Source organism: Nocardia sp. NPDC003979, assembly GCF_053605015.1.
Map to the genome: position 1 here is coordinate 450,787 of NZ_JBSGIJ010000003.1, position 112,180 is coordinate 562,966.

A 112,180-nucleotide genomic window follows, 5' to 3' on the forward strand; every position below is an offset into this window, starting at 1 on the left:
GACCGTCGTCAGCCAGGCTTCGGGGTTCTCGATCGTGGCCTGGTCGGCGGCGGCCCAGCGCAGGTAGGCCTCCTGCACCACGTCCTCGGCCTCGCTCGCGGCACCGAACATGCGGTAGGCCAGCGCGAACAGCCTCGGCCGATGCCGCGAAAACTCCGTAATCCCGTCCGATTCCACCCGCGCTCCCTTGCCGTAGTGGCGCTACGGTACCGCCCGCCCCGTCCGGTGATCAGCAGGATGTGGGCGGCGTCTCGCCGGGGAGCTAGTCGTCGCGCGGACGACGTAACCGCAACCGCGCCGATCCGCGAATCGCCGGACGACGGATCTGCGGCATCCGCCGCTGCGCGCGCCGCTGGGCCCGCCGCTCGGCGGGTTTGTGCTGCCAGGTCTCCGGTCGCGCCGCCACCCAGCGCGCCGAGCGCCAGGCGAACGGGATGTGACCGAGGTACAGCGCCACGAGGATCAGCAGCAGCACGATCGGGTAGGTCACCAGCAGCGCGGCCGCGACGGCGACGAGCACCAGCAGACCGGCGGCGGCCTGCGGTGCCACCGACACCGACTTCATGGCGAGCGTCGGGATGGTGCTCACACACAGCAGCGCGGCGAAGGTCGTCCACACGGCGACGAAGGTGAAGCTGTCCCACCAGCCGTCGCCGAACTGCACCTTCAGCGCGATCGGGACCAGCGCGATCAGGGCACCCGCGGGCGCGGGCACACCGGTGAAGTACTCACGCGCCCAGTTCGGGCGGGAATCGTCGTCGAGCAGGGTGTTGAACCTGGCCAGGCGAAGCACCAGGCTCACCGCGTACATCAGGGCGATGATCCAGCCCGCGCTGTACCCGTCGAGGAGCGTGACGTAGAGGACGAGCGCGGGTGCGACGCCGAAGGAGATGGCGTCGGAGAGCGAGTCGAGTTCGGCGCCCATCTTGGAGGTGGCGTCGAGCATGCGCGCCAAGCGGCCGTCGAGGGTGTCGAGCACGGCGGCGGCACCGACCATGGCCAGCGCGATGCCGAGTTCACCGTCGAGCCCGAACTTCACCGCCGACAACCCCGAGCACAGCGCGAGGATGGTGACGATGCTCGGCAGCAACCGGACCGAACGCGGCCGACGGCGGCGAGCCGAATGCGCCTGTTCGATCATCCCAGCACAGCCAGCACGGTTTCGGCTCCGATCGTGCGCTGACCGGGGGTCACCAGCAGTTCGGTGCCCGCCGGGAAGTAGGTGTCCACGCGGGAACCGAACCGGATGAGTCCGTAGGTGTCACCGATGGTGAGTTGATCGCCGACCCGGGCGTCGCAGACGATGCGGCGCGCGAGCAGGCCGGCGATCTGCACGACGACGACCTGCTTGCCCTCGGCCGTCTCGATGAGCATGCTGTTGCGCTCGTTGGCGTCGGAGGCCTCGGCCAGGTCGGCGGAGAGGAATTTGCCCGGCTGGTGCAGCACTTCGCGCACCGTGCCGGACACGGGCACGCGCTGCACGTGCACGTCGAGTACGGACAGGAAGATGCTCACCCGCGGCAACGGCTGCTCACCCAGGCCGAGTTCGGCGGGCGGCACGGCCGTGTCGACGAGAGCGATTTCACCGTCGGCGGGTGCGACGACGATGCCCGCACGGTTGGGCGGCACCCGGTGTGGGTGCCGGAAGAAGGCTGCGCAGGCCGCCGCGGCGGCTAAACCGGCCCGCCGAACCCACTTGTTGCGTCCGCCGACGACCGCCACCGCCAGCGGCGCCGCCACGAACGGCAGGCCTGCGGGGTGCAGCGGAGGTACAGCGGCCCGGACCAGGTCGACGACATGGCCGACGCCGGTGGTCTCGGGCGTGCCGGGCGGGGTGGGGCGGCGTGCCACGGGCTCCCTCTTTCGTGTGACGACAACAGCGATCACACCTTACGGGAAGCCCGTGGTCCGCAGTTGGTGTCAGTGCACTGATCTGCGCCCGGTGACCAGGCCGACCAGGAACAACAGCAAGCAGGCACCGGCCAGGCAGGTGATGAAGCTGAAGATCCACCCGGCGCCTTCGACGTCGACGCCGAACAGCTTCAGGATGAAGCCGCCGAGCAGGCCACCGACGATTCCGACGACGATATTGAGCAGGATCCCCTGCTGGGCGTCGGTCTTCATGAACTTGCTCGCTATCCAGCCGGCAAGTCCGCCGATGATGATCCAGCCAATGATTCCGAGTCCGAGCATGGTTGTCCTCGTTCCCTCGAAGGGTCGGCGAGCTTTCGCCCTGTCTCCCAGTTATACCCCGCGGCTCTTGTGACAATCGACACTCTTCGGGCACATTTTCGCGCTAATATGAGGAGGCCTCATGTCTGCGCGTTCACATGTTGTCCACGCAGGGGTCACGGGCGATGAGGGACAGATTTCGATGCTTCAGGTACACCCAGCGGTGCAACCCGCAGGTTGCCAGGTACAGAGGAGATACGCATGGCTGCTCGAATCGCCCAGACGACTGGCGCGGAGCACACCGCGATCCTCGGGCTGGGCGTGTACCGCCCCGCCCGGGTGGTCACCAACGACGAGGTCGCGGGCCCGATCAACTCGAGCGACGAGTGGATCCAGACCCGATCCGGCATCAAGACCCGCCGCTTCGCCTCGGACTCCGAGACCGTGCAGTCCATGAGCGTTGCCGCCGCGCGTGACGCGATGGCCGCCGCGGGTGTCGCCGCCGATCAGGTCGACTGCGTCATCGTCGCGACGTCCACCCACCTGCTGCTCACCCCGGCCATCGGGCCGCGCATCGCCACCGACCTGGACATGACCGGCGCCGCCGCCTTCGACATCTCCGCGGGCTGTGCCGGCTTCTGTCACGCCGTCGGCATGGCCTCGGACCTGGTGCGCGCGGGCACCTCCCAGCACGTGCTGGTGATCGGCGTCGAAAAGCTCACCGACACCATCGATTTCACCGACCGTTCCACCGCCTTCCTGTTCGCCGACGGCGCCGGCGCGGTGATCGTCGGGCCCGCGCCGGAGCAGGGCATCGGCCCGACGGTGTGGGGTTCGGACGGCACCCAGCACCACGCCATCCGCCAGAGCAAGGACTGGATGGAGTTCTTCGCCGAGATCGAGGAGAAGGGCACCGACGCGGTGCGGCCCTATCTCACGATGGAGGGCACGGCGGTGTTCCGCTGGGCGGCGCACTCGTTGGAGAAGGTGTGCCGGGAGGCGATCGATCGCGCGGGCCTGACCACCGACGAACTCGACGCGATGATCCCGCACCAGGCCAACGGCCGCATCATCGAGATCATGGCGCGGGTGCTGAAGCTGCCGGAGAGCTGCGCGCTGGCCAACGACATCGAGGAGGCGGGCAACACCTCGGCAGCCTCGATTCCGCTGGCCATGGAGGCGCTGCTGCGCAAGGGCGCATCGAAGCCGGGCGATACGGCCCTGCTCATCGCCTTCGGCGCCGGGTTGTCCTATGCCGCACAGGTGATCACCATGCCCGCCTGGAAGTCCTGACTCGGCAAATCCCACCACGACGGCGGTGACCTGCACCGAAGCAGGTCACCGACCGGTCCTTCGGCCGTGTCCACCCCGTCCCGCTTGCACCGACTCGGACATGCTGGCAAACTCTTCGCTAATCGAAGTAGCTGATCGAAGAGGCTCAGCCGCCCGGCATACCCGTCGTCGACCCCGAGGTGATCGGCCGTGAAACTGCGCTCACTCCTGCCACGCAGACACATCAACGAGGTTCCGCTGCTCCCCACCATCGAGCGGGACGACAGCTTCGCCCTGCGCAGCGCCTTCACCCGCCGTAAACGCGACGAACGCCTCGAACGCCTGCTCACCCCCACCGAGCTCGACTTGGTCCTGCAGCGCCAGCTCTGATCCCGCGCACGGGGGATACTTGCGGGGTGAGCAATCCCGCCATGACCAAACCGGCCATTCTGAGCGTCGACGACGATCCCGGCGTTTCGCGGGCGGTGGTGCGCGACCTGCGCCGCCGCTTCGGCGCCGACTACCGCATTCTGCGCGCCGAATCGGGTCCGCAGGCCCTCGAGGCCCTGCGTGAGATGAAGCTGCGCGGTCAGCCGGTGGCCGTGCTGATCGCCGACTACCGCATGCCGGGTATGGACGGCATCGAATTCCTCGAGCAGGCAATGGACCTGCATCCCTACGCACGCCGCGTATTGCTCACCGCCTACGCCGACACCGACGCGGCGATCAACGCGATCAACGTCGTCGACCTCGACCACTATCTGCTCAAGCCGTGGGACCCGCCGGAGGAGAAGCTGTATCCGGTGATCGACGGGCTCCTCGACGCCTGGCGCAGCGCCGAACAGCGGCCCGTCTACGAGACCAAGGTGGTCGGTGACCGGTGGTCGCCGCGATCCTCACAGGTGCGAGAGTTCCTGGCGCGCAACCAGTTGCCGTACCGCTGGTACCCGCGCGACGAACCCGAGGGCGCCCGGCTGCTCGAGGCGGCGGGTGCCGACCCGCAGTCGTGTCCGGTGGTCATCACCCAGGCCGGTGAGGCACTGATCCAGCCGACCGACAGCGAACTCGCCGAAAGCTGCGGCCTCACCGTGCAAGCCAGCGACGAGTTCTACGACCTGATCGTCGTCGGCGGTGGTCCGGCCGGGCTCGGCGCGGCCGTCTACGGAGCGTCCGAGGGTTTGCGCACCGTGCTGGTGGAACGCACCGCGACCGGCGGACAGGCCGGGCAGAGCTCACGCATCGAGAACTATCTCGGTTTCCCCGACGGGCTCTCGGGCGCGCAACTGGCCGACCGCGCACGCAGGCAGGCCGCCAAGTTCGGAGCCGAGATCGTCACCACCCGAGAGGTCGTCGGCCTGGAGGTGAACGGCTCGGCGCGCACCGTGCGCTTCGCCGACGGCGGATCACTGTGCGCGCACACGGTTCTCATCGCCACCGGCGTGGACTACCGACGTCATCCGGCGCCCGGTGTCGACGAATTCACCGGGCGCGGCGTGTATTACGGCTCGGCGATGACCGAGGCCACCGAATGCGCCGAGCAGGAGGTGTACATCGTCGGCGGCGCGAACTCCGCCGGGCAGGCCGCGGTGTTCCTGTCGCGGCACGCGCGTGGCGTGCACCTGGTGGTGCGTGGCGACTCGCTGGAGAAGTCGATGTCGCACTATCTGATTCAGCAGATCGCGCAGATCCCGAACATCGCCGTGCACACCGAAACCGAGGTGACCGGCGCCGACGGCGACCAGCACCTGGAACGGATCGTCCTGCGCGACAACCGCAACGGCACCGAGGACAAGGTCGACGCGCAACGGTTGTTCCTGTTCATCGGCGCCGCACCGCAGACCGGCTGGCTCGACGGTGTCGTCGCCCGCGACGACGCCGGCTACGTGCTGGCGGGCCCCGACCTGCTCGTCGACGGCGCGCGCCCGGCAGGCTGGGAGCTACCGCGCCCACCGCACCACCTCGAAACCAGCGTGCCCGGGGTGTTCGTGGCCGGTGACGTGCACGCGGAGTCGGCCAAGCGGGTCGCCTCGGCGGTCGGCGAAGGCGCCATGGCCGTGATGTTCGTGCACCGGTACCTGTCGTAGGAGGCGTGATGTCGGTCTGTGATCCCGAAGAACTGCGAACCCTGTTCCTGTTCGAAAAGCTCGACGACGCACAGCTTTCCGAGCTGTGCGCGGCCGGTCGCATCGAATACGTCGATCCGGGGCCGGTGTTCCTCGAGGGCCAACCCGCGACCTGCTTCTACGTGCTCATCGACGGCGAGGTGAAGCTGACCAAGCTCTCGGGCGGGGTGGAGGTGGAAACCAACCGCACCGACCAGCGCGGTGTGTACGCGGGCGCGTGGACGGCGTACCTGGGCGACAAGGCCGAGCCGAACTACAACGGGTCGATGTATGTGCTGCGCCGCTCCCGGTTCCTGGTGCTCGACGCGGCCGACTTCTCCCGGATGATGCACGCGTGGTTCCCGATGGCGGTACACCTGCTAGAGGGCGCGTTCTTCGGTGGGCGGCGGTCCAATCAGCGCATCGCCGAGCGTGAGCGGCTGGTCGCGCTCGGTTCGCTGTCGGCGGGGCTCACCCACGAGCTCAACAATCCCGCCGCCGCTGCCGTGCGCGCCACCGCCGGGTTGCGCGAGCGGGTGGCCGGGATGCGGCACAAGCTCAAGATGATGGCCGAGGGCAAGTTCCCCACCGAGGCCCTCGTGCACCTGGTGGAGCTGCAGGAACAGGCCGCCGAGCAGGTGGCCAAGGCGCCGGATCTGTCGCCGCTCGAGGCGGCCGACCGCGAGGACGCCCTCGCCGACTGGTTCACCGACGAGGGCATCGCCGACGGCTGGAACCTGGCGCCCACCTTCGTGCAGGCCGGTCTCGACGTCGGCTGGCTCGAAGGGGTGAAGGCGACCCTGCAGGCCTGCCATGCCGACGTGTTCGAGGGGGCGGTGCGCTGGCTGAACTACACCATCGAGACCGAGCTGCTGCTGAACGAGATCGTCGACTCCACCGGCCGCATCTCCACTCTCGTCGGCGCGGCCAAGCAGTACTCGCAGATGGACCGGGCGCCGTACCAGGTCGTCGACCTGCACGAGCTGCTCGATTCCACCCTGGTGATGCTCAACCGCAAGCTCGGTGACGGTGTGCGGGTGGTCAAGGACTACGACCGCACCCTGCCGCCGGTGCCGTGCTTCGCCGCCGAACTCAACCAGGTGTGGACGAATCTGATCGACAACGCGGTCTACGCGATGGGCGGCGAGGGCACCCTCACCGTGCGCACCTATCGTGAGAACGATTGTGTGGCAGTCGAAATCGGCGATACGGGTCCCGGTATTCCCGAGGAGTCGCGCAACCGCATCTTCGAACCGTTCTTCACGACCAAACCGGTCGGTGAGGGCACCGGTCTCGGCCTGGACATCTCGTTCCGCATCGTGGTGAACAAACACGACGGTGACATCCGCGTCGATTCCGTTCCCGGCGACACGCGGTTCACCGTGCGACTGCCCCTGCAACCCGCACAGCAGACACCCGCCGGGTCGTAGGGTTCAAGCACGCCGAGAACCCCCGCGGCGCCAGCCGCCTGGAAACGGAGGTCAGCGAATGCCAGAAGGAATCGAACCAACGGTGCCGCCCAGCGGGCCGGGGTGTGCCGAGTGCACCGAGGCCGGTGGCTGGTGGGTGCACCTGCGCCGGTGTGCGCAGTGCGGGCACATCGGCTGCTGTGACAGCTCCCCCAGCCAGCACGCCACCCGGCACTACGGCAGCACCGGTCACCCGTTCATGCAGAGCTACGAGCCCGGCGAGGACTGGTTCTGGAACTTCGCGACCAACGAGATGTACGAGGGCGGACCCGAACTCGCGGCGCCGACCAGTCATCCCACCGATCAGCCCGCTCCCGGTCCGGCGGGCCGGGTTCCCGAGAACTGGCAGTCACTGATCCACTGAGGTCAGGGCGTCATCCCGGCGGCCTCGGCCACCGTCTTGTCGGCATTGCCCGGTGCCAGGCACACCAGCTTGGCGGTGCCGAGCGCCACGTTCGGGCTGCCCTCGAACGGGCCGCCGGGGTTGTCGGCCAGGATCTGCTCGATGACCCGCGTCTGCGCGTCGTTGTCGAGTGACTTGAATTCCGAGCAGGTGACCTGCGAACCGCTCGCGGCCGCCTTGGACGTGGTCGTGGCCGGTGCGGTGGTGCTCGCGGGCGTGCCCTTGCGCAGGCCGGAGGCGTCGGTGGCTTCGTCGGCGGAACCGCAGCCTGCCAGGATCAGGGTGAGTGCCCCGGCAGTCGCGACGACGGAAGAGATTCGGTTCATCTGCTGGTTTCCCCGGTGGATCGCGGCGCCGGCACGTCCGGCGCGTCGGGTGCAGCGTACAGACTCCGACCTTGGGATGAGCCAATCGATCGCTGATCGTCCACAGCGCTCGGTCCGGGCAGCGGGCAGAATGGCACGGTGGCTGAACTTTCGCTGACCGCTCGCCTCAATCCCTCGGCCGCCGACGCCCGTCGCGGGGTGGTTCGTCTGCATCCGGAGACGCTCACGGCGCTCGGCCTGCGGGAATGGGACGGTATCGCGCTGATCGGCGCGCGGCGCACAGCCGCGGTGGTGGCCAAGGCGCCTGCGGGCAGCCCGCCCGGCGTCGCGCTGCTCGACGACGTGACCCTGTCGAATGTCGGGCTGCGGGAGAACGCGGCGGTGACCGTCGCCCCGGTGACGGTGTTCGGCGCCAAGCAGATCTCGCTGAGCGGTTCGGCGCAGGCGATGGCGAGCATTCCCGCCGCGACGCTGCGCCAGGCGCTGCTCGGCAAGGTGGTGACCGTCGGCGACACGGTGTCGCTGTTGCCACGCGATCTCGGTCCCGATATCAGCTCCGCGGCGACCACTCAGGCGCTGGCGCGCACATTCGGGATCGCCTGGACCACCGAGCTGCTCACGGTCACCGCGATCGATCCCCGACCGGGTCCGGTGAGTGTGCAGCCGAATTCGGCGGTCGGTTGGGGCAGCGGCGCGGCGGCGGTGCAGCACGCGCTGGAGCGCGACGGCAGCGCCATCGACACCCCGCTCGACGCACCGGCGGTGAGTGCGAGCGAGCCGGTGCCGGTGGAGGATCTGGCGGGCGTGCAGACCCAGGCGGCCAAGCTCGCCGAATGGCTGAGTCTGGCGCTCGACGAACCGGAACTGCTGAAAGTCCTCGGCGCACCGGCACATCTCGGCGTGCTCATCACCGGTCCGGCGGGCGTGGGCAAGGCGACCCTCGCCGAAGCGGTCGCCGCACCACGCCGGGTCGTCGTGCTCGACGGGCCGAGCGTCGGGGCGAGCGAGAGCGGCGCGCGGTTGCGTGAGGTCGCCGCGGCGGTCGCCGATATCGCCACCGACCGGGGCGGGGTGCTGATCGTCACCGATATCGACGCGCTGCTGCCGGTGGAGGCGGAACCGGTCGCCACCCTCATCCTCGACCAGTTGCGGGCCGCCGTCCGCGCGCCACGCGTCGCGCTGCTGGCCACCACCGCGCATCCGGCACAGGTGGATTCGCGGCTGCGGGCACCCGATCTGTGCGACCGCGAGCTGGCCCTGCCGCTGCCGACCGCACTCGTGCGTCGCGCGCTACTGGAACAACTGCTGCGCAAGGTGCCGTCGGGCAAGCTCGATCTCGATGTGATCGCCTCGCGCACACCCGGTTTCGTCGTCGCCGACCTGGCCGCGGTGTGCCGGGAGGCGGCGGTGCGCGCGGCGGGGCGGGCCAGCCGGGAGCAGGCCGACCCCGAACTCACCCAGGACGACCTCATCGGCGCACTCGACGTCATCCGGCCGCTGTCTCGTTCGGGCACCGAGGAATTGGCCATCGGCTCCCTCGATCTCGACGACGTGGGCGACATGGTGGAGACCAAACAGGCACTCACCGAAGCTGTGCTGTGGCCGCTGCGCCACCCCGACTCGTTCGCCCGGCTCGGCATCGAGCCGCCGCGCGGCGTGCTGCTCTACGGGCCGCCCGGTTGCGGCAAGACCTTCCTGGTCCGTGCCTTGGCCGGGACCGGACAGCTCAGCGTCCACGCGGTGAAAGGTGCTGAGCTGATGGACAAGTGGGTCGGTTCGTCGGAGCGCGCGGTGCGCGAACTGTTCCAGCGGGCGCGCGACTCGGCGCCGTCGCTGATCTTCCTCGACGAGGTCGACGCGCTCGCCCCACGCCGGGGACAGAGCAGCGATTCGGGAGTGTCGGACCGGGTGGTCGCCGCCCTGCTCACCGAACTCGACGGGGTGGAGCCGCTGCGCGATGTGGTGGTGCTCGGAGCGACCAACCGGCCCGAACTCATCGACCCCGCCCTGCTGCGCCCGGGCAGGCTGGAACGGCTGGTGTTCGTCCCGCCGCCCGACGCGGCCGCGCGGCTCGACATCCTGCGCACCGCCGGTCGCTCGGTGCCTTTGGCCGACGACGTCGACCTGGCCGCCCTCGCCGACGACCTCGACGGCTACTCCGCCGCCGACTGCGCCGCCCTGCTGCGCGAGGCCGCCCTCACGGCGCTGCGCCGCGACATGGCCGCCGCCGATGTCACCGCCGAGGACGTGGCGACCGCCCGCCGCACCGTCCGCCCCTCGCTGGATCCCGCACAGGTCGAATCGCTGCGGGAGTACGCGCGCAACCGGGAATGAACCGCCCCGGGGGGCTGATTTCCCAGGTGGTGCGTGTTTCGCCGGTATCGTCGGAACCGTGCCCAGGATCGGTGATGGTCTGGATGCGGTGACAGCGTTCGCGGGTGCCGCGGTCGCGGGCATGGCGCTGTTCCTGCCGTTCACGTTCCGCACCACCGCCGCCTCGGCGCTCGATTCGCCGTACCGGGTCACCAGCCTGGTCAACAGCGTCCCCCGGGCCGCCGCGCTCGGGCTCATCGTCGCCGTGGTCGTCGCGGTGCTGGTCCGCCCGCTCACCCGGCCGGGGCTGGTCTGGCTCACCGCCACCTGCGCGACGGCGGCACTGGCCGTGAACTACTACATCGGCACCCTGATGACCTCGGCCGATGTGCTGACCACCCAGAACTACATCGACAGCATCTGCGGCGGCGCGGCCTACGGCGCGCTCGGAATCTGCTCGTTGCGGATGCGCTGGCCCGCGGTCGGTTTCGCGGTCGGAACGATCGTGGTGTTCGTGTACGGCGAGGTGGTCGCGATCTTCACCTCGAATTCGACCCAGGCCGACAAGGCCGCGCACAGCCCCACCTGGCTGGTGCTGTGCGCCCTGGTCCTGCTCGCGGTGAACACCGCACGACACCAGCACGGCATCATCCTCGGCGCCCCGCCCCGGCTGGCCGCCGACCTGCCGATCTCCCCGATCATCGCGACCACCCTGCTCGCACTGACCCTGCTGCTCACCACCGAATGGCTCTCGGGCGAATTCGACGGACGACGCGCCAGCACCGCACAGGTGGGTCTCGCGGTTGTCCTCACCGTCGCCGCCGCCTTCGTCACCGCCCTGCTGCTGCCCGATCGTGACGGCGCCGCCGTGCTGCTCGCGGTCAGCCTGGCCGCCGTGGCCGATTCGCTCGGTGACGCGCCGAGCCTCGGCTGGAACCTGCTTGTGGTGATCGCGGTGGTCGTGATCACCGTGCTGGCCGGACTGGCGCGGCCGTCGCCGTGGCCGGTGCTGCTCGGTGCGGCCGCGATCGCGGTCTTCTCGCTGTTCACCGACAATTTCGGCTGGACTGTCACCTGGATGATCGGCACCGGGTTGCTCGCCGCCGTCGCCGGGTACGGCTTCGCCTCGGTGCGGGTGAGTTATCTGCCGAGCGCGGTACTGGCGCTCGGGGCGCTGTATCTGCCGTCGATCCTGTGGGCCATCCCCACCCGCCTGCGCAACTGGCCCGCGGGCGGGGTGAACGCCGACGACCAGGTCCCCGGGTTCACGGCGCTGGCCATCACGATCGGCGCCGCGGTCGCGCTGGCGCTGTTCTACTGGATCAGGCCCGCCGAACCGGCACCCAGGTCATAGCCACACCGGTGCCGACATGGCCGACGCGACAGCCTCGGTGTCGACGCGCATCGTCTCCGCGCCCGTAGGATCGGGGCTCGCCACACGCTAGGAGACCCGGAGGCGCGGTTGCTCGCTGTCCTGCTCGCTCACGCAATGGCCGCGCTCGCGGCCCCGCTGTGCGTGCGAGCGCTGGGCCGCAACGCTTTCTACCTGCTGGCGCTGGTTCCGCTCGGCAGTCTCGGGTGGGTGATCGCGCACTGGGGCGTCACCGTCACCAGCCGGGTGCGGTGGGCACCGCAGATCTCGATGGACATCGACCTGCGCTTCGATTCCCTCGCCGCCGTGATGTGTGTGCTCGTCCTCGGCATCGGCGCGCTGATCCTGGCCTATTGCGGGCGCTATTTCGACCGTGACGAGGCGAGGCTCGGGATATTCGCGGCCGAGCTGGTCGGCTTCTCCGGTGCCATGTTCGGCCTGGTGACCAGCGACAACATGCTGTTGCTCTACGTGTTCTGGGAAATCACGACGGTGCTGTCGTTCCTGCTTGTCGGCCACTACGCCGAGCAGGCCGCGAGTCGCCGCGCCGCGATCCAGGCGCTCCTGGTCACGGCGGCGGGCGGGCTGGCGATGCTGGTCGGCATCGTCATCCTCGGATTGCGCTACGACAGTTTCCTGCTGTCGGACGTGCTGGCCCGCGAATCCCCGCCCGGCGGGATCGCGGTGTCGGTGGCGGTGGTGCTCGTGCTCGTCGGTGCGCTGAGCAAGTCGGCGATCGTGCCACTGCACTTCTGGTTGCCCGGTGCGATGGCCGCGCCGACTCCCGTGAGCGCCTATCTGCACGCCGCCGCGATGGTGAAGGCGGGCATCTATCTGGTCGCCCGCCTGGCACCCGCCCTCGCCCAGACTCCTCCGTGGCATGCGCTCGTGCTGCCGTTGGGGATCGCGTCGATGCTGCTGGCCGGCTGGCGGGCCATGCAGGTGCACGACCTGAAACTGGTGCTGGCGTTCGGCACGGTGAGCCAGCTCGGACTGCTCATCACCATGATGGCCATCGGCACTCCGGATGCCGCGCTCGCCGGGCTTGCGCTGCTGGTGGCGCACGGGCTGTTCAAGGCGTGCCTGTTCATGGTGGTCGGCATCATCGATCACGGTGCGGGCACTCGTGATCTGCGCCGGTTGTCGGGGCTCGGGCGGCGCGCGCCGGTGCTGTGCGCGGTGGCGGCGACCGCGGCGATCAGTATGGCGGGGTTGCCGCCGATGCTCGGGTTCGTCGGCAAGGAATCCGCCTTGAGCGCGGTGTGGGCGGCACAGGTGTTCAGCCCACCCGTACGGGTGCTGCTGCTGACCGGCATAGCTGTCGGTTCGGCCCTCACCGTCGCCTACAGCGCGCGGTTCCTGTGGGCCGCGTTCGGCACGAGCCCCGGCGTCACGACAACCTGGCACGCGCCGGGACCGCTGCTGGTCGGCCCGCCTGCCGTGCTCGCGGTGGCCGGGCTGGCGGGTGGGTTCGGCGCCGGGGTCGTCGACGAGTGGCTGAGCCCGTACGCGAAGACCCTGCCCGGTGTCCTCGACGGGGCGCTCGCGCTGTGGCACGGCTTCACGCCCGCCCTCGCGCTCACCGCCGTCATCGTGCTGGTCGGTTTCGCATTGTTCTTGGTACGCAACAGGATTCACGAACCAGCCCGACCGCGACTAGGCAATGCCGACCGGGGTTACGACGCCGCGCTGCGGGCGATGGACCGGCTCTCGCTTCGCCTCACCGGCACGGTGCAGTCCGGTTCGCTGCCCGTCAGCCAGGCCTTCATCCTCTGCACGCTCATCGTGCTGCCCGCCGTGATGCTCGCGACCGGGACCCGCACGGGAATCACCCTGCACCTGTGGGATTCACCGTTGCAGGCGGTGATCGGCGCGATCATGATCGCCATGGCCCTCGCGGCGACGGTGCTGCGCAACAGGTTGGCCAGTGTGCTCGTGGTCGGTGTCACCGGATACGGCTGCGGCGTGATCTTCGCGCTACACGGCGCACCGGACCTCGCGCTCACCCAATTCCTGGTCGAGACACTGACACTGGTGATCTTCGTGCTGGTATTGCGCGGATTCCCGGCCGAGATCGCCGACGGCTACGCCGCCGCGTTCAAGGTCCGTCGCGCGCTGCTCGCCATCGCGGTCGGCGTCACCGTGACGGTACTCGCCGCGTTCGCCTCCGCCGCCCGGCACAGCGAACCGATCTGGCGCACCATCCCCGACGCCGCTTACCGGGTGGGTGGCGGCAAGAACGCGGTGAACGTGCTGCTCGTCGACATCCGCGCCTGGGACACCCTCGGCGAGATCTCGGTCCTCGTCGTCGCCGCCACCGGCGTGGCCTCGCTGGTGTTCCGCAGCCGCCGCTTCGGCAGCGCGCCCCGCGCCGCCGACGCACCGAACTACAACCCCGACGCGGTGAGCTGGCTGCCCGCCGCCCGGCTGCTCGACCGGCGCGAACGGTCGATGGTCCTGCAGATCACCACCCGACTGCTGTTCCCGACCATCATGGTCCTGTCGGTGTACTTCTTCTTCTCCGGCCACAACGCGCCCGGCGGCGGCTTCGCCGGTGGCCTGCTCGCCGGGCTCGCCCTCACCCTGCGCTATCTGGCGGGTGGACGCTACGAACTCGGCGAGGCCCTCCCGGTCGACGCCGGCCACCTCCTCGGCGCGGGCCTGGTCCTCGCCGCCGGGACGGCCACCACCTCGCTGCTGCTCGGGGCCCCACCGCTGTCCTCGGCGATCATCGAGATCACCGTGCCGGTGCTCGGCCACATCAAACTCGTCACCGCCATGTTCTTCGATCTCGGCGTGTACCTGGTGATCGTCGGCCTCACCCTCGACGTGCTGCGCAGCCTCGGCGCCCGCCTGGACAAGGAGATCTCATGAGCGCCAACCTCGTCATGCTGCTCACGATCGGCGCGCTCACCGCCTGCGGGGTGTATCTGGTGCTCGAGCGGGTGGTGTCGAAGATGCTGCTGGGGATCATCCTGCTCGGCAACGCGGTGAACCTGCTGATCCTCACCATCGGCGGCGGACCGGACGGGAACCCACCGGTGCTGTCCGGCTCGGACACCTCGCCCGACGGCCTGGCCGATCCGCTGGCCCAGGCGATGGTGCTCACCGCCATCGTCATCACGATGGGCTTGGCCGCGTTCGTGCTCGCCCTCGCCTACCGCTCCTACCGGCTGACCACCACCGAAGACGTCCGCAACGACCCCGAGGACACCCAGGTCGCGGCCCGGCGCGAGAGCGAGGACCCGGCCGAATGACCCTCTCCCCGCAGTTGCTTCCCGACCTCGCCGCGCTGCCGGTGCTTGTCCCCCTGCTCGCCGCCGCGGTCACCCTGATCTTCGGGCGCCGACCGCGCGTCCAGCGGCTGGTGTCGATGGTCGCGCTGTCGGGTGTGCTCGTCATCAGCGCGCTGCTGCTGTATCTCGCCGATCGTGACGGCACGACGGCGGTGCAGGTGGGCGGCTGGCCGACCCCGATCGGGATCACCCTCGTCGTCGACCGGCTCAGCGCGGCGATGCTGCTGGTCTCGGCGTTCGTCCTGCTCCTCGTGTCGATCTACGGTGCGGGGCAGAACATCTCCGACGGCGACGAGAACCAGCCCACCTCCATCTACCGGCCCACCTACCTGGTGCTCACGGCCGGTGTGTCGATGGCGTTCCTGGCCGGTGACCTGTTCAACCTGTTCGTCGGGTTCGAGCTGCTGCTCGCCGCCTCGTTCGTGCTGCTCACCGTCGGCGCCACCGAGGAACGCATCCGCACCGGCATCGCGTACGTGATGGTGTCGATGGTGTCGTCGATGATCTTCCTGATCGGCATCGGCCTCACCTACGCGGCCACCGGCACCCTGAACCTCGCGCAACTGGCCGTCCGGCTCGAGGCGACACCGCAGGGGGTGCGCACGGCCTGCTACGCGGTGCTGCTCGTGGCGTTCGGGATCAAGGCGGCGGTGTTCCCGCTGTCGAGCTGGCTGCCCGACTCCTATCCCACCGCGCCCGCGCCGGTGACCGCCGTGTTCGCGGGCCTGCTCACCAAGGTCGGTGTGTACGCGATCATCCGGACGCACACGCTGTGGTTCCCGGACGGCGCGTTCGACGACATCCTGCTGATGTGTGGACTGGCGACCATGCTCGTCGGCATTCTCGGCGCGATCGCCCAGACCGACATCCGGCGTCTGCTGTCGTTCACGCTTGTGAGCCACATCGGATACATGGTTTTCGGTATCGGGCTGGCCGGGTCGGCCGGGCTCACCGGCGCGGTGTTCTATGTGGCCCACCACATTCTGGTGCAGACGGCGCTGTTCCTCGCCGTCGGCTTGATCGAGCGCCAGGCCGGGTCGGTGTCGCTGCGCCGCCTCGGTGGGCTCGCCTCGGCGAGTCCGCTACTCGGACTGCTCTTCCTGATACCGGCGCTGAATCTCGGTGGCATTCCGCCGTTCTCGGGCTTCATCGGCAAGGTGACCTTGCTAGAGGCGGGTGCGGCCGACGGCAGCGTGCTGGCCTGGGTGCTGGTCGCCGGTTCGGTGATCACCAGCCTGCTCACGCTCTACGCGGTGGCGCGCGTCTGGGGCAAAGCGTTCTGGCGTCCGCGCGAAGAAGCACCCGAGGGTCATCTCAGCGCCGCGAAACCGCCCACCCTGGTGGAGGATTCGACCGACGTGCAATACGAGGACCGCACCGACCCCGGCCGGATGCCCGCGCTGATGGTGCTCGCCACCGCCGGGCTGATCACCGCGGGCCTCGCGCTCACCGTGTTCGCCGGGCCCGTGCTCGGTATCGCCGAACGTGCCGCGGCCGATCTGAACGACCCGTCGGTGTATATCGAATCCGTCCTCGGCGGGCAGGAGCCGCGATGATCGTGTTGCGCCGGCTCGTGAACCGGCAGAACGTCTTACGACTCGGCGTCCTCGCCTGGCTGACCGCCGTGTGGGTGGCCCTGTGGGGCGATCTCAGCGCGGCCAATGTGCTCGCCGGTGGAGTGGTCGCGCTGATCGTCGTGTTCGCGCTTCCGCTGCCACGGATCCCGGTGACCGGCCGGTTCCATCCGCTCTCGTTCCTCGAATTGATCGCCGCGGCGACCTATTACGCACTCGAGTCGAGCGTGCAGGTGGCCTGGTTCGCGCTGCGGCCCGCGGGTCCGCCGGTGTCGGGTGTGCTGCGCGTGGCCCTCGGCATCCAGTCGGATCTGGTGTTGGTGATCTGTACCGATCTGCTCAATCTCATTCCCGGCACCATGGTGCTCGAGATCGACCGTCAGCGCTGCGTGGTGTACGTCCACGTGCTCGATGTGGGCAGCGACAAGGCGGTCGACGACTTCTACCGCACCACCCGCCGCCTGGAACGTCTCATCATCGACGCCTTCGAACGACCAGGCGAGCGGCATCACGGACCGGAGGTTCAGGTATGACCGTCGTCGCCGTCATCGCGGCGGTGCTGCTGTCGTTCGCCGCCATCTGCACCGCCTACCGCGTCCTGGCCGGACCGAGCACCCTCGACCGGGTGGTCGGGATCGACTCGCTGATGGCCATCGCCGCGTCCGGGCTCGCGGTGTGGGCGGCCTACAGTAACGACACCACCGTCATTCCGGCGATCGTCGCGCTGGCCCTCGTCGGTTTCCTCGGCTCGGCCGCGGTGACGCGCTTTCGCGTGCGGGACGACCGATGAGCGGCTGGGAGTGGGTGTCGGCGCCGCTGATCGTGCTCGGCTGTGTCCTCGCGTGCACCGCGGCACTGGGGATCGTGCGCTTCCCCGACACCCTCACCCGGATGCACGCGGCGACCAAACCGCAGGTGATCGGCCTGATCATGGTTCTCATCGGCACCGGGATCGATTTGCGCGGCGACGCGAATGTGTGGATGCTCGTGCTCACCGCGCTGTTCACGATCATCACCGCACCGGTGGTCGCGCATCTGCTCGGGCGCACCGCCTACCGCGAGCAACGACACCGCGACGGCCTGTTGCGCGTCAACGAACTCGGCGACGAGGTGGACTGACTACACCCGGACCGCGGCCGCTGCCCGCTCGGGCGCGGCGGCGAACCAGGTGAGATGGAAGGCCACGGCGACCGCCGCGAGCAGCCCGATCACGACGGCGCCGGCCAGCACCGGGTACTGCGCCATCTCGACCGCCAGGTAGCGGTAACCGAGCAGCAGACCACCGAACACGGCCGATCCGAGGGCGACCAGGCGGATCCGCGCCGCGTCCCAGCCCCGCTCGGGTGCGCGCAGCGCCGATTCGACGGTCAGGCACAGCACCACACCCGCCACCAGATCCACGCCGTAGTGGTAACCGAAACCGAGCGTCGCCGCGACCGTCGCGGCCAGCCAGAACGCGCCGCCCCACCGCAACCACGCGGGGGCGCGGCTGCCGTCCACATCGCGACGCGTGTGGATGAACAGCGACAGCGCCCAGGCGGTGTGCATCGACGGCATGCAGTTGCGCGGGGTGAACTCGTCGAACGGCAGCGGTGCCGGGCTCTGCCCGATCGGCGGCAGCGCCGAGGGCCAGAAGTTGCCGAGCTGGAAACCGTTGCCGTCGGCGCCGAAGGCGAACATCGGGCCGACCACGGGGAACAGCACATAGAACAGCGGCCCGACCAACCCGAGCACCAGGAACGTGCGAACCAGATAGTGCCCCGGCCAGATTCCCGTGGTGACCACGCGGCGCAACTGCCACACCGCGACAACGATGGCCGCCACCGGCAGCTCGATGTAGACCCAGTGCAGCACCGCGTACACCTCGGGACCGAGGACCTCGAGCACCCGGCCGACCACCCACGACGGGTCGCCGAGCGCGTGATCGGCGAGCAGCAGGTATTCGTCGAGCACCGTCGGGTGAACCGCCGAGGTGACGTGCAACCACACGTCGCCGACCTTCGTCGCCAGGATGAGCAAGGCACCCAGTGCCGCTGCCTTCAGCGCGTCGGTACGTTCGCGTCCCTGCCAGCGCACCGCCGCGATGATCGCGAGGGCGGTGAGCACGATGGTCGGCCCGTTGCCGACGGTGAACGGTTTACCGTCGAGCAGCCGCAGCGCGACGAACACCGCGTCGATTCCGATCGCGGCACTCACCGCGAACACCCGCCTGCGCGCCGACACCCCGACCAGCGCGAGGACGAGCCCGGCCCACGGAACCGACATCGACTTGGGCGTGCCGACATAGTCGCGCGCCAAGCTGGCGAGTGGTCCTTCGAAGCCGCTGATCGACGCCGCGATCTGCAGGCCGATCAGCAGTAGCAGGACCGCCGACACCGCGACCGCGGCGAGCGTCCTCGGTTCGCGCAGACGGGAACCGAGGGTGGCACCCCCCGCGGCAGCACGCGGATGTTCGACAAGCATCCACCCATCGTAAACGGCGGGTTAACGCCACCGGGCTGGGTAGTTGAACGCTACTGATCCAGCTCGCGCACGAGCGAGTCGACCACCGCGACAAGATCACCCTGGGACTGCGCGGCAACCCGGCGTTGACGCTGGTAGGAGGCACCGTGGCGGGGAATCTCGGCCACGGCGGCGAGCTCGTCGGCGCAGCCGAGACGGCGTGCGGTCGGCTCCAACCGGGTGAGCAGGTCCATCAGATCGTCTGTGACCAAACGCTCATTACTCGCGTCGTCGACGATCACGATGGCGTCGAGTCCGTAGCGCGCGGCCCGCCACTTGTTCTCTTGCACGTGCCACGGCGGCAGGGTCGGCAGCTCTTCACCGTTGTCGAGGCGTTGTTCCAGATCGACGACCAGGCAGTGGATCAGCGCGGCCACCGAGGCGAGTTCGGCGCGGCTGGACAGCCCGTCGCACACCCGGATCTCGATGGTGCCCCACTTGGGCGCGGGCCGGATGTCCCAGTGCATGCCGCCGAGTTGTTCGAACACACCGGTTTTCATCTGGTCGTGCACGAAACCCTCGAACTGGCGCCAGTTCTCGAACTGGAACGGCAGTCCGGCGGTGGGCAACTGCTGGAACATCAGCGCGCGGTTGCTGGCGTAACCGGTGTCGTCGCCGGACCACATCGGCGAGGACGCCGAGAGCGCGAGCAGATGCGGGTACGACAGCAGCAGCGAGTTCAGGATGGGAAAGACCTTGTCGCGGTGCGAGATTCCCACGTGCACGTGCACACCCCAGATGAGCATCTGACGGCCCCACCACTGGGTGCGCTCGATCAGCTCGTCGTAATGCGGTGAGCGCGTGAGCTGCTGGGCCGACCACTGGGCGAACGGATGGGTGCCCGCGCAGAACAGGTCGACTCCGAGCGGGTCGGCCGCGCGGCGCACGGCATCCATCGTGGTGCGCAGGTCCTCGACCGCGCCGCCGACGGTCTCGTGCACACCGGTGACCAATTCCACCGTATTGCGCAGCAATTCCTTGGTGACCTGCTGCGTCCCGTCGTGGGCGCGCAGGTCGCCGACGGCGTCGAAGACCGCCGAGGCGGTATTGGACAGATCGCGCGTGACCTTGTCGACGAGCGCGATCTCCCATTCGATGCCGATTGTCGGCCGGGGCGAACCGCGAAACGGCACCGGCTGAATTGCCCCGGCCATCAGCAGGTCTCGCTAACCGACGACGCCGCAGGCCACTCGGGCACCCGCGTCACCGGTGGACAGGGTGGTCTCGTCCGGGCCCGTGCCGCCTTCCCGGGTGTAGCGCGGCGGGATGTTGCCGAAGTTGTCGGCACCCGCGTGCACGATCAGGGCCTTGCCCTTGATGTTGTCGAGGGTGATGCTGTCGGTGCGGGTGACCAGCTTGGCCGAGCCGTCGGCACCGACCTGCAGGGAGGTGAGGTCGCCGCTGGCCGGGTGCGCGGTGGCCCCGCCGACCTGCAGATGCCCACCGGCCGAGGTGAAGTCGCCCTCGCAGGTGCCGTTCTGGTGGAAGTGCAGGCCGTGGAAGCCGGGGGTCAGTCCCTGCGCCTCGACGGTGACGACCAGGTGGTTGCCCTCGGCGACGATGGTCGCGGTGCCGACACCGGCGCCCGCGCTGTTCTTCAGCTCGGCCTTCAGACCGCCGGTCGAGGCGCCGTGGTCGCCACCGTGCGCGCCGGGTTCGCCGGAGGCGGAGGGAGCCGGATGGCCGGTGCCGTGGTCCTCGCCACCGCCCGCGGGGGCGGACGAGCCGGTCCACACCGGCGGCGTGGTGCCCTTGACGTCACTCGACTCCTGGCTGTTGGTGCAGGCGGCGAGCCCGAACGCGGCGACCGCGACAACCGGGGTCACAATGCGCCAGGACGGGCGACGAGTGGACGACGTGGCCATCAGGGGACTCCTTATCGGACTGGGGCAGTACCGCTGAAGATGATGCCACAGCGCGAACACGCCCTGCGGCACCGCGTGCCGTGCCGGCTCAGCGTCCTGTCAGGACGACGACGACACCGGGCGTGGCGTCGGCGGTCTTCGGGGCAACGGTTCCGCCGACCTGCGCGGCGATCTCGGCGGCCGCGGCCTCTTCGCCCGGTGCGGTGCCGTAGTACACCGTGGTCGTCGTGAGGTTCGAACCGCTGTAGTTGCCGGTGCTCACATTGGTCCAGCCCGCCGCGCCGAGTTCGCTCGCGGTGCGCGCCGCCAGACCCGCGACGAGGCTGTTGTTCAGGACGCGGACGGGAATGTCCTTGTCGCTCGTCGCCGCGGCCTGCGTGGTGGTCGTTGTCGTGGTCGTCGGCGCGACGGTGGTTGTCGTCGTCGGGGCGGCGGCCGCGCTGGTGGTGGTCGGGGCGGCCGTGGTCGCCGGGGCCTGCGCCACCGCGCTCGAGGTGGTGGTCTCGGTCTGCTCGACCGGATCGGCCGCCTCGGCACCGGAATTCGACAACGACATCGCACCCAGACCGGCGAAGACGATGGCCAGCGCGATCAACACCATCGCCAGCGCGCGCAGCGGTGGGCCGCCGGGGGTGGGATTCGGGTTGCTCACCCGCGCAACCCTAGTCGCATCGGCCGCCATGTCGCTCGCATCTCAGACCTGGAACCCGAGTTTGCGGGCGGCGCGCGCCTTCTGCCTGCTCGCGCGCAACCGGCGCAGTCGCTTGACCAGCATCGGGTCGGCCGCGAGTGCTTCTTCCTTGTCGACGACGGCATTGAGCACCTGGTAGTACCTGGTGGCCGACATCGAGAACAGTTCGCGGATCGCGTCTTCCTTGGCGCCCGCGTACTTCCACCATTTGCGTTCGAAGTCGAGGATGTCGAGTTCACGCCGACTGAGACCGGAGCCATCGTCGGCCGAATCCTGGGGGATGTGCCGAGCCGCTGCGCCGTCCATCTTGCTCCCTCGCCGAGTATCACGAGATGAAAATGACGCTTGCACGTCGCGGATCATTCAACCATGAGCCCGCCCGATCCTTCGACCGCTGCCCCGGCGTGTTGACTGCGGGCCAGTAGGAGTGTCGCGGCGCACAGGGGCCGCCGCTCGCGCGGGCGATCCTGCGGCGATAATGGCCACCATGGCAATTCTCCCGATCGTGATCGTCGGTGACCCCGTTCTCCACACCGCTACCGCCCCGGTGACGGAGACCCCGGCGGAGCTGGCCGGGCTGATCGCGGACATGTACGAAACGCTCGAGGCCTCCAAGGGTGTCGGCCTCGCGGCCAACCAGGTCGGGGTCGGCAAGCGGCTGTTCGTCTACGACTGCCCCGATTTCGACGCCGAGGGCAAGCAGATCCGCCGCAAGGGCGCCGTCGTCAACCCGGTGCTCGAGACCTCCGAGATCCCGGAGACCATGCCCGATCCCGACGACGACGAAGAGGGCTGCCTGTCGGTGCCCGGTGAGCAGTTCCCCACCGGCCGCGCCGACTGGGCGCGCGTCACGGGCACCGACGAGCACGGCGAACCGGTCGACATCGAGGGCACCGGATTCTTCGCGCGCATGCTGCAGCACGAGGTGGGCCACCTCGACGGCTTCCTCTACGTCGACGTGCTGATCGGCCGCAACGCCCGCGCCGCCAAGAAGGCGATCAAGCGAAACGGTTGGGGCAAGCCGGGTTTGAGCTGGGTCCCGGGCACTGTGCCCGACCCCTTCGGCAATGACTGATACATGGCGGCTGGCGCCGCGGGTTGTCGGCCTGTTCCCTCGATCTTCCCTCCCTCCGGGCACTCCTTCGTCGCACCCTCCGGTCAGTCCAGATCGAGGCGGCCGACAACCATGACGGACATCCCCATAGGCAAGCGGGTGGTGATGCGGTATCAGCTGCCCGCGGGTTATCCACAACCGCTCACCGATGTGATCGGCGAGCTGGTGTCGATGACGCCGCCCTCGGTGCGCACCGCCGAGGGCGAGGTGGTTTCGGTCGCCCCGGATCGGGTCGTCGCGCTGAAGGCGTTGGGGCCGAGGCCGATTCGGACCAAGGAGATCCGGTCGCTGGAGACGGCGGCGGCAGGCGGCTGGCCCGGTGTCGAGCACACGTGGATCGACGGCTGGCTGGTCCGCGCGGGCAACGGATACACCGGCCGAGCGAATTCGGCTGTGCCGCTCGGTGAGTCGGGCGTGCCCGCCACCTTGTCGATCGAGACGATGCACCGGATCGCCGACTGGTACACCGCGCGCGGTCTGCCGCTGCTGCTGCAACTACCCGACCGGCTCGCCCCGGTTCCGCCCGGCTGGAACAGCTGGAGCGAGACCGTGGTGCTCGGCCTGGACATCTCGAACTTCGTGCTGCCCCAGGGCCCTTCGATGGTTCGCATCGCCGCGCAACCGGACGAGGGCTGGTTGCGCACCCACCGCTACCGCGGCGAGATCCCGCTCGACCCGGCCGTTCGCGAACCCGACCGTGACGTACTCACCTCCGTCCTCGACGGCACCGTCGGCTTCGCCACCCTCGGTGTGCCCGAAGCCCTCGCCATCGGGCGCGGCGCGGTGACCACGGCGCCGGACGGCCGGCGCTGGGTCGGCCTCACCTGCGTCGCCGTGGCCGCCGCGCACCGCCGCAACGGCCTGGCCACCCTGGTCTGCGCCGAGTTGATCCGCTGGGGCGCCGACCAGGGCGCCACCCACGCCTACGTCCAAGTCGAAGTCGGCAACGCCACCGCATTGGCCCTCTACCGCGAACTCGGCTTCATCGAACACCACTCCTACCGCTACGCCGCGCCGCAGGGATGACCCCCGGTAACCTCGGTAGATACCCCCGGAAAGGACCTCGCACGTGCGTCTGGCCACCTGGAATGTGAACTCGATCCGCTCCCGCGTCGACCGGGCGACGGCCTTGCTCGAGCGCCACGACATCGACGTGCTCGCGCTGCAGGAAACCAAGTGCCGCGACGATCAGTTCCCGTTCGAGCAGTTCGAGGCTGCCGGGTACGAGGTGGCCCATATCGGGCTCAATCAGTGGAACGGTGTGGCCATCGTGTCGCGGGTCGGGCTCGACGACGTGGAGGTGGCGTTCCCCGATCAGCCCGGTTTCGACAAGAACGCGGGTGACTCGCTGCTCGACTCGCCGGTGGTCGAGTCGCGGGCGATCGGCGCGACCTGTGGTGGGGTGCGGGTGTGGAGCCTCTACGTCCCCAATGGCCGCTCGCTCGGCGACCCGCACTACGCCTACAAACTCGAATGGCTCTCGACGCTGCGCGCCGATGCCGCCCGCTGGCTCACCGAGGACCCCTCGGCCCAGATCGCCCTGGTCGGTGACTGGAATATCGCGCCCACCGACGACGACGTGTGGAATCCGAAGCTCTTCGAGGGCAAGACCCACACCTCCGCCCCCGAGCGCGCCGCCTTCCAGGCCATGCTCGACACCGGCTTCCGTGATGTGATGCGCCCCTTCGCGCCCGGCCCCGGCGTCTACACCTACTGGGACTACACCCAGCTGCGTTTCCCCCGCAAGGAGGGCATGCGCATCGACTTCGTGCTGGCCTCCCCCGCCCTCGCCGACCGCACCAAGGACGCCTTCGTCGACCGCGAGGAACGCAAGGGCAAGGGCGCCAGCGACCATGCTCCAGTGATCGCCGAGTTCACCGACTGAGACTTGTCCACAGCGGTACCGTGGGGTCAGGAATATCCGACCCGCGGGAGGTTGTGCATGTTCTACCGGTGTGTTGGGGCGGTGCCGCCCAAGCGGCACACGCAGCATCGCGATGAGCGGGGCAACCTCTACTACGAGGAGCTCATGGGCGAGGAGGGGTTCTCCGGCGACTCCTCGCTGCTCTATCACCGGGGCCTGCCACCCGCCATCGTCGACTCGACGGTGTGGGAGCTGGGCGATCAGTCGCTCACACCGAATCATCCACTGCGCCACCGTCATCTGCGGTTGCCCGACCTGTTCCCCGGCGACACACCCGCCGCGACCGATCCGGTGACGGGCAGGCGGCTGCTGCTGGCGAACGCCGATGTGCGGATCTCGTATGTGGTCGCCGAGGCGGCATCGCCGCTGTACCGCAATGCCATCGGCGACGAGTTGGTGTACGTGGAATCCGGTGCGGCGGTGGTGGAGAGCGTGTTCGGCGCGGTGCCGGTGCACCAGGGCGACCAGCTGCTCATGCCGCGAGCGACGACACACCGCTGGCTGCCGACGGGTGGAGCACCCTTGCGCGCGTATGTGATCGAGGCGTCGAGCCACATCACCCCGCCCAAGCGGTACCTGTCGAAATTCGGTCAGTTGCTGGAGAACTCACCGTATTGCGAGCGGGATCTGCACGGGCCGACAACACCGTTGCTCGCCGAGGGCACCGATGTGGAGGTGCTGGTCAAACATCGCGCCGGAGCGGAGGTGATCGGCACCAGATTGACCTATGCCACTCACCCTTTCGATGTGGTCGGCTGGGACGGGTGCCTGTATCCGTTCACCTTCGACATCGCCGATTTCGAGCCGATCACCGGCCGGGTGCATCAGCCACCGCCGGTGCATCAGGCCTTCGAGGGCGCCAATTTCGTGATCTGCAATTTCGTGCCACGCAAGGTGGATTACCACCCGCTCTCGATTCCGGTGCCCTATTACCACTCGAATGTGGACTCCGACGAAATCATGTTCTATTGCGGCGGAAACTACGAGGCGCGCAAGGGTTCCGGGATCGCACAGGGTTCGGTGTCGGTGCATCCCGGCGGTTACGCGCACGGTCCGCAACCCGGCGCCTACGAGCGCAGTATCGGTGCGGAATTCTTCGACGAGCTTGCGGTGATGGTGGATACCTTCCGGCCGTTGCAGCTCGGTGAAGGTGCGCTGGCCTGTGAGGATCCCGGATACGCGTGGACCTGGTCGGGGCGTGGGCCGCGGTGAGCGGACGGTCGCTTCGCGTCGAGGTGGCGCCGGACTCGCTGTTCGGGCCGGAGAACATGCCCTACGGGGTATTCGCCCCGCCGGGTGAATCCTTCCGGGTCGGTGTGCGTCTCGGCGATATGGTCCTGGATCTCGCCGCACTGCTCGGTGATCCGGTCTTCGCCCGCCCCGATCTCAATGCCTTTCTCGCCGCCGGGCCCGCTCGGTGGAATGCTGTTCGTGCGCGGTTGCGCGAATTGGCCGACACCGCTTTGCCGGTCGAGGTGGTGCATCCTGTGCGTTCGGTGCGGATGGCATTGCCGGTGACGATCGGCGATTACGTCGACTTCTACGCGAGCATCGACCACGCGACGAATCTGGGCAGGCTGTTCCGGCCCGACAGTGCACCATTGCTGCCGAATTGGCGTCATCTGCCGGTGGGATATCACGGGCGGGCGGGCACCGTCGTAGTTTCCGGAACCCCGGTGATCCGTCCACAGGGGCAGCGCCGGACCGATTCGAATGCACCGGAATTCGGGCCGTCACAGCGGCTCGATATCGAAGCGGAATTGGGGTTCGTGGTCGGCACCGGGTCGACGCTCGGCGTTCCGGTGGGTGTCGACGATTTCGCCGAGCACGTCTTCGGGGTCGCCCTGGTGAACGACTGGTCCGCGCGCGATATCCAAGCCTGGGAGTATCAGCCGCTCGGACCGTTCCTCGGAAAGTCCTTCGCGACTTCGCTGTCGGCATGGGTCACCCCGTTGGCCGCGTTGGAACAGGCGCGGGTGCCGCTACCGACTCAGGAACCGGAACCGCTGCCGTACCTGCGTGGCACCGCCGACCACGGCCTCGATATCGACCTGGCGGTGTCGTGGAACGGGCAGGTCGTCAGCCGACCGCCTTACGCGCGGATGTACTGGTCACCGGCGCAGATGCTGGCCCACCTCACCGCCAACGGCGCCTCCGTCCGCCCCGGCGACCTCTACGCCTCGGGCACCATCTCCGGCCCGGAACCGACCCAGCGCGGCTCGTTCATCGAGTTGTCCTGGGGTGGAACAGAACCCATCGCGGTGGGCGAGGAAACCCGCACGTTCCTCACCGACGGCGACGACGTGACGATCACCGCGACGGCACCGGGCACCGTGGGCAGGCGTATCGGTCTCGGCGAGGTCAGCGGACGGATTCTGTCGGCGCTCAGCGCCCCCTGAAGTGAGGTCTGCCGCCACCGGACGCTCGGCCGCTAGTTTTCCGACAGCGCGGGTACGAACCCGTAGCCTCCACCCAGGGGCGGAGATCATAACGGTCATCCTTCCACCCTGAGGTGGTATCGGTCGGAATTCTTGCCACGATACGGTGACGACTCGATACTTCGAACTAAAGGGTGCCGAGGATGTTGACGAGAATCGCCCGTATCGCTGTCGGCAGACCGCGACTGATTGTCGCGGTCGCGCTGCTGCTGATGATCCTGTGCGGCGCGATCGGCGCCACCGTGCACTCGAACATGAAATCGGGCGGATTCGTCACCGAGGATCTCGATTCGGTGCGGGCCAGTCAGTATCTGAGCGAGCACTTCCCCGGTAGCGAACCGAATTATGTCCTGCTCGTCACCGACCCGGTGTCGGTCGACTCCCCCGACGCCCGCGCCGCCGCAGATGCCGCCGTGGCCGCGCTGCGCACCTATCCCGAGGTCAGCGGGGTGCAGTCGTACTGGACCTCGCGTCCCGACCTGAAGCAGGCGCTGCGCAGCAAGGACGGCAACCGCGCGCTCATCCTCGCCAGTATCGAGGGCGACGACGCCGAACTGCCGGACCGGGCGGGCAAGATCACCGAGGCACTGGCTGACAACGAGGGGCCGGTGACCATCGAGGCGGGCGGTCTGGCCGCCACGTTCTCCGATATCAACACCCAGATCAGCAAGGACCTGATCCTGGCCGAGGCCATCGCCATCCCCATCACGGGCCTGTTGCTGGCGCTGGTGTTCGGCAGTCTCGTCGCGGCCGCGTTGCCGGTGGTCATCGGCCTGTTCGCGATCGCGGCCGCGCTCGGCATTCTGCGGGTGCTCACCGCCGTCACCGATGTGTCGATCTTCGCGCTGAACATGACCACCGCCCTCGGTCTGGCGCTGGCCATCGACTACAGCCTGTTCATCGTGAGCCGCTACCGCGAGGAACTCACCGGCGGATCCACCCCCACCGAGGCGGTGATCCGGTCGATCCGGACAGCCGGGCGGACCGTGGTGTACTCGGCACTGGTTGTCGCGCTGTCGCTGTCGGCGCTGCTGGTGTTCCCGCAGTACTTCTTCAAATCCTTCGCCTATGCCGGTATCGCGGTGGTCGCCGCGGCCACGGCCGCCGCCGTCATCGTGCTGCCCGCGCTGCTCATGCTTGTCGGGCACCGCATCGACGCCGGCGATCTGCGCACCCCGCTGCGCAAACTGTTCCGGCTGGCGCCGCGCCAGGAGAAGCAGCCGCGCCAGACCTTCTGGTACCGCCTGGTCACCGCGGTGATGAAACGGCCGCTGCCGATCGCGCTGGCCACCACCGCGTTCCTGTTGCTGCTCGGATCGCCGTTCCTGGGCGTGCAGTTCGGCTACCCCGACGACCGCTCGCTGCCCACCGAAGTCGCCAGCCGTGAAGTCGGCGACGTACTGCGCACCGAATTCGATGCCGACATGGCGTCGAGCGCGACCGTCGTGCTGCGCGAATTCCGGGGCGGCCCGGCCGAGCTGGACGCGTACGCACGCGAGCTGTCCAAGGTGCCCGACGTACCGGCGGTGCTGAGCAGCGCGGCCGTGTACCGCAACGGCCTGCGGGTGGCGGCGGGTGTGCCGGAGATGTCGGATCCGTCGGCGGGTGCGTACCTGTCGGTCGCCACCCGGCTCGACCCCTACTCCGACGCGGGCCGCGACCAGCTCGACACGCTGCGTGCGGTGCCCGCGCCCACCGACGCGCTCGTCACCGGTCCCGCCGCGCTGAACCAGGATTCCGTCGAGGCCATCACCGGCAAACTGCCGCTGGCCGGTGCGCTGATCGCGATCACGACGCTGGTGCTGTTGTTCCTGTTCACCGGCAGCGTCGTGCTCCCGGTGAAGGCGCTCGCGCTCAATATCCTGTCGCTGGCGGCCACCTTCGGCGCGATGGTGTGGATCTTCCAGGACGGGCACCTGTCCGGGCTGCTCGGTTTCCAGGCCACCGGCACCCTGAACCTGGCCATGCCGATCCTCATGTTCAGCCTGGCCTTCGGCGCGTCCATGGACTACGAGGTGTTCCTGCTCTCCCGCATCCGCGAGGAGTGGCTGGCCGGGCCCAAGACCACCGAGGGCAATACCGAGGCGGTCGCGATGGGTGTGGCCCGCACCGGGCGCATCTTCACCGCCGCCGCGCTGCTGATGAGCATCGTGTTCCTCGGCGTCGCCACCTCCGGTGTGTCGATGATGAAGCTGTTCGGGCTCGGCTGCGCGCTCGCCGTCATCAGCGACGCGACGGTCATCCGCGGCCTGCTCGCCCCGGCCCTGATGCGGATGATGGGCACCTGGAACTGGTGGGCGCCCAAGCCACTGGCCAAGCTGCACAACAGGTTCGGTCTACACGAGGCCGACGACGACCTCCCGGCCGCACATCCGACACTCGAGAAGACCTCCGCATAACCCCGATCGCCGGGCGGGTCGCCCCGCCCGGCGGGTATCGTCGGCGGCGGAGAATTCCACATCAACACGGGGGCTCGCACCAGCGGGCTGAGAGGACGGCTAGCCCTTTTTCCGGGCGATCAGGGCCGTCGACCGTATGAACCTGACCGGGTAATGCCGGCGTAGGGAGGACTGTTCATGGGCACAGCCACGTCGTCGAACGGCAACACCGCCGGAGTCGACACCGTCACCACCGGACCCATCCAGGGCAGCGTCAAGCACTACAAAGAGGTCGACGGCCTGCGCATTCCCGTGCGCCGGATCAACCTCACCAACGGCGATCACTTCGACGTCTACGACACCTCGGGCCCCTACACCGACGACAACGCGGTGATCGACCTCGAGGCCGGTCTGCCGAAGCTGCGCGACGAATGGACCAAGCCGGCGGTCGAGGGCCCGCGCACCCAGCTGCACTGGGCTCGCCAGGGCATCGTCACCGACGAGATGCGCTTCATCGCCGCCCGCGAGGGTGTCTCGGCCGAACTCGTGCGTGAGGAGGTCGCCGCCGGGCGCGCGGTGATCCCGGCCAACCACAACCACCCCGAACTCGAGCCGACCATCATCGGCAAGAAGTTCCTGGTGAAGATCAACGCCAATATCGGCAACTCGGCGGTGTCGTCGTCGATCGCCGAGGAGGTGGAGAAGATGGTGTGGGCCTCGCGGTGGGGCGCCGACACCATCATGGACCTGTCGACCGGCAAGAACATCCACGAGACCCGCGAGTGGATCCTGCGCAATTCGCCGGTCCCGATCGGCACGGTGCCGATCTACCAGGCGCTGGAGAAGGTGAACGGCGACCCGACCAAGCTCACCTGGGAGCTGTACCGCGACACCGTGATCGAGCAGTGCGAGCAGGGTGTGGACTACATGACCGTGCACGCGGGCGTGCTGCTGCGCTACATCCCGCTCACGGCCAAGCGCGTCACCGGCATCGTCTCGCGCGGCGGATCCATCATGGCCGCGTGGTGTCTGGCCCATCACCAGGAATCGTTCCTGTACACGCACTTCCGGGAGCTGTGCGAGATCCTCGCGAAGTACGACGTCACCTTCTCCCTCGGTGACGGCCTGCGCCCCGGCTCCATCGCCGACGCCAACGACGAGGCCCAGTTCGCCGAACTGCGCACCCTCGGCGAACTCACCAAGATCGCGAAATCCTATGGCGTGCAGGTGATGATCGAGGGCCCCGGCCACGTGCCTATGCACAAGATCGTGGAGAACGTCCGCCTCGAAGAAGAACTCTGCGAAGAGGCTCCGTTCTACACCCTCGGCCCGCTCGCCACCGATATCGCGCCCGCCTACGACCACATCACCTCGGCCATCGGCGCCGCGATCATCGCCCAGGCGGGCACCGCCATGCTCTGCTACGTCACCCCCAAGGAGCACCTGGGTCTGCCCAACCGCGACGACGTGAAGGTCGGCGTGATCACCTACAAGATCGCCGCCCACGCCGCCGACCTCGCCAAGGGCCACCCCCACGCCCAGGACCGCGACAACGAATTGTCCAAGGCCCGTTTCGAATTCCGCTGGCACGACCAGTTCGCGCTCTCGCTCGACCCGGACACCGCCCGCGAATACCACGACGAAACCCTGCCCGCCGAACCCGCCAAGACCGCCCACTTCTGCTCCATGTGCGGCCCGAAGTTCTGCTCCATGCGCATCTCCGCCGACGTCCGCGAATACGCCGAAAAACAAGGCCTCACCGACGTCGCCGCCATCGAAGCGGGCATGGCCGAGAAGTCGGCCGAGTTCGCCGACCACGGCAACCAGGTGTACCTGCCGGTCGTCTCCTGACCGCAGCGATCAGCCCCCGGAATCCACCCCAGGATTTCGGGGGCTGTTGCTATTCCCCGCGATCCGTAGGGTGCTGTCATGTCCACCCGAACCAAACGCGTCATCGCCGGTGCCGCCGCAGCCGCCACCCTTTCCCTCGCCGCACCGCTCGGCTCAGCCCATGCCGCCACACCGGTCGCCGGATCGACCGATATCGGCTGCACCTCCACCGACATCAACCCCTGCCCCATCCGCCCTCTCCTCGACCTGCTCACCCTGGTGACCAGCGGCTCCGCATAGGTAGGCCCTACCCGAAGCCCGCTCCGCGTCGTCCCTCGAATCCGAAGACGAATCGTGGGGTCGGCCGTCGGGGGCCGGGCGGGTACGGTCGGACAGGTGACCGATGCCTTCTATGTTCCCGATGCGGCGGACCCGAATCGCTTCGACTCGACCGAGCTGACCAGGGGTCCTTGGTCGCCGGATGCGCAGCATGCGGGGCCGCCGTCGGCGCTGTTGGGCCATGTCATCGAGCGGTGCGAGCCGCGTGACGGGTTTCAGGTGGGGCGGGTGGCGGTGGAGATTCTCGGACCGGTGCCGTTGGCGCCGTTGACGGTGCGGGCCGAGGTGGTGCGGTCGGGGCGCAGTGTGGAGTTGATCGAGGCGACGTTGTCGGCGGAGCGGGGGCCGGTGATGCGGGCGGTGGCCTGGCGGTTGAAGGTGTCGGAGCCGCCGTTGGACCTGCCGCCGGAGTTTCTGCCGAGTGGGCGCAGGCCGTTGCCGACCGAAGCCGAGCCAGGGACCTTTCCGTCGAATCAAAAGGTCGGGTTCCACACGGGGATCGAATATCGATTCAGCACAGGGTCTTTCACTGCGCCCGGGCCCGCAGTGTGCTGGATCAAGTTGAAGTATCCGATCGTCGCGGGCACCACGCCGAGCCCCTTGGAGCGGGCACTGGCCGCCGCCGATTCCGGCAATGGGGTGAGCGCGGTGCTCGACTGGTCCAAGTACCTGTTCATCAACACCGATCTCACCGTCACCCTGCATCGTCAGCCGGTCGGCGAGTGGGTGTGCCTGGATGCGGTGACCCACCCGCAACCGCACGGCATCGGCCTCGCGGAATCGGCGCTGTTCGACGAGACGGGCCCGATCGGCCGCAGCACCCAGACCCTGTTGATCGCACCACGCGGATAGGAAACTTTCGGCAGCGCGCAACCGCTTGGCCCACGCGTTGACATCCGGTCCCGACCCACCCCGCACGCCGCGGCGCGCCCACATCACGCCGCTCGCTGCGAACGTGCCGCAAGGGCTTCGTCAGACCACGGAAAAGCCCTGGGGCAGGGTCGTTCTGCCGGTCAATGCCGACAGCACCGGTACCCCGTCGCCGAGGTGGACCGCGGTGCGCGCCGCCAGCACGATGGCCTCGGTGAGCACATCCTCGGGTAGTTCGCAGGGCAGGCCGGTCGCGGCGGCGATGTCGAGACTGTGCACGGCCAGCTCGAAGGTCCGGGTGGGCAGGTAGGTGTAGAGCCGCATGCCGAGCCCACCGATGACGGTGATCAACCGATCTTCGGCGTCGGTGACAGCGGCGGTCGCGGCGGCGGCCAGGGCGTCGATCGCCGCGGCGGGGTCGTCACCGAGTTCGGTGGCCGCGTCGCGTCCGCGCCGCACGATCGCCTCGCTACCCGCCCGCGCCGCATAAGCTTTCGCCATGGCGTAGTACTCCTGCGGGCTCGCCACGTCCTCGACCTCGGCGGGCTGCTCGAGATAGGCGGTGACGGTGGTGAGCGAGCGGGAGGTGTGACCGACCAGCGATCGCAGATCCCACTCACCCAATCCCGGCCCCGCCCAGCTGTCGGCGGGGATCTTCCTGACAAGGGCGGCGAAGCTCGCCGCCGCGCTCACAAAGGTTTCGGCCGGATGCTCGTGCACAGCATCGAACGTACCGGCCACACGGTGATCAGCGCAGGGCGTCGAGGTTCACCAGTTCGGCGTTCCCGTGCTTGATCAGTTCCGATTCGCCGGTGCTCGTGCGACGGAACGGGTCACCCTTTCCGGTCGTGAGCAGGCCGTGGAGGCTGGTGGTGATGTACGCGCCCCAGGCATTCGCGCACACCTCGTAGCATTCGACCTCCGGCGCCAAACCCACGTGGGTGAAACGGATTTCGGTGCCGGTGGGGGTTTCGGTGATGTCGAAGACGACGTCGGTGTTCTCCCATTCGGCGGTGTCGGAGATGAAGGCGAGGTGGGAGTCGGTGACGTGCCAGACCAGGCGCTTGCCGGGGATCGACTCGGTGGTGGTCATGGTGCAGCGGTGGATGCCGGGGACCTCGAAACGGTAGCTGTCGCCGACCGTTCCCGAGGTGCCCTCGACGGTCTCCGACCACCACGACCACACGTCGTTGATGGCGGCGAAGGCTTCCGCCGGGGTCTTGTGCACGGTGATCGTCGCGGTGAAGTCGCTCATGGCTTTTCCTATGCTCGGCTCAGCCGTCGAGGTGGCGGCGGAGCGCGTCGAGTGGACCGTCCCAGTCACGGGACAGGGCGGCCAGGAACTGCTGGGCCACCCGCATGGGGGCGGAATCGAGGCGGTAGCGCACGCGACGCCGTTCACCGGGTTCCGCGATCACCAAGCCCGCGTCCGCGAGCAGGGCAAGGTGTTTGGCGATCGCCTGCCGGGTGATGGGCAGGCGATCGGCGAGGTCGGTCGCGGTGGCCGGACCGTCGGCGGCCAGCGCGGCGAGGACCGCGCGGCGGCTCGGATCGGCCAGCGCGACGAAGACCCGTTCGGCGGTTGCCTCGGTCTCAGGCCGCATCGAGGTACTCGACGAGCTCACCCAGCTCGCTCTTCCAGCCACCGACATTGCCCTCGAAGGCCTCCTTGTGCGCGGCCTCCGGCAGCTGCGCGAAGCCGGATTCGACCACGGTGAGCCGGGTGCCCGCACCGGCCGGTTCGAGCCGGAATTCGACGTAGGTGCGGCGCGGGTCGTCGTCGGGCAGCCCGTTGATGGGCCAGGTGTAGCCGAAGACGGTCGGCTCCTCGACCCGCTCCACGCGCATGTCGGCGGCGAAGCCTTCGTTCCAGGTCATCCGCATGTCGCCGCCCGGGCGCAGGTCGATCTCGGCGGTATTGCCGAACCAGCTCGCGAGCCCCTCGGCGGTGGTGATCGCCGCCCAGACCTTGGCGGGCGGATGGGCGAGTTCTACGGTTCGCACGATCTGATCGGGAAATCCCATGGCGCTTCCTCCTGTGTCGCAACCGATTGGTTGCTACTCACAGTATGGCAACCAATTGGTTGCGTCAAGGGTCAGTGTCCACCGCTCACGCGAAAGCCCTTCGGCACCAGCCAGACGGCACCGACCGTCACCACGGCGACGACGGCGGCCGACAGATACGACGTGGTGGTGAGGGCGGAATCGAAGGCGTGGGTGGCGGCGCCGAGCAGCTCGGTGCGCGCGGGTTCCGGCAGGTCCGAGGCGACTTCGGCGGCACCGCCCACCGAACCGCTCGCCTGCTCCACGCGGTCGGGCGGCACGGGCAGATGGGTCATGTGCTCGGTGAAGAGCCTGGCGTGCAAGCTGCCGAGCAGCGCCACCCCGAAACCGACACCGACCTCGTAGTTGGTCTCCTCGACCGCACCCGCCTGACCCGCCCGGTCGGCGGGAACGGCACCGACGAGCACGGCGGCGGCCGCGGTGACGGCCATCCCGTCACCGAGCCCGAAGGAGACGAGCACCAGCGCCACCACCGGATACGACGTCGGTTCCGGGCTCACCGCGAGCAGCAGGAAGCCGAGCGCGACCGCACCCAGGCCGACACCGAGCACCACGCGCACCCCGAATTTCTCCATCAGCATCGGCGTGAGCAGCGACGCCGTGAGCAGGGTGAGGGCGGCGGGCAACATCCGGATACCCGCCTGCGAGGGGCTGTAGCCGTGCACGTACTGCAACCACAGCGAGATCAGGAACATGGCGGCGCCGATGGCCATCATGGCGAGCAGGGTCGCGACGGCCGCCGCGGTGAACGCGCCGTTGTGGAACAGGCGCACGTCAAGCAGCGGATCGGCCGACAGCAGCTGGCGACGGGCGAACCAGGCCAGCGCGCCGACGCCGATCAGCAGCATCGCCCAATCCGCCAGTGTCGCCTCGCCTTTGGCCAGATGCTTGATGCCCCACGCCAGGCAGACGATGCCCGCGACGGACAGCACCGCCGAGAACCAATCGAGCCGACCCGCCTGCGGGGTCCGGTACTCCGGCAGCACCCACAACCCGACGACCACCGTCACCAGCACCACCGGCACGTTCAGCCAGAACGCCGACGACCAGCCGAAATGCTCGACCAGGAAACCGCCGACGATCGGACCGACCGTCGCACCCACCCCGGCGACGGCCGCCCAGATCCCGATGGCCGTATTGCGCTCTCGCACGTCGGTGAAGATGTTGCGGATCAGCGACAACGTCGACGGCATCACCATCGCGCCACCGATACCGAGCAGCACCCGCCCGACGATCAGTTGCGCCGCACTGCCCGCGGTGGCCGCGATCACCGAAGCGACACCGAACAGCAGAAACCCGCTGAGAAACAACAGCTTCCGCCCCCACCGGTCCCCCAGTGCCCCGGTGGTGATGAGCAACCCGCCGAGCACGAGACCGTAGATATCGATGATCCACAACTGCTCGAGCGGCCCGACGTGCAGATCGTCGATCAACGACGGCAACGCCACATTCAGAATCGTGGCATCCATCGCCACCAGCAACAGGCTGGCGCACAGCACCCCGAGCATCACCCAGCGCACCGACCCATAGGTCTTCGTCTGCTCGTCCACCTGTCACCATCCTGGTCGTGATCGGTTTCCGTGGCGCTCGACCGCCCAGGTCAACGTAACCGCTCGGTACCGGTTCCCCGGGGAAGCGCCACACCAGGTGAATGTGAAAACGGCGCCTGCGACCCGGAGGATCGCAGGCGCCGTCAGGGGGCCGTCTCAGGACTTGTCGAACCTGGTGTCGACGTAGGAGCCGAAGTCGACCTTTCCTGGAATGGCCTTGGCGTCGGTGAAGGCGTCGGCGATCTCCTGTTCGGAAGCGATCACCTGGTCGGTGAGCTGGATCGGTTGCTTGATCGAGCGGGTCCAGGTGGTGCGGGAAGCGTCGACGCTGATCTGGGTGAGTTCGGCGTACTTCGCCGACCAGGTGTCGAGGTTGTCCGAGGACCACTTGGTCGCGGCCGCGTAGCGCTGGAAGAAGTCGGCGAGCGCGGCCGACTTGCCCGGGTCGGCGAGGGTCTTGTTGCCCGCGGCCCAGAAGTTGTAGCCGTTGGCGGCCTGGTCGGCGGTGGCGATGGACTTGGCGCCGATCTCCTTCTCGGCGATGGCGGTGTAGGGGTCCCAGGTGGCCCAGGCGTCGACATCGCCCCTGGTGAGGGCCGTGTAGCCGTCACCGGGCGAAAGGTAGACCGGTTCGACATCGCTCAGCGACAAGCCCGCCTTCTTCAGTTGCAGCAGCAGGTTGGCGTTGGCCGAACTGCCTTTGTAGACGGCGACCTTCTTGCCCTTCAGCGCTGCGACCGAAGCGATCGGCGAATCCTTGCCGACCAGGATCGCATCGCCCTTGCCGGTGGCCGAGAGCGCGCCGACGATCTTGATATCGGCATCGGCGGCCGCACCGAAGATGACGGGGGTGTTGCCGGTCTGGGCGATATCGATGCCGCCCGCGCTGGCCGCCTCGACCAGTGGCAGGCCTGCGGTGAAGGTGGAGAACTCGATCTTGTAGGGCAGGTTTTCCAGCTGACCCGACGCCTTCAGCAGCACCTCGATCGAGATCGCCTTCTGGTCACCGACTTTCAGCGTCACCGTGCTCAGGTCGACCGGCCCCGTCGGCGCGGCTTCGGTGGCCGCGTTGTCGCCGCAAGCGCTCAGCGAGAGCGCGGTGACGACAGCGAGGGCCGCACCTATCAGGCCACGAGTCGGAATGAGTTTCACGGGAACACCTTTCGTGCTTTCAGGAAAAGGCCGGCACAGCGAGCCGAACTCGGCGCGGAGCGGCCGGATCAGTGCGTCACGCCTAGCAGCGCGAGCAGCCGGGCGGCGTATTCGGCGACCTCCGGTGCCGCGGCGGTGCGCGGGCGCGGGAGGTCGATGGGGACATCGGCGGCGATCCGGCCGTCGTCGAGGACGAGCACCCTGTCGGCGAGGGTGATCGCCTCCAGCACGTCGTGGGTCACCAGCAGCACGCCGAAGGCGCGCTCGGCGTGCAGGCCGAGCAGCAGGTTGTGCATGGTCAACCGGGTGAGTGCGTCGAGGGCGCCGAACGGTTCGTCGAGCAGTAGCAGTGTCGGTTCGGCGACCAAAGCCCGTGCCAGCGCGGCACGTTGGGCTTCACCGCCGGACAGCGTCAGCGGCCAGGCATCAGCACGGGCGGCCAGGCCGACCTCGGCGAGCGCGTCGCGCGCCGCTAGTTCGTCGGCCCGGCGGTTCCGCGGTGTGGGTCGACCGAGGGCGACGTTGCGCACCACCGGCTGCCACGGGATCAGGCGGGGTTCCTGGAAGACGATCGTCGGCCTTCCGTCGACGAATACCTCACCGGCACTGGTCGAATCGAGCCCGCCGAGAATTCGCAGCAGGGTCGATTTGCCCGAACCGCTGCGCCCGACGAGCGCGACGATCTCGCTTGCGCCGATCTCGAGGTCGATTCCGTCGAGGACGGTGCGTTCACCGAATCGCTTGCCGAGCCCGGTTATTCGTGCGGCCGCAGTTGTGCGCGGGGTGATGGTGGTGGCGGTCATCGGGTGGGCCTCGCAATCGAACGGAGAAGAGGAGCGGTCGGCGCGGTTGTCTCGCGGCAGCTGTGCCGCACGATGCCGCGGCATGCGGTCCGCTCGGCTCGGCGGAATCGGCGCGAGAGGCGCTTCGCGGCAGCTGTGCCCGGCAGTGACGCGCGTCGCTGACCGCGCGGCGGGAGAGGCTCACACATCAACGCACCGCCGGTCGCCATCGCAGCGCGCGCCGCTCGGCCAACCGCACCAGCGAATCCGTAAGCAGACCGAGCAAGCTGTAGACCACCAACCCGAACACCACGATGTCGGTGCGCAGAAATTCACGGGCATTGTTGACGACGAAGCCGAGCCCCGCGCTCGCATTGATCTGCTCGGCGACGATGAGCGAAAGCCAAGCGATGCCGAGACTTTGACGCGCACCGACCAGGATCTGCGGCAGCGCACCCGGCAGCACAAGCAGCCGCAATCGCTCACCGAGGCCGAGACGAAGGGCGGTCCCGAGCTCGAGCAGCTTCGGGTCGAGCTGGCGGATACCGGAATAGGTGTTGAGGTAGAGCGGGAAGAACACACCGAGCGCGATCAGATAGACCTTCGGTTCCTCGCCGATACCGAACCAGATGATGAACAGCGGGATCAGGCCGAACAGCGGGATGGTGCGGATCATCTGCAGCGGCGGGTCGAGTGCGTACTCACCGATCTTGCTGAGCCCGGCCAGCACACCGAACGCCAGCGCGAGCACCGCGCCGAGCGCGAAACCGTAGAGCGCGCGCTGACCCGACACCAGCAGCGCGTCACCGAGCTGGCCGGATCGATAGATCTCGAGGCCCGCCTCGAAAACCGCCGAGGGGGCGGGCAGTTTCCTGGCCGGAATCCAGCCGCTGGTGCTGCCGATCTGCCACAGCAACAGCAGTGCCAGCGGCGAGACCGCGCGCAGCAGGCCGGGTCGGCGATACAGCGGCCGGTCCACGGGTGCGGTGCGCGATGCAGACAACATGGATGCATGGTGCCCCGCGCCCGCCGCGCCACGACAGGGTTGCGATCAGCTCGAGGATTACCCCGCGCGGCTGGAAATCTGCTGCACACCCCACCCGTTGCCGTCGGGATCGCTGAAGAACACGAAGCCGACATTGTCGAGTGGGTGCGGTGTGGGCGACGGATTCACGCCGAGCACCTGCACGTCGGTGACCTCGACACCGCGGGCCACCAGTTCGGCGCGCGCCTGCTCGATGTCAGGGACCACCAGCTGCAAGCCCTTCAACGAACCCGGCGGCATCTGTGGAACCGCGCCCTTGCCGACCACGATCGAGCAGCCGGAGCCGGGCGGGGTGAGCTGGACGATGCGCACCTCGTCGGAGATCACCGTGTCGTGGTCGACATTGAATCCGAGCTTGTTCGCGTAGAAATCCTTGGCCCGGTCGATATCCGACACGGGAACGACCACTACTTCCAGAGTCCAGTTCACGACGCACCTTCCACGGTTGGTCTGCCGACTCGCAACGCCGCTCAGTGTGCCACCAGCTCAGGCTTTCCGCTCCCAACGCCAAGCGAATTCCCCCGGCGCGGGTGGTGGACCGGGCAGCTCACCCTCGGCACGCAGGCCGTCGATCAGCAGGGCGAGGACACGGCGGCGCAGTTCGGCGGTTCGCACCTGGCCGGGCATGGTGATCGCGGCACATGCCTCGAGGATCAGGCCGATGTCCAGTGCGCTCACATCGGCGCGCAGCCGACCGGTGGCGTGGGCGCGGCGGACCAGTTCCTCGGTGACCTCGCCGGAATGCAGCACGTCGGGCAGCATCGCGTCGTCGGGGGTGAAGGTGCCGGCCAGCCGCACGGTGAGCGAGTGCACGTCGGCGTCGACCACCCGCTCGAGGAAACCGACGAATCCGCGCCAACCGTCGGAATCCTCCAGTGCGGCATCGGCTTCCGCGTTGTAGCGCCGTAACCCCCCGTGACACAGCGTGCGTAGCAGCACCTCCTTGCTCGGATAGCGGCGATAGAGGGCGCTGATGCCGACGCCCGCGCGTTCGGCGACCGCGGCGATCGGCGCGGTCGGATCGTCGAGGAACACCGCCCGTGCGGCCTCGAGGATCAGTCCGTCATTGCGCGCGGCCTGAGCTTTACGACCGGGCAAGCGGGGCTGAGCTGGGGTTTCGTTCTGCTTCGGCATGAATATCAGCCTACCACTTGAAACGGAATGATCCGTTCTGTTACGGTTGGAACAGAACGAAGCATTCCGTTTCAAGAAGAGGATCCGACATGACCGTCACGCCCTTCCGCATCGATGTCCCCCAGGCCCGGCTCGACGACCTCGCCGCCCGGCTGCGCAACGCGCTCTACCCGAACGAGCTGCCCGGCGTGGGCGACGCGTACGGCGTGCCCGGCGATCGGGTCCGCGCCCTCGCGAAGTACTGGCTCGAGGAGTTCGACTGGCGCGCACTGGAATCCGAGCTCAATGCCTACCCGCAGTTCACCACCGAGATCGAAGGCGAGGACATCCACTTCCTGCACATCCGTTCCTCGCGTGCCGACGCCACGCCGGTGATCCTCACCCACGGCTGGCCGGGTTCGATCCTGGAATACATCGACGTGATCGCCCCGCTCACCGAGCCCGAATCGGCCGATGACCCGGCGTTCCACCTGGTCATCCCGTCGCTGCCCGGATTCGGCTTCTCCGGGCCGACCCGCGGCACCGGCTGGAATCGCTACCGCACCGCCGCCGCCTGGGCCGAACTGATGGCGCGCCTCGGTTACGAGCGCTTCGGCGCGATCGGCAACGACGGCGGTTCGCTGGTCTCGCCCGAGATCGGGCGGATCGCGCCGGAGCAGGTGATCGGCGTGCACGTCACCCAGCTGTACTCCTTCCCGTCCGGCGACCCGGCCGAGTTCGAGGGCTTGTCCGAGGCGGACATGGCCGCGCTGGGACACCTGCAGTGGTTCCACGAGAACAAGATGGCGTTCAACACCCTGCACAGCCAGCAGCCGCAGACCCTGGCCTACGCGCTGGCCGATTCACCGATCGGCCTGCTCGGCTGGAACGCGCAGCTGTTCGGGGAGGCGCTCGACCCCCAGTTCGTGATCGCCAATATCGCGCTGTACTGGCTCACCGGCACCTCCGGTTCGTCGCTGCGGTTCTACTACGAGGACGCGCACGCCGCCGAGCACCCGAGCACGCCGACCACCGTGCCGACGGGGTTGGCCATGTTCGCCGGGGATTTCCAGTCCATCCGGCGCTTCGCCGAACGCGACCACAGCAACATCGTCAGCTGGAATTCCTACGATGTGCGCAGCGGCGCGGGCGGGCCCAACGACGCCGCCGGGCACTACGCCGCGCACGAGGCACCGGAGGTGCTGGTGGGCGATATCCGGCAGTTCTTCGCCGGCCTGTCCTGAGTCCCGGTGCCTCGGCCCACGCTCCCCTCATCGGTGCGTGGGCCGAAGCCCATTCGAATCATGCACCAGCGCACCGACGTGTGCGTAACGAAGTCCACGATCAGTGGTGTTCGTGCAGGTCGCCCCAGGCGGGGAACGGGTCGTCGTAGGTCGCCCACACGGCCGCGCCTGCGGCGAACTCCGCGTCGGTGAGCAGGGCGGCGGCCAGTTCGCGCCGCACCGCCGCCGCGTCGAGCCGCACGCCGATGAACACGATCTCCTGTCCGGCGGGCACCTCGAGCGCCGACCACCACGCGCCCGGTTCGAAGGTGAGATTGGGTCCGGCCTGCGACCAGATCGCGGCCAGCTCGGGGCGGCTGGCGATCCAGCAGAAACCTTTGCTGCGGAGCATGCCGCGCAGGGTGGTCAGCGCGTCGGCCAGGCGTTGCGGATGGAAGGGGCGGTCGGCGGTGAAGGTGAGACTGCTGATGCCGTATTCCTCGGTCTCGGGCGTGTGCCCGCCTGCCAATTCCTCTGCCCAGCCGTCTGTTTCGGCGGCGACCACCGGGTTGTAGCGGCCCGTGGACAGCACCTCGTCCAGGTCGACGACACCCTTCTCGGTGCGCAGGATGTGGGCGCGCGGATTGAGCCTGCGCACGGTGGCCTCGACCGTCGCGGCGGCATTCGCGCTGACGAGGTCGGTCTTGTTCACCAGCAGTACATCGGCGAACTCCACCTGATCCACGAGCAGGTCGGCGATGGTCCGCGAATCGCCCTCACCCGCTTCGAGTTCACGCTCGGCCAGGGCTTGGCCGCGCACCAGTTCGGCGAGGAAGGTCGAGGCGTCGACGACGGTGACCATGGTGTCGAGTCGGGCCACATCGCCGAGGCGGAATCCGTCCTCGAATTCCCAGTCGAAGGTGGCGGCCACCGGCATCGGCTCGGAGATGCCGGTCGACTCGATCACCAACTGGTCGAAGCGGCCCTCGCGGGCGAGCCGGGCGACGGCTTCGATCAGGTCCTCGCGCAGCGTGCAGCAGATGCAGCCATTGGTGAGCTCGACGAGTTTCTCCTCGGTGCGATCGAGGTGACCCTGACCCGCGACGAGCGCGGCGTCGATGTTCACCTCGCTCATGTCGTTGACGATCACCGCGACCCGGCGGCCTTCGCGGTTGGCGAGGATGTGGTTGAGCAGGGTGGTCTTGCCCGCGCCGAGAAAGCCGGACAGGACGGTGACGGGCAGGCGGGCGGGCGAATCGGTAGTGGACACGAGTTAATGATAATGGTTTTCAATTGCTGGAACCGGTTGGGTCCAGGAAATCGGACAGGCGGTCGTAGGGTTGGGGCGTGAAGATGTTGCCGCTCGCCCCCGATGGCCAAACTCCTGTTCGCGCGCTCACCATCGCGGGCACCGACTCCGGTGGCGGCGCCGGTATCCAGGCCGATTCGCGGACCATGGCCATGTGCGGGGTGCACGCCTGTGTCGCCGTCGCCGCGGTGACGGTGCAGAACACGGTGGGCGTCAGCGGTTTTCACGAGATCCCGCCGCAGATCGTGGCCGATCAGGTGCGGGTGGTCGTGCGCGATATCGGGATCGGCGCGGCCAAGACGGGGATGCTCGCGTCCACCGCCATCATCGAATCGGTGGCGGCGGTCTGCCGGGAGGTCGGGATCGGACGCCAGGGAACGGTGCCGCTGGTCGTCGACCCGGTCGCGGCATCGATGCACGGCGACCCGCTGCTGCACGCCTCTGCGCTCGACGCCGTACGCACCACACTCATCCCGCTCGCCACCGTCGTCACGCCGAATCTCGACGAGGTGCGCCTCATCACCGGCATCGAGGTGGTCGACGACCCGACCGCCCGCAAGGCCGCCGAAGCGCTGCACGGCCTCGGCGCGCAGTGGGCCATCGTCAAGGGCGGGCACCTGCGCACGTCGGAGACCAGCACGGACCTGCTCTTCGACGGCGACACCTTCCAGGAATTCAGCGCTCCACGCATCGGCACCGGCAACGATCACGGCGGCGGCGACACCTTGGCCGCGGCCATCGCGAGCGCGCTCGCCCACGGGTACTCAGTGCCCGATGCGGTGGCCTTCGCCAAGGAATGGACCTACCGCTGCCTGGCCGCGTCTTACGACCTCGGTGCTGGTCACGGGCCTGTGTCGCCGTTATGGAGACTCCGCACAGATCGCTAGCGTGGCAATCGAAACTTGTCGGTGGGCGGGTCCATACTGAGGTCATCGCACCCCCACCGGCTCCAACGACGTAGTCGGCGAGAACAACGAGGTTCGTGCCGGGCGCGAAGTTCAGTCAGTCACGAATGCGTCGCGCAGCGGTTCGGCCGGATCGATCCGGACGCCGTTGAACCGGGCGTGAGCTTGGGCCAGCGCCGAGATGCTCTCGGCCAGATAGTCGATGAACCGCTCCACGGGCATCGCCGACACCTCGCGCTGGTTGGCGCCGAGCCACCAGTCCGTCGCCGAGGCGACCGCCCCGAAAATCGAATAGCTCACCAATTCGATGCCCGCCACGTCGACCGATTCGTCCGGCAGCAACCCGGCGATGAATTCGGCGGCGCGCCTGGCCGATTGGCGGGCGGCGGCCAGGGCCCGTTCGGTTTCGCGGGCCTGCTGGCTGAAATGACTGTGCAGGATGAACCGGAAGACATTCGGGTGCTCCGACACCACCGCCACGTACTCGGCGGCCGCGCGACGCACCAGTTCGGCTGCCGAGTCGTGGGTGAGGTCGATCCCGCCGAGCAGCCGTTCCCAGAGCATTTCGCGCACCCGGTCGACGATCGCGTTGTAGAGATCGGTCTTGTCCTCGAAGTGCCGGTACAGCTTGGGCTTGGCGGCGCCCGCCTCCTTGGCGATGTCGCCCATGCTCACGTCCGGGCCGTGCGCGTCGAGGGCCCGGAAGGCCGCTTCGACGAATTCGATCCGCACCTGGACGCGATGGGCCCGCCAGCGTTCAGTGCGCGCGTCCACACGCCGGGCTGGGACCTCGTCGGCCTTCCGATGCACGCGCGTCACACTGGCAGTATCGCTGGCCACGCGGCGCGACACGCTGCCACCCCTGATTTTTTGCCGTACCGGCAAGGAAGTTTGCCGGTAAACGGTATAGGTGTGCACCATCGAAAACATCCGATCAGACCCACACCATCAGGAGCTTCGATGACCGAGACCACCCCGACCGCCGAACAGTTCTGGGAAGACTTCTACCGGGAGCGCGACCAGATCTGGACCGGCAACGCCAACGCCACCCTCGTCCGCGAAGCCACCGATCTCACCCCCGGCACCGCGCTCGACCTGGGCTGCGGTGAAGGCGGCGACGCGATCTGGCTGGCCACCCGCGGCTGGCGGGTCACGGCGGTCGACGTGTCGGCCACCGCCATGCAGCGCGGTGCCCAGCACGCGACCGATGCCGGCGTGAGCATCGAATGGCAGCGCCACGACCTGATGGAGACCTTCCCCGAGGGCACCTTCGATCTGGTCTCCGCGCAGTTCCTGCATTCTCCCGTGGAACGCCCCGACGAACGCGCCCGCATCCTGCGCCGAGCGGCCGAGGCCGTGGCACCCGGTGGTTCGCTGATCGTCGGCGGGCACGCGGGCTGGCCGACCTGGGCCGCCGACAATCCGCCGCACGCCGTCCACTTCCCCACCATCGACGAGGTGATCGAGCAGCTCGACCTCGCTCCCGGCCGGTGGCAGGTGGAAACGGCCGATTTCGTCACCACGCCGTCGACCAGCCCCGACGGTGTCGCGGGCGAGCGGTCCGACAGCGTTGTCCGCGTGCGCCGTCTCGCCTAGCTTCGCCGCCTCGCATGGCTGTGCTGCCTCGCCTGGATGCGCTGCCTCGCCTAGCTGCGCTACCTCGCCTAGCTGCGCTACCTCGCCTAGCTGCGCTACCTCGCCTAGCTGCGCTATACCTCGCCTAGCTGCGCGGCCTTGCCCAGCTAGCGGAGTAGCCCTGCTAACGGAGTCGAGGGTGCCGCGTGGGTGCCGCCCAGCAGCGGTCGACCACCGAGGCGACGGCCCACAGGGGGTTCAGTGGGCGAGGTTGAGGGCGTTGTGCAGAGTGGCGGCCCACTGGTCGACGATGAGTTTGCGGCGGGCCGAGTCGTCGGTGAGGACGTCGGCGAGGCCGAGACCGCGAGCCAGGTCGAGAGTCGCCTGCACCAGATGGTGCGCCACGGGATCGGAATCGTCGACGCCGAGCGCTTCCACGGCGCGGCGGTGCGAGATGCGACCGAAGCGGGCCTCGAGCGGGACGATGCGTTCGCGCAGGGCCGGGTCGGCGGCCGCGTGCGTCCACACCTGTAGCGCGGCCTTGAAGAACGGTGTCGTGTAGGACTCGATGAGCGCCGAGACCACGGCGCGCGTGCGGCCGATCCCCTGCGCGACCGCGCGCACCGTCTCGGCCTCGGCCTTGGCCTGGTCCATCCGGAACTCGAACATGTACTCGAGTGCGGCCGTGATCAGGTCTTCCCTGGTCGGGAAGTGGTGCTGCGCGGCGCCCCGTGACACTCCCGCCCGCTCGGCGACCACCGACACCGTCGCGGCGGCCCAGCCCATCTCGGCCAGGCAGTCGATGGTCGCCTCGAGCAGCCGCTGCCGGGTGACCCGGCTGCGGTCCTGCTTGGGTTCGTGGGGTGTCGCCATGGGCTTATTGTGCCCAGCTCGGCGGGCGCTTCTGGAAGAAGGCCGTCATACCCTCGATCACCTCCGGGGTGCCGAAAAACCCCGCCGAGCGCTGCGCGAGCTCCTCCACCCGGGCGTCGAAGTCGGCGAGCAGCGTCGCGTTGACGAGCTTCTTCGACTCCGCCAACCCCTGCGGCGACCCCTTGCGCAGCTGCCCACACAGGCGTTTCACCTCGGCCGCCGGGTCGTCTGCCGCGATGGTGACCAGCCCGATCTCCCGCGCCGTCGCCGCGTCGAACTTCTCCCCCGTGAGGAAGTAGCGACTGGCCGACCGCTGGTCCATGCGCGGAACCAGCGTGAGCGAAATCATGAACGGCGCCATCCCGATCCGCACCTCGGTGAGCGCGAAACTACTGCCCGGCCCCGCGACGACGAGATCGCAGGCACCGATGATGCCCATACCGCCGGCCCGCACATTCCCGTCGATCTGCGCGATCACCGGCTTGGGCGAGGTGAGGATCCCGCGCAACACATCGATCATCACCCGGGTCCGCTGGTCAGCCGCCACCGCCGGATCGACGGTACTAGCCTCCTTGAGATCGGCCCCCGCACAGAACGTGTCGCCCGTATGGGTGAGCACGATCCCGCGCACAGCCGCATCCCCCGCCGCCCGGTCGAACCCTTCGAGCAGCTCACGAACCAGCTTCGAGGACAAAGCATTCCGGTTGTGCGGAGAATCGAAGGTCAGCGTGGCAAAACCATCAACGACCTCATAACGCACATAGGGCGCCTCAGCCGATTCACTCATCAAACAACTCCCGTCCAGTCACCACTAAGTCCGCCATGACCGCATTCCCGACCCCGCACGACCCGACCTCGAGGAGGGTCCGCCGCGAAGCGGCGTAGCGGCCCTCCTTCAACACAAAACAATCAGTAGGACCGCGGCAGCCCCAACGAGTGCTGAGCCACGAAGTTCAGGATCATCTCGCGACTGACCGGCGCGATCCGCATGATCCGCGCGGCCTGCAGCATCGCCGACAGCCCGACCTCCTTGGTCAAACCTGAACCACCATGAGTCTGAATCGCCTGATCCAGCGCCTTGATACTGGCCTCGGCGGCCGCGTACTTGGCCATGTTGGCCGCCTCGGCAGCCCCGAACTCGTCACCCGCGTCGTAGAGCGTCGCGGCCTTCTGCATCATCAGCTTGGCCAGTTCCAGCTCGATCTTGATCTGGGCCAGCGGATGCGAAATGCCCTGGTGCGCACCGATCGGCGTCTTCCAGACGGTGCGTTCCTTGGCGTACTCCACCGCACGATCGATGGCGTAACGGCCGAGGCCGATGGCCATGGCCGAGCCCATGATGCGCTCGGGGTTCAGCCCGGCGAACAGCTGCGCCAACGCCGCGTCCTCGGAGCCGACGAGGGCGTCGGCGGGCAGGCGCACATCGTCGAAGAACAGCGTGTACTGGTGATCCGGCTCGATGACGTCCATCTCCTGGACGTTCTTCACCAGACCGGGCGCGTCGACGGGGACGATGAACAGCGCGGGCTTGAGCTTGCCGGTCTTGTGGTCCTCGGTGCGCGAGACCACCAGGATGGCCTCGGCCTGATCGACACCGGAGATGAAGATCTTGCGGCCGTTGAGGATCCATTCGTCACCGTCGCGACGGGCGGTGGTGGTGATCTGGTGCGAGTTGGAACCGGCGTCGGGTTCGGTGATCGCGAAGACCATCTTCGACGAACCGTCGGCGAGCTTGGGCAGCCAGGTCTGCTTCTGCGCGTCGGTGCCGTACTTGGTGATGATGGTGCCGCAGATGGCCGGGGACACCACCATCAGCAGCAGGCCCGCACCTTGCGCCGAGAGCTCCTCCTGCACCAGCGCCAGCTCGTACATGCCCGCGCCACCGCCGCCGTACTCCTCGGGCAGGTTCACGCCGAGGAAGCCGAGCTTGCCCGCTTCGTCCCACAGTTCGCTGAGCGGCTCGTTCTTGCGCGAGAGCGGCAGCACGTAGTCGCGGTAGTTGTACTTGGCCGCCAGCGACGCGACCGCCGCGCGCAGCGCCTTCTGCTCTTCGGTTTCGTGGAAGCTCATGCTGTCTGCTCCTGCTCTTCTTCCTCGACGACGGCGAGGACGGTTCCGACCTCGACCTGCTGGCCGACGGTCACGTTCAACGCACTGAGCACGCCGGTGGCCGGCGCGACGATGGTGTGCTCCATCTTCATGGCTTCCAGCCACAGGATCGGCTGGCCCTGCTGGACGTGATCGCCCTCGGCGGCGCCGAGCCGGATCACGCTGCCCGGCATGGGCGCGAGCAGCGAACCCGCGGCGACCTGCTCGGACGGGTCGGTGAAGCGCGGCAGCCTGCGCACGGCCACCGGGCCGAGCGGCGAGTCGACCGCCACGAGGTCGTCGTAGCGGGCGATGTCGAACTGGCGGCGCACCGGCCCACGCTCACCCGGCACGGCGAGCACGACCCGGTTCGGCGTCGCCGAGATCAGTTCCAGACCGTCGTGGCCCTCGACTGTCACGGCACCGGACCGGTCGAACCGGTAGCGCACCTCGTGTGTGCCGCTGGTACGGCTCTCGTAGGACTTGCGCTGCGGCTCCGACGCCAGGTTGCGCCAGCCGCTGGGCGCCAGCCTGCCGAAACGGTTGGCGGCGTGGTTGGCGGCCGAATCCGCGAGGGCGGCGGCGACGATGGAGAGTGCCTCGTCGGCCTCCGACGCCAGCGGCGCGGACAGCGCAGCCAAATCGTGGGTGGCGAAGAAGGCGGTGTCGGTGTCACCGGCGAGGAACGCGGGGTGCCGCAGCACGCGCACGAGCAGGTCGCGGTTGGTGACCAGACCGTGCAGCTTCGCCCGCTGGAGCGCGGTAGCCAGCAGATGCGCTGCCTCGGCGCGGGTTTCGGCGTAGGAGATGACCTTGGCCAGCATCGAATCGTAGTGCACACCGACGACCGAGCCGTCGACGACACCGGTGTCGAGGCGGACACCCGGCTGCTCGAGCACGGTGAATTCGCCTGCGGTGAAAGGGATCTCGATCTTGTGCACGGGACCGCTCTGCGGCTGCCAGTCGTGGGCGGGATCCTCGGCGTAGAGCCGGACCTCGATCGAATGGCCGCGCTGGGCGGGCTGGGTCGCGGGCAGCGGCAGACCGGAGGCCACCTGCAACTGCAGGCGGACCAGGTCCAGGCCGGTGGTCTGCTCGGTGACCGGATGTTCCACCTGCAGACGGGTGTTCATCTCCAGGAAGAAGAAGTCACCCTTCTCGTCGGCGAGGAACTCGACGGTGCCCGCACCCTCGTAGCCGATCGCCTCGGCGGCCAGCCGGGCCGCCTCGAACAGGCGATCACGCATGCCGTCGATCTTCTCGACCAGCGGCGACGGCGCCTCTTCGACGACCTTCTGATGACGACGCTGGATGGAGCATTCACGCTCGCCGACGGCCCAGGTCTTGCCGAAAGTATCGGACATGACCTGGACTTCGATGTGACGGCCGGTCTCCAGGTAGCGCTCGCAGAACACCGTCGGATCACCGAACGCGGATTCTGCCTCGCGCTGGGCCGCGGCGATCTGGTCTCGCAGATCGCCCAGCTCACGCACCACGCGCATACCGCGACCACCACCACCGGCGGAGGCCTTGATGAGCACCGGCAGGTGCGCCTCGGTGACCTCGGCGGGATCGAGCTCGGCGAGGACGGGGACACCGGCGGCGTCCATCATCTTCTTCGACTCGACCTTCGAGCCCATCTGCTCGATGGCCGCGACCGGCGGACCGATCCACACCAGGCCCGCGTCGAGCACCGAGCGCGCGAATTCGGCGTTCTCGGAGAGGAATCCGTAGCCGGGATGGATCGCGTCGGCGCCTGCCGACAGTGCCGCCTCGATGATCAGCTCACCGCGCAGGTAGGTCTCGGCCGGGGTGTTGCCGGGCAGCCGGACAGCGGCGTCGGCCTCGGACACGTGCGGCGCCGCGGCATCCGCGTCGGAGTACACCGCGGTGGTAGCGATACCCATCCGACGGCAGGTGGCGAACACGCGGCGCGCGATCTCACCACGATTGGCGACAAGAACATTCGTAAGCCCGCCCGTCACCCGGCCGCCGCCCCTCACGGAATCGCTTCGCGATGCTGAAGTCATTTGTCGCGCCTCACATTCGGAAGACGCCGAAGCCCTCGGCGCCCTTGATCGGTGCCGTGTGGATGGCCGACAGAGCCATCCCCAGCACGGTGCGGGTGTCACGGGGGTCGATGATGCCGTCGTCGAAGAGCCTGCCCGACAGGAACATCGGCATCGCCTCGGCCTCGATCTGCGCCTCGACCATGGCGGCGAGACCGGCGGCGGCCTCCTCGTCGAACGGCAGGCCCTTGGCCTCGGCCGCGCCACGCTGCACGATGGTGAGCACGCCGCCCAGCTGGGCGCCGCCCATCACGGCCGACTTCGCGCTCGGCCAGGCGAACAGGAAGCGCGGGTTGAACGCGCGGCCGCACATGCCGTAGTGCCCGGCGCCATAGGACGCGCCGATCAGCAACGAGATGTGCGGGACCTTCGAGTTGGCCACCGCGTTGATCATCATCGCGCCGTGCTTGATGATGCCGCCGTGCTCGTAGTCCTTGCCGACCATGTAACCGGTGGTGTTGTGCAGGAACAGCAGTGGCGTGTTCTTCTTGTTCGCCAGCTGGATGAACTGGGTGGCCTTCTGCGACTCCTCGGAGAACAGCACGCCGCGCGCGTTGGCCAGGATGCCGATCGGGAAGCCGTTGATCTCGGCCCAGCCGGTGACCAGGCTGGAGCCGTAGAGCGGCTTGAACTCGTCGAAGTCGGAACCGTCGACGACGCGGGCGATCACCTCGCGCGGATCGAACGGGATCTTCAGGTCCGAGGGCACGATGCCGAGCAGTTCCTCGGGATCGTAGAGCGGCGAGATGACCTCGGCGCGCGGCTCGGGGCCCTGCTTCTTCCAGTTCAGCCTGCGCACGATGCCGCGGCCGATGCGGATGGCGTCCTGCTCGTCGGCGGCCATGTAGTCGGCCAGACCCGAAGTGCGGGCGTGCATCTCGGCGCCGCCGAGGGTCTCGTCGTCGGAGTCCTCACCGGTGGCCATCTTCACCAGCGGCGGCCCGGCCAGGAAGACCTTCGCGCCCTCCTTGACCATCACCACGTAGTCGGACATGCCGGGGATGTAGGCGCCGCCCGCGGTCGAGTTGCCGAACACCAGGGAGATGGTGGGGATTCCGGCCGCCGAGGCCTGGGTGAGGTCGCGGAACATCGCGCCACCCGGGATGAAGACTTCCTTCTGCGTCGGCAGGTCGGCGCCGCCGGATTCGACCAGCGAGATCACCGGCAGGCGGTTCTCCCGCACGATGTCGTTGATGCGCAACGTCTTCCGCAACGTCCACGGGTTCGACGTGCCGCCGCGCACGGTCGGATCGGGCGCGACGATCATGCACTCGACGCCCTCCACGATGCCGATCCCGGCGATCGTCGACGCGCCGACGTGGAAGTCACTACCCCAGGCCGCGAGCGGGCACAGCTCCAGGAACGGCGAGTCCTCGTCGAGCAGCAGTTCGATGCGCTCGCGGGCGGTGAGCTTGCCGCGCTTGTGATGACGGGCCACCTTCTCGGGGCCGCCACCGGCGATGGCCTTGGCGAACTCGGCCTCGACCTCGGTGAGCTTGGTCGCCATCGCCTCCGCGGCCGCGGTGTACTCGGGCGAGGCGGTGTCGAGGGTGGAACGGAAGGTCGTCACGACTGGTACCCCAATACTTTCGACGCCAGCATGGTCAGGATCTCGTTGGTGCCGCCACCGATGCCGATGATGCGGATGTCGCGGTAGATGCGCTCCACCTCGGACTCGCGCATGTAGCCCATGCCGCCGTGCAGCTGGACGGCCTGGTTGGCGACCCATTCCACGGTTTCGACGGCGGTGTTCTTGGCGAAGCAGACCTCCGCGATGAGGCCCTGCTCCCCGTTCTCCACCCGCTCCACCAGCGAGCGGGTGTACACGCGGGCGATGTCGACGCGGCGGGCCATCTCGGTGAGCGTCATCTGCACCGACTGGCGGCTGATCAGCGGGCGGCCGAAGGTCTCCCGGTTACGGCACCACTCGAGGGTGAGGTCGAGGGCGCGCTGGGCCATCGAGTACGCCTGCACGGCCAAGCCGACCCGCTCGCTCACGAACGCGCTCGCGATCTGCGCGAATCCGGAGTTCTCCGCGCCGACCAGGTTGGTCGCGGGCACCCGCACATCGGTGAACGACAGCTCACCGGTGTCCGAGGCCAGCCAGCCCATCTTCTCCAGCTTGCGGGTGACCTCGAAGCCCGGCGTGTCGGTGGGCACGATGATCAGCGAGACCCCGGCGGCGCCGGGCCCACCCGTGCGCACAGCGGTGACGATGAAGTCGGCGCGGCAGGCCGAGGTGATGAAGGTCTTGGCGCCGTTGATGATGTAGTCGTCGCCGTCACGTACCGCCGAGGTGGTGAGGTGGCCGACGTCGGAGCCGCCGCCTGGCTCGGTGATGGCCAGCGAGCCGATCAGGTCACCGGCCAGGGTGGGCTTCACCCAGCGGTCGATCTGCTCCTGGTTGCCCGAGCCGATGATGTGCGGCAACGAGATTCCGCAGGTGAACAGCGATGCCCAGGTGCCGCCGGAGGCACCCGCGTAGTGGAACTCCTCGCCGACGATGACACCGTCGATGGGCGAACCGCCCTCGCCACCGGCGAATTCGGGGTATTCGATGCCGAGCAGGCCGAGTTCGCCCGCCTTCTTGTGCAGCTCACGCGGCAGGGCGCCTTCGCGCTCCCAGGAGTCCAGGTCAGGCAGGATCTCGCGCTCGACGAACCCGCGCACGGTGGCGCGCAGCTCTTTTCGTTCCGGCGTGTCCCATACAGATGTCATGCGAGCAGCTCCGTCGGCATGTCGATGTGGCGAGAGCGCAGCCATTCGCCGAGCCCCTTGGCCTGCGGGTCGAAACGCGCCTGGTAGGCGACGCCCTTGCCGAGCAGGCCGGTGATGATGAAGTTGATCGCCCGCAGGTTGGGCAGTACGTGGCGGGTGACGTCGAGTTCGGCTGTCTCGGGCAGCAATTCGCGCAACTTCTCCACGGTGAGGGTGTGCGCGAGCCAGCGCCACTGCTCGTCGGTGCGCACCCAGACGCCGATATTGGCGTCACCGCCCTTGTCGCCGCTGCGGGACAGCGCGATGCTGCCGAGCGGGACACGACGGGTCTCGGTAGGCGGCAGCGGTTCCGGCAGCTCGGGTTCCGGAAGTGGCTCGAGCGCACGGGTTTCCGTCGCAGGTGTGATATCGACGCGGGTGCCGTCGGCGAGGACCGCCACGTGGGGTACTTCGTGCGCGTCGACGTAGCCGGGGGTGAAGACGCCGTAGGGCGAACCGTTGCCGGGCAGGGCGGTGAAAGTGCAACCCGGGTAACTGGCGAGCGCCAATTCGACAGCCACACTGGAGAACCCGCGACCGACCTTGTTCGGATCCGGGTCGCGCACCACGCAGCGGAGGATGGCGCTGGCCTGCTCCTCGGTGTCGGCGTCGGGACGGTCCAGGCGGGCAAGGGTCCAGCTGATCTCGGCCGGCTTCACCGGCAACCACGATTCGAGTTGCCGTTGCGCCAGTTCGGCTTTCGCCTCGATCTCCAACCCGGTGAGGATGAAGGCCATCTCGTTGCGGAAGCCGCCGAGGGTGTTGAGCGAGACCTTGAGCTGCGGCGGCGGCGCCTCACCGGTGACACCGCTGATGAGAACACGGTCCGGGCCCTCCTGGCTCAGGGCGATGCTGTCCAGGCGGGTGGTCACATCGGGTCCGGCGTAGCGCGCGCTCTGGATCTCGTACATGAGCTGCGCTTCGACGGTGTCGACGGTGACCGCGCCACCCGTGCCCGCGTGCTTGGTGATGACACTCGACCCGTCACGGCGGATCTCGGCGATCGGGAAGCCCGGGCGGCCGAGATCACCGAGTTCGGTGAAGAAGGCGAAGTTGCCGCCGGTGGCCTGCGTGCTGCACTCGATCACGTGGCCCGCCACCACGGCACCCGCGAGCGCGTCGTAATCGGTTCGGCCCCAACCGAAATGGGCGGCCGCCGGGCCGACGATCACCGAGGCGTCGGTGACCCGGCCGGTGACGACGATGTCGGCGCCGGAGTTCAGGCACTCCACGATGCCCCAGGCGCCGAGGTAGGCGTTGGCCGTGAGCGGCTGACCGAGGCCGAGCTCGCCCGCCCGGGCCACGAGGTCGTCGCCTTCGACGTGCGCGATCTTGGCATCGAGACCGAGCTCGGCGGCGACCTTGCGCAGCCGCTCGGCCAGCCCGGCCGGATTCAGGCCACCCGCGTTGGTGACGATCTGGACGTTGCGCTCCAGCGCCAGACCGAGACACTCCTCGATCTGCTTGACGAAGGTCTTGGCGTAGCCGAGGCTCGGGTCCTTCATCCGGTCGCGGCCGAGGATCAGCATGGTGAGTTCGGCGAGGTAGTCGCCGGTGAGCACGTCGAGGTCACCGCCCTCGAGCATTTCACGCATTGCGCTGAGCCGGTCACCGTAGAAACCGGAGCAATTACCGATCCGGATGAGGTCCGGGTCAGCGGAGAGTGCACTCATGGCACCCAGGATCACATCGGTCCCGTAAAAAAGCAAGCATGCGTGCTTGTTAACTGCGGGCAATTCACCAGGCAAGATGGTGAACATGTCTGCGGTCCTGCTCTTCGCCCTCGCCGGTTTCCTGCTCGGCGGCGCCTACACCACCTGGAAGAACAATCGCGCGATGTCCATCGCCCTGATCGCCGCGGCCGCCCTCGCCGCCGCAGGCGCGTTCCTCTGGCTCTGACCGCCGTCAGGCCGGGGTTAGTTTGAAGATCTTCACGTCCTCGGGGACGCCGTTGAGGGGGGCTGCCCAGAAGTTGCGGCGGTAGAGCTTGGCGGTGACGCCGAGGTCGGTGAGGGTTTCCGGGCGCAGGGCGGCCATGGTGGTGCTGGAGATCATGGTGTTGCCGTTGCCGCCTGCCTCCATCATGCGGGCGGCGATGTTCACGTCGACGCCGAGCCAGTCGCCACCGATCTCGCGTGGGGAACCGGTGTGCAGACCGACGCGCATGCGCGGTTTGTAGCCCTGTACCTCCACGTCCTCGAGGTTGCGGCGGGCCGCGAGGGCGGCGCGCACCGCGCGGTCGGGTGAGGAGAACACGGCCATCAGGCCGTCGCCCATGCGTTTGACCACCTGGCCGCCGCGCTCGGCGATCGGCGGTTCGATGGCCTTGGCCACTTTGCGCAACAGATCGAGGGTGCGTTCGTCACCCGCGGCGAGCGCCCAGCTGGAGAAGCCGACCAGGTCGGTGAACACGATCGTCACCTCCTCGGTGCCCCGGCCACGCCCCACGCGCTCGAGGGCGGCCTGCCACACCTGCAGCGCGCCGAAACCGATCTCGCGTGCCGCCGTCGGCGCGCCACCGGCGATCCGGTCGGCGACCCTGGCCACCGCCCGCGCCCCACCCGGCCCCGACACCGACAGCGGATCGCCGAACGAGGGGTCACCCGGCAGCTGTTGACGGGCCTTGCGCAACGCGCCGATCACGTCGGCACGGCGGTTGGCGGCCTGCAGTTTCGACGAGATCTGCACGCGACGACGACCGTTGCGGGCACCGGACTCCGCGGAGTCGGCATCGACGATCGGCTCCAACGGGATGAACACCTCGGCGTCAGCGTCACGCTGTCGCGGATCCGGCGCGCCAGAAGGCGTTTCACTCACGGCCTGAGCCTACAGTCCCGCCTCCCCGAAAATTAAGGCCAGACTTGGGTGCGGGGTGAATTGCGTCGGCGGCCAGACGGTGTCGGGGGTTGCGGTAGCCCGTGCCCGGTGAGTTACCCATGTGCTTGCGAGATATGTGGGGATACGCAAAAACCCCCGGCGTCCGGGCAGCGGACGCCGGGGGTTTTCGGGGAGGACCTCCCGACAAGGTCGCCCCCACGCGGCCCGGGCTTGTTGCGAGGGCAGCCCGGGCAGGACCAGGTCAGGCGTCTCGGCGGTTCACTACCACCAGGGCGCCGGCGAAGACGATGACGCAGAACGCCGCGAAGTAGGCCAGGCTGCCCCACACTCCCCAGTGCCAGTTGCCCGAGACCTCCTCGACCGACAGGAAGCGGTTCGCGTTGGCGAAGGGCAGGAACGGGTTGACCGCGCGGCCGAAGCTGCCGAACGCGCCGAGCAGGCTCTCGATGAGCAGCGGCCACAGCACGATCAGCGAGATGGCGGCCGCGGACTGGCGAACCAGCACGCCAACGCCGACTGCGAGCAGCACGCTCAGGAAGGCGTAGATCGGGATGCCGTAGATGGCGCGCCAGTTGCCGTCGAGCACCAGCATCGGGGCATCGTCACCGACGATCGCCTTGGCCACCACGAAGGCCGCCAGCGCGAGCACGCCCGTCAGCACCGCCGCATACACGCCGACCAGACCGGCCTTGGACACGATCACCTTCGACCGGTTGGGCACCGCGAGGAAGCTCGTCCGGATCACTCCGAAGCGGTATTCGCTGGTCACCGTGAGCGCGGCCATGATCATCAGCACCATTACGCCGAAGCCCGTCACGCCCGATGTCGCCAGGCTCGGGGTGAGCATCGGCGGGCCCTCGCCCGGCTCGGTCGCCTGGGAGGTGTCGACGCTGGTGATGACGGCCATCAGAGCCGCGAGGCCGATGCCGAGCAGCACCACCACCGCCGAGCACCACCACGGCGACCGGGTGGAGGTGAGTTTGATTCGTTCCGCAGCGAGCACGCCCATCAGAGCGCACCTCCCATCACCTGATCGATTCCCCCGCCGTGGTATTCCACGGCGCCGCCGGTCATCCGCATGAACGCCTCCTCGAGGGAGGCCTGCTGCGGTGCCAGCTCGTAGAGCGTGACGCCGTTGGTTCCGGCGACCTTGCCGACCTCGTCGCTGGTCACCCCGGTGACGACCAGCGCGGCGTCGCCGTCCTCACGCACGGTCATGCCGTGTGAGGTGAGCAGGCTGCGCAGCTGGTCGAGCTGCGGACTCCGCACGCGCACCGACTGTTCGGACGCGCGTTCGATGAAGTCCTTGGTGGTGGTGTCGGCGATGAGTTTGCCGCGACCGATGACGATCAGATGATCGGCGGTCTGCGCCATCTCCGAGAGCAGGTGGCTCGAGACCAGCACCGTGCGGCCCTCGGCGGCGAGGCGCTGCATGAACCGGCGGATCCACAGGATGCCCTCGGGGTCGAGGCCGTTGACCGGCTCGTCGAACAACAGCACCTTCGGATCACCCAGCAACGCGCCGGCAAGGCCGAGCCGCTGTGACATGCCGAGCGAGAAGCCGCCGGCGTTCTTACCCGCCACCTCGGACAGGCCGACCAGCCGCAGCACCTCCTCGACGCGGTCCTTGGGCAGGTCGTTGGACGCGGCGAGCCACTGCAGGTGCGCGCGCGCCGAGCGGTTGGGATGTACCCATTTGGCGTCGAGCAGCGCACCCACCTGGGTGAGTGGCCGCTCGAGCTCCTGGTACAGCTTGCCGCCGATCAACGCGGTGCCCGCGGTGGGTTTGTCCAACCCGAGGATCATCCGCATCGTCGTCGATTTACCCGCACCGTTGGGTCCCAGGAACCCGGTCACCTGTCCAGGCTGGACGGTGAACGAGAGATCCTGTACCGCGACGGTCTGGCCGAATTTCTTGGTCAGGCCCCTCAGCTCGATCATGCGTCCAGCATGCCCCAGCAAACCCGGCGCGCGCGTCGGCTGGAAGTCGCGAGTCGGGTCATCCTCGAGGATGACCCGAACCCTCAGCGGGCTGGGGAAGAAGCCTGAGCCCAGAAACGCTTCGGGATGCGGCCCGCCTGCCGGGCCAGGTAGCCGCCGCGCACGGCCGCGGCCATCGCCGACGCCATCAGCTCGGGTTCGCGGGCCCGGGTGACGGCGGTGGCGAGCAGGACGGCCGAGCAGCCGAGTTCCATGGCGAGCGCGGCGTCGCTGGCCGTGCCGATGCCCGCGTCGAGGATCACCGGTACGCCCGCGCCCGCCACGATCATCTCGATGTTGTGCGGATTGCCGATGCCGAGACCGGTTCCGATCGGTGAGCCGAGCGGCATCACGGCGGCGCAACCGGCGTCTTCGAGGCGGCGGGCCAGCGTCGGGTCGTCGGTGGTGTAGGGCAGCACGACGAAACCGTCGTCGACCAGCTTCTCGGCGGCGTCGAGCAGTTCGAACGGGTCCGGTAGCAGCGTGCGCTCGTCGGCGACGACCTCGAGCTTCACCCAGTTCGTCTCCAGCGCCTCGCGCGCGAGCTGGGCGGTGAGCACGGCCTCGGCGGCGGTGCGGCAGCCGGCCGTGTTCGGCAGCAGGGTGATGTTTAGGCGTTTCAGCAGGTCGAGCACGCCGGTGCCGCCGACCGCGTCGACGCGGCGCATGGCGACCGTGGTGAGTTCGGTGCCCGAGGCGATCAGGGCCTGCTCGAGCACGGCGAGGTTCTCGGCGCCGCCGGTGCCCATGATGAGCCGCGAACCGAACTCCTTGTCCGCGATCCGCAATGGTGCGAGGTCAGCCACCCTGCACCGCCGTGAGCACCTCGATGGTCCAGCCGCGGCCGACCGGTTCGTCCCAGCGCGACTTCGGGAACACCGCACCGTCGACCGCCAATGCCACACCCTGACAGGGCAATTCGAGCCGGGTGAGCAGTTCGCGGACGCTGAGCGGCTCGGCGAACTCGTGGTCGGCACCGTTGACGGTGACGCCGATCGGGATGGTCATCGGGTTCCTCCTCGAGACAGCACGGATGCTGGAAAACGTTGCGGTGCGGCCAGTTCCGCGACCGGCGTGGTGACACCGTCGAGCAGACCGGGGACGAGGGCCGCGGTGAGCGCGAGGGTGAGCATGCCGTTGCGGCCGTGTCCGGTGGCCGCGAGTACCCGGTCGTCGAGTGGACCGAGCAGCGGCAGGTTGTCGGGGGTGGCGGGGCGGGAACCGGCGGCGGCCTCGGCCAGCTCGTATTCACCGATGCCCGGCAGGATGGCTTCGGCGTCGGCGATCAGGTCACGGACCCCGCCGACGGTGACGGTCGTGTCGTGACCGGCCTCGTATTGTGTTGCGCCGAGGACGATTCCGTCCGCCCTCGGCACCAGGTACACCGGCCTGCCGTGCACCCGCGCACGGATCACCCGGGTCGGCGGTGGGCTCACGCCCGGCCTGCGGCGCAACCGCAGGATCTCCCCCTTCACCGGGCGCACCGGCAGCCCCGGCCACAGCTCGGCGGACCGTGCGCCCGCCGCGAGGACGACCCGATCGTGCGGCAGATCGTCCAGTGCGACAACGGATTCCGCGCGGATCTCGACGCCCGAAGCGGCACAGGCAGCGTGCAGTGCGCGCAGGACGCGACGATTGTCGACGGCCGGTTCCGTCCTGGCGTGCAGGCCCGCGCGGACGGTGCGGGCCAGCGCCGGTTCCAGCGCGCGGACGCCGGAGCGGTCGAGGACAGGGAGATCGTGGCCGAAACCGGCGAGCCAGTCCGCGACGGTGCGCAGGTCCTGAGCGTCGGCGGCGTCGAGGGCGACGGTGAGGGTCTCGTCGGCGACGAAGACGGACTCGCCGGTGATCGCGCGCAGTTGCTCGGCGAAGGACGGCCAGGCGGCCAGGGCCGCGGCGCCGAATTCCAGCACGCGGTCCTCACCGGGCCAGCCTTCCGACAGCGGGGCGAGCATCCCGCCCGCGACGAAGGACGCACCGGTTCCGGGTGCCGGGTCGAACACGGTGACGGTCCAGCCCGCCTCGGTGGCCCGCCATGCGACGGCGAGTCCGACGGCACCGCCGCCGACAACCGCCAGTGTCCGCATCAACGCCTCCGTGTCCAGTTGCGGCTGGCGCCGCAGGTTTCGCCGTGTCCTTCGCCGCGCGGCCCGAGGCCGTGACCGGCGCTGTGGGTTCTCGTACTGTCGCCGCGACGTTGCGGACGGCGCCGCGGGCCGGGCGGCCCAGATCGAGGCGGCCGAGAACCGGGGCCACCGCTGGTCGAATATCGAGGGTTTCGACGACGGGCTCGGCGGGATTGCCGCGAGTCCACCGTGTCGAGGGGTTTCGACGTTCGCGGTTCCACGGTAGCGCGACTACCGTCGTCACTGTGCAGCCCTCCCATCCGAACCGTTCCGTCCCGCCAAGGGAACGCCTCTCCTCGGCCCTGCTGTATCTGTGCACCGACGCACGCCGGGAGAAGGGCGATCTGGCCAGGTTCGTCGATGCCGCGCTGGCCGGTGGTGTCGACATCGTGCAGTTGCGTGACAAAGGGTCGCCGGGCGAGGCCGAGTTCGGGCCGCTCGAGGCGAAGGCCGAACTCGGTGCGCTCGCCGAGATCAAGGCGGCCACCCGGCGGCACGGCGCGCTGCTCGCGGTGAACGATCGCGCCGATATCGCCCTCGCCGCCGGCGCCGACGTGCTCCACCTGGGCCAAGGTGATCTCCCACCCGCCTACGCGCGCCGCATCCTCGGCCCCGATGTGGTGATCGGCCGGTCCACCCACAATCGCAACCAGGCCGGTCTGGCCGCGATCGACGGCCACCTCGACTACTTCTGCACCGGTCCCATCTGGACCACCCCGACCAAACCGGGCAGGCAAGCCGCGGGCGTCGACCTGATCCGCACCACCGCCGAGTCCCACCCCACGCTCCCCTGGTTCGCGATCGGCGGCATCGACACCGAGCGCCTCCCGGAAGTCATCGAAGCCGGAGCCCGGCGCGTGGTCGTCGTCCGCGCGATCACCGAAGCCGCCGACCCCGAAGCCGCCGCCCGGGAACTCAAATCGGCCCTCCTCGCCGCCTCCTGAACCTGGGCGCTTGATCACCACGCTCTGGTGGCGGCATCGGCCGAGAGGCTTCCGCCACCACGACGTGGTGATCAACTGACCAGGTCGCGTTTGCCTGCCGAAGGGAATCGGCTGTTCCCCTGGTAGCGGTTGAACCCAGCTTCGACGTGCCGCAGACGCTCGTGGCGGCGACGGCTCGGGGTTCACGCGTGCGGCCGCCGGTGGGTTCGAGGCGGGGGTTCAGGACAGGAGGTCGGCTCGGGTGACGGTGGGACCGGTGGTCGGGTTGTCGAGAAGGATTTCGGCGCCGGGGCCGGTGACCGTGGTGTGCAGCCAGTAGAAGCCGCGGCCGGACAGGTCGACGGTACGGGGCAGCGCGGGGGCGAGGTCGGGGGTGACATCAATGACGCGCAGGGGGACGGCGCGCAGGCCGACCCAGGCGGCGGCGAAACCGGGGTGCAGCGGGAGGGCGGTGACGTCGTCTTCGGGGACCCAGGCCAGTTCGGTGCTCTCCTGGTTGGGGACGGTCGGCAGCGTGCTCGCCGCGTCGGCGACGACGGTCGTGTAGGTCCAGCCGCTCGGCGCGGTCATGGTGAGGCGTTCGGCGCGCACGCGCACGGCGTCGGCGCTGATTCCGGCCTCTTCCTCGGCTTCGCGGACGGCCGCGTGCCGGGCGGTCTCGTGGGAATCGCGGGCACCGCCGGGCAGCGCCCATGTGCCGCCCTGATGACTCCACGCGGCCCGATGCTGCAGCAGCACCGCCGAGCCGCCACCGGGCAGCGGTGCGCGCAGCAGCAGACCCGCCGCACCGAACTTGCCCCAGTGCCGGACGCCACCCGGGCTGTCCGCCCACCCGTCTCCGTCACCGCGCATCCAATACCCTCTCCCTAGCAGCCGTGCAGCAACCGCCACGGGGGTGTCTGAGGGGCTGCGGCACCGGTACGACCACAATAAACTCCGCACCAGGACGGGTGCGCGGACAGGACGGGGAGGTGAGCGATGGTCGAACCAGGGAACCGCGAGGCGGCGACCGAGGTCGCGGCTGTCCGAACCGGCCCGTCACCGCAGGTGGAAGCAGATAACAGCCCGCAAACCACGACGCGGCGGATGCCCTCGCGCAGGCAGGTGCTCGTCGCCGATCGACCGCCCGCACCCGATGTGAAAGCCCTGCGCGCGCAGTTCCAGCCCGCCCGTCTGCGGGGGTTCGCGCGGTCGACGCCGGGCCGATTGCTCGCCGCCGGACTGGTACTGATGCTGCTCTGCGTAGCCGCGGGCATGGTGACTTCGACGACCGTGAGCGAGCGCAAGCAAGCTTTGGGCGTCCTGCTCGACGACACCGAACCCGATGCGCATTCGGCCAACCACCTCTACACCTCGCTCTCGATCGCCGACGCCGCCGCGGGCCGCGCCTTCATCGCTGGTGGCGTCGAGCCGGAGGAGGTGCGCGACCGCTACACCCAGGCCATCGGTGAGGCGGCCGCCGAGCTGGTCACCCAGGCCGGTCACATCTCCGCCGAGGAGGCGGCCGACCCGGCGGGCACCGACCGGCGCCTGCGCACGGGCATCGCGACCGGCCTGCCCGTGTACACCGGGCTGATCGAGACCGCACGGGCCAACAACCGCAACGGTTTCCCGGTGGGCGCGGCGTATCTGAGCGAGGCCTCGCACCAGATGCAGACCACCCTGCTGCCGATGGCCGAGGAACTCGAAGACCACCGCTTCGACGCGGTGACCGCCGCCCAGCACCGGCATGTGCAGCCGCCGTGGGTCGCGATCGGGCTGCTCGTGCTCACGCTCGCCGCGCTCGTCTACGTGCAGATGGAGCTGGCGCGCCGGTCGCGGCGGGTTTTCAACATGGGCCTGCTGATCGGTACCGCGATGGTGGCGCTCACCCTGCTGTGGACGGTGGCGGCCGGGTCGGTGTCGGCGGTGGCGATGATCCGCTGCCGCGACGAGGGCGCGGTGCCCGCCGCCCGGCTGGCCGAGAGCCGGATCCTGGTGCAGCAGGCCAGGGCCGCCGAAATGGTGAAGCTGGTGCGCCGCGACGCCACCGGCGACTACGACCGCACGTTCGACGCCAATGCCGCCCGGCTCGCCGAACTCCTCGACGGTTACCCGTCCGACGCACCGGCCGCCGACGAGGTGACCGACGCGCGCGCCGCGCTGGCTCGCTGGCAGTCGGCGCATCAGCGGATGAACGACACCCTGCAACGTGGTGATTTCGTCGGCGCCGCCGCCGTGGCGACCGGGCCGAGCGCCGCCGATTCGACCGCCCAGGTCGACGCCCTGGAACGCGCACTCGACGACGCCCGGACAGCCACGCGAGACCGGTTGCGCGACAAGGTGTCCCAGGCCACCGACGTGCTCTCGTTCCTGCCTCCCGGCGCCCTGGTGCTCGGCATCGCCGCCGCCGTCTGCGTGGCGCTCGGGCTCTGGCCCCGGCTGCGGGAGTACCGGTGAGGCGGGGGCGCGCCGTCGCGGCGCTGCTGCTGGTCGCGCTGCTCGGCGGTTGTTCCGACAACAGCACACCGGCACCCGACGAACACACGGTGTATTCCGAACCGCCGTTGCCCGCCAAGGCGATTCCCATCGGCACCGATACCCCGCTGCCGCCACGCACCGGCGCGCAGTGCGGCGATCCGACCGCGAGTCTGCGCCCGAGCACCGCCGACGGACCGACGATCGCGGCCATCCGCGCGCGCGGCAGGCTGGTCGTCGGGCTGGACGCGGGCAGCAATCTGTTCAGCTTCCGCGACCCGGTGACCGGGCGCATCGTCGGCTTCGACGCCGATATCGCCCGCGAGATCGCCCGCGACCTGCTCGGCAACCCGGACCTGATCGAATACCGGAGTCTCGCTTCGGAAGAGCGGGAGAAGGCGCTGCAGGAGCACACTGTCGACCTGGTGGCCAAGACGATGACGATCACCTGTGAACGGCGCGAGCGGGTGGCGTTCTCGACGGTGTATCTGCGCGCCGATCAGCGGGTGCTCGCGATGAAGAATTCCGGGATCACCGGCCTCGCCGACCTGGCGGGCAAGCGCGTGTGCGTGGTGCGCGGGACGACCTCGCTGGACCACATCCGCCGCGATCAGCCCGCCGCGACCATCCTCACGGTCCCGACCTGGGCCGACTGCCTCGTCGTCCTGCAGCAACGCCAGGTCGACGCGGTGAGTACCGACGACGCCATTCTCGCCGGTCTCGCCGCCCAGGACCCCTACACCGAGGTGGTCGGTGCAAGCATCAGCGCCGAGCCCTACGGCATCGGCATCCCCAAGGGCGACGACGACCTGGTCCGCTTCGTCAACGCCACCCTCGACCGCATCCGCACCGACGGCACCTGGACCCGCATCCACCGCCGCTGGCTGTCCACGCTCGGCGAAGCGACGCCACCCGCCCCGAAGTACCAGGACTGATCGCGATGAGTACAACGCCACCGAAAGGCGCACCGGGCCACGGCGACCCGGACGATCAGTCACCCACCGCCGACGCGGCGCCCGAACTCGCCCCACGCCCCGAACCCACCAGCCTCACCCAACGCCCGAAGCCCGGCACCCTCCCCGGCGGCTGGACGCTGCCACCCACCACCGAGGACGACAAAACCAAACCCCTCCCGAAACTCCCTCTCGGCCGACCCCGTCCGCGCCCCACCGGCACGACCCCAGGTCCGCACGCCGCCGCACCCCAGGCGAGTCCGAACATCGCAGCCGACTCGCATCACGAGACGCCGGGAGCTGTTGTCGCACAGCCTGCTTCGACGCATGCAGGTTCCGAAGCAACGCCACCCCACCGACCTACCCCGGAATCGGCAGCGACCGAGTTGAGTCATCGGCCGGTCGAGCGAGAGCCGTCCGAAACTCAGGCCGCCTCTGGGCTTGCGGAGCCGGAATGGCCGGTCACGCAGGCAAGTACACGCCGCACGCCTGCACCGAACCGCCCCGCCGAGCACCCGACAGGCGACGAACCTCTCGCGACTCAGGCGTCGACAAGGTCGCCCATGGGCGACCTTTCGGATACGCAGGCCGCACAGCAAACCGACCAGTTCAGCGCCGCCGAGCTGGGCGCTTATGCGGCTACCCAGGCGGCGGCACGCACTGCCCCGCCTGCCGAGTCCGGGACTGCGGCTGCCACCCAGGCAGCCGAACGCACTGCCCCGCCTGCCGAGTCCGGAGCTGCGGCTGCTACGCAAGCGGCCGAACGCCCTACCGCGGCTGCCCAGTCGGGGGCCGCGGCTGCCACCCAGGCGGCGGAGCGTGCTGCCGCGCCTGCGGAAGCGGAGTCCGGGGCGACGGTGCGGTCGGGGCGGAGTGTGCGGACGGCGCGGTCGCGGCCGACGCGGCGGTTGGGGGCCGGGTTGGTGCCGATTCCGACCGTGACGCCCGCTGATCCACGGGATGCGGTGCTCACCGATCCGGTGGTGTCGGAGGGGCGGCGGTTCTGCTGGCGGTGCGGGGATCCGGTGGGGCGGTCGACGCCTGCGCGGGCCGCGTCGAGTAGTGGCGAATGCCAGACCTGTGGTGCCGCTTACGATTTCCGGCCGTCACTGCACGAGGGCGACATGGTGGCCGGGCAGTACGAGATCCAGGGTTGCCTCGCGCACGGCGGGCTCGGCTGGATCTACCTGGCGATCGACCGCAATGTCAGCGACCGGTGGGTGGTGCTCAAGGGCTTGCTGCACGCGGGCGACGCCGAAGCACAGGCCGTGGCGGTGGCCGAACGGCAGTTCCTGGCCGAGGTGGCGCATCCGAGCATCGTCAAGATCCACAACTTCGTCGAGCACACCGCCGGTGACGGGTCGAGCATCGGCTACATCGTCATGGAGTACGTGGGCGGAAAGTCGTTGCGCGACATCCTCGATGCCCGCCCGCACGGTGAACGGATGCCGGTGGCCGAGGCGATCGCCTATGTGCTCGAGGTGCTGCCCGCGCTCGAACACCTGCATTCGATCGGGCTCACCTACAACGACCTCAAGCCCGACAATGTGATGGTCACCGAGGACCAGGTGAAACTCATCGATCTCGGCGCCGTGGCAACGATCGAAGCCTACGGAAACCTGTACGGCACCAAGGGTTTCCAGGCGCCCGAGATCGCCAGGACCGGTCCGACACCCGCCTCCGACGTGTACACGGTCGGCCGCACTCTCGCCGCCCTCACCCTGCACCTGCCGAGCGAGCACGGCCGCTACCTCGACGGGCTCCCCGAGCCCGCCGCCGAACCCGTGCTCGCCCGCTACGAGTTCTTCCACCGTTTCCTGCTCACCGCGACCGACCCCGATCCGGACCGGCGCTTCCCTTCGGCGCGGGCGATGTCGGCACAGCTGGCGGGGGTTTTGCGCGAGATCCTCGCCCAGGACACCGACACCGAACATCCCCAGCTATCCACAGTGTTCAGTCCACAGCGCACCAGTTTCGGCACCGAGGAACTCATCAGCCAGACCGATGCCTATCTCGACGGCGTCGGCCGCTCACCGCTGATGGACTCGGGCGAAGTGGTCGCGGCCCTGCCGATTCCGCTGATCGACCCCGCCGACCCGGCCGCTCCCCTGCTGGCCGCCACCGCCAATCCCGAGCCCGAGCGCGTCCTGGAAGCGCTGCACGACGCCCGCGAACGCGCCGAGGCCGACCCGGACAACGCACCGGAAACCCTGGCGAACGAACTCCTCTTCGCCGAGGCACGCGCCCGGCTCGAGCTCGGCGAATCGGCCGCCGTGCTGCATCTGCTCGAGCGGGTGCCGAACGATTCCGATTGGCGCACGGACTGGTTCGCCGGTCAGGCGCATCTGCTGGAACTCGACTACGAGGCCGCGTTCGACTCGTTCGAGGCGGTTCTTCGCGTGCTCCCCGGTGAGATCGCCCCCAAGCTGGCACTCGCCGCAACGGCGGAACTCATTCTGCAACACTGGGTTTCCCCGGAACCCGAACAGTGGCGCGCTTTCGCGGAACGCTATTACCACACCGTATGGCGTACCGACCGCGCCGTGGTGAGCGCCGCCTTCGGCCTGGCCAGGCAGCTGGCCGTGGCGGGCCGGGTGGGTGAGGCCGTGCATGCCCTCGACGACGTTCCGGCCGCATCGCGCCACTTCACCACCGCCCAGACGACGGCGATCCTGTTGCTGCTCACCAGCGCTCCCGTCGCCGAGCTGGACGAGCAGGTGCTGCGCCTGGCCGCCTCCCGCGCCCAGGCCGTGCCGCCCGGTGAACACCGCGCCACCCTCATGCGCACCCTGGTACAGGGCACTGCCCTGGCGTGGCTGCAAGCAGGTAATTCACCGAAACGCAAGGACGCCAAGCTCTTCGGGCGCCCCTTCGACGAACGCGACCTGCGCGACGGCACCGAAACCGGCCTGCGCGCCCTGGCCCGCAATGCCGCCGACCGCACCCACCGCTACGCGATGATCGACCTGGCCAACTCGCTACGCGCCAAAACCTGGTTCTGATCTTCAGGCGGTCAAGCTGTGGGCGGCCCGGGCGATGGCGAGTTCTTCGTTGGTGGGGACCACCAAGACCTCGACCGGGGAGAATTCCGGCGAGATGCGGCGGACTCCTGGCGTCCGGGTTTCGTTGCGGCCCGGATCGACCTCGATACCCAGGCCCGACAGCCCGGCGAGGGCGTCCGCGCGCACGTTCGCGGCGTTCTCGCCGACACCCGCGGTGAAGACGATGACATCCACCGAGCCGAGCTCCACCAGGTACGCGCCCAGGTAGCGGCGCAGGCGGTGGATGTAGACGTCATAGGCCAGTTTCGCCGCGGCGTCTCCCTTTTCGACCAGCTCGCCCAGCTCCCGGAAGTCGTTGACCCCCGACAGCCCCTTGAGCCCGGAATCGCGGTTGAGCAGCTGCTCCACCTGCGCGAGATCCAGATCGGCCACGCGCACCAGGTGCGGCACGATGCCGGGATCGAGGTCGCCGGGGCGAGTGCCCATCACCAGGCCCTCGAGCGGGGTCATCCCCATGGTCGTGTCCACCGCGACGCCACCCCGGATCGCCGACGCGGACGCACCGTTGCCCAGGTGGAAGACGATCTGGTTCAGCTCGGTGTAGTCGCGGCCGAGGAACTCGGCGGCCTTCTCCGACACGTACTGATGCGAGGTGCCGTGGAACCCGTACTTGCGAATACCGTGCGCTGCGGCGACTTTCGCGTCGATCGCGTAGGTCTTGGCGGCATCGGGCAGCCCGTGGAAGAACGCGGTGTCGAAAACGGCGACCTGGGGAATGCCGGGCAGCAGCTCCCGTGTCGACTCGATGCCGACGGCATTGGCCGGGTTGTGCAGCGGCGCGAGCTCGGACAGGTCGCGGATGGTGGTGAGCACGTCGTCGGTGACGATCGTGGGTTCCCAGAACACCTCGCCGCCGTGCACCACCCGGTGCCCGACCGCCCCGACACCGACGGTGGTCAGGTCGATGCCGGTCTCCTGGAACATCTCGAAGGCCTGCCGCAGCCCGTCACGATGATCGGCGATCGGCCCCTCGTGCACCAGTTTTCGCCCACCGCACTCGTGCACGATGCGCCCACCGTGCGCCTCACCGATCTTCTCGGCCAGCCCGGAGGCGACCACCTCACCCGAATCCGCGTGCAGCAGCTGGTATTTGATCGACGACGACCCGGAGTTCAGCACCAGGACCAGGTCACTCACTTCGTGTCTCCCTGCGCTTGAATGGCGGTGATCGCCACGGTGTTCACGATGTCGGCCACCAGGGCGCCACGCGACAAATCGTTCACCGGCTTGCGCAGACCCTGCAGCACCGGCCCGATGGCGACGGCACCGGCGCTGCGCTGCACCGCTTTGTAGGTGTTGTTGCCGGTGTTGAGGTCGGGGAAGACGAAAACCGTTGCCTTGCCCGCGACATCGGAGTCGGGCATCTTCGCGCTCGCCACCGCGGGCTCGATCGCCGCGTCGTACTGGATGGGCCCCTCGACCGGCAGTTCCGGAGCGCGCTCACGCACGAATTCGGTTGCGGCACGGACCTTGTCGACATCGGCACCGGTACCCGACGCACCCGTCGAGTAGGACAACATCGCCACCCGTGGCTCGATCCCGAACCGGGCCGCCGTCGCCGCCGAGGACACCGCGATATCGGCCAGCTGCTCGGAGGTGGGGTCGGGCACGACGGCGCAGTCGCCGTACGCGAGCACCCGGTCGGCCAGACACATCAGGAACACACTCGACACGGTGGAGACGCCGGGGGTGGTCTTGATGATCTCGAAGGAGGGCCGGATGGTGTGCGCCGTGGTGTGCGCGGCGCCGGAGACCATGCCGTCGGCGATGCCCTTGTAGACCATCATGGTGCCGAAGTACGAGATGTCGGCCATGGTTTCGCGGGCCCGCTCCAGCGTCATGCCCTTGTGTTTGCGCAATTCGGTGTACTCGGCGGCGAATTCGTCGAGGTAGCCGGAGGTGCGCGGGTCGAGTACCTGGGCGGCGGCGATGTCGACGCCGAGCTCGGCGGCGCGGGAACGCACGGCGGCCTCGTCGCCGAGGATCGTCAGGTCGGCGATCTTGCGCTGCAGCACCCGGCCCGCGGCGCGCAGGATGCGGTCGTCGTCGCCTTCGGGCAGCACGATGCGTTTGCGGTCGGAGCGGGCACGCTCGATCAGGCGGTACTCGAACATCTGCGGGGTGACCACCGTCGAGGACGGCACCTGGATGCGTTCGAGCAGGGCCGACGCGTCGACGCGCTGTTCCATCAGCGCGAGCGCGGTGTCGACCTTGAGCGGGCTGCCCGCCCACATGCGGCCACGGGTGCGGTGCACCGCGCTGGCGGTGTCGTAGGTGCCGAGTTCGGTGGTGAGAATCGGCAGCTTCGGCTGCAGACCCTCCATCAGCCGTGCGATGGCCGGATGCGGGCGGATGCCGCCGTTCATGATGACTCCGGCCAGCGACGGAAAGCCCGCCGCCTCATGGGCATTCATCACACCGAGCAGCACGTCGGAGCGGTCGCCGGGGGCGATAACCACGACGCCGTCGGAGAGCCGTTCGAGGATGTGCTCGGCCGTCATGCCGCCGACCATGATGCGCAGCGCCTCACGCTGCAGCAATTCCGGGTCGCCGCTGTAGATCTCGCCGTCGATGGCCTCGCACAGTTCGCCCATGGTGGGCGCCATCAGCAGCGGCACCTCCGGCAGCCCCCAGGACGGCACGTCGAAATCGGCCAGCGCGGCACAGATCTCGTCCATCCCGTCGGGAGCGCAGCGGTTGGCGATCACCGCGACCAGTTGCGCGTGCTCGCCGGCGAGTTCGCTCGCACAGAGCTCGACGAGCTGCTTCACCTCGGCAGGTGTGCGTTCGGCGCCGCGCACCACGAGCAGCACCGGGGCGCCGAGGTTCACGGCGATGCGGGCGTTGTAGCGCAGTTCGCTCGGGCTGGCCACATCGGTGTAGTCGCTGCCGACGATCACCACCGCGTCGCACGCCTTGGCCACATCGTGGAACCGCATCACGATCTCGCTGATGGCGGCGTCGGGATCGCGGTGCACGTCCTCGTAGCTCACGCCGACGGCCTGCTCGTAGCTGATGTCGGCGGTGCTGTGCTCGAGCAGCAGCTCGAGAATGTAGTCGGGCGCGGTGGCCGAGCGGGTGATCGGCCGGAACACGCCGACCCGCGCCGTCGTGGCGCACAACATCTGCAGGACACCGAGGGCGACCGTTGACTTTCCGGTGTCGCCCTCGGGCGAGGCGATGTACACGGTGGACGGCGCTGGTTCGACCATGCCCGCGAGCTTAGTTAATCGGCGGCGATCCGGGGGTTCGGTGTGGCGCGATCCTCGCGGTTACAGTCGGCCCATGACACCGCAGTTCCCGGATCGACTCTGGGGTTCACGCACGAACCTGCTCTCCCGCGCCGCCAACCGTTTCGCCGCGACAAAGCCGGGTTCTCTGCTGATCCGCACCCTGACCCCACTCGACCGGGCCGTGCTCGAACGCACCGACGCCAAGTACACCGTGCTCGGCCCGATCGGCGCCCCGGTGATCCTGCTGACCACCATCGGCCGCAAATCCGGGCAGCCGCGCACTCAGCCGCTGCTCTACGTCCACGACGGCGACACCCTCTACGTGGTCGGCTCCAACTTCGGCCAGGCCAAGCACCCCGCCTGGACCGTCAACCTCCTCGCGAACCCGCAAGCCACCGTCGCCATCGCGGGCGAACGCATCCCGGTGACCGCCACCATCGTCCCCGACGCGGACAAAGAGGCGATCTTCGCCCGCTTCGTCGAGATCACCGGCGCCTACGCCGCCTACCGCGACCGGACCACCCGCGACCTACGCATCTTCGCCCTCCGCCGGTCCTGACCCGGACGCACGATCACCACGCTCTGGTGGCGGCATCGGCCGAGAGCCGAACGCCACCAGAGCGTGGTGATCAACTGCCCAGCGGGAGCTCAGCCCAGGGCGCGCAGGCGGGGGGCCAGGTCGCGCTTGAAGAGGTCGAGGAAGCGGAGCTGGTCGTGGCCGGGGGCGTGGAAGACCAGGTGGTTGAGGCCCGCGTCGAGGTAGGGCTTGATCTGGGCGACGGCCTCGTCGGGGTCGCTGGCGACGATCCAGCGCTTGGCGACCTGTTCGATGGGCAGCGCGTCGGCGGCGGCTTCCATCTCGATCGGGTCGGTGATGTCGTGCTTCTGTTCGGGGGTCAACGACAGCGGTGCCCAGAAACGCGTGTTCTCCAGGGCGAGTTCGGGATCGGTGTCGTAGGAGATCTTGATCTCGATCATCTTGTCGATCGCGGACAGGTCGCGCTCGGCCTTGGCCGCGCCCTCGGCGACGGCGGGCAGCAGCTTCTCGGTGTAGAGGTCCATGCCCTTGCCGGAGGTGCAGATGAAACCGTCACCCGCGCGGCCCGCGTACCTGGCGACCACCGGGCCGCCGGCGGCGATGTAGACGGGGATGCCGTCCTTGGGCACGTCGTAGATCGAGGCGCCGACGGTGTGGTAGTACTCGCCGTCGAAATCGACCCGGTCGCCGAGCCACAGTTCGCGCATCAGTCGCACGGCCTCACGCAGCCGGGCGAACCGCTCCTTGAAGTCGGGCCATTCACCCTTGTACCCGGTGGCGATCTCGTTGAGCGCCTCGCCGGTACCGACACCGAGCATCACCCGGCCCGGGTACAGGCAGCCGAAAGTGGCGAAAGCCTGCGCGATCACCGCCGGGTTGTAACGGAAGGTCGGGGTGAGCACCGAGGTGCCGAGCATAATGCGCTCGGTGCGCTCGCCCGCGGCCGCGAGCCAGGCCAGCGAGAACGGTGCGTGGCCGCCGTTGTGCCGCCACGGCTGGAAATGGTCGCTCACGGTGGCGCTGTCGAGGCCGTGCTGTTCGGCGGCCACCGCCAACTCGACCAGCTCTCGTGGTCCGAACTGCTCCGCCGACGCCTTGTACCCGAGCTTGAGATCGACCATTTCCAGCCACTCCTGTTCCTCCGCTGACCGCTGCCTCCTCGACACTAGCGCGCGGCTCACGATCCGCATCGTCGCCGTTTCGTCTCCCACTGCGCCGGGTTTTAGCGGATGATTAGCTGGTGACCGCCAAGGATGACCAGATCTTGTCGTATCTGACCGATATGGACGGCGTGCTGGTGCACGAGGATCAGCTGATCCCCGGTGCCGACGAGTTCCTCGCCGAGCTGCGCGAGAACGAGATCCCGTTCCTCGTGCTGACCAACAATTCGATCCGGACCCCGCGCGATCTGCAGGCCCGGCTGCGCCACACCGGCCTCGACATCCCGGAGGAGTCGATCTGGACCTCGGCGCTGGCGACGGCGACCTTCCTCGACGACCAGCGCCCCAACGGCACCGCGTACGTGGTCGGCGAATCGGGGCTCACCACGGCGCTGCACGAGATCGGCTACGTGCTCACCGACAGCGACCCCGACTACGTGGTGCTCGGCGAGACCCGCACCTACTCGTTCGAGGCCATCACCACCGCGATCCGCCTGGTCGACCGTGGGGCGAAGTTCATCGCCACCAACCCCGACGCCACCGGCCCTTCTCGCGACGGCGTCCTGCCCGCGACGGGTTCGGTCGCCGCCCTGATCACCCGGGCCACCGGCAAGGACCCGTACTACGTCGGCAAACCGAACCCGCTGATGATGCGTTCGGCACTGCGGCGCATCGGCGCGCACTCGCAGTCGACGGTGATGATCGGCGACCGGATGGACACCGATGTGATCGCGGGTCTCGAGGCGGGCATGCGAACGGTCCTGGTCACCTCGGGTATCTCCACCAAATCTTCGGTCGAGAAGTACCCCTTCCGGCCGACGCTGGTCGTCGACTCGGTAGCCGAACTGTTGCACCGCACCCGCACCCCGTTCGTGGAGCTCTAGCCACGGTTCACTTCCGCGGCGATCGTGTCGAGCGCCGCCGACAACCGGGTGAGAGTCTCGACGGTCGCGGCGAATTCGGCCGGGCCGAGTGCGTTGGCGAGGCGGCGGGCCAGCACCTCGTGCTGCGGGTCGATGCGACGGATGGCCGCCTCGCCCGCCTCGGTGATCGCGACCAGCTTGGCCCGTTTGTGCGCCGGGTTCGGCCGGTATTCACACAGCCCCTTGCCGACCAGGATGTCGGCCACCCGCTGCACGCTCTGCCGGGTGATGCCGATGGCGCGGGCGATCCCGGCGACCGGCAGCGGTTGATGTTCCACCGCCGCCATCACCTGCCACCACGCCACCGAGATTCCGGCAGGTGCGGCCAATTCGTCACCGAGGGCAAGAAATTGACCGTTGAGCCGGTAGACGGTGAGCGCGGCCGCGTCGAGGAGCTGCTGTTCGTCGTTCAATCTGCTTGTCCGCCCGCGTTTTCGGCAAGAGCGAAGTAGCCGGTGGGGTCCTTCTGCCCGAACAGCTGGTACCAGGCGTCGAGTACCTGTGGCTCGAAGAGATCGAGGCGGACGAAGACCTCGCGCGCGAACTCGAACGGGGACATGGCGTCGGCGGTGATGAGGTCACCGTCGGTCACGGCCGATTCGTCGACATAGTGCGCCGCGCCGGAATAGCCACTGGAGGCCAGGTATTCGGCGGCGTTGCTGGTGTGCGGGCGGTCGTCGAGCAAGCCCTCCTTGGCGAGTCCGAGGGTGGCACCACAGATCGCCGCGACCGGGACACCCGCCGCGAGGAATTCGCGCGCCTTGCGAGCGAAGGGAGCCAGGTCGTCCCCGGCGTCCCACAGGTCGGCGCCGGGCAGGATCAGCATCGCGCTGTCGGCGGGGTCGATGTCGGCCAGGGCCAGGTCGGGGGTCACCCGCATGCGTCCGGCGGTGGTGACGGGCGCGGTCGTGAGCCCGACCGTCGCCACCTCGAAGCGCCCCGGCTCGCGATGCCAGGAGTCGTCGGCGATATTGACCGTCGCCGCGCCGACTTCCCAGTCCGAAAGAGTGTCGTACACAGCCACGTGAACTGTCTTCTTGGTCATGACAGCATCCTGTCATTATCGACAGGATGCTGTCAATAAGAATTTTGCAACCCCCTTTCAGGCGACCCTCCGTAGGCTGACGCACAACCGGTGCGAGACAAGGGAGTTCGCCACGATGACCGACCCGGTGCAGGGACTGACCGGCACCATCACCTCGCCGATCCGCGCCGCGGGCGCACTCGGCGAAGTGCTCGTCGCCATTCGTGGCGGCACGGAGCTGTATCTCGCGCGCGCCGACGAACCGATCGAGGCGGGCGCGACCGTGCTCATCGTCGCGGTCAATCCGGGCAGGCTCGTCGACGTCGTGCCCTGGATACCGCTCACACCGCAACTGCCGCAAGACAACTGAAAGCAAGGGAGGCTCAGATGCTGGGCTATCACGTTCCTGATCCCGACGAGGCCATGCTGGTCAGTGGCGCCAAGGTCAAGGACAACGCGCCGTTCAAAGTGATCATCGGCCGCGGCACCTGGGTGATTCCACTGTTCCGCAAGGTCAGCTACCTGTCGCTGGCCATGTTCGAATCCGAGATCCGCGAGCGCTGCGTCACCAAGCAGGCCATCCAGCTCGACGTGCGCGCGGTGATCGCGTTCAAGGTCGCCAACGACACCCAGTCGATCGTCAATGCGGCACAACGCTTCCTGTCCGAGCAGGAGAAGGAGATGTCGGTGCTCACCGGCCGCATCTTCTCCGGTCACCTGCGCTCCATCGTCGGCTCGATGACCGTCGAGGAGATCATCCGCGAACGCCAGAAGCTGGCCGACGAGGTGCTGATCGCCTCCAAGGTGGAGATGAGCAATATCGGCCTGTGGGTCGACTCGTTCCAGATCCAGTCGATCGACGACGGCAACCTCGGCTATATCGAGGCCCTCGCCGCCCCGCACAACGCGGCCGTGCAGCGCGACGCCCAGATCGCCCAGGCCCAGGCCGCCCAGCGCGCCGCCGAGGCCGAACAGGAATCGCTGCGCCGCCGCGCCGAGTACGAGCGTGAGACCTCGCTACTCAAGGCGCAGTACCAGCGCGACATCGACAAGGCCAATGCCGAAGCGGCACAGGCGGGCCCGCTCGCCGACGCCGTCGCCCGACAGGAAGTCCTCACCGCGCAGGCCGAACAGGCACGCAAGAACGCCGAACTGCGCGAGCAGGAACTTCAGGCCGAAGTCGTGAAACCCGCTCTCGCCGAAGCGGAACGGGTCCGCATCCTCGCCGAGGCCGAAGCCGACCGCACCCGCATCCAGGCCGAAGCCGCCGCCTCCAACAACCGCATCGCCCTCGACCAGCTGCTCATCGAGCAACTCCCCGAGATCGTCCGCCAAGCCTCCAACGGCCTCGCCAACGCCAACCTCACCGTCCTCAACGGACCCGACGGCGTGAGCGAACTGGTCAACGGCATGGTCGGCCAGGGCCTGACGGTCTTCAACTCCCTGCAGAAGGCCCTGTCCAACGGCGAGGTCGACAAGGTCTGAACCGAGCGGCCCGCCGGAATCTCCGGCGGGCCGTTCGGTGGATCAACTGAGGGCGTGGTCGAGGTCGCCCAGGAGGTCTTCGATGTCTTCCAGGCCTACCGAGATGCGGACCACGCCGTCGGAGAGGCCGATGGAGGCGCGGCCTTCGGGGCCCATGGCTCGGTGGGTGGTGGTGGCCGGGTGGGTGATCATCGTCTTGGCGTCACCGAGGTTGTTGGAGATGTCGATGATGCGCAGGCGGTTGAGGACCTCGAAGGCGCGCTTCTTGCCGTCGTCGCCGTGCAGGGCGAAGGTGACGACGGTGCCGCCGCCGGTCATCTGCTCCTTGGCGAGAGCGTGCTGCGGATGTGATTGCAGGAAGGGGTATTTCACCCATTCGACCGACTTGTTCGTCTCCAGGAATTCAGCGACCTTCAGCGCCGATTCGGTGGATTGACGCACGCGCAGCGGCATCGTCTCCAAGCCCTTGAGCAAGGTCCAGGCGTTGAACGGGCTCAGGGCCGGACCGGTATGGCGCATCAGGGTTTTCACCGGACCATCGATGTAGTCCTTGGCGCCGAGGATGGCGCCGCCGAGTACGCGGCCCTGGCCGTCGATGTGCTTGGTGCCGGAGTAGACGACCACGTCGGCGCCGAGTTCGAACCCGCGCTGCAACAGCGGGGTGGCGAAGACGTTGTCCAGGACCACTTTCGCGCCCGCGGCGTGGGCCAGTTCGGTGACCTTGCGGACGTCGACGAGGGTTTGCATCGGGTTGGCCGGGGTCTCGAAGAACACGGCCTGGGTGGGTACCGACAGCGCCTGCTCCCACTGCGAGAGGTCGTCGCCGTCGACGAAGACGGTCTCGATGCCCCAGCGCGGCAGGATCTCGTTGCACACCACGAAGCAGGAACCGAACAGGCTGCGCGCGGCGACGAGCCGGTCGCCCGCCTTCAGCAGCGCACCGAGCGCGGTGAACACCGCCGACATGCCCGAGGCGGTCGCGAACGCGGCCTCGGCGCCGTCGAGCAGGCGGATGCGCTCCTCGAACATGGCGACCGTCGGGTTGCCGAAACGGGAGTAGACGAAGTGTTCGACGTCGCCTGTGAACGCGGCCTCGGCGGCCTCGGCGTTCTCGTAGACGAAGCCGGAAGTCAGGTAGAGCGCCTCGGACGTCTCGTCGAAGCCGGAACGGCGCAGGCCACCACGCACACCGAGGGTGGCGGGGCCGACGCCCTCGGGCAGCGGCTTGTCGAAGGAACCACCGGTGATCATGTGAGTCTCCTTATGCCTGGCGCCACGGCAGGCCGACGGCGCGCCAGCCGGTGCTGCCGCGCTGCCCGAACGCGTCGAGGCCACCCTCGAAACCGTCGAGCACGTTGTAGGACGGGGTGATCCCCGCCGCGGTCGCCACCGTCGCCGCGTGCGCCGAACGCTGACCCGAGCGACACAGGAACACCACGGGGGCGTCGGCCGGGCGGTCGGCGAGGACCTGTTCGAGCTGCTCACCGAAGCGCGGGTTGCGCGCGCCGGTGCCGTCGACCCATTCGATGAAGTGCGCGGGGCGTTCGATGGAGCTTGTGTCGGGAATGCCGATCTGGGCCCACTCGCCTTCGGTGCGCACGTCGACCAGCACCGCGTCGGGGTGCTCGGTCAGGATTTCCCACGCCTTCTCAGGGGTGATGTCGCCGGCGTAACTCATGTCGATCCTCCTGCGTGAATCCGCTCTTGCCGTGGTGGTTGTCCAACACACGGCCAGGTCGTCACCCGGAGCACCCCACCGCGGAGGAGGGTTGCCGACCAGCGAGCCGGGGCTTGGCGCTGGTACTCATGACCTTGCGATCTGAGATTGCCCCGGCACAGGTCACCGTGTCAAACCCCTCAGGGCGTGCACACCAACCAGTTGCCGTCGACCCTGGTGAGATTCCAGGTGCTCGACGTCGACTGACCGCCCACCGAAACGGTGGCGTCGATCTTGGCCCGATTGCCGTTCACCGTGGCGTTGGAGAAGCCCTTCTTGTCGATCGTCGCCGCAGATTCCGGGCCGCCGAGCCGTTCGGTGAGGCCGGATTTCGCCTCGTCGAACCCGGGGCACGCCACCCCGGGCGGCGGACGCTGATCGGTACGCGAGCGCGCGTCGATATAGTTGGTGACGGCGGCCGCGAGCCGATCGGCCTCTGTGACATTTTTCTCAGCGGGCGCCAGGAGCCCGCCGACGACGATGCTGATGAGCACGACGACCGCGATCACCGCGGCCGCGACGAACGGGACGATGGACCGCTTGTCGGTCTGATCGACCTCGATGGGCTGATCGTCCGAGCCTGTTTGCTCCTCGCTCATGTGGTAATCCTGACAGACCCGGGCCGGGCAGCTACACCGCGCGCCGGGTTGCCGCAACACCGCAGCTAGAATCGCGTTGATTACGGCCTGCCGCCGACGAGGACGGCAGCGGCCGGTAGCCGGTTTCCGACTTAGCCTAAGCTAAGTTGACGCCGTCACATCGTTTCTCGACCAAAGGGTGCGCGTAGACAATGACCGAACAGACAGCGACTCGCCCGCTTCGCATCGCGATCGTGGGTGCGGGACCGGCCGGTATCTACGCCGCCGACGCCTTGATGAAGTCCGACGCCGAGGTCAGCATCGACCTCTACGAGCGCATGCCCGCGCCCTTCGGCCTCATCCGCTACGGCGTCGCGCCCGACCACCCGCGCATCAAGGGCATCATCACCGCCCTGCACAAGGTGCTCGACAAGGATCAGGTGCGCCTGCTCGGCAACATCGACTACGGCACCGACATCACCCTCGACGATCTGCGTCAGTTCTACGACGCGGTGATCTTCTCCACCGGCGCCAACGCCGACCGCGCGCTGCCGATCCCCGGCATCGACCTCGACGGTTCCTACGGCGCCGCCGACTTCGTCTCCTGGTACGACGGGCACCCCGACGTGCCGCGTTCGTGGCCGCTGGATGCCGAGAAGGTCGCCGTGCTCGGCGTCGGCAACGTGGCGCTGGACGTGGCGCGCGTGCTCGCCAAGACCGGCGACGAGCTGCTGCCCACCGAGATCCCGCCGAACGTCTACAAGGGGCTCAAGGAGAACAAGGCCGTCGAGGTGCACGTCTTCGGGCGTCGCGGTCCCGCCCAGGCCAAGTTCACCCCCCTCGAGCTGCGTGAACTCGACCACTCGCCGACCATCGAGGTGATCGTCGACCCCGAGGACATCGACTACGACGAGGGTTCCGAGGCCGCGCGCCGCAACTCCAAGCAGGTCGACATGGTCGCCAACACCCTCGAGCAGTGGGCCATCCGCGACCAGGGCAACCGCCCGCACAAGCTGTTCCTGCACTTCTTCGAGTCGCCCGCCGAGATCGTCGGCGACGAGAACGGCCGGGTCGTCGGTCTCAAGACCGAACGCACCCAGCTCGACGGCACCGGCAACGTCAAGGGCACCGGCGAGTTCAAGCAGTGGGACGTCCAGGCCGTCTACCGCGCCGTCGGCTACCTGTCCCAGAACATCAACCAGCTCCCGTTCGACGATCAGGCGGGCACCGTGCCGAATGAGGCCGGTCGTGTGATCGCCGACGAGAGCGCCGAGGGTGCGGCCCGCTTCATGCCCGCCACCTACGTCACCGGCTGGATCAAGCGCGGCCCCGTCGGCCTCATCGGCCACACCAAGGGCGACGCCAACGAGACCATCGCCTGCCTGCTCGACGACGCGAAGAACTTCACCCCCGCGCCGAAGCCCGAACTGGACGCCGTCACCGAGTTCCTCGAGGGCAAGGGCATCCCGTTCACCACCTGGGCCGGCTGGTACCGCCTCGACGCCCACGAGCGCGCCCTCGGCGAGCCCGAAGGCCGCGAGCGCGTGAAGGTCGTGGAGCGAGAAGACATGCTCCGCGCGAGCGAGCCCCACAAGGCCTGACAGCGATGACAAGGCCGGTGGACGCGAGAGCAGAACCCTCGCCCACCGGCCTTTTCCGCGCGTACCCGCCTGTTTTCTCGGTCGAAGTCGGCCGATCCGCCTAGCTCGAGGCATCCTGTACCAGTGTTCGACGCGCATGTTCACATCATCGATCCGCGGTTTCCGCTGATCGAGAACGAGGGCTACCTGCCGGAGCCCTATACGATCGCGGATTATCGAAAGCGGATGGCGCACTTCGATGTTCGCGGTGGAGCCGTTGTCAGCGCATCGTTCCAAGGCACCGATCAGACGTACCTGAAGGCCGCGCTGAGCGAGCTGGGCCCGGAGTGGGTCGGGGTGACCCGGTTGGACCTGGACGCCGGTGACGAGGAGATCCTCGATCTGGACCGGGCGGGCGTACGGGCGATCCGGTTCAACCTCAAACGCGCCGCCGCCGACATCACCCAGATGACGCTGCAGGCCCTGCGCGCCCACGAGCTGGCCGGATGGCATGTCGAGCTCTACATCGACGGGCAGATGCTCGCGTCGCTGCAGCCGGTGATCTCCAAACTGCCCGCGCTGTCCATCGACCACCTCGGCATGTCGGCCGAAGGGCTGCCCTACCTGCTGGATCTGGTCGATCGCGGGGCCAAAGTGAAGGCGACCGGATTCGGCCGGGTCGACATGGACGTGGCCGAAACGCTGCGCCGCATCCACACCGTGAACCCCCGCGCCCTGATGTTCGGCTCCGATCTACCCGGCACCCGGGCGGGCCGACCATTCGCGGACGGCGATATCGACCTGATCTGCCAGGTGGTCGGCGCCGACATGCACGCCGTACTCGAGGACAACGCCCGCGAGTGCTACCGCCTGCCACCGGTACGCAGGCCCGAGACCGAACGGGTTGCGGCCCAGGACAACCCGACCCTACCGATCCCCCGATCGGCACTGCCCGGCGCGGGCGACGACAAGACCCGCCCGCTCCCGATCATCGAAAGACCCTGAGCCTCAGACGAACAGCGCCCCGGCGAGCCACACTCCCGACGCGACCAGCGCGCCGAACAGTTCCACGAGCATCGACAGTCCGACACCCTTGAGCGCGTGCATCGTTGCGGGCCAGGCGGTTTCATGCGTCTTCAACCGCTGCAGTTCCGCCACGTACACGCCGAGCACGAACCCGATGAACAACCCGACCACGGGGATCACGAAGAAACCGACGATGCCGAAGACGGCGCCGACGAGCAACGCCCGATTCGACACGCCCGCTTCGCGCATCCGGCGCCCCGGCCAGGTGTATTTCACGACGCCCGACAGGATCAGTGCCACCGAGGCGATGGCGAACACCGTCCAGGCGCCCGCACCGCCGGTGAGGAACGCCCACACCGCGACGGCCGCGAATATCAGGATCACCCCGGGCAGGATGGGCACGATCACGCCGATGATGCCGACCAGAATGACGAGGCCGACGAGGACCTCACCCCATACGCTCACTGCCGGGTTCCTCCCATATCGCGCCGAGTCGCGCCGGGCGAATTCTCCCGCATGGTCTACCGGTGCCGCCACCCCGGCGCTATTGTCGGATTGTCAATACCGTTCGACGACGAATGAGGTCACCACGTGAGCACCACCGGTCAGGGCCCCCTCGCGGGCATCAAGGTCATCGAGCTGGCCGGGATCGGCCCGGGCCCGCACGCCGCCCTGCTACTGGCCGATCTCGGCGCCGACGTGGTGCGGGTGCAGCGGCCCAGGCAGCTGCCCGGCTTCCTCGAGCGCCCGCAGTGGCGTGGCCGCACCATCGTCGAGGCCGACCTCAAGAAGCCCGAGGACGTCGCCAAGGTGCTCGACCTGGTCGAGAAGGCCGACGTGCTGCTCGAGGGCTTCCGGCCCGGCGTCACCGAGCGGATGGGCCTCGGCCCCGACGACGCGCTGGCGCGCAACCCGCGCCTGATCTACGGCCGGATGACCGGATGGGGCCAGTACGGTCCGATGGCCGATCGCGCGGGCCACGACATCAACTACATCTCGCTCACCGGTGTGCTCAACGCCATCGGGCGCAAGGGTGAGCGGCCGGTGCCGCCGCTGAACATGGTCGGCGACTTCGGCGGCGGTTCGATGTTCCTGGTGACCGGTGTGCTCGCCGCGCTCGTCGAGCGTGCGACCTCGGGCAAGGGACAGGTGATCGACGCGGCGATGGTCGATGGGGCCCTTGCCCTTTCGCACTTCGTGTGGGGCATGCGCGGCGTCGGCCTGTGGTCCGACGAGCGTGGTGAGAACCTGCTCGACACCGGGATGGCGTTCTACGACACCTACGAAACCGCCGACGGCAAGTACATGGCAGTCGGCGCGATCGAGCCGCAGTTCTACGAGCAGCTGCTCGCCGGTCTCGGCATCGACCCCGAGGGTCTGCCGCAGCAGCTCGATCCGGACGGCCAGGAGCAGCTGCGCAAGCTGTTCACCGAGAAGTTCAAGACCAAGACGCGCGACGAATGGACCGCGATCTTCGAGGGCACCGACGCCTGCACCACGCCGGTACTCACCTTCACCGAGGCCACCGAGAACGAGCACATCCGCGCCCGCGAAGGGCTGATCGAGATCGAGGACGTGGTGCAGCACGCGCCCGCGCCCCGGTTCTCGCGCACCCAGGGCGGCACCCCGACACCGCCGCCGAGCGCGGCGACGCCGATCGAGGACGTCTGGGCTCAGTAGCAGGTGAGCGGCTGGAGTGGGTCGGCGGCGCGCGGCGTGAGCGCGGTGTAGGCGGCGGCGATCGACTTCACGGCCAGCCGCAGGTCGGCTTCGGGGTGTGTGAACGGCAGTCGGATGAACCGTTCGAACGCGCCCTGCACGCCGAAACGTGGTCCGGCGGCGAGCAATACACCGTGGTTGGGTGCGGTGGCGGCCAGTGCGGTCGACACCGGACTCGGCAGCTGCGCCCATACCGACATGCCACCCGCGCCGGGCGCTATGTGCCAGTCGGGCAACTCCTCGGCCACGGCCGCGAGCAGGGTGGCACGCTGGGCGCGCAGCTGGGCGCGGCGCCGGTCGAGGATGGGTTCGGCGTTCTCCAGCAGGTGGACGGTGGCCAGCTGGTCCATGACCGGGGTGCCCAGGTCGACGGTGGCGCGGATGCCGAGCAGCTTGGTGATGAGCGCCTGATTGGTGCGCACCCAGCCCACGCGCAGACCACCCCAGAACGATTTGGACGCCGAGCCGATGGTGATGATCTCCGAGCCCTTCGCGAAAGCCGCGACGGGCGGCGGCATGTCGTCGTCGGAGAGGTTGAGGTCGCGCATCGACTCGTCGACGACGATGGTCATCCTGGTGTCGCGGGCGATGGCGGCCAGTTCGGCGCGGCCGTCGGCGTCGAGCAGCAGGCCGGTGGGGTTGTTGAAGTCCGGCACGAGGTAGGCCAGGGTGGCCGCCGTCTGCCGGGCGGTACTCCGCAACCCTTCCAGATCCCAACCGGCACTGGGGAATTCGGGTCGCAGCGGCACAGGGATGGGACGCGCGCCGACATCGCGGATCGCCTCGATCGCGTTCGGATACGACGGGTGGTCGATCAGCACGCGGGCGGCCGGTGAGGTGAGCACATTGAGCAGCAGCCGAAGTCCGTGTTGCGCACCGAGAGTCACCAGGATCTGGTCTGGTTCGGTGGGCAGGCCGCGCGCGGTGTAGCGGCGGGCCAGCGCCTCGCGCAGCGCGAGCACACCGACCGGGTCCATGCCGTGGGTGCCGAGGTAGGCCGGAATGCCTTGCAGTGCCACCGAATACGCGTCGTGCAGTTCCGGCGGTGCGGACATGGCGGCGTAGGTCATGTCGATGGTGGGCAACTCCGGCTGCGCCATCAGCGCCATGATGCCGCGTGCCGGGCGGGCGCCGTCGTGCTGGATGCTCGGCGGCAACGCGACCGTGCTGCGCGAACCCTGACGGCTGATGAGGTAGCCGTGCTCGCGCAGCAGCGAGTAGGTGGAGGTGATGGTGGTGCGGCTGACGCCGAGGGTGGCCGCCAGATCACGCTCGCTCGGCAGCGCGACGCCGAGCGGGGCGCGGCCGTCGTGGATCAGCAGCCGGATGGCCTCGGCGAGCGCCAGGTAGGCGGGCCGGTGGGGGCGACGCTCGTCGCCGTCGGTCTCGGGGTCACGCCACCGGCCGAGGTCGCGGGCCAGGCCCGCCGCGCCGATCACTCTTGTCGCCATAAAGTCCAGTATTCCGTGAGTGGCTATTTTTTGACAAGGCCAGTGGGCGGATTCTTGGGATATGACCACCTTCCTCGCTCTCGCCGTTGCCCTCGCCGTGGGCTATGCCGTCTATCATTTCGCCCCCAAAGAGGGTGAACTGCCGTTCTGGCCCTTCCAGGAATCACCCCATGACCGAGCCTTCGGCACCTACGATGAACAGCGCCAATACCGCGATCTCGAAGCCCTTCGCAGCCGCGGTCATGACCAACCAGTCCAGTCGTCGGAAACTGGACTGGTTTCGAAGCCCGATAGTGGCCGTCTCGCCGCGTGAGCGGCGGGTCGGGCCGAAACCTGTCACCGGGGCGGCGCACACTGTGCTCATGAGTTCCGGAGCTGACTCGACACGGACCGGCACCGTGGTCGCGGCCCTCTTCGACACCGCCATCGGGCTGTGTGCCATCGCCTGGCGCGACGACACCGTCGTCCGGTTCGCGCTGCCCGAGGCCAGCGAGGAGCAGACGCTGGCCTACATCACCCGGCCTTTCGGCGGGCAACCGGTGGCCGAAGGCGAGCCCGGCCCCGCGATCGTCGCGGCGATCGCCGGCATCCGGGCCCACCTCGCCGGCACGGTCGACGCGCTGCGCTGGATCGAGGTGGACCTGCCGGGCGTGCCCGAATTCCACCGCGCCGTCTACGCGGTGACCCGCGAGATCGACCCGGGCCGCACCCTCAGCTACGGCGACATCGCCATCCGGATCGGGGCACCCGGCTCCGCCCAAGCCGTCGGACAAGCCCTCGGCCGCAACCCGATCCCCCTCATCATCCCCTGCCATCGCGTACTCGCCGCCGACCACGCGCTGCACGGATTCTCCGCACCCGGCGGCATCGGCACCAAGGCGCGCCTGCTCGAGATCGAGCGCACACCCGGCTTCGGTGAACCCATGCTGTTCTGAGCGATGAATCGGGGCGGCCCGGACCGTCTGTTCCGAGGAGCCGGAGGGCGGGCGCGCAGGGTCGCGTACCGTCGCACTGCGGTGGTCAGCTATCGAGAGGAACATCATGCAGACAGTCACGTCGGCCGACGGCACAACGATCGCTTACGACCGGGTCGGCGACGGGACCGCGGGGACGGTCATCCTGATCGGCGGGGCCTTCAGCTTCCGCAAGTTCAAGACCATGACCGAGCTCGCGCAGACTCTCGCCGACGACTACGCCCTGACCGTGCTCAACTACGACCGGCGCGGGCGCGGTGACAGCACCGACTCCCCCGGTGTGTACGACGTGGCCAACGAGATCGCCGACATCGCCGCGCTCGTCGAGGCGGCGGGTGGGAAGGCCGCGCTGTTCGGGTGGTCGTCGGGCGCGGCGCTTGCCCTGCTCGCGGCCCGTGAGATCCCCGGCGTCACCGAGGTGGTCGCGTTCGAACCGCCCTTCGTGGTCGATGCGAAACATCATGTGCCGCCGAAGGATCTGGAAACGAAGCTGCATCCGCTGATCGCGGAAGGTAAGCGCGACAAGACGGTTCGCTACTACATGACCAAGGCGATGGGGATGCCCGCGCTGATGGTCGCCGTGATGCGGGTGACGCCGTTCTGGAAACAGCTTGCGGCCACGTCGAATTCGACGGCGCACGACTGGGCCGTGATGAAGCCCTATATGCGCGGGCAAAAGCTCGACGCGGCCGAATGGAGCGGCATCTCCGTTCCGGTCCTCGTCCTCGCGGGCGAACGCACCGCACCCCTGCTCACCAAAGGCGCGAAGGCCGCCGCCGAGGTGGTGCCGAACGCCGAGTTCGCCGAACTCCCCGGTGTGAGCCACAACCCGAAGATCTCCATCCTCGCCCCCGCCATCGGCGAATTCCTCACGCGCGCAAGGTGATCAACCGCTCTCGTTGCCGGTAGCCGACATCGCCGCCACCCCGCGCGTCAGGGTGGCGGCGGATGGTCGCGGAAGAACTGACAGGGATCACCGGCGAGGTAGCCGTCCATGCAGGCGAAGTAGGTCTGTACGCAGGCGTTGCTGACGCACCCGGCTGTGTACAGCATCCCCCGGATGCGCTCGTTGCGCTGCTGGGACGGGGCGAGGGTCTCGGCAGGTGGCAGCGCGGTGGTGGACAGCACCGGTGACGCGCTCGGCGCCGGTGCTGGCGCCTCAGGCGTCGAACACCCGGTGAGCACACCCACCGCGAGCGCCCCCGCCACCATCATTGTGCGCACCATCAGCCACCTCCATCCGAACCATTCCCGACGCTACTCCCGCCGGCGGCGAGCACCACAGGTGCGCCGGAGAACGGAGACCTGACAGTTCTCCGCCGACCCACAGCAGGCGCCGCCGGCCTGAACTCGGACGGTTCATCACCACGTTCTGGTGGCGTTCCGCTCTCGGGCGATGCCGCCACCAGAGCGTAGTGATCGACTGTCCAGGTCGCGACGCGGTTGCTGAGCCGGTACGCGGTGTTCGCTGTAGAAGATCACGACGAGCGGCGCTGGAGGTCAGGTGGTGGCGCCGTATCCGCTGCGAAGGACGCCGACCGCACTTCGGCCTTCCGTGCCCAACGGCCGGCGTGGGCCAATGGTGCGTCAGATGGTGGCACCGTAGCTGCTGCCTGCGATGCCGCCTGCGACCGCACCGGCGGCCGCGGCGGGAATGCCGAGAACTGCGGCGCCCGCGGCCGCGCCGACGCCCGCCCCGATCGCTGCGCCCGCACCGGTGGACGCGGCGGTGGCGGCAGCAGCCGTGCCGAGCGCGACCACGGCGCCGATACCTCCGGTGGGGACCGCCGACGCGGCGGCGATGATCGCGCCCGCGGTGCCGGTGGTGACAGCGCCGACCACGAAGCCGGCGCCCGCACCGACAGCGGCACCCGCGAGTCCGCCGCCGACCGCGCCGACGGCGGCCGCCGGGACACCGGCGAGGGCGGCACCGGCGAGGGCACCGCCGACGGTCGCGGCGGCGATCTTGTCGGAGCGGCTCGGGTTGATGCCGATGGAGCGGCCCTGGTTGGCGATGGCCGCTTCGACATCGGCGGCGGTGGTGTTCACACCATCGAGGATCTCGGCCGGAAGTTCGTCCGGAGCCGGGGCGGTGAAGTCACCCACGCGCAGAGTGCGCGGCGGCGGGGCGATCGGGGCGACGGGCTCGACCGGTTCAGGAAGGTGCAGTTCCTCGATCACGACGGGCGGCGCAGGGGTGGTGTATTCGGGCACCGGGCGCGTTTCCTGCGGTTCGGGCGCCAGATAGGCCAGCGAATCAGGTCCCTCGAAATCCCCGAGACTGGAACGCCCATCCTCGCCCGGCATGTTCACTCCCGGCTGCTCCGGCACCTCATCGGTCACACCCGGCTGCGGCACAGCGAGCGCGACACCCGCACAGGCCACCGCGACCGCCATCGGCAACACTCCCGCGACCGCCCGAGCGCTCATCCGCCCCGTCGATCCCCACACACCAGCACACCGACGGACCACGTCGAACACCCACTCACACGCTAGAAGAAACCGGCACGTCCCCGCGCGCCGCAGCGACCATAGCGTTAGCCAGATGGATGCTCAAATCGATAGCGTGTCCGCATAGTCCGAGCGTGTCGGCGGTGGAGACGACAAAGCCCGGCGCCGCTGCTGCGACGCCGGGCTCGACGGCAGGACTACGCCAGCACGTCGTGCCGAACGATCGTCTGATCGCGGCCCGGCCCCACACCGATGCACGAAATCCGAGCACCCGAAAGCTCTTCCAGCCGAAGCACATACGCCTGAGCGTTCGCGGGCAGATCCTCGAACGTGCGGGCCGCGGAGATGTCCTCCCACCAACCCGGCATCTCTTCGTAGATCGGCTTGGCGTGGTGGAACTCGGTCTGCGTGGTCGGCATCTGCTCGACCCGCTCGCCGTCGATCTCGTACGCCACGCAGATCGGCACCGTGTCCAGCCCGGACAGCACGTCCAGCTTGGTGAGGAAGTAGTCGGTGACGCCGTTGACCCGGGTGGCGTACCGGCTGATCACCGCGTCGAACCAACCGCAGCGGCGAGCGCGACCGGTGGTGACACCCACCTCGCCGCCGTTCTTGGCGAGGAACTCACCGAAGTTGTCGAACAGTTCGGTCGGGAAGGGGCCCGAGCCGACCCGGGTGGTGTAGCACTTGAGGATGCCGAGCACCGTGTCGATCTTGTTCGGGCCGATGCCCGAACCCACCGCGGCACCGCCCGCGGTCGGGTTCGAAGAGGTGACGAACGGGTAGGTGCCGTGGTCGACGTCGAGCAGGGTGCCCTGCGAGCCTTCCAACAGCACCGTCTCGCCCCGCTCGAGCGCGAGGTTCAGCTCGAGGCGGGTGTCGGAGATGCGGTGCTTGAACGACTCGGCCTGCGCGAGCACCTCGTCCACCACCTGCTGCGGGTCCAGCGCGCGGCGGTTGTAGATCTTCACCAGCACCTGGTTCTTGAATTCCAGTGCGGCCTCGACCTTCTGGGTGAGGATCTTCTCGTCGAGCACATCCGCGACGCGCACGCCGACGCGGGCGACCTTGTCCTGGTAGCAGGGGCCGATACCGCGACCGGTGGTGCCGATCTTGCGGTTGCCGAGGAAGCGTTCGGTGACCTTATCGATGGCCACGTGGTACGGCATGATCAGGTGCGCGTCGGCCGAGAGCAGCAGGCCGGAGGTGTCGACACCGCGCTCCTCGAGCCCGGCGAGTTCCTCGAGCAGCACACCCGGATCGACGACGACGCCGTTGCCGATGACGTTCTTCACACCGGGGGTGAGAATGCCGGACGGGATCAGGTGCAGCGCGAACTTGTCACCGTTGGGGAGCACCACCGTATGACCGGCGTTGTTGCCGCCCTGATAACGGACTACCCACTGCAACCGCTCACCGAGCAGATCGGTAGCTTTGCCCTTACCCTCGTCGCCCCACTGGGCGCCGATGAGGACGATAGCCGGCATTTCGGAGTCTCCTACAGATCGACAGCAGCACGCTTGTACTGCAGCTACCTGCCGTACTGAGGCGGTGGCCGGAGACACAGTCTAGCCGACGGCACTCGCGTGCCCTGTCCAGCGCCCCGACCCGCGCCCGGCGGGCGTGCCATCATCGGTTACGGTTACTTGCCGGCAGGGGGATTGCCGCGCTCATGGGCGACACACCGTCGACCCGACCGAGGAGGGTGTACCGCAGTTTGAGTACCCACGTTCTCCGATGTGGTGACCTGCCGGTCCCGATCGCTCTCGCCTCACTCCCCACCACGCAGACCGAGCGGTTACCCGATGTCGGGGTGATCGACGAGTTGCTGCCGGTGCTGGCCGCCGACAGCCTGCCCCGCCTGATCGTGCTGGGCGACGACGCGGGCCTGGCATCCGTGCTCACCCATCTGATGCGCACCGAACGGCTGCACGTGGAGATCGGCTACGTGCCGGTCGAGACCACCTATGCCTCGCGGGTCTATCAGACCGGCACCGGCAACGCGGCCGCCAAGACCGCGCTGGAAGGCCGGGCCGTCGAGACACCGCTGATCCGTGACGACACCGGCACGGTGTTGGTCGGCCGGGCGTGCATCACCGGCGTCGAGGGCGCCGGGCTCGAGGGCGAGGCCTATGTCGACGACACCTTGCTGTTCACCGGGACCGTGAAGACGATGCTGATCTCCCCGACGATGGCGATGCCAGGCGTGCGGGCGCGGGTGCGCAAGGGGCTACGCAAGCGCCGCTGGGTCGCCGGACGCGCCGCGCAGCTCGGTACACCCGGTGCGATCGTGATGCGCGACGGGATCACCACCGAACGCACCGTCCCCCGCTCGACCTTCTACCGCTTCGAACAACCCTGGCTGCTGGTGCGATGAGTTACTCCTTTCCGAGCACACGCGGCGCGGTGCGCCCGAGTCCGGTCTTTCTGCTGATCGTGGCCGTCACCGTGCTCGGTGGCGCGCTGGCGTGGGACGCCGACGTGTCCTCGGTGCGCGCCAAGGTCGGCGTGTTCGTGCTTGTGGTGTTCGGCTGGATCGTGAGTTTGTGCCTGCACGAATTCGCGCACGCTTATGTGGCGTGGCGGGCCGGTGATCACGATGTGGAGGCGCGTGGTTATCTCACGCTGAATCCGCTGAAATACAGCCATCCGGTGTTGTCGATCGTCTTACCGCTGCTGTTCATCGCGCTGGGCGGAATCGGTCTGCCGGGTGGTGCGGTGTATCTGGACACCACCCGATTCCGTTCGGGCATACAGCGTTTGGTGAGCGCGGTCGGCCCGTTCTCGAATCTGCTGTGCGCGATCGTGCTGCTGATCGTGATCCGTGCGATGGGCTCGGCCACCGAACACGCCGCGTTCTGGTTCGGACTGAGTTTCCTGGCGTTCCTGCAGCTCACAGCGTTTCTGCTGAACATTCTTCCGGTGCCGGGCCTCGACGGGTACGGGATCATCGAGCCGTCGCTGAGCTACCAGACGCGGCGCTCGCTCGACCAGTTCAAGCCGTACGGCATGTTGATCCTTTTCGCCGTCATCTTTTTCACCCCGCTCAGCCGGGTGTTCTTCGAGGCCGTGTACTTACTGTTCGATGTTTCCGGCATCCCGCAGTATTGGGCGGGCAACGGCAGCCGGTTGACGCGCTTCTGGTACTGACAGCGCCTAGGTCAGTCCTCCGGCGGCACATACGGATTCGGCACGGTGGGCGGGAGCAGTGCGATCGCGGAGATGCGTTGCATTCCACACACCACCATCAAGTCGACCACGATCGAACGGATCTGGGCGAACACCACATGCGCTGAAAGACCCGCGCCCACAACGAGTTCCGGGCGCGCGTTCTTGGCGACGCTGCGCAGGCAGCGGGCCGCCTCGGCCTGATCGGGTTGCTCGCCCGGGTCGGCGAGCATCATCTTGCGCACCACGTCGGTGGCGCCGCCGAGCTGGCGGAGCAGGTCGATCAGGCGCGGATCGAGCACCTCGTCGTCGCGGACGAGGGTGAGCGAACGGCGCAGCAGCACACGGGTGTTGCGCACGGCGTTGTCGAGCGGGTCGGCGGTGGCCCGGATGCGGGCGAGGCGTTTTCGCGAGTTCCAGTACAGCGGGGAGATGCGGCTCACCTCGCGACCACCCTCGAGCGCGGAGCGGAGTCCGTCGATCTGGCTCTGGGTGGCGCGCACGGCGGTGAGCGCGTCGTGCACCTTGTCCGCACTCTGCTCGAGCAGACCGTCGGCGCACTCGGTCATGGATTTGCTCATCACGTCCAGCACCTGTGCGGCGTGCTCACGCGCGCGACGAACCGGATGCAGCGGGATCGCGGCCACCATCAACACCCCGACGAGGCCACCGACGAGCGCGTCGATCATGCGGGACGGACCCGCGCCCGGAGCCTGGTTCAACGTGGACACGAGCACGGCCGAACCCGCCGCCTGAATCGTCATGATGGCCCCGGAGTCGAGGAACACCGACACCGCCATCGCACCGCCGACGACCAGCGCCACCTGCCACACACCGGTGCCCACCTGGGCGATGAACAGGTCACCGATACCGATGCCGACCGCGACACCGACGACCAGCTCCACCGAGCGGCGGATGCGCGCGCCGAAGGAGATGCCGATCGACACCACGGCCGCGGTCGGGGCGAAGAACGGCTCGATATGGCCGATCACGTCGTGGGCGATGAACCAGGCCAGCGCGGCCCCCAGCGCGCACTGGATGATCGGGATCGCCGACAACCGCAACCGCTCGACCGATTGCCGGAACCGGCCGACCGTACTCACCTTCGCGGCCGCTACGACGGGCGTAGCGACCTCGACGAACGGCCTGTGCTCGCTCACCTGCGAACGGCTAGTCGAGACCGAGTTCGGTGGCGGCGTTGGGGTCGCAGTCCTCGAGCAGGTCGAGGCAGCGGGCGTATTCCTCGGTCTCACCGATCACCTGCGCGGCCCTGGCCAGCGCGCCGACGCTGCGCAGGAAGCCCTGGTTGGGTTCGTGCGACCACGGCACCGGGCCGAAACCCTTCCAGCCGTTGCGGCGCAGCAGGTCGAGGCCGCGGTGGTAGCCGGTGCGGGCGAAGGCGTAGGCGGCGACGGTGTCGTGATCGACCTCGCCGTTGCTGCGCTCGAGCGCCGCCTCGGCGAGCTGGGCCCAGGCGATCGACGCGGCCGGATGATCGGCGGCGACCTTCACGGGGTCGGTACCCGCCGCGATGGCGTCTTCGGCGTCGATCAGTTCAGGGAGGAGGACCGGCTGCGGTCCGAGCAGGTCACCGAAGGAGGTCATGGGTTCATTGTGCACCGCCACGCCCACCCACCCCGCCACGGGTGATCGACGAACTCCCCCGCGCGCCGCACATTAGGCTGGGCGGGAGTTCAACGTTCGAGCCTGAGCGAGGGGTACTAGGTGTCCGACCCGACCGACGAGAACAACCCAGCAGCCGAGGACCGTGGTCCCGGTGCGGCCGGGACACACCATGACGCCGACCCGTCGCCCGACGAGTCGACCCGCCAGGGTTCCGAAGCGCCGAAATCGGTGCCGCACGCGGTGACCGAGCCGGAGCGGGCGACCGCCGGGACCTCGGAGACTGTTGTCATCCGGCGTAGTGAGCTGCCGGGCGATCAGGGTGCGGGACGTTCTTACGGACCCGGGTTCCGACCTGCCGGTGGGCCTGGTGCGCCGCAGGGCCCGGCCGGGCCGCGGGTGGGTGGTCCGCAGGGGCCCGGTTCTCAGCGTCCCGCCGGTCCGGGAAATCGTCCTCCCCAGGGTGGGAATCCGATGCCGCCGGGAGCGGGCAACGCGGCGGGCCGTGGTCCGAACAACCCCGGCGCTGCCGGGCGGCCGGTCGATGCGCCGGGGGCCAACGGTCCCGGTAGCGCTCCAGGGGCGAACGGTCCGGGAAGCGCGTCCGGGGCGGCTGGGCGTCCCGTGGACGGGCCCGGAGCTGGATCGGTCGGGCGACCAGCGAGTGGGCCCCCGAACGATCGATCGGGCGCACCGGGGTCCGGTGACCCCAGGGCTGCGGGCGGGCGACCGGGGAACGCACCAGGGCCGAACGGGCCCAACGCTTCTGGCGCACCCCAAGGGGGTCGGCCCGGCCCGCAGCAGGGGCCAGGGCGTGCGGCGCCGGTCGCGCGGTCAACGAACGGGCCTGCCGCACAGCGTCCTTCGGGTGAACAGGCAGGCGGTCGAGGTCGTCCCGGAGGCGTTGTCGAGAGTCAGCAGAGCTCTGCGGCTGGGGCACCAGCGAATCGGCCTGGCCAGGGTGGCCACCCCGGTGGCGGCGAGGGCGATACTCGCGGCGGCAGTGGTGTGGGCGGTGCGGAGCGTGGAGCCGGATCGCAGCAGCGTGGTGACCGGTCGGCGAATGCGCCGGGTGCGGCCGCCGGACGTGAGAGTGGACAGGGTACGGCCGCCGGGCAAGGACGCGAGCCGAGCGCAGAGCAGGGCTCCGCCGCGGGCGGTTCGCCGCTGGCCGGGTTGTCGAAGGGTCTTCCCGGGGAATCGACTGGCGGCGAAAGCGATTCGCCGGTACGGCCTGATTCCGCAGGCCTAGGTGGGGCCGATGCGCCGACTACCGCGATGCGGATCCCCGGACGCGGACCGTCGACGTCAGCCGATCGAGGCGAGCAGGGTGCGGCAGATGTGCCGACCGTCGGGATGGAGCCGGGTGATCGTCCCACCGCCGGGCAGCAGGGTGCGCCCACTGACGCGCGTGGATCCGCACCCGGCACAAGCGATCCGATCGAATCCTCCGGCGCGTCCACCAACCGTGACGCTTCCGCGGCAAACAGCGGCGTTTCGGCGGGGAGCCGAGGCGACGCGGAGCGCGTTGATCACTCGGGGGTTGATGAGCAGCGTGGCGAGCAGGGTCCAAATGCGGCCGAACGGACCGTAGACGCGGATACTCCAGCGGCACAAGATGATTCGCGCAGGGAGCAGACTGCACGCGACATCGAGCGGGCTGGAGCACCCGACGCCCGTGGTGCGCGAGAAGAGTCGCGTGGCAGCAACGATGCGGGTCAGCTTCGGCCTGTTGGCTCTGAATCCGCTGGGCGTGAGGGTGATTCGCAGGGCTCGGATGTGACGGAGAAGTTCTCCACGAGTTCCGGGCAGCAGCGTGGGGATTCCCAAGCGCAGGACCAGACGGGTGGGAGCACCGATAAAGCTCTCGGCGGTGCGGGTGGGGCTGCGGCCACTGCGGCTGGAGCTGGGGCTGCTGCTGCGGCCGGCGGGTTGTCGAAGAAGAGCGAGAGTTCTTCCGGCACGGGCGAATCCGGGTCGGAGGATCAGACCGTCGCTATGCGGGTGGTCAATCCCGCGGATGCGCCTACCACCACTTTTCCGGTGCAGCGGGGGACGGATCGGGTCGTCGGCGGGCGGGCTGTGACGCCGCCGCCCAGTACGCCGCGGGGTCCTGCGGGGCCGAGGCAGGCAGGGCAGCAGGGAGCGCAGGGGCCCGGTGTCGAGGACGCGCGCCCGTCGGGACCGCAGGGTGGTCGTGGGGCAGGGGCCGAAGACAGACGACCCTCCGCACCGCAAGGACCCCAGGCGCCGGGCGCTCCCCGCGGGCCGCAGGGAGGCGGCGCCGAAGACACACGACCGTCCGCGCCCCAAGGGCCCCAGGGGCCAGGCGCTCCCCGCGGGCCGCAGGGAGCCGGCGTCGAAGACACACGACCGTCCGCGCCCCAAGGGCCCCAGGGGCCGGGCGCTCCCCACGGACCGCAGGGAGCCCGCGTCGAAGACACACGGCCATCCGCATTCCAAGGGCCGCGCGGACCGCAAGGACCGGGAGCGTCTCGCGGGCCGCAAGGACCACGGGCCGAAGACGCACGGCCATCGGCACCTCGAGGTCCGGGCGTTCCGCGCGGACTGCAAAAACCTGGGGTCGAGGAGACCCGCCCGTCCGCACCCCAGGGTCAGCAAGGGCCAGGAGCTCCTCGCGGACCGCAAGGACCAGGGAGCGAGGAGACCCGCCCGTCCGCACCCCAGGGTCAGCAAGGGCCAGGAGCTCCTCGCGGGCCGCAAGGACCAGGGGTCGAGGAGACGCGCCCGTCGGCTCAGCATGGTGCGCAAGGAGCCGGTATTGGTCGTGGCCAAGGGCCAGGGGCTCCTTCTCCCGCTGATATCCAGCCGACGCGGCCCGCGCATCACCTGGCGGACGGGCAGCGGCAGGTGGCACCTCCGCAGCGGATCGAGCCGGGTCAGCAAGGGGCCGCACCGCAGCAGCAGGCGAAGGCCGCCGGGGCGGGTCGGTCGAAGCGGTTGGTGTTGGCGGCGGCGGGTGCGGTGGTGCTCGTCATCGCGTTGATCGTGGGCTTCGTGTTGATGACGACGGGTGACAATTCGCCGGAGGGGCAGGTGCGGGCGGTGATCGGTGAGTACACCGACGCACTGCGCGAGGGCGATCTCGAAACCCTGCGGTCCACCACCTGCGGACAACTGCACGACTTCTACCAGGGCATCAGTACCGAACAGTTCCAGGGCGTGCATCAGCTCTCGACCGAGCAGGGCTCCATTCCGGTGGTCGACAGCGTGGACGCGGTGCGGATCACCGACGACACGGCGCTGGCCGAGGCCACGGTGTACACGGCGGCGGAGTCCAAGCGCACCGCACGCACCTTCGACCTGCAGAAGACCGACGGCGGCTGGAAGGTGTGCGACCCCACGGCGGCTCCCTGAACCTGTGTGACCCGTCGTAGCGCCGGTCAGAGGTGCTATGACGGGTCACACATAACTGGTATCGGGCACTGTGCACCCAGTATCATTTTTCGGATCATGAGCACGGAACACACAACGTCGCAGCCGGACATCGATGCTGTGGTCCCGGAGGCGGCGCTGGTGGGCCAGCGCTTCGGATTCCGCGATCACTACGAGGTGGGGCGCGAGAAGATCCGCGAGTTCGCCCGGGCGGTGCAGAACACGCACCTCGCGCACCAGAACGAGGTCGACGCCCGCAAGCTCGGCTACGACGCGGTGATCGCACCGCCGACCTTCGCCTCGGTGATCGGGATGAGCGCCACCCGCGCCCTGCTCGACGGCGTACTCACCGAGTACGACCTGTCGCAGGTGCTGCAGACCGACCAGGTCTTCGAGATCTTCCACCCGATGCTGGCAGGCGACCGGATCCGCACGGAGATCGAGATCGAGTCGATCCGCCAGTTCGCCGACAACGACTTCGTCAATGTCGGGTTCAAGCTGGTGAACCAGCACGACGAGGTGGCGGTACAGGGAACGACGACCATCGTCGCGCGCCGCGGCGTGGAGGTCGACCCCAATATCGTCGAGGCCGTCGAGAACATCAGCATGCACCCGCGTCCCGGCGACACCGGCATCGCCGACGACCTGCTGATCCGCCGCACCGGCCCCGCCCCCACCGTGCCGCCGCGCGAGTTCGTTCCCGTGCACACCGGCCCGGCGTTCGAATCGCTGACCAAGGGTATGGAGCTGCCGGTCGCCACCGCGCGCGTCACCCGTGGCGACCTCGCCAACTACGCGGGCGTCTCGGGCGACCCGAACCCCATCCACTTCAGCGACCGCGCCGCCGAACTGGCCGGCCTGCCGACCGTCGTCGCCCACGGCCTACTCACCATGGGCCTGGCCGCCCAGTACCTCACGGACTGGCTCGGCGACCCGACCGCTATCGAGAAGCTGGCCGTGCGTTTCTCCGGTTTCGTCCCGGTCCCACCGACCGCGGCGGGCGAGATCCAGTTCTCCGGCAAGATCAAGTCGGTCGACACCGACCGCCGTGCGGCCACTGTGCTGCTGAGCGGAACCTCGGAGGGCCGCAAGCTCTTCGGCCGCGCCGCCGCGGAGATCCGCCTGACCTGACCGAAGCCGCACCGCCTAGCTGATACGCGGTGTCACATGTCGCTTACCTGCGTGTTGTCGTCCCGCAACACCCCGCGCGCACGCTTCGTTGATGGACGGGAAAGTGCGGTTCATCGAGGTGCACGGGTATCGGCGTGCGTATCGGATGGCCGGGACAGGTCCGCCGGTGCTGCTCATCCACGGCATCACCGACAGCTCCGGGACCTGGGCGCCCGTGTTCGACGCGCTCGCCGAGCACCACACCGTGATCGCACCCGACCTGCTCGGGCACGGTGAATCCGCCAAGCCGCGCGCCGATTACGCGGTGGCCGCCTATGCCAACGGCATGCGCGACCTGCTCAGCGTGCTCGGCATCGAACGGGCCACCGTGGTCGGGCACTCGCTCGGCGGCGGTATCGCCATGCAGTTCGCCTACCAGTTTCCGGAGAAGGTGGAGCGGATCGCGCTGGTGTGCCCGGCCGGTATGGGCGCGGGCGTGCACCCGGCGTTCCGGCTGGCCACGATCGCGGGCGCCGGGCCCGCGCTGATGGCCGCCACCAGTTGGCCGGTGCGCACGGCGGTGCGTGCCGTGATCCCGCTGGTCACGGCGGTCGGCGGGTTGGGCCTCGGACCCGACGCCGAATACGTGCTCCGCCTCTACGGCGGCCTGGCCGAATCGGGCGCCCGCAACGCCTTCCTCCGGACCATCCGCGCGGCAGCCGACCGGCGCGGGCAGACCATCACCATGCTCGATCGCGGCTATCTGGCCGCCCACCTGCCCACCCTGGTCATCGGCGGCACACGCGACACCGTCATCCCCTCCGGACACGCCACCCGCGCGCATCGCGCCTTCCCCGGCAGCCGCATCGAAATATTCAACGGCGCAGGCCATTTCCCGCACCACTTCGATCCGGACCGCTTCGTGACGCTCATCCGGCAGTTCATCGAGGAAACCGAATCGGCCGCCTACGATCCGCTGCGCTGGCAGCGCACCCTGCGCCGGGGCAGCCCCCTGGTCGCGCTACCCACCCCCGAGCCGGATCCCCCGATGATGACCGAGCAGTGCTGATGCCCCGGCTACCATGCGGCCTATGAGTTACCCGCTGCCGCCGCAGGGCTATTACCGCCCGCCGGACCACCCGGAATCGACCCTCGTGCTGGTGCTCGGGGTGATCGGGGTGTCGTTCTGCGGTCTCACCGCGCCGTTCGCCTGGCTGAAGGCCAAGTCGGCACTGGCCGAGATCGACGCGTCCAACGGCACGATCGGCGGCCGTTCGCAGGTGTACGCGGGCTACATCATGGGCATCATCGGCTCCGCGATGCTCGGCATCATGCTGCTGTTCCTCGTGCTCGCGGTGGTGCTCATGGTGATCGGTGCGTCGGCGGACACATCCACCTACTGAGCTAGCATCCTGCGGGTGATCGAACCAGAGGCCGACGTCGCGGGACCGACCGAGTGGGGTGAACATCCACACGGCCTCGGCCCGTGGGAGCAGGAGTACGGCACGCCCGCCCCCACCGACGAGCGCTACGACCCGGTGCTGCTCGCCGAGGGCGACCGCCGCAATGTGGTCGACGCCTACCGCTATTGGACGCGCGAGGCGATCGTCGCCGACATCGACGCCCGCCGTTTCCCGTTCCACGTGGCCATCGAGAACTTCGGTCACGACGCCAATATCGGGACCGTGGTCCGCACCGCCAACGCCTTCGCCGCCGCCGCGGTACACATCGTCGGCCGGCGCCGCTGGAACCGGCGCGGCGCCATGGTCACCGACCGCTACCAGCATCTCGTCCACCACGCCGACCTGACCGAGCTCCGCGACTACGCCGCCCGCGAAGGACTCACCGTGGTGGCGGTCGACAACGTGCCCGGCTCGGTGCCGCTCGAAACCGCCCAGTTGCCACGCGACTGCCTCCTGCTGTTCGGCCAGGAGGGACCCGGCGTGAGCGACGACGCGAAAGACGCTGCCGCCCTCACGGTTTCGATCTCCCAGTTCGGTTCCACCCGCAGCATCAACGCGGGGGTCGCGGCGGGCATCGCCATGCACACCTGGATCCGTCAGCACGCGGATCTGTCGCTGGCCTGGCCGATCACCTGAATCCCGCGCGTCACATCAGGTCCGCCACGCCACACCGGTCGCCACAGACCACAATTTCCTTGCCCCGCATGCATACCGACCTGGCAACATGGACCCCATGACCTCGCGTGGGGGCCGGCGCCCGCAGCCGACTGATACCGGATCCGTACCGACCCCTGCGCTGTGGTCCGAACGCGCCGACATGGCCGAATCGGCCATCATCTCGCGCCACCTGCGCGCCCTGTGGGGTTGTCCCGGAACGGAATTGGGCGTCGTCGGCTGGCCGGCCACCCGCCGTGAGCGCCTGTTCGGCAGCTGGCACTACTGGTGGCAGGCGCATCTGCTCGACTGCGCGATCGACGCCGCGAACCGGGTACCGACACCGGCCCGGCGCAGGCGCATCGCCGCCATCGCGCGCTCGCACCGCATGCGCAACATCACCGGCTGGACCAACCGCTACTACGACGACATGGCCTGGCTGGCCATCGCACTCGAACGCGCCGAACGCACCCAGGAGCTCAGCGCCGCGCGCGGCGGTCTGCTCGCCCTGGAACAGCAGCTCTACAGCGCGTGGAACCCGGGTGTCGGCGGCGGCATCCCGTGGCGGGTGCGGTCCGATTTCTACAACGCACCGGCGAACGGACCCGCGGGCATCGCACTGCTGAGACTCGGCCAGGTCGAACGCGCACAACAGATGGCCGACTGGCTGCACGACACCCTGCGCGACCCGCAGACCGGTCTCATCCTCGACGGCATCCACCTGCCCTCCCGCGAGATCGAACGGCCCACGTTCACCTACTGCCAGGGTGTGGTGCTCGGCCTGAAGGCCGAGCTGGCGGTACACACCGACGACGACCGCCACATCGACCGCGCCGTCGACCTGGTCGACGCGGTGGAAGACCACATGACCCACCGGCTGGTGATCTCCGGCGGCGGCGGGGGCGACGGCGGCCTGTTCAACGGCATCCTCGCCCGCTACCTGGCCGTCGTCGCGCTGATGCTGCCCGGCGAGGGCAAACGCCCCGAGGCCGCGCGCCGCATCGCCGCGGCCATCGTGAAGACCTCGGCCACCGCCGCCTGGAGCAACCGCCTCGAGGTGGAGGGCGAACCGCTGTTCGGCTACGACTGGAGCAAACCGGCCCGCCTGCCGGGCGGTTCGGCCGGCGCGGGCAAGTTCACCGCGGGCGGTTCGGTGACCGCGTCGGTGGTTCCCGAACGCGACCTGTCGGTGCAGCTGTCGGGCTGGATGCTGATGGAAGCCGCCTACCAGGTGAGTGCCGCGGGCCTCTAGCGCTCGCCGACGCTCGCCTCGCACTCGACTTCGTAGTCCTCGGCGGGCTTGGCCATTTCCTGGCGGTAGTGCCGGATGCCGATCACCGTGCCGATGATCAGGCCGACGACGAGGGTGCCGATCACCGCGGGCATCAACCACGACACCCGCTCGAGGAACTCACCCGCGTAATAGCCGATGAGCAGCAGCACCGGCGCCCAGATGATCGCACCGATGGTGCTGGCGATCGTGTACTTGCGGTGATCCATCCCGGCCGCGCCCGCGACCATCGGGCACAGCGTGCGCACCCACGGGATCCAGCGGGCGATCATCACCGCGAAGAACCCGTGCCGTTCCAGCAGATGCGTCACCTTCGCCAGGTTCTCGGTATTGATGTAGCGGCCGTTCTTGCGCGCGACCACACGATGGCCGGTGCGTTGGCCGACCAGGTACCCCACCTGGTTCCCGGCGATCGCCGCCAGCATGGTGCCTACGGACAGCCCCCACACCTGCGCTTCGCCGTTGGCGTGGGAGGCGAGCACGATACCCGCGGTGATCAGCATCGAATCGCCGGGCAGGAACAGCCCGATGATGAACGCGCATTCCAGGAACACGAACACCAGCACGACCGTGCAGACCACAGCGGGCCCGGCCGAGACCAGCGGATCGAAGCTGCCGACGGCGTAGGTCGATGGTCCCGCTGTCACGTCGATCAGAGCGTCTTGTTCGTCGAGACGGCCAGTTCGGCAGGCTCGGCAGGCACCACGGGGACAACCGGGAGAGCGCGACGCGCGAGCAGGACCTTCTTACCGACGGTGATGATGGCGGGCAGGATCGAGACGAACACGATCAGCAGGAAGATCGCTTCCACATGGTCGCGAATGAAGGGCACATTGCCGAGGAAGTAGCCGATGATCGTCACACCGCCGCCCCACAGCACGGCGCCGACGATGTCGAACGCCACGTACTTGCGGTAGCTCATCTTCGACACACCGGCGAGCACCGGCATGAACGTGCGGACGATCGGCACGAACCTGGCCAGGATGATCGTCTTGGGGCCGTGCTTCTCGAAGAACTCGTGGGTCTCGACGATGTACTGCTTCTTGAAGAAGCGGCTGTCCTCCTTACGGAAGATCGCCGGACCGATTTTCCGGCCGATCCAGTACGCGCACTGGTCGCCCGCGAAGGCGGTCGCGATCACCAGCGGGACGAGGACCCAGATGTTCGGGCTGCCCTGCGCGGCGAGCATGCCGCCGGTGAACAGCAGCGAGTCACCGGGCAGCAACGGGAAGAGCAGGCCGGTCTCGATGAAGACAATCGCCAGGATGGCGGGTAGCACCGCGTTCTTCAACCACGTGTCCTGGAGCAGATACATCGGGTCCAGCAACTGGGTCAACGCGAGGTTGTGCGTCATCACATCGGAAACCGCCAGCAAAGTCACGGGCCCCACAGTACCGGTCGCGGCTGTGAAGTGAATGGGTGTGGGCGACCTGGTGGAAACCAGCCGGTGAACTCATCGATCACTTCCTAACCTAGGGTGTGGCCTGACAGAATTGGTTTTTTGCTCCCCACAGACGGAGGTCACTGCTGTGCCTATCGCGACTCCGGAGGTCTACGCCGAGATGCTCGGCCGGGCCAAGGCGCACTCGTTCGCATTCCCGGCTATCAACTGCACTTCGTCGGAGACGATCAACGCCGCCATCAAGGGCTTCGCGGAGGCCGGGAGCGACGGCATCATCCAGTTCTCCACCGGTGGCGCCGAGTTCGCTTCGGGCCAGGGTGTGAAGGACATGGTCACCGGCGCGGTGGCGCTGGCCGAGTTCGCGCACGTGGTCGCCGCGAAGTACGACGTGACGATCGCGCTGCACACCGACCACTGCCCCAAGGACAAGCTGGACACCTACGTGCGTCCGTTGCTCGCCATCTCCCAGGAGCGCGTGAACAACGGCCTGAACCCGCTGTTCCAGTCGCACATGTGGGACGGCTCGGCCATCCCGATCGACGAGAACCTCGAGATCGCCAAGGAACTGCTCAAGCTCTCGAAGGCCGCCAACATCATCCTCGAGGTCGAGATCGGCGTCGTCGGCGGTGAAGAGGACGGTGTCGAGGCGGAGATCAACGACAAGCTCTACACCTCGCCCGAGGACTTCGAGAAGACCATCGACGCGCTCGGTGCCGGTGAGAACGGCAAGTACCTGCTCGCCGCCACCTTCGGCAACGTGCACGGTGTGTACAAGCCGGGCAACGTGGTGCTCAAGCCCGAGGTGCTGGCCGAGGGCCAGCGCGTCGCGGCCGCCAAGCTCGGTCTCGACGCCGACGCGCAGCCGTTCGACTTCGTCTTCCACGGCGGTTCGGGCTCGCTGAAGTCCGAGATCGAGGACTCCCTGCGTTACGGCGTGGTGAAGATGAACGTCGACACCGACACCCAGTACGCCTTCACCCGCCCCGTCGCCGGGCACATGTTCACCAACTACGACGGTGTGCTCAAGATCGACGGCGAGGTCGGCAACAAGAAGACCTACGACCCGCGCAGCTACCTGAAGAAGGCCGAGTCCTCGATGGCCGCGCGCGTGCTCGAGGCCTGCAACGACCTCAAGTCGGCCGGTCGCTCCGTCAGCGGTTCCTGATCGAAGTATCGAACAAACGGGGCCCGAGCTCATGAGTCTTGATGTCCGTGTGCTCGGGCCCGTTCGACTGCTCGTCGGCGGTGAGCCGGTGGCGGTCGGCGGGCCCAAGCCGCGCGCGCTGCTTGCCGCGCTCACCGTCAACCGGCGGCGCGCGGTGTCGTCGGCTGTGCTCGCCGAGATGGTGTGGAACGAGGATCCGCCCGACTCGTACGCGGCGAGCCTGCAGGTGTTCGTCTCCAATATCCGCAAGGCGCTGCGCAACGCCGGGATCGATTCCGCACAGGTGCTGCGCACCGAGGGCGCCGGGTATCGGCTCGAAATCCCCGACACCGCTTGCGATCTCGGACGCTTCGAGAACGCGCGCGAGGCGGGTACGCGCTGCCTCGACGCCGGTGACCATCCCGGTGCGGCCAACCTGTTCGGCGCGGCGCTGCGGGAGTGGTCGGGGCGTGCGCTGGCCGATCTGGCCGGCCTGCAGTTCGCCGACGGGTTCGCCACCGCGATGAACGAGGAGCGGCTGCTCGCCGCCTCGGCCCGCATCGATGCCGAGATCGCCTGTGGGCGTTCGTCTTCGGTGATCGGCGAGTTGGTCACCATGACCAACGAGAACCCGCTGCGTGAACCGCTGTGGGGTCAGCTCATCACCGCCCTGTACCTGTCCGGTCGCCAGGCCGACGCGCTCGAGGCGTGCCGCCGGGTGCGCACCGTCCTCGCCGAGGAGCTCGGCATCGATCCGGGCGCGGCGCTGATCGAACTCGAGCAGCGTGTTCTTCGCCAGGAACCGCTGAATGTGCAGGCCTTCAAGCGATCCGAGCAGGTCGCCGCGGCGATGACGGAGACCGTCACCGAGGTGCCGCGCTCGATCCGCAACGGCAATCTGCGCTTCGCCGACGGCCGCACCATCCCGATTCCGCACGGCGGCTTGCGAATCGGGCGCATGACCGACAACGAACTGGTCCTCGACGACCCCAAGGCGAGCCGCTACCACGCCCACATCATGCCCAGCCGCGCCGGTCTGCTGATCAAGGATCTGCATTCGGCCAACGGTGTCTATGTGAACGAATTGCCCATCGACAGTGGGGCTTTGCTGGGCGATGGTGACATCATCCGTATCGGTGCGACGGTCCTGACGTTTCTCGCCGTGAGCTGACCCGCGCTCGCGGCTACCGTCACCCGGTGCCGCCGAACCCGCGGATTGCGCTCGGCTCGACGTGCCGTCGGCGGTTCCGGAACGCGTGCGCCTACAAGCCTCTCCCGCGCCCGTCGATGGCTGACGGAGGCCTCAGGGGCTGCGGTGGTCTCGCAATGGCGGGACCGTGAGGTGGTACTGCGCTGCCGCGTAAGTGGCGAGGATGACGCCCTCGGTGAGGCGCCGTGACCTTTCCGACTTCGCGAAGAGGCGGCGCAGGACGATCAGCCCGTCGGACACGGTGAACAGCAGCGCACCCAGGCCGTAGCGGCTGCGTGGGTCTTCATTCGGAATGTTCAGTCCGGCAATGTTTTTCGCACCCGGCGCGAGCGACGGGTCGGAAGCCAGTGTCGCGGCCGTGCCGAGGGTCGCACCGTAGGTCGTGAGCGGCAGTGCCAACGCGGGAGCCTTCGCCCGCAGCAGCCCGGCCGCGCCCGCCCAGGCGAGCAGACGCGGCACGGCGATCTCGGGACGGGGACGGGCCCCGCGCTGCCACCACAGCAGCGAGTAGCCCGTCTGCATCACCGCGAACGACGACGCGCCCGCGATGAGGCGGCGGTCGTCGTCGGGGTCGATGAGTAGGACGTCGCCCACGGTGGCGGCGGCCAGCGAGCCGAGCAGGATCCGGCGCTCAGCCGGGTCAACGGCGCCGCTGGTCACCGCGTCGGCCGCGAGCAACGGCATCAGCAGCGGCTTGGCCACCCATTGCAGGCGTTCGCGGCCGGTGACGGCACCGAAAACGGTGACCGCCGCCGCCGCGAGATAGCCCGCGCGCAACGGACGCATCGTCAGAAGCTCGGTTCCTTCGGGGCGGGCGGCAGGGTGACGACCTGGCCCGCGTAGCTCAATCCCGCACCGAAGCCGAGCAGCAGCGCCAGCTGACCGCCCTTGGCCTTGCCGGTCACCAGCATCTCCTCCATGGCCAGCGGGATCGAGGCGGCCGAGGTGTTGCCGGTGTTCTCGATGTCGTTGGCCATCGGGATGTTCTCGGCGAGGCCGAGGTTCTTCTTCATCAGCTCGTTGATCCGGGCATTGGCCTGGTGCGGGATGAACACCTCGATGTCCTCCTTGGCCACACCGGAGGCGTCGAGCGCCGCCGACAGGGCGCGCGGCAGGGTGACCGCGGCCCACCGGAAGACCTTGGGGCCCTCCATGTGCAGCGACATGCGGCCGATCGGCTCCACCTCGGGATCGGTGCCCTGCATGGCCTGGGCCTTGTTCATGTAGGCGAGGAAGTCGACGTCCTGGGCGATGGCCTCGGCGTTCTCGCCGTCGCTGCCCCACACCGTCGGCGAGATGCCGTTCTCCTCGGCCGGGCCGACGACGACGGCGCCCGCGCCGTCACCGAAGATCATCGCGGTGCCGCGGTCGGTCGGGTCGAGACCGACGGTCATGGTCTCGGCGCCGATCACCAGCACGTATTCGGCCGAACCGGCGCGGATCAGGTCGGCGGCGACGCCGAGGCCGTAGCCGAAACCGCCGCAGCCGGAGGTGAGGTCGAACGCGGCGACACCGTTGAGGCCGAGGTCGTAGGCCACCGACGGCGCACCGTGCGGGGTGAGCTTGAGCCAGCTCGAGGTGCACAGCAGGACCGCGCCGATCTTGGCGCGGTCGACCGGGCTGTTCTTCAGCGCGCGCTCGCCCGCGGCCGCCGCGATCGAGCGGATGGTCTCGTCGCCGCTGATCCAGCGCCGGTTGTGGATGCCGGTACGTTCGTAGATCCAATCGGGCGTCGAGTCGAGAACCTCACACACCTCGGCATTGCTGACGATGCGCTGCGGGCGGTACGCACCGATCCCGAGCATCGCGACATTGTCGCGACCTTTGTTGATTGCAATGCTCACCACGGGTGACTCACACGTCCTTCTCACTGCCGGACGGCTTCGTCGCCGTCCGAGTTTTCTGACGTTCAGGCTAACTCAGAGCCAAGTCGTCGAGACCGAGGATGGACCGGTATTCCAGCCCCTCGGCGGCGATCACCTGGTCAGCGCCGGTTTCGCGGTCCACGACGGTGGCCACACCCACCACGATGGCGCCCGCGTCACGCAGCGCGCGCACAGCGGTGAGCGGCGAATTGCCGGTGGTTGTGGTGTCCTCGACCACCAGCACCCGCTTGCCGACGACATTGGGGCCCTCGATCTGGCGCTGCATGCCGTGGGCCTTCGCGGCCTTGCGGACGACGAAAGCATCGATCGGGCGACCGGGCGCGTGCATGACGGCCATCGCGACGGGGTCGGCGCCCATGGTGAGCCCGCCGACGGCGTCGAAGTCCCAGTCGGCGACCAGCTCACGCAGCAGCGACCCGATCAGCGGGGCGGCCTGGTGGTGCAGCGTCGCGCGGCGCAGGTCGACGTAGTAGTCGGCCTCCTTGCCCGAGGACAGTGTCACCTTGCCGTGCACGACCGCGAGCTCGCGCACGAGCGCGGCCAACTGGTCGCGATCGGCTTCGGTGAGCGCCTGACGTGCCTGGTCGATCATGCGGTTTCCTTTCGGTCATCTGCGTGGGCCCTGCGCGATTACGCTACGCTGCCGCCGCCGGGGCCCATGCCATGCCCTAGGTCCTGCCGCGTGCGTTGAACAGGCCGCGATTGAGCCGCGTGATGAGGGTGCGCGGAACCATCCCCGCCACCGTGGTGATGACCTTGTACTGCAGGCCGGGAACGCTGATGACCCGGCCCGCTTCCAGGTCGTGCAGGCAGCCGTCGACCACCTGGTCCACCTCGAGCCACAGCGCCTTGGGCAGCGAACTCATCTCGATGCCTGCTCGCTCGTGGAACTCGGTGTGCACGAAGCCGGGGCACAGGGCCTGGATGCGCACACCGGTGCCCGACAGCCCACCCGCGAGACCTTCGGTGAAGGCGACGACATAAGCCTTCGACGCCGAATAGGTGGACCCGCGGCCGGGAACGAGTCCCGCCATGCTGGCCACATTGACGATCGAACCGGACGCGGCCGCGATCATCGCGGGCAGCGCGGCCCTGGTGAGCTGCACGACCGAGGTGACGTTCACATCGAGCTGGGCCTGCAGCTCGGCGGGCTCGAGGGTCCAGAACTCCCCCGAATGCGCGAAACCGGCGTTGTTGACCAGAAATTGGAGGCCGGCCTCGGCACGTTCGGCGACGCGGGCGCGGTCGTCGTCATCGGCCAGGTCGGCGACGAGGACCTCGGCGGAGGTGGCGTACCGGCGGCCTAGTTCGTCGGCGAGGCCACGCAACCGCACCTCGTTCCTGGCGACGAGCACCAGGTCGTAGCCGAGCGCGGCGAGGCGGTGGGCGAAGCCGAGGCCGATGCCGGAGGTGGGGCCGGTGATCAGGCCGACGGGTCGGGACGCACCGGGCAGGCGCGCGGGGATATCGGTCATAGCTGGTCGATTCGGGTCGACGGGTGATGCCGTGTCACGGCATCGGGATCACTTCGGGACGGGGCCCTGGTAGGGGCGGAAGCCGGGGTGGAAGGGGCCGCCGGGCTGGTCGGAATCGTCGTCGGCACGCTCTTCTTCTACGCGCGGACGCGGTTCCTCCGTGCGCGGACGCGGCGGCTCCACGCGTGGGCGCGGTTCCGGGACGACGGCGAGCGACGGGCGCTTCGGCGGTTCGCCGAGCGGACGGCGGCCGGGTGCCGGCTGGTCCTCGAAATCCGGGTCGTCGAGGTCGGGATCGAAATCCGGGTCGGCCGCGAAGGCGGGTTTGCGCGGCGGCAGACGGTCGTAGTCGTCGTCGGGTGCCTTGGCGGGGCGCGCGGGGAACAGCGGTTCGGCGGCGCGGCCGTAGTGGTCGTCGACATCGGTTTCGTCGTCGGGACCGGGGAAGCGGGCGCGGCCGTCGGTATCGGGCACGCGGGCGGCCGGAGCGTAGTCGTCGTCGTACTCGTCGCGGAAACCGTCGGGCGACGGTTCGCCGATTCCCGAACGGGGACGGGTGTATTCGTTCGGCTCGGCCACCGGCGGCAGCACGTGCAGCAGACCCGACAGGCGGAGCACGGCGTCGATCGCGGTCTCCCAGTCCTTGGACCCGCTGCCGACCGGGAGCATGCCGAGGGTCCAGTTGCCCTCGCTCCACAGCATCTGCACCGTGTCGGACAGGGATTCGATGAAGCCGACCATCCGCTGGTCGACGGCGTGCCGGGCGATCTCGGGGTCGGTGGCGAACACGACCCGGTCGCCGATGGCGCCGAGCAGTTCCAGATCGTGGTCCTTGGGCGGCGACGCGGTCTTGAGCCGCATGTCGACATCGATCTCGGACCCGATCTGGCGGCGCACGGCCACCAGGGTGGCGGCGTCTTCCAGGTCGAAGAGCACGAATTTCTCGCCCTTACGGATGCCGGAGACCACGTCGACCGCGGACAGGTACCCGAGCTTGGTCAGCGCGCCGCGCCGCCACGTCGAGGCGAGGGCGGGCTCCACCGACACATAGGTATAGCCCTGGGACTTCGCCCACACCTGGCGGGCGTGTCCGGTGCGCTGTCGCTGGACCCGATCGAAATACAGCAGTACGACCGCACCAACGAGTGCGATCGCCGCCAAGCCGAACCACATAGCCGTCATCGTCGCCTAGCCTATCCAGCCGTCGCCGTGATTGCCCGGTAGCACCGGGGATTCGACGCGCGGGTCGCTCATCGGGGGCCGCTCGGGAGCGCCGTGCTGATGATGATCTTGGCGCGGATCGACCCGTCTGGGTTCTTGTCGCCCTGCACCATAACCATGTCACCGACCGGAAGTTCGCTCGCCTTGGTGGTGCTCAGCGAGATCACCTGCGTGGCCTCGTCGATCAGCACCCGCACACTCGACCCGCCGAGGGTGCTCATGGTGATCTCGGAGCCGGTGTTGGCGGTGATGCTGCCCATGGTGGCGCCGAGGTCTTCGGTGCCACCGAGGCCGGGTAAGCCGGGCAGGCCGCTCGCGCTCGGTGGCGCGGTCGGGGTGGTTTGCCTGGTCGGTGGTTGCAGGGTCTGGGTGGTGGGTGGTGCGGCGGCGGTGTCGTTGTCGGAACCGTCGCCACCGGTGAGCATCAGACCGGCCAGGATGCCGCCGAAGGCGATGAGCGCCACGACGGCCAGGCCGAGCGCGATCCACAGGCCGGTGTGCTTCTTCGGCGGTTCCTGGTCGCCGTCCTGTGGGCGCGGTGGATATTCGGGCTGCTGTTGCGGCCCGTAGCCCGGCGGCGGGGCGGGCGGGTAACCCTGCCCGTAGGCCGGTTGGGGCGCGGGCTGCTCTGCGGGATAACCACTTTCATACGGTCCCCATTGAGCGTCGTGCGGCGGTAGTGCCTGGGTGGGGTTCGACGGTTGTCCCCACTCGTCGAACCCACCGCCGTACGGCCGTGTGGTTTCGTTCCCTGGCGAACCCAGCCGTTCCGTCGGCGAATCCTCCGGGCGTTGTCCCCACGGATCGTTCGGATTCGTCATGTCCCCAGCGTAGGTCAGCCCGGCGCGTAGAGAGGGTCCTACGCACCGGGCTGTGGATAAATCATGAACTGTGGACAACTTCGCGTCCGACGACCAGCTTGTCGGCGGCGTCGTCCACACTCACCGACACCGTGTCACCGTCGGTGACCGTGCCCGAGAGCAGTTCCTTGGCCAGGCTGTCGCCGATGGCCTGCTGGATCAGCCTGCGCAGCGGGCGCGCGCCGTAGGCGGGGTCGTAACCGCGCACCGCGAGCCACTGCTTGGCCTCCTCGGTGACATCGAGGGTGAGCCTGCGCTGCGACAACCGCTTCTGCAGCTGGCGCAGGTTGATGTCGACGATCGACTCCAGCTGTTTCGCGTCGAGCGCGTGGAACATCACCACGTCGTCGAGCCGGTTGAGGAACTCCGGCTTGAACGCTCGGCGCACCGCGTCCATCACCTGGTCCTTGGTGCCACCGGCACCCAGGTTGGAGGTGAGGATGAGGATGGTGTTGCGGAAATCGACCGTGCGGCCCTGACTGTCGGTGAGCCTGCCCTCGTCGAGCACCTGCAGCAGGATGTCGAACACGTCCGGGTGTGCCTTCTCGATCTCGTCGAACAGCACCACCGAATACGGCCGCCTGCGCACCGCTTCGGTGAGCTGACCGCCCTGGTCGTACCCGACGTAACCGGGCGGCGCGCCGACCAGGCGAGCCACCGAGTGCTTCTCGCTGTACTCACTCATATCGATGCGGACCATGGCGCGTTCGTCGGCGAACAGGAACTCCGCCAGCGACTTGGCCAGCTCGGTCTTACCGACACCCGTCGGCCCGACGAACATGAACGAGCCCGTCGGCCGGTTCGGGTCGGCCACCCCCGCACGCGAGCGGCGCACCGCGTCCGACACCGCCTGCACAGCCTCCTGCTGACCGACGACGCGCCCGGCGAGCTCGGTCTCCATGCGCAGCAGCTTGGCGGTCTCGCCCTCGAGCATCCGCCCCACCGGCACACCGGTCCACGACGACACCACATCGGCGATGTCGTCCGGGGTGACCTCCTCGTTGAGCATCACCTCACCGCTCGCGGCGGCACCGCTGGCCTCTTCGGCCGCGGCCAGCTGCTTCTCCAGCGCCGGGATGCGGCCGTAGCGCAGCTCGGCGGCCTTGCCGAGGTCACCGTCGCGTTCGGCGCGTTCGGATTCGCCGCGCAGGCGCTCGAGCTCCTCCTTGAGCCCGCGCACCGAGTCGATGGCGTTCTTCTCGTTCTGCCAGCGGGTGGTGAGCTGGTTGAGCTTCTCGCGGTCGTCGGCCAGTTCCTGGCGCAGTTTCTCCAGGCGCTGCTTGGACGCCTCGTCGGTTTCCTTCTCGAGCGCGACCTCCTCGATCTCGAGGCGCCGCACCGCGCGCTCCACCTCGTCGATTTCGACGGGGCGCGAGTCGATTTCCATGCGCAGCCGCGACGCCGACTCGTCGATCAGGTCGATCGCCTTGTCCGGCAGGAAGCGGGAGGTGATGTAGCGGTCCGACAGCGTCGCGGCCGCCACCAGCGCGGAATCGGTGATCCGCACGCCGTGGTGCACCTCGTAGCGTTCCTTGATGCCGCGCAGGATGCCGATGGTGTCGGCCACCGTCGGCTCGCCGACCAGCACCTGCTGGAACCGGCGTTCCAGTGCGGCGTCCTTCTCGATGTACTTGCGGTACTCGTCGAGCGTCGTCGCGCCGACCAGGCGCAGCTCACCGCGCGCGAGCAGCGGTTTGATCATGTTGCCCGCGTCCATCGACGAGTCGCCGGTGCTGCCCGCGCCGACGATGGTGTGCAGCTCGTCGATGAAGGTGATGATCTCGCCCGCGCTGTTCTTGATGTCGTCGAGCACGGCCTTGAGCCGCTCCTCGAACTCGCCGCGGTACTTCGCACCCGCGACCATCGCGCCGAGGTCGAGGGAGATGACCTTCTTGCCGCGCAACGACTCCGGCACGTCACCGTCGACGATGCGCTTGGCGAGGCCCTCGACGATGGCGGTCTTGCCGACGCCCGGTTCACCGATGAGCACCGGGTTGTTCTTGGTGCGTCGCGAAAGTACTTGCACCACACGGCGGATCTCGGTGTCGCGGCCGATCACCGGGTCGAGTTTGCCGGTGCGGGCGGCCTCGGTGAGGTCGGTCGAGTACTTCTCGAGTGCCTGGTAGGAGGCTTCGGGGTCGGGATTGGTGACCCGCGCGCTGCCGCGCACCGTGGTGAAGGCGTCACGCAACGCCTCGGGAGTGGCGCCGTGCCTGCGCAACAGCTCGGCCACCTCGCCGCTGCCGTCGGCCAGGCCGACCAGCAGGTTCTCGGTGGAGACGTATTCGTCGCCGAGTTCGGTTGCCAGCCTTTGCGCGGCCGTGATCGCGGCCAGCGCCTCGCGGCCGAGCTGAGGGGTGGTCGTGGCGCCGGTGGCGCGCGGCAGCCGGTCGACGAGGTCGCCCGCTTCCCGTTCGACGGTCGCGGGGTCGACACCGATGGCCTTGAGCAGCGGGGCGGCGATGCCATCGGTCTGATCCAGCAACGCCACCAGCAAGTGCGCCGGACGGATCTCCGGGTTGCCCGCCGCCGACGCGGCCTGCAGGGCGGCCGTCAGGGCCGCCTGGGTCTTGGTGGTGGGATTGAACGAGTCCACTGGTCTCCTCGGGGTAATTCCGGTATCGACTTGTTCAACGTCGGCAAAGTTGAGTCTGTTCCGCTCAACTTAATCTTTTTCTGGCCGGTTCGCCACGCCGCCTCACGCTACGCCGCATGTCGGAGCCCCCTGAGCCTAGGATTGCGGTGCCTGGATCACCCCCGATACGAGGAGTTGTCGACCATGCGCGCCATCGTGGTTCACAAGTTCGGTGCCACGCCCGAACTCGCCGATATGCCGGTGCCCGAACCCGGTCCGGGTGAAGTGCAGGTCGCCTTGGACGCCGCGGGGGTGAACCCGTTCGACCTGAAGATGGCCGACGGGCTGCTCGAAGGAAAAATGCCGACCGACTTCCCGATGATCCTCGGCGTGGACGGCGCGGGCACCGTGTCGGCGGTCGGTTCGGGCGTCACCTCGTTCGCCGTGGGCGACAAGGTGGTCGGCAAATTCCTGACCGCCCCCGCGGGCCACGGCAGCTGGGCCCAGTACGCGACGGTCCCCGAAGACGCCACGCTGGTGAAGATCCCCGACGGCATCACCACGGTCGCCGCCGCTGCCCTGCCCATCGCCGGACTCACCGCCCAGGACCTGGTAGACGCCGCCCACGTCCAGCCCGGCCAGACCGTGCTGATCGTCGGCGCCACCGGCGGTGTCGGTTCCTTCCTTGTACAGCTGGCCAATATCGCGGGCGCCCACGTGATCGCGAC

112 protein-coding genes and 1 riboswitch (2 of these 113 running past the window's edge) are annotated in these 112,180 nt (G+C 68.6%); of the genes, 51 read left to right on the forward strand and 61 right to left on the reverse strand.

Features of this window, described 5'->3' with window-relative positions:
- The 4 genes from ACWEVR_RS08925 to ACWEVR_RS08940 all read right to left on the reverse strand — a co-directional run.
- A protein-coding gene (locus ACWEVR_RS08925) for an RNA polymerase sigma-70 factor (RefSeq protein WP_452466423.1) crosses the window boundary here: on the reverse strand, positions 1 to 177 show its start. 696 nt of this gene lie to the left of the window's left edge; 177 of the gene's 873 nt are visible here — the first part of the coding sequence; it begins with the start codon at positions 175 to 177; its stop codon lies off the left edge, out of view.
- Between the two features lie 85 nt (positions 178 to 262).
- Positions 263 to 1,141, reverse strand: coding sequence for a CDP-alcohol phosphatidyltransferase family protein (locus ACWEVR_RS08930; RefSeq protein ID WP_225278387.1), 879 nt, complete (start codon positions 1,139 to 1,141; stop codon positions 263 to 265).
- A complete protein-coding gene (locus ACWEVR_RS08935; RefSeq protein WP_067484619.1) occupies positions 1,138 to 1,851 on the reverse strand; it encodes a phosphatidylserine decarboxylase in 714 nt (237 codons plus the stop codon). Before ACWEVR_RS08935 ends, ACWEVR_RS08930 begins: the two co-directional genes overlap by 4 nt.
- A 69-nt stretch (positions 1,852 to 1,920) precedes the next feature.
- Positions 1,921 to 2,193 (reverse strand): GlsB/YeaQ/YmgE family stress response membrane protein, encoded by a 273-nt coding sequence (locus ACWEVR_RS08940; protein ID WP_067979080.1) that lies wholly within the window; start codon positions 2,191 to 2,193, stop codon positions 1,921 to 1,923.
- Positions 2,194 to 2,433: 240 nt separating this feature from the next.
- On the opposite strand from ACWEVR_RS08940, the gene ACWEVR_RS08945 reads away from it, so the two are divergent.
- The 5 genes from ACWEVR_RS08945 (at position 2,434) to ACWEVR_RS08965 (ending at position 7,379) form a co-directional block, all read left to right on the forward strand.
- Positions 2,434 to 3,465 carry a beta-ketoacyl-ACP synthase III gene (locus ACWEVR_RS08945; protein WP_452466424.1) on the forward strand — a complete coding sequence of 344 codons (1,032 nt, stop codon included), beginning with the start codon at positions 2,434 to 2,436 and terminating at the stop codon, positions 3,463 to 3,465.
- 189 nt (positions 3,466 to 3,654) lie between these two features.
- Positions 3,655 to 3,834 (forward strand): hypothetical protein, encoded by a 180-nt coding sequence (locus tag ACWEVR_RS08950; protein ID WP_452466425.1) that lies wholly within the window; start codon positions 3,655 to 3,657, stop codon positions 3,832 to 3,834.
- A gap of 26 nt (positions 3,835 to 3,860) precedes the next feature.
- The gene (locus tag ACWEVR_RS08955; RefSeq protein ID WP_452466426.1) at positions 3,861 to 5,528 is read left to right on the forward strand and encodes an FAD-dependent oxidoreductase; all 1,668 of its coding nucleotides are present in this window, start codon (positions 3,861 to 3,863) and stop codon (positions 5,526 to 5,528) included.
- Between the two features lie 8 nt (positions 5,529 to 5,536).
- A complete protein-coding gene (locus ACWEVR_RS08960) occupies positions 5,537 to 6,976 on the forward strand; it encodes an ATP-binding protein (RefSeq protein WP_452466427.1) in 1,440 nt (479 codons plus the stop codon).
- A gap of 58 nt (positions 6,977 to 7,034) precedes the next feature.
- Positions 7,035 to 7,379: a UBP-type zinc finger domain-containing protein gene (locus ACWEVR_RS08965; protein ID WP_452466428.1), complete on the forward strand. Its 345-nt coding sequence runs from the start codon at positions 7,035 to 7,037 to the stop codon at positions 7,377 to 7,379.
- 2 nt (positions 7,380 to 7,381) lie between these two features.
- Here the strand turns inward: ACWEVR_RS08965 and ACWEVR_RS08970 are convergent, their stop codons facing one another.
- Positions 7,382 to 7,744, reverse strand: a complete 363-nt coding sequence (locus tag ACWEVR_RS08970; RefSeq protein WP_067484587.1) for a hypothetical protein — start codon at positions 7,742 to 7,744, stop codon at positions 7,382 to 7,384.
- Between the two features lie 138 nt (positions 7,745 to 7,882).
- Between ACWEVR_RS08970 and ACWEVR_RS08975 the strand changes: the two genes are divergently transcribed.
- The 8 genes from ACWEVR_RS08975 to mnhG all read left to right on the forward strand — a co-directional run bounded on the left by ACWEVR_RS08975 (position 7,883) and on the right by mnhG (position 17,418).
- Complete coding sequence (locus ACWEVR_RS08975; protein ID WP_452466429.1) at positions 7,883 to 10,078, forward strand: AAA family ATPase; 2,196 nt, start codon at positions 7,883 to 7,885, stop codon at positions 10,076 to 10,078.
- Between the two features lie 58 nt (positions 10,079 to 10,136).
- Positions 10,137 to 11,411, forward strand: a complete 1,275-nt coding sequence (locus tag ACWEVR_RS08980; RefSeq protein ID WP_452466430.1) for a hypothetical protein — start codon at positions 10,137 to 10,139, stop codon at positions 11,409 to 11,411.
- 108 nt (positions 11,412 to 11,519) lie between these two features.
- Positions 11,520 to 14,303, forward strand: a complete 2,784-nt coding sequence (locus ACWEVR_RS08985; protein ID WP_452466431.1) for a Na+/H+ antiporter subunit A — start codon at positions 11,520 to 11,522, stop codon at positions 14,301 to 14,303.
- Positions 14,300 to 14,686, forward strand: coding sequence for a Na(+)/H(+) antiporter subunit C (locus ACWEVR_RS08990; RefSeq protein ID WP_452466432.1), 387 nt, complete (start codon positions 14,300 to 14,302; stop codon positions 14,684 to 14,686). The genes ACWEVR_RS08985 and ACWEVR_RS08990 overlap by 4 nt, the downstream gene beginning before the upstream one ends.
- The gene (locus ACWEVR_RS08995; protein ID WP_452466433.1) at positions 14,683 to 16,281 is read left to right on the forward strand and encodes a Na+/H+ antiporter subunit D; all 1,599 of its coding nucleotides are present in this window, start codon (positions 14,683 to 14,685) and stop codon (positions 16,279 to 16,281) included. Before ACWEVR_RS08990 ends, ACWEVR_RS08995 begins: the two co-directional genes overlap by 4 nt.
- A 17-nt stretch (positions 16,282 to 16,298) precedes the next feature.
- The gene (locus tag ACWEVR_RS09000) at positions 16,299 to 16,832 is read left to right on the forward strand and encodes a Na+/H+ antiporter subunit E (protein WP_452466533.1); all 534 of its coding nucleotides are present in this window, start codon (positions 16,299 to 16,301) and stop codon (positions 16,830 to 16,832) included.
- Positions 16,829 to 17,089: a monovalent cation/H+ antiporter complex subunit F gene (locus ACWEVR_RS09005; RefSeq protein ID WP_067484569.1), complete on the forward strand. Its 261-nt coding sequence runs from the start codon at positions 16,829 to 16,831 to the stop codon at positions 17,087 to 17,089. Before ACWEVR_RS09000 ends, ACWEVR_RS09005 begins: the two co-directional genes overlap by 4 nt.
- Positions 17,086 to 17,418 (forward strand): monovalent cation/H(+) antiporter subunit G, encoded by a 333-nt coding sequence (gene mnhG / locus ACWEVR_RS09010; RefSeq protein ID WP_067484566.1) that lies wholly within the window; start codon positions 17,086 to 17,088, stop codon positions 17,416 to 17,418. The genes ACWEVR_RS09005 and mnhG overlap by 4 nt, the downstream gene beginning before the upstream one ends.
- Here mnhG and ACWEVR_RS09015 read toward each other — a convergent pair whose 3' ends face one another.
- The 5 genes from ACWEVR_RS09015 to ACWEVR_RS09035 all read right to left on the reverse strand — a co-directional run bounded on the left by ACWEVR_RS09015 (position 17,419) and on the right by ACWEVR_RS09035 (position 21,663).
- The gene (locus tag ACWEVR_RS09015) at positions 17,419 to 18,762 is read right to left on the reverse strand and encodes a DUF5933 domain-containing protein (protein ID WP_452466434.1); all 1,344 of its coding nucleotides are present in this window, start codon (positions 18,760 to 18,762) and stop codon (positions 17,419 to 17,421) included.
- A gap of 50 nt (positions 18,763 to 18,812) precedes the next feature.
- Entirely contained in the window at positions 18,813 to 19,955 is a 1,143-nt protein-coding gene (locus ACWEVR_RS09020; RefSeq protein WP_452466435.1) for a glutamate--cysteine ligase, read from the reverse strand.
- A gap of 12 nt (positions 19,956 to 19,967) precedes the next feature.
- Positions 19,968 to 20,666, reverse strand: a complete 699-nt coding sequence (gene sodC, locus ACWEVR_RS09025) for a superoxide dismutase[Cu-Zn] (RefSeq protein ID WP_452466436.1) — start codon at positions 20,664 to 20,666, stop codon at positions 19,968 to 19,970.
- An 88-nt stretch (positions 20,667 to 20,754) separates the two neighbouring features.
- The gene (locus ACWEVR_RS09030; RefSeq protein ID WP_067484555.1) at positions 20,755 to 21,318 is read right to left on the reverse strand and encodes a LytR C-terminal domain-containing protein; all 564 of its coding nucleotides are present in this window, start codon (positions 21,316 to 21,318) and stop codon (positions 20,755 to 20,757) included.
- 42 nt (positions 21,319 to 21,360) lie between these two features.
- Complete coding sequence (locus tag ACWEVR_RS09035; protein ID WP_067484553.1) at positions 21,361 to 21,663, reverse strand: DUF3263 domain-containing protein; 303 nt, start codon at positions 21,661 to 21,663, stop codon at positions 21,361 to 21,363.
- 181 nt (positions 21,664 to 21,844) lie between these two features.
- Here ACWEVR_RS09035 and ACWEVR_RS09040 point away from each other — a divergent pair, with 181 nt between their 5' ends.
- From ACWEVR_RS09040 to ACWEVR_RS09080, 9 genes are all read left to right on the forward strand, one after another.
- Complete coding sequence (locus ACWEVR_RS09040; protein WP_452466437.1) at positions 21,845 to 22,432, forward strand: peptide deformylase; 588 nt, start codon at positions 21,845 to 21,847, stop codon at positions 22,430 to 22,432.
- A gap of 111 nt (positions 22,433 to 22,543) precedes the next feature.
- Positions 22,544 to 23,497 (forward strand): N-acetylglutamate synthase, CG3035 family, encoded by a 954-nt coding sequence (locus tag ACWEVR_RS09045; RefSeq protein WP_452466438.1) that lies wholly within the window; start codon positions 22,544 to 22,546, stop codon positions 23,495 to 23,497.
- A 43-nt stretch (positions 23,498 to 23,540) separates the two neighbouring features.
- Positions 23,541 to 24,356, forward strand: a complete 816-nt coding sequence (locus tag ACWEVR_RS09050) for an exodeoxyribonuclease III (protein ID WP_452466439.1) — start codon at positions 23,541 to 23,543, stop codon at positions 24,354 to 24,356.
- A 57-nt stretch (positions 24,357 to 24,413) separates the two neighbouring features.
- Complete coding sequence (locus ACWEVR_RS09055) at positions 24,414 to 25,607, forward strand: homogentisate 1,2-dioxygenase domain-containing protein (protein ID WP_452466440.1); 1,194 nt, start codon at positions 24,414 to 24,416, stop codon at positions 25,605 to 25,607.
- Between the two features lie 56 nt (positions 25,608 to 25,663).
- Positions 25,664 to 26,794, forward strand: a complete 1,131-nt coding sequence (fahA, locus tag ACWEVR_RS09060) for a fumarylacetoacetase (RefSeq protein ID WP_452466534.1) — start codon at positions 25,664 to 25,666, stop codon at positions 26,792 to 26,794.
- A 182-nt stretch (positions 26,795 to 26,976) separates the two neighbouring features.
- Positions 26,977 to 29,232 (forward strand): MMPL family transporter, encoded by a 2,256-nt coding sequence (locus ACWEVR_RS09065; RefSeq protein WP_452466441.1) that lies wholly within the window; start codon positions 26,977 to 26,979, stop codon positions 29,230 to 29,232.
- 177 nt (positions 29,233 to 29,409) lie between these two features.
- Positions 29,410 to 31,062 carry a phosphomethylpyrimidine synthase ThiC gene (gene thiC / locus ACWEVR_RS09070; RefSeq protein ID WP_452466442.1) on the forward strand — a complete coding sequence of 551 codons (1,653 nt, stop codon included), beginning with the start codon at positions 29,410 to 29,412 and terminating at the stop codon, positions 31,060 to 31,062.
- A gap of 78 nt (positions 31,063 to 31,140) precedes the next feature.
- Complete coding sequence (locus ACWEVR_RS09075; protein WP_452466443.1) at positions 31,141 to 31,341, forward strand: hypothetical protein; 201 nt, start codon at positions 31,141 to 31,143, stop codon at positions 31,339 to 31,341.
- Positions 31,342 to 31,437: 96 nt separating this feature from the next.
- The gene (locus ACWEVR_RS09080) at positions 31,438 to 32,232 is read left to right on the forward strand and encodes a thioesterase family protein (RefSeq protein WP_452466444.1); all 795 of its coding nucleotides are present in this window, start codon (positions 31,438 to 31,440) and stop codon (positions 32,230 to 32,232) included.
- Between the two features lie 120 nt (positions 32,233 to 32,352).
- Here ACWEVR_RS09080 and ACWEVR_RS09085 read toward each other — a convergent pair whose 3' ends face one another.
- The 10 genes from ACWEVR_RS09085 to ACWEVR_RS09130 all read right to left on the reverse strand — a co-directional run bounded on the left by ACWEVR_RS09085 (position 32,353) and on the right by ACWEVR_RS09130 (position 39,977).
- Entirely contained in the window at positions 32,353 to 32,970 is a 618-nt protein-coding gene (locus tag ACWEVR_RS09085) for a maleylpyruvate isomerase family mycothiol-dependent enzyme (protein ID WP_452466445.1), read from the reverse strand.
- Between the two features lie 28 nt (positions 32,971 to 32,998).
- Complete coding sequence (locus ACWEVR_RS09090; RefSeq protein WP_452466446.1) at positions 32,999 to 33,505, reverse strand: SRPBCC family protein; 507 nt, start codon at positions 33,503 to 33,505, stop codon at positions 32,999 to 33,001.
- A gap of 19 nt (positions 33,506 to 33,524) precedes the next feature.
- Entirely contained in the window at positions 33,525 to 33,854 is a 330-nt protein-coding gene (locus ACWEVR_RS09095; RefSeq protein ID WP_067484519.1) for an ArsR/SmtB family transcription factor, read from the reverse strand.
- Positions 33,844 to 34,275, reverse strand: coding sequence for an SRPBCC domain-containing protein (locus ACWEVR_RS09100; RefSeq protein WP_452466447.1), 432 nt, complete (start codon positions 34,273 to 34,275; stop codon positions 33,844 to 33,846). Before ACWEVR_RS09100 ends, ACWEVR_RS09095 begins: the two co-directional genes overlap by 11 nt.
- A gap of 71 nt (positions 34,276 to 34,346) precedes the next feature.
- On the reverse strand, positions 34,347 to 35,864 hold the full coding sequence (locus tag ACWEVR_RS09105) for an MFS transporter (protein ID WP_452466448.1): 1,518 nt from the start codon (positions 35,862 to 35,864) through the stop codon (positions 34,347 to 34,349).
- A gap of 156 nt (positions 35,865 to 36,020) precedes the next feature.
- Complete coding sequence (locus ACWEVR_RS09110) at positions 36,021 to 37,016, reverse strand: ABC transporter substrate-binding protein (RefSeq protein ID WP_452466449.1); 996 nt, start codon at positions 37,014 to 37,016, stop codon at positions 36,021 to 36,023.
- Positions 37,017 to 37,084: 68 nt separating this feature from the next.
- The gene (locus tag ACWEVR_RS09115; RefSeq protein WP_452466450.1) at positions 37,085 to 37,819 is read right to left on the reverse strand and encodes an ABC transporter ATP-binding protein; all 735 of its coding nucleotides are present in this window, start codon (positions 37,817 to 37,819) and stop codon (positions 37,085 to 37,087) included.
- 187 nt (positions 37,820 to 38,006) lie between these two features.
- Positions 38,007 to 38,804, reverse strand: coding sequence for an ABC transporter permease (locus ACWEVR_RS09120; protein WP_452466451.1), 798 nt, complete (start codon positions 38,802 to 38,804; stop codon positions 38,007 to 38,009).
- A 57-nt stretch (positions 38,805 to 38,861) separates the two neighbouring features.
- Positions 38,862 to 39,272 carry a VOC family protein gene (locus ACWEVR_RS09125; RefSeq protein ID WP_452466452.1) on the reverse strand — a complete coding sequence of 137 codons (411 nt, stop codon included), beginning with the start codon at positions 39,270 to 39,272 and terminating at the stop codon, positions 38,862 to 38,864.
- 57 nt (positions 39,273 to 39,329) lie between these two features.
- Positions 39,330 to 39,977: a TetR/AcrR family transcriptional regulator gene (locus ACWEVR_RS09130; protein ID WP_452466453.1), complete on the reverse strand. Its 648-nt coding sequence runs from the start codon at positions 39,975 to 39,977 to the stop codon at positions 39,330 to 39,332.
- Between the two features lie 89 nt (positions 39,978 to 40,066).
- On the opposite strand from ACWEVR_RS09130, the gene ACWEVR_RS09135 reads away from it, so the two are divergent.
- On the forward strand, positions 40,067 to 41,200 hold the full coding sequence (locus ACWEVR_RS09135; protein WP_452466454.1) for an epoxide hydrolase family protein: 1,134 nt from the start codon (positions 40,067 to 40,069) through the stop codon (positions 41,198 to 41,200).
- Positions 41,201 to 41,300: 100 nt separating this feature from the next.
- Here ACWEVR_RS09135 and ACWEVR_RS09140 read toward each other — a convergent pair whose 3' ends face one another.
- A complete protein-coding gene (locus tag ACWEVR_RS09140) occupies positions 41,301 to 42,449 on the reverse strand; it encodes a GTP-binding protein (RefSeq protein WP_452466455.1) in 1,149 nt (382 codons plus the stop codon).
- A 77-nt stretch (positions 42,450 to 42,526) separates the two neighbouring features.
- On the opposite strand from ACWEVR_RS09140, the gene thiD reads away from it, so the two are divergent.
- Entirely contained in the window at positions 42,527 to 43,375 is an 849-nt protein-coding gene (gene thiD / locus ACWEVR_RS09145; protein WP_452466456.1) for a bifunctional hydroxymethylpyrimidine kinase/phosphomethylpyrimidine kinase, read from the forward strand.
- Between the two features lie 111 nt (positions 43,376 to 43,486).
- On the opposite strand, the gene ACWEVR_RS09150 is transcribed toward thiD, so the two are convergent.
- Entirely contained in the window at positions 43,487 to 44,212 is a 726-nt protein-coding gene (locus ACWEVR_RS09150; RefSeq protein WP_084457387.1) for a TetR/AcrR family transcriptional regulator, read from the reverse strand.
- Between the two features lie 141 nt (positions 44,213 to 44,353).
- Between ACWEVR_RS09150 and ACWEVR_RS09155 the strand changes: the two genes are divergently transcribed.
- Positions 44,354 to 44,989, forward strand: coding sequence for a class I SAM-dependent methyltransferase (locus ACWEVR_RS09155; protein WP_452466457.1), 636 nt, complete (start codon positions 44,354 to 44,356; stop codon positions 44,987 to 44,989).
- A gap of 237 nt (positions 44,990 to 45,226) precedes the next feature.
- Here ACWEVR_RS09155 and ACWEVR_RS09160 read toward each other — a convergent pair whose 3' ends face one another.
- The 7 genes from ACWEVR_RS09160 to ACWEVR_RS09190 all read right to left on the reverse strand — a co-directional run bounded on the left by ACWEVR_RS09160 (position 45,227) and on the right by ACWEVR_RS09190 (position 54,428).
- Positions 45,227 to 45,841 (reverse strand): TetR/AcrR family transcriptional regulator, encoded by a 615-nt coding sequence (locus tag ACWEVR_RS09160; RefSeq protein WP_452466458.1) that lies wholly within the window; start codon positions 45,839 to 45,841, stop codon positions 45,227 to 45,229.
- A 4-nt stretch (positions 45,842 to 45,845) separates the two neighbouring features.
- Entirely contained in the window at positions 45,846 to 46,628 is a 783-nt protein-coding gene (locus ACWEVR_RS09165) for an enoyl-CoA hydratase family protein (RefSeq protein ID WP_452466459.1), read from the reverse strand.
- A 122-nt stretch (positions 46,629 to 46,750) separates the two neighbouring features.
- A complete protein-coding gene (locus ACWEVR_RS09170) occupies positions 46,751 to 47,911 on the reverse strand; it encodes an acyl-CoA dehydrogenase family protein (RefSeq protein ID WP_452466460.1) in 1,161 nt (386 codons plus the stop codon).
- On the reverse strand, positions 47,908 to 49,959 hold the full coding sequence (locus ACWEVR_RS09175) for an acetyl/propionyl/methylcrotonyl-CoA carboxylase subunit alpha (protein WP_452466461.1): 2,052 nt from the start codon (positions 49,957 to 49,959) through the stop codon (positions 47,908 to 47,910). The genes ACWEVR_RS09170 and ACWEVR_RS09175 overlap by 4 nt, the downstream gene beginning before the upstream one ends.
- A 10-nt stretch (positions 49,960 to 49,969) precedes the next feature.
- Positions 49,970 to 51,568: an acyl-CoA carboxylase subunit beta gene (locus ACWEVR_RS09180; protein WP_280219151.1), complete on the reverse strand. Its 1,599-nt coding sequence runs from the start codon at positions 51,566 to 51,568 to the stop codon at positions 49,970 to 49,972.
- Positions 51,565 to 52,716, reverse strand: a complete 1,152-nt coding sequence (locus ACWEVR_RS09185; RefSeq protein WP_452466462.1) for an acyl-CoA dehydrogenase family protein — start codon at positions 52,714 to 52,716, stop codon at positions 51,565 to 51,567. The genes ACWEVR_RS09180 and ACWEVR_RS09185 overlap by 4 nt, the downstream gene beginning before the upstream one ends.
- Entirely contained in the window at positions 52,713 to 54,428 is a 1,716-nt protein-coding gene (locus ACWEVR_RS09190) for an acyclic terpene utilization AtuA family protein (protein ID WP_452466463.1), read from the reverse strand. The genes ACWEVR_RS09185 and ACWEVR_RS09190 overlap by 4 nt, the downstream gene beginning before the upstream one ends.
- A gap of 85 nt (positions 54,429 to 54,513) precedes the next feature.
- Between ACWEVR_RS09190 and ACWEVR_RS09195 the strand changes: the two genes are divergently transcribed.
- On the forward strand, positions 54,514 to 54,654 hold the full coding sequence (locus ACWEVR_RS09195; RefSeq protein ID WP_166655701.1) for a hypothetical protein: 141 nt from the start codon (positions 54,514 to 54,516) through the stop codon (positions 54,652 to 54,654).
- A 6-nt stretch (positions 54,655 to 54,660) separates the two neighbouring features.
- Here ACWEVR_RS09195 and ACWEVR_RS09200 read toward each other — a convergent pair whose 3' ends face one another.
- The 6 genes from ACWEVR_RS09200 to thiO all read right to left on the reverse strand — a co-directional run bounded on the left by ACWEVR_RS09200 (position 54,661) and on the right by thiO (position 59,660).
- Entirely contained in the window at positions 54,661 to 55,443 is a 783-nt protein-coding gene (locus tag ACWEVR_RS09200) for an adenylate/guanylate cyclase domain-containing protein (RefSeq protein ID WP_067485790.1), read from the reverse strand.
- Between the two features lie 391 nt (positions 55,444 to 55,834).
- Positions 55,835 to 56,602: an ABC transporter permease gene (locus ACWEVR_RS09205; RefSeq protein ID WP_439264374.1), complete on the reverse strand. Its 768-nt coding sequence runs from the start codon at positions 56,600 to 56,602 to the stop codon at positions 55,835 to 55,837.
- Positions 56,602 to 57,534 (reverse strand): ABC transporter ATP-binding protein, encoded by a 933-nt coding sequence (locus ACWEVR_RS09210; RefSeq protein ID WP_357150354.1) that lies wholly within the window; start codon positions 57,532 to 57,534, stop codon positions 56,602 to 56,604. The genes ACWEVR_RS09205 and ACWEVR_RS09210 overlap by 1 nt, the downstream gene beginning before the upstream one ends.
- Before the next feature lie 83 nt (positions 57,535 to 57,617).
- Positions 57,618 to 58,322, reverse strand: coding sequence for a thiazole synthase (thiG, locus tag ACWEVR_RS09215; protein WP_255674298.1), 705 nt, complete (start codon positions 58,320 to 58,322; stop codon positions 57,618 to 57,620).
- Between the two features lie 49 nt (positions 58,323 to 58,371).
- Positions 58,372 to 58,581: a sulfur carrier protein ThiS gene (thiS, locus tag ACWEVR_RS09220; protein ID WP_067484462.1), complete on the reverse strand. Its 210-nt coding sequence runs from the start codon at positions 58,579 to 58,581 to the stop codon at positions 58,372 to 58,374.
- Positions 58,578 to 59,660, reverse strand: a complete 1,083-nt coding sequence (gene thiO, locus ACWEVR_RS09225) for a glycine oxidase ThiO (protein ID WP_452466464.1) — start codon at positions 59,658 to 59,660, stop codon at positions 58,578 to 58,580. The genes thiS and thiO overlap by 4 nt, the downstream gene beginning before the upstream one ends.
- A 284-nt stretch (positions 59,661 to 59,944) precedes the next feature.
- On the opposite strand from thiO, the gene thiE reads away from it, so the two are divergent.
- Complete coding sequence (gene thiE, locus ACWEVR_RS09230) at positions 59,945 to 60,643, forward strand: thiamine phosphate synthase (RefSeq protein ID WP_452466465.1); 699 nt, start codon at positions 59,945 to 59,947, stop codon at positions 60,641 to 60,643.
- A 219-nt stretch (positions 60,644 to 60,862) separates the two neighbouring features.
- Here the strand turns inward: thiE and ACWEVR_RS09235 are convergent, their stop codons facing one another.
- A complete protein-coding gene (locus ACWEVR_RS09235) occupies positions 60,863 to 61,495 on the reverse strand; it encodes an NUDIX domain-containing protein (protein WP_452466466.1) in 633 nt (210 codons plus the stop codon).
- 126 nt (positions 61,496 to 61,621) lie between these two features.
- On the opposite strand from ACWEVR_RS09235, the gene ACWEVR_RS09240 reads away from it, so the two are divergent.
- The 3 genes from ACWEVR_RS09240 to ACWEVR_RS09250 all read left to right on the forward strand — a co-directional run bounded on the left by ACWEVR_RS09240 (position 61,622) and on the right by ACWEVR_RS09250 (position 67,055).
- Positions 61,622 to 63,082, forward strand: coding sequence for a hypothetical protein (locus ACWEVR_RS09240; RefSeq protein WP_452466467.1), 1,461 nt, complete (start codon positions 61,622 to 61,624; stop codon positions 63,080 to 63,082).
- Positions 63,079 to 64,035, forward strand: coding sequence for a glutamate ABC transporter substrate-binding protein (locus tag ACWEVR_RS09245; RefSeq protein ID WP_067484447.1), 957 nt, complete (start codon positions 63,079 to 63,081; stop codon positions 64,033 to 64,035). The genes ACWEVR_RS09240 and ACWEVR_RS09245 overlap by 4 nt, the downstream gene beginning before the upstream one ends.
- Before the next feature lie 581 nt (positions 64,036 to 64,616).
- Positions 64,617 to 67,055 (forward strand): tetratricopeptide repeat protein, encoded by a 2,439-nt coding sequence (locus ACWEVR_RS09250; RefSeq protein ID WP_452466468.1) that lies wholly within the window; start codon positions 64,617 to 64,619, stop codon positions 67,053 to 67,055.
- A 3-nt stretch (positions 67,056 to 67,058) separates the two neighbouring features.
- Here the strand turns inward: ACWEVR_RS09250 and ACWEVR_RS09255 are convergent, their stop codons facing one another.
- The gene (locus ACWEVR_RS09255; RefSeq protein ID WP_452466469.1) at positions 67,059 to 68,252 is read right to left on the reverse strand and encodes an acetate kinase; all 1,194 of its coding nucleotides are present in this window, start codon (positions 68,250 to 68,252) and stop codon (positions 67,059 to 67,061) included.
- Positions 68,249 to 70,327: a phosphate acetyltransferase gene (gene pta / locus ACWEVR_RS09260; RefSeq protein WP_452466470.1), complete on the reverse strand. Its 2,079-nt coding sequence runs from the start codon at positions 70,325 to 70,327 to the stop codon at positions 68,249 to 68,251. Before pta ends, ACWEVR_RS09255 begins: the two co-directional genes overlap by 4 nt.
- Before the next feature lie 73 nt (positions 70,328 to 70,400).
- On the opposite strand from pta, the gene ACWEVR_RS09265 reads away from it, so the two are divergent.
- Complete coding sequence (locus ACWEVR_RS09265) at positions 70,401 to 70,907, forward strand: nitroreductase family deazaflavin-dependent oxidoreductase (RefSeq protein ID WP_452466471.1); 507 nt, start codon at positions 70,401 to 70,403, stop codon at positions 70,905 to 70,907.
- An 89-nt stretch (positions 70,908 to 70,996) separates the two neighbouring features.
- Here ACWEVR_RS09265 and fgd read toward each other — a convergent pair whose 3' ends face one another.
- Positions 70,997 to 72,007, reverse strand: coding sequence for a glucose-6-phosphate dehydrogenase (coenzyme-F420) (fgd, locus tag ACWEVR_RS09270; protein WP_067484432.1), 1,011 nt, complete (start codon positions 72,005 to 72,007; stop codon positions 70,997 to 70,999).
- A gap of 161 nt (positions 72,008 to 72,168) precedes the next feature.
- Between fgd and ACWEVR_RS09275 the strand changes: the two genes are divergently transcribed.
- Positions 72,169 to 72,930, forward strand: a complete 762-nt coding sequence (locus ACWEVR_RS09275; RefSeq protein ID WP_452466535.1) for an HAD-IIA family hydrolase — start codon at positions 72,169 to 72,171, stop codon at positions 72,928 to 72,930.
- Here the strand turns inward: ACWEVR_RS09275 and ACWEVR_RS09280 are convergent.
- The gene (locus ACWEVR_RS09280) at positions 72,927 to 73,382 is read right to left on the reverse strand and encodes a MarR family winged helix-turn-helix transcriptional regulator (RefSeq protein ID WP_452466472.1); all 456 of its coding nucleotides are present in this window, start codon (positions 73,380 to 73,382) and stop codon (positions 72,927 to 72,929) included. The genes ACWEVR_RS09275 and ACWEVR_RS09280 overlap by 4 nt on opposite strands.
- A complete protein-coding gene (locus ACWEVR_RS09285; protein ID WP_452466473.1) occupies positions 73,379 to 74,014 on the reverse strand; it encodes a DJ-1/PfpI family protein in 636 nt (211 codons plus the stop codon). The genes ACWEVR_RS09280 and ACWEVR_RS09285 overlap by 4 nt, the downstream gene beginning before the upstream one ends.
- A 115-nt stretch (positions 74,015 to 74,129) precedes the next feature.
- On the opposite strand from ACWEVR_RS09285, the gene ACWEVR_RS09290 reads away from it, so the two are divergent.
- Entirely contained in the window at positions 74,130 to 74,363 is a 234-nt protein-coding gene (locus ACWEVR_RS09290) for a hypothetical protein (RefSeq protein ID WP_067642061.1), read from the forward strand.
- A gap of 17 nt (positions 74,364 to 74,380) precedes the next feature.
- A complete protein-coding gene (locus tag ACWEVR_RS09295; protein WP_357150365.1) occupies positions 74,381 to 75,478 on the forward strand; it encodes an SPFH domain-containing protein in 1,098 nt (365 codons plus the stop codon).
- A gap of 42 nt (positions 75,479 to 75,520) precedes the next feature.
- On the opposite strand, the gene ACWEVR_RS09300 is transcribed toward ACWEVR_RS09295, so the two are convergent.
- The 3 genes from ACWEVR_RS09300 to ACWEVR_RS09310 form a co-directional block, all read right to left on the reverse strand.
- Complete coding sequence (locus tag ACWEVR_RS09300) at positions 75,521 to 76,729, reverse strand: O-succinylhomoserine sulfhydrylase (RefSeq protein ID WP_452466474.1); 1,209 nt, start codon at positions 76,727 to 76,729, stop codon at positions 75,521 to 75,523.
- 10 nt (positions 76,730 to 76,739) lie between these two features.
- Positions 76,740 to 77,156 (reverse strand): rhodanese-like domain-containing protein, encoded by a 417-nt coding sequence (locus ACWEVR_RS09305; RefSeq protein ID WP_452466475.1) that lies wholly within the window; start codon positions 77,154 to 77,156, stop codon positions 76,740 to 76,742.
- A 17-nt stretch (positions 77,157 to 77,173) separates the two neighbouring features.
- A riboswitch (SAM riboswitch) is annotated at positions 77,174 to 77,290 on the reverse strand.
- 45 nt (positions 77,291 to 77,335) lie between these two features.
- Positions 77,336 to 77,794: an Rv0361 family membrane protein gene (locus tag ACWEVR_RS09310; RefSeq protein ID WP_452466476.1), complete on the reverse strand. Its 459-nt coding sequence runs from the start codon at positions 77,792 to 77,794 to the stop codon at positions 77,336 to 77,338.
- Positions 77,795 to 77,985: 191 nt separating this feature from the next.
- Between ACWEVR_RS09310 and ACWEVR_RS09315 the strand changes: the two genes are divergently transcribed.
- Together ACWEVR_RS09315 and ACWEVR_RS09320 are read left to right on the forward strand one after the other, a co-directional pair.
- Entirely contained in the window at positions 77,986 to 79,374 is a 1,389-nt protein-coding gene (locus ACWEVR_RS09315; RefSeq protein ID WP_357150368.1) for an FAD-dependent oxidoreductase, read from the forward strand.
- A 123-nt stretch (positions 79,375 to 79,497) separates the two neighbouring features.
- Positions 79,498 to 80,358: an amidohydrolase family protein gene (locus tag ACWEVR_RS09320; protein WP_452466477.1), complete on the forward strand. Its 861-nt coding sequence runs from the start codon at positions 79,498 to 79,500 to the stop codon at positions 80,356 to 80,358.
- A gap of 3 nt (positions 80,359 to 80,361) precedes the next feature.
- Here the strand turns inward: ACWEVR_RS09320 and ACWEVR_RS09325 are convergent, their stop codons facing one another.
- Positions 80,362 to 80,844, reverse strand: a complete 483-nt coding sequence (locus ACWEVR_RS09325) for a DUF456 domain-containing protein (RefSeq protein WP_067642066.1) — start codon at positions 80,842 to 80,844, stop codon at positions 80,362 to 80,364.
- A gap of 126 nt (positions 80,845 to 80,970) precedes the next feature.
- Between ACWEVR_RS09325 and ACWEVR_RS09330 the strand changes: the two genes are divergently transcribed.
- Entirely contained in the window at positions 80,971 to 82,059 is a 1,089-nt protein-coding gene (locus ACWEVR_RS09330; protein WP_452466478.1) for a CaiB/BaiF CoA transferase family protein, read from the forward strand.
- On the opposite strand, the gene yczR is transcribed toward ACWEVR_RS09330, so the two are convergent.
- Positions 82,053 to 83,549, reverse strand: a complete 1,497-nt coding sequence (gene yczR, locus ACWEVR_RS09335) for a MocR-like transcription factor YczR (RefSeq protein ID WP_067642068.1) — start codon at positions 83,547 to 83,549, stop codon at positions 82,053 to 82,055. The two genes, ACWEVR_RS09330 and yczR, sit on opposite strands and share 7 nt — an antisense overlap.
- Positions 83,550 to 83,610: 61 nt before the next feature.
- Here yczR and ACWEVR_RS09340 point away from each other — a divergent pair, with 61 nt between their 5' ends.
- The 3 genes from ACWEVR_RS09340 to ACWEVR_RS09350 all read left to right on the forward strand — a co-directional run bounded on the left by ACWEVR_RS09340 (position 83,611) and on the right by ACWEVR_RS09350 (position 85,409).
- Positions 83,611 to 83,862: a hypothetical protein gene (locus ACWEVR_RS09340; protein WP_452466479.1), complete on the forward strand. Its 252-nt coding sequence runs from the start codon at positions 83,611 to 83,613 to the stop codon at positions 83,860 to 83,862.
- Positions 83,863 to 83,911: 49 nt separating this feature from the next.
- On the forward strand, positions 83,912 to 84,484 hold the full coding sequence (locus tag ACWEVR_RS09345) for a methylated-DNA--[protein]-cysteine S-methyltransferase (RefSeq protein WP_452466480.1): 573 nt from the start codon (positions 83,912 to 83,914) through the stop codon (positions 84,482 to 84,484).
- A 106-nt stretch (positions 84,485 to 84,590) separates the two neighbouring features.
- Positions 84,591 to 85,409 (forward strand): alpha/beta fold hydrolase, encoded by an 819-nt coding sequence (locus ACWEVR_RS09350; protein WP_452466481.1) that lies wholly within the window; start codon positions 84,591 to 84,593, stop codon positions 85,407 to 85,409.
- Between the two features lie 47 nt (positions 85,410 to 85,456).
- Here ACWEVR_RS09350 and ACWEVR_RS09355 read toward each other — a convergent pair whose 3' ends face one another.
- From ACWEVR_RS09355 to ACWEVR_RS09365, 3 genes are all read right to left on the reverse strand, one after another.
- Positions 85,457 to 85,750, reverse strand: coding sequence for a hypothetical protein (locus ACWEVR_RS09355; RefSeq protein WP_452466482.1), 294 nt, complete (start codon positions 85,748 to 85,750; stop codon positions 85,457 to 85,459).
- 360 nt (positions 85,751 to 86,110) lie between these two features.
- Positions 86,111 to 86,953 (reverse strand): hypothetical protein, encoded by an 843-nt coding sequence (locus ACWEVR_RS09360; protein ID WP_452466483.1) that lies wholly within the window; start codon positions 86,951 to 86,953, stop codon positions 86,111 to 86,113.
- A 218-nt stretch (positions 86,954 to 87,171) separates the two neighbouring features.
- The gene (locus tag ACWEVR_RS09365; RefSeq protein ID WP_067484365.1) at positions 87,172 to 88,461 is read right to left on the reverse strand and encodes an adenylosuccinate synthase; all 1,290 of its coding nucleotides are present in this window, start codon (positions 88,459 to 88,461) and stop codon (positions 87,172 to 87,174) included.
- 230 nt (positions 88,462 to 88,691) lie between these two features.
- Here ACWEVR_RS09365 and ACWEVR_RS09370 point away from each other — a divergent pair, with 230 nt between their 5' ends.
- Both ACWEVR_RS09370 and ACWEVR_RS09375 read left to right on the forward strand, forming a co-directional pair.
- Positions 88,692 to 89,351 (forward strand): hypothetical protein, encoded by a 660-nt coding sequence (locus tag ACWEVR_RS09370; RefSeq protein WP_452466484.1) that lies wholly within the window; start codon positions 88,692 to 88,694, stop codon positions 89,349 to 89,351.
- Complete coding sequence (locus ACWEVR_RS09375; protein WP_357150378.1) at positions 89,348 to 90,124, forward strand: site-2 protease family protein; 777 nt, start codon at positions 89,348 to 89,350, stop codon at positions 90,122 to 90,124. Before ACWEVR_RS09370 ends, ACWEVR_RS09375 begins: the two co-directional genes overlap by 4 nt.
- Before the next feature lie 11 nt (positions 90,125 to 90,135).
- Here ACWEVR_RS09375 and ACWEVR_RS09380 read toward each other — a convergent pair whose 3' ends face one another.
- From ACWEVR_RS09380 to ACWEVR_RS09390, 3 genes are all read right to left on the reverse strand, one after another.
- Positions 90,136 to 91,245 carry an FUSC family protein gene (locus tag ACWEVR_RS09380; RefSeq protein WP_243749823.1) on the reverse strand — a complete coding sequence of 370 codons (1,110 nt, stop codon included), beginning with the start codon at positions 91,243 to 91,245 and terminating at the stop codon, positions 90,136 to 90,138.
- A 67-nt stretch (positions 91,246 to 91,312) separates the two neighbouring features.
- Complete coding sequence (locus tag ACWEVR_RS09385) at positions 91,313 to 91,747, reverse strand: DUF3151 domain-containing protein (RefSeq protein ID WP_067642176.1); 435 nt, start codon at positions 91,745 to 91,747, stop codon at positions 91,313 to 91,315.
- Between the two features lie 852 nt (positions 91,748 to 92,599).
- Positions 92,600 to 92,884 (reverse strand): hypothetical protein, encoded by a 285-nt coding sequence (locus tag ACWEVR_RS09390; protein WP_452466485.1) that lies wholly within the window; start codon positions 92,882 to 92,884, stop codon positions 92,600 to 92,602.
- 1,752 nt (positions 92,885 to 94,636) lie between these two features.
- On the opposite strand from ACWEVR_RS09390, the gene ACWEVR_RS09395 reads away from it, so the two are divergent.
- The 6 genes from ACWEVR_RS09395 (at position 94,637) to ACWEVR_RS09420 (ending at position 99,640) form a co-directional block, all read left to right on the forward strand.
- Complete coding sequence (locus ACWEVR_RS09395; RefSeq protein WP_452466486.1) at positions 94,637 to 95,143, forward strand: Rv0361 family membrane protein; 507 nt, start codon at positions 94,637 to 94,639, stop codon at positions 95,141 to 95,143.
- A gap of 96 nt (positions 95,144 to 95,239) precedes the next feature.
- Complete coding sequence (locus tag ACWEVR_RS09400; protein WP_452466487.1) at positions 95,240 to 96,292, forward strand: fused (3R)-hydroxyacyl-ACP dehydratase subunits HadA/HadB; 1,053 nt, start codon at positions 95,240 to 95,242, stop codon at positions 96,290 to 96,292.
- A 91-nt stretch (positions 96,293 to 96,383) separates the two neighbouring features.
- On the forward strand, positions 96,384 to 97,340 hold the full coding sequence (locus tag ACWEVR_RS09405; protein WP_452466488.1) for an alpha/beta fold hydrolase: 957 nt from the start codon (positions 96,384 to 96,386) through the stop codon (positions 97,338 to 97,340).
- A 22-nt stretch (positions 97,341 to 97,362) separates the two neighbouring features.
- The gene (locus tag ACWEVR_RS09410) at positions 97,363 to 97,674 is read left to right on the forward strand and encodes a DUF4190 domain-containing protein (protein ID WP_067642141.1); all 312 of its coding nucleotides are present in this window, start codon (positions 97,363 to 97,365) and stop codon (positions 97,672 to 97,674) included.
- A 15-nt stretch (positions 97,675 to 97,689) separates the two neighbouring features.
- On the forward strand, positions 97,690 to 98,370 hold the full coding sequence (locus ACWEVR_RS09415; protein WP_452466489.1) for a TrmH family RNA methyltransferase: 681 nt from the start codon (positions 97,690 to 97,692) through the stop codon (positions 98,368 to 98,370).
- Positions 98,371 to 98,551: 181 nt separating this feature from the next.
- Complete coding sequence (locus ACWEVR_RS09420; RefSeq protein ID WP_452466536.1) at positions 98,552 to 99,640, forward strand: glycoside hydrolase family 76 protein; 1,089 nt, start codon at positions 98,552 to 98,554, stop codon at positions 99,638 to 99,640.
- Here ACWEVR_RS09420 and ACWEVR_RS09425 read toward each other — a convergent pair.
- On the reverse strand, positions 99,637 to 100,326 hold the full coding sequence (locus tag ACWEVR_RS09425; RefSeq protein ID WP_067484333.1) for a DedA family protein: 690 nt from the start codon (positions 100,324 to 100,326) through the stop codon (positions 99,637 to 99,639). The genes ACWEVR_RS09420 and ACWEVR_RS09425 overlap by 4 nt on opposite strands.
- 5 nt (positions 100,327 to 100,331) lie before the next feature.
- A complete protein-coding gene (locus ACWEVR_RS09430) occupies positions 100,332 to 101,036 on the reverse strand; it encodes a DedA family protein (RefSeq protein ID WP_452466537.1) in 705 nt (234 codons plus the stop codon).
- 172 nt (positions 101,037 to 101,208) lie between these two features.
- Between ACWEVR_RS09430 and fbaA the strand changes: the two genes are divergently transcribed.
- Positions 101,209 to 102,246, forward strand: coding sequence for a class II fructose-bisphosphate aldolase (gene fbaA, locus ACWEVR_RS09435; RefSeq protein ID WP_181699924.1), 1,038 nt, complete (start codon positions 101,209 to 101,211; stop codon positions 102,244 to 102,246).
- Positions 102,247 to 102,277: 31 nt separating this feature from the next.
- Positions 102,278 to 103,396 carry a BTAD domain-containing putative transcriptional regulator gene (locus ACWEVR_RS09440; protein ID WP_452466490.1) on the forward strand — a complete coding sequence of 373 codons (1,119 nt, stop codon included), beginning with the start codon at positions 102,278 to 102,280 and terminating at the stop codon, positions 103,394 to 103,396.
- 132 nt (positions 103,397 to 103,528) lie between these two features.
- Here ACWEVR_RS09440 and ACWEVR_RS09445 read toward each other — a convergent pair whose 3' ends face one another.
- The 7 genes from ACWEVR_RS09445 to clpB form a co-directional block, all read right to left on the reverse strand.
- On the reverse strand, positions 103,529 to 104,221 hold the full coding sequence (locus tag ACWEVR_RS09445) for a lysoplasmalogenase (protein WP_452466491.1): 693 nt from the start codon (positions 104,219 to 104,221) through the stop codon (positions 103,529 to 103,531).
- A gap of 2 nt (positions 104,222 to 104,223) precedes the next feature.
- Complete coding sequence (locus tag ACWEVR_RS09450; RefSeq protein ID WP_067484322.1) at positions 104,224 to 105,282, reverse strand: beta-ketoacyl-ACP synthase 3; 1,059 nt, start codon at positions 105,280 to 105,282, stop codon at positions 104,224 to 104,226.
- 67 nt (positions 105,283 to 105,349) lie between these two features.
- Positions 105,350 to 105,913 carry an orotate phosphoribosyltransferase gene (pyrE, locus tag ACWEVR_RS09455; protein ID WP_067484319.1) on the reverse strand — a complete coding sequence of 188 codons (564 nt, stop codon included), beginning with the start codon at positions 105,911 to 105,913 and terminating at the stop codon, positions 105,350 to 105,352.
- A 76-nt stretch (positions 105,914 to 105,989) separates the two neighbouring features.
- A complete protein-coding gene (locus tag ACWEVR_RS09460) occupies positions 105,990 to 106,796 on the reverse strand; it encodes an SDR family NAD(P)-dependent oxidoreductase (RefSeq protein ID WP_452466492.1) in 807 nt (268 codons plus the stop codon).
- A 48-nt stretch (positions 106,797 to 106,844) separates the two neighbouring features.
- Positions 106,845 to 107,978 carry a hypothetical protein gene (locus ACWEVR_RS09465; RefSeq protein ID WP_452466493.1) on the reverse strand — a complete coding sequence of 378 codons (1,134 nt, stop codon included), beginning with the start codon at positions 107,976 to 107,978 and terminating at the stop codon, positions 106,845 to 106,847.
- A gap of 68 nt (positions 107,979 to 108,046) precedes the next feature.
- Complete coding sequence (locus tag ACWEVR_RS09470) at positions 108,047 to 108,838, reverse strand: DUF5666 domain-containing protein (protein ID WP_378666829.1); 792 nt, start codon at positions 108,836 to 108,838, stop codon at positions 108,047 to 108,049.
- Between the two features lie 61 nt (positions 108,839 to 108,899).
- Positions 108,900 to 111,473, reverse strand: a complete 2,574-nt coding sequence (gene clpB / locus ACWEVR_RS09475; protein ID WP_067642149.1) for an ATP-dependent chaperone ClpB — start codon at positions 111,471 to 111,473, stop codon at positions 108,900 to 108,902.
- 183 nt (positions 111,474 to 111,656) lie between these two features.
- Here clpB and ACWEVR_RS09480 point away from each other — a divergent pair, with 183 nt between their 5' ends.
- Positions 111,657 to 112,180 carry the 5' portion of an NADP-dependent oxidoreductase gene (locus tag ACWEVR_RS09480; protein ID WP_452466494.1) on the forward strand. Its footprint extends 451 nt past the window's final position, so only the first 524 of its 975 coding nucleotides appear in the window; its start codon is at positions 111,657 to 111,659; the stop codon falls past the right edge of the window.

What these genes read in the sequence shown, in the direction of transcription:
- ACWEVR_RS08930 (WP_225278387.1), bottom strand. Translation starts at nt 1,141, where the DNA reads ATGATCGAACAGGCGCATTCGGCTCGCCGCCGTCGGCCGCGTTCGGTC.
- ACWEVR_RS08940 (WP_067979080.1), bottom strand. Translation starts at nt 2,193, where the DNA reads ATGCTCGGACTCGGAATCATTGGCTGGATCATCATCGGCGGACTTGCC.
- ACWEVR_RS08945 (WP_452466424.1), top strand. Translation starts at nt 2,434, where the DNA reads ATGGCTGCTCGAATCGCCCAGACGACTGGCGCGGAGCACACCGCGATC.
- ACWEVR_RS08960 (WP_452466427.1), top strand. Translation starts at nt 5,537, where the DNA reads ATGTCGGTCTGTGATCCCGAAGAACTGCGAACCCTGTTCCTGTTCGAA.
- ACWEVR_RS08965 (WP_452466428.1), top strand. Translation starts at nt 7,035, where the DNA reads ATGCCAGAAGGAATCGAACCAACGGTGCCGCCCAGCGGGCCGGGGTGT.
- ACWEVR_RS08970 (WP_067484587.1), bottom strand. Translation starts at nt 7,744, where the DNA reads ATGAACCGAATCTCTTCCGTCGTCGCGACTGCCGGGGCACTCACCCTG.
- ACWEVR_RS08990 (WP_452466432.1), top strand. Translation starts at nt 14,300, where the DNA reads ATGAGCGCCAACCTCGTCATGCTGCTCACGATCGGCGCGCTCACCGCC.
- ACWEVR_RS08995 (WP_452466433.1), top strand. Translation starts at nt 14,683, where the DNA reads ATGACCCTCTCCCCGCAGTTGCTTCCCGACCTCGCCGCGCTGCCGGTG.
- ACWEVR_RS09005 (WP_067484569.1), top strand. Translation starts at nt 16,829, where the DNA reads ATGACCGTCGTCGCCGTCATCGCGGCGGTGCTGCTGTCGTTCGCCGCC.
- mnhG (WP_067484566.1), top strand. Translation starts at nt 17,086, where the DNA reads ATGAGCGGCTGGGAGTGGGTGTCGGCGCCGCTGATCGTGCTCGGCTGT.
- ACWEVR_RS09015 (WP_452466434.1), bottom strand. Translation starts at nt 18,762, where the DNA reads ATGCTTGTCGAACATCCGCGTGCTGCCGCGGGGGGTGCCACCCTCGGT.
- ACWEVR_RS09020 (WP_452466435.1), bottom strand. Translation starts at nt 19,955, where the DNA reads ATGGCCGGGGCAATTCAGCCGGTGCCGTTTCGCGGTTCGCCCCGGCCG.
- sodC (WP_452466436.1), bottom strand. Translation starts at nt 20,666, where the DNA reads ATGGCCACGTCGTCCACTCGTCGCCCGTCCTGGCGCATTGTGACCCCG.
- ACWEVR_RS09035 (WP_067484553.1), bottom strand. Translation starts at nt 21,663, where the DNA reads ATGGACGGCGCAGCGGCTCGGCACATCCCCCAGGATTCGGCCGACGAT.
- ACWEVR_RS09040 (WP_452466437.1), top strand. Translation starts at nt 21,845, where the DNA reads ATGGCAATTCTCCCGATCGTGATCGTCGGTGACCCCGTTCTCCACACC.
- ACWEVR_RS09045 (WP_452466438.1), top strand. Translation starts at nt 22,544, where the DNA reads ATGACGGACATCCCCATAGGCAAGCGGGTGGTGATGCGGTATCAGCTG.
- ACWEVR_RS09055 (WP_452466440.1), top strand. Translation starts at nt 24,414, where the DNA reads ATGTTCTACCGGTGTGTTGGGGCGGTGCCGCCCAAGCGGCACACGCAG.
- fahA (WP_452466534.1), top strand. Translation starts at nt 25,664, where the DNA reads ATGCCCTACGGGGTATTCGCCCCGCCGGGTGAATCCTTCCGGGTCGGT.
- ACWEVR_RS09065 (WP_452466441.1), top strand. Translation starts at nt 26,977, where the DNA reads ATGTTGACGAGAATCGCCCGTATCGCTGTCGGCAGACCGCGACTGATT.
- thiC (WP_452466442.1), top strand. Translation starts at nt 29,410, where the DNA reads ATGGGCACAGCCACGTCGTCGAACGGCAACACCGCCGGAGTCGACACC.
- ACWEVR_RS09075 (WP_452466443.1), top strand. Translation starts at nt 31,141, where the DNA reads ATGTCCACCCGAACCAAACGCGTCATCGCCGGTGCCGCCGCAGCCGCC.
- ACWEVR_RS09090 (WP_452466446.1), bottom strand. Translation starts at nt 33,505, where the DNA reads ATGAGCGACTTCACCGCGACGATCACCGTGCACAAGACCCCGGCGGAA.
- ACWEVR_RS09095 (WP_067484519.1), bottom strand. Translation starts at nt 33,854, where the DNA reads ATGCGGCCTGAGACCGAGGCAACCGCCGAACGGGTCTTCGTCGCGCTG.
- ACWEVR_RS09100 (WP_452466447.1), bottom strand. Translation starts at nt 34,275, where the DNA reads ATGGGATTTCCCGATCAGATCGTGCGAACCGTAGAACTCGCCCATCCG.
- ACWEVR_RS09115 (WP_452466450.1), bottom strand. Translation starts at nt 37,819, where the DNA reads ATGACCGCCACCACCATCACCCCGCGCACAACTGCGGCCGCACGAATA.
- ACWEVR_RS09120 (WP_452466451.1), bottom strand. Translation starts at nt 38,804, where the DNA reads ATGTTGTCTGCATCGCGCACCGCACCCGTGGACCGGCCGCTGTATCGC.
- ACWEVR_RS09130 (WP_452466453.1), bottom strand. Translation starts at nt 39,977, where the DNA reads ATGCCGAAGCAGAACGAAACCCCAGCTCAGCCCCGCTTGCCCGGTCGT.
- ACWEVR_RS09135 (WP_452466454.1), top strand. Translation starts at nt 40,067, where the DNA reads ATGACCGTCACGCCCTTCCGCATCGATGTCCCCCAGGCCCGGCTCGAC.
- ACWEVR_RS09155 (WP_452466457.1), top strand. Translation starts at nt 44,354, where the DNA reads ATGACCGAGACCACCCCGACCGCCGAACAGTTCTGGGAAGACTTCTAC.
- ACWEVR_RS09160 (WP_452466458.1), bottom strand. Translation starts at nt 45,841, where the DNA reads ATGGCGACACCCCACGAACCCAAGCAGGACCGCAGCCGGGTCACCCGG.
- ACWEVR_RS09165 (WP_452466459.1), bottom strand. Translation starts at nt 46,628, where the DNA reads ATGAGTGAATCGGCTGAGGCGCCCTATGTGCGTTATGAGGTCGTTGAT.
- ACWEVR_RS09170 (WP_452466460.1), bottom strand. Translation starts at nt 47,911, where the DNA reads ATGAGCTTCCACGAAACCGAAGAGCAGAAGGCGCTGCGCGCGGCGGTC.
- ACWEVR_RS09175 (WP_452466461.1), bottom strand. Translation starts at nt 49,959, where the DNA reads ATGACTTCAGCATCGCGAAGCGATTCCGTGAGGGGCGGCGGCCGGGTG.
- ACWEVR_RS09185 (WP_452466462.1), bottom strand. Translation starts at nt 52,716, where the DNA reads ATGACATCTGTATGGGACACGCCGGAACGAAAAGAGCTGCGCGCCACC.
- ACWEVR_RS09190 (WP_452466463.1), bottom strand. Translation starts at nt 54,428, where the DNA reads ATGAGTGCACTCTCCGCTGACCCGGACCTCATCCGGATCGGTAATTGC.
- ACWEVR_RS09195 (WP_166655701.1), top strand. Translation starts at nt 54,514, where the DNA reads ATGTCTGCGGTCCTGCTCTTCGCCCTCGCCGGTTTCCTGCTCGGCGGC.
- ACWEVR_RS09205 (WP_439264374.1), bottom strand. Translation starts at nt 56,602, where the DNA reads ATGGGCGTGCTCGCTGCGGAACGAATCAAACTCACCTCCACCCGGTCG.
- ACWEVR_RS09210 (WP_357150354.1), bottom strand. Translation starts at nt 57,534, where the DNA reads ATGATCGAGCTGAGGGGCCTGACCAAGAAATTCGGCCAGACCGTCGCG.
- thiG (WP_255674298.1), bottom strand. Translation starts at nt 58,322, where the DNA reads ATGGGCACCGGCGGCGCCGAGAACCTCGCCGTGCTCGAGCAGGCCCTG.
- thiS (WP_067484462.1), bottom strand. Translation starts at nt 58,581, where the DNA reads ATGACCATCCCGATCGGCGTCACCGTCAACGGTGCCGACCACGAGTTC.
- thiO (WP_452466464.1), bottom strand. Translation starts at nt 59,660, where the DNA reads ATGCGGACACTGGCGGTTGTCGGCGGCGGTGCCGTCGGACTCGCCGTC.
- ACWEVR_RS09235 (WP_452466466.1), bottom strand. Translation starts at nt 61,495, where the DNA reads ATGCGCGGTGACGGAGACGGGTGGGCGGACAGCCCGGGTGGCGTCCGG.
- ACWEVR_RS09240 (WP_452466467.1), top strand. Translation starts at nt 61,622, where the DNA reads ATGGTCGAACCAGGGAACCGCGAGGCGGCGACCGAGGTCGCGGCTGTC.
- ACWEVR_RS09250 (WP_452466468.1), top strand. Translation starts at nt 64,617, where the DNA reads ATGGGCGACCTTTCGGATACGCAGGCCGCACAGCAAACCGACCAGTTC.
- pta (WP_452466470.1), bottom strand. Translation starts at nt 70,327, where the DNA reads ATGGTCGAACCAGCGCCGTCCACCGTGTACATCGCCTCGCCCGAGGGC.
- ACWEVR_RS09265 (WP_452466471.1), top strand. Translation starts at nt 70,401, where the DNA reads ATGACACCGCAGTTCCCGGATCGACTCTGGGGTTCACGCACGAACCTG.
- fgd (WP_067484432.1), bottom strand. Translation starts at nt 72,007, where the DNA reads ATGGTCGATCTCAAGCTCGGGTACAAGGCGTCGGCGGAGCAGTTCGGA.
- ACWEVR_RS09275 (WP_452466535.1), top strand. Translation starts at nt 72,169, where the DNA reads ATGGACGGCGTGCTGGTGCACGAGGATCAGCTGATCCCCGGTGCCGAC.
- ACWEVR_RS09285 (WP_452466473.1), bottom strand. Translation starts at nt 74,014, where the DNA reads ATGACCAAGAAGACAGTTCACGTGGCTGTGTACGACACTCTTTCGGAC.
- ACWEVR_RS09290 (WP_067642061.1), top strand. Translation starts at nt 74,130, where the DNA reads ATGACCGACCCGGTGCAGGGACTGACCGGCACCATCACCTCGCCGATC.
- ACWEVR_RS09295 (WP_357150365.1), top strand. Translation starts at nt 74,381, where the DNA reads ATGCTGGGCTATCACGTTCCTGATCCCGACGAGGCCATGCTGGTCAGT.
- ACWEVR_RS09300 (WP_452466474.1), bottom strand. Translation starts at nt 76,729, where the DNA reads ATGATCACCGGTGGTTCCTTCGACAAGCCGCTGCCCGAGGGCGTCGGC.
- ACWEVR_RS09305 (WP_452466475.1), bottom strand. Translation starts at nt 77,156, where the DNA reads ATGAGTTACGCCGGCGACATCACCCCTGAGAAGGCGTGGGAAATCCTG.
- ACWEVR_RS09310 (WP_452466476.1), bottom strand. Translation starts at nt 77,794, where the DNA reads ATGAGCGAGGAGCAAACAGGCTCGGACGATCAGCCCATCGAGGTCGAT.
- ACWEVR_RS09315 (WP_357150368.1), top strand. Translation starts at nt 77,986, where the DNA reads ATGACCGAACAGACAGCGACTCGCCCGCTTCGCATCGCGATCGTGGGT.
- yczR (WP_067642068.1), bottom strand. Translation starts at nt 83,549, where the DNA reads ATGGCGACAAGAGTGATCGGCGCGGCGGGCCTGGCCCGCGACCTCGGC.
- ACWEVR_RS09340 (WP_452466479.1), top strand. Translation starts at nt 83,611, where the DNA reads ATGACCACCTTCCTCGCTCTCGCCGTTGCCCTCGCCGTGGGCTATGCC.
- ACWEVR_RS09345 (WP_452466480.1), top strand. Translation starts at nt 83,912, where the DNA reads ATGAGTTCCGGAGCTGACTCGACACGGACCGGCACCGTGGTCGCGGCC.
- ACWEVR_RS09350 (WP_452466481.1), top strand. Translation starts at nt 84,591, where the DNA reads ATGCAGACAGTCACGTCGGCCGACGGCACAACGATCGCTTACGACCGG.
- ACWEVR_RS09355 (WP_452466482.1), bottom strand. Translation starts at nt 85,750, where the DNA reads ATGGTGCGCACAATGATGGTGGCGGGGGCGCTCGCGGTGGGTGTGCTC.
- ACWEVR_RS09360 (WP_452466483.1), bottom strand. Translation starts at nt 86,953, where the DNA reads ATGAGCGCTCGGGCGGTCGCGGGAGTGTTGCCGATGGCGGTCGCGGTG.
- ACWEVR_RS09365 (WP_067484365.1), bottom strand. Translation starts at nt 88,461, where the DNA reads ATGCCGGCTATCGTCCTCATCGGCGCCCAGTGGGGCGACGAGGGTAAG.
- ACWEVR_RS09375 (WP_357150378.1), top strand. Translation starts at nt 89,348, where the DNA reads ATGAGTTACTCCTTTCCGAGCACACGCGGCGCGGTGCGCCCGAGTCCG.
- ACWEVR_RS09385 (WP_067642176.1), bottom strand. Translation starts at nt 91,747, where the DNA reads ATGACCTCCTTCGGTGACCTGCTCGGACCGCAGCCGGTCCTCCTCCCT.
- ACWEVR_RS09400 (WP_452466487.1), top strand. Translation starts at nt 95,240, where the DNA reads ATGAGCACGGAACACACAACGTCGCAGCCGGACATCGATGCTGTGGTC.
- ACWEVR_RS09405 (WP_452466488.1), top strand. Translation starts at nt 96,384, where the DNA reads ATGGACGGGAAAGTGCGGTTCATCGAGGTGCACGGGTATCGGCGTGCG.
- ACWEVR_RS09410 (WP_067642141.1), top strand. Translation starts at nt 97,363, where the DNA reads ATGAGTTACCCGCTGCCGCCGCAGGGCTATTACCGCCCGCCGGACCAC.
- ACWEVR_RS09420 (WP_452466536.1), top strand. Translation starts at nt 98,552, where the DNA reads ATGGCCGAATCGGCCATCATCTCGCGCCACCTGCGCGCCCTGTGGGGT.
- ACWEVR_RS09440 (WP_452466490.1), top strand. Translation starts at nt 102,278, where the DNA reads ATGAGTCTTGATGTCCGTGTGCTCGGGCCCGTTCGACTGCTCGTCGGC.
- ACWEVR_RS09445 (WP_452466491.1), bottom strand. Translation starts at nt 104,221, where the DNA reads ATGCGTCCGTTGCGCGCGGGCTATCTCGCGGCGGCGGCGGTCACCGTT.
- pyrE (WP_067484319.1), bottom strand. Translation starts at nt 105,913, where the DNA reads ATGATCGACCAGGCACGTCAGGCGCTCACCGAAGCCGATCGCGACCAG.
- ACWEVR_RS09460 (WP_452466492.1), bottom strand. Translation starts at nt 106,796, where the DNA reads ATGACCGATATCCCCGCGCGCCTGCCCGGTGCGTCCCGACCCGTCGGC.
- ACWEVR_RS09465 (WP_452466493.1), bottom strand. Translation starts at nt 107,978, where the DNA reads ATGACGGCTATGTGGTTCGGCTTGGCGGCGATCGCACTCGTTGGTGCG.
- ACWEVR_RS09470 (WP_378666829.1), bottom strand. Translation starts at nt 108,838, where the DNA reads ATGACGAATCCGAACGATCCGTGGGGACAACGCCCGGAGGATTCGCCG.